At 56.4% G+C, this 90,774-nt stretch carries 94 protein-coding genes, 1 other RNA gene and 3 pseudogenes; 58 read left to right on the plus strand and 40 right to left on the minus strand.

Translation table 11 applies throughout. The features are described from left to right. Both PHI30_RS01900 and PHI30_RS01905 read right to left on the minus strand, forming a co-directional pair. On the minus strand, nucleotides 1–377 hold a 377-nt coding region (locus PHI30_RS01900), incomplete at its 3' end, for a hypothetical protein (protein ID WP_300023148.1). 132 nt (nucleotides 378–509) lie between these two features. Further along, nucleotides 510–746, minus strand: a complete 237-nt coding sequence (locus PHI30_RS01905) for a hypothetical protein (RefSeq protein ID WP_300023150.1) — start codon at nucleotides 744–746, stop codon at nucleotides 510–512. Between the two features lie 253 nt (nucleotides 747–999). Here PHI30_RS01905 and ruvC point away from each other — a divergent pair, with 253 nt between their 5' ends. From ruvC to PHI30_RS01965, 12 genes are all read left to right on the plus strand, one after another. After that, on the plus strand, nucleotides 1,000–1,509 hold the full coding sequence (gene ruvC, locus PHI30_RS01910) for a crossover junction endodeoxyribonuclease RuvC (protein WP_300023152.1): 510 nt from the start codon (nucleotides 1,000–1,002) through the stop codon (nucleotides 1,507–1,509). Between the two features lie 13 nt (nucleotides 1,510–1,522). Next, nucleotides 1,523–2,128 (plus strand): Holliday junction branch migration protein RuvA, encoded by a 606-nt coding sequence (gene ruvA, locus PHI30_RS01915; RefSeq protein ID WP_300023155.1) that lies wholly within the window; start codon nucleotides 1,523–1,525, stop codon nucleotides 2,126–2,128. Beyond that, complete coding sequence (locus tag PHI30_RS01920; protein WP_300023158.1) at nucleotides 2,129–2,485, plus strand: hypothetical protein; 357 nt, start codon at nucleotides 2,129–2,131, stop codon at nucleotides 2,483–2,485. It begins immediately after the preceding gene. Between the two features lie 13 nt (nucleotides 2,486–2,498). Next, on the plus strand, nucleotides 2,499–3,557 hold the full coding sequence (ruvB, locus tag PHI30_RS01925; protein ID WP_300023161.1) for a Holliday junction branch migration DNA helicase RuvB: 1,059 nt from the start codon (nucleotides 2,499–2,501) through the stop codon (nucleotides 3,555–3,557). Nucleotides 3,558–3,621: 64 nt separating this feature from the next. Continuing rightward, nucleotides 3,622–4,977: a phosphoglucosamine mutase gene (glmM, locus tag PHI30_RS01930; protein WP_300023164.1), complete on the plus strand. Its 1,356-nt coding sequence runs from the start codon at nucleotides 3,622–3,624 to the stop codon at nucleotides 4,975–4,977. A 65-nt stretch (nucleotides 4,978–5,042) separates the two neighbouring features. After that, nucleotides 5,043–5,681 carry a sigma-70 family RNA polymerase sigma factor gene (locus tag PHI30_RS01935; protein WP_300023167.1) on the plus strand — a complete coding sequence of 213 codons (639 nt, stop codon included), beginning with the start codon at nucleotides 5,043–5,045 and terminating at the stop codon, nucleotides 5,679–5,681. Nucleotides 5,682–5,720: 39 nt separating this feature from the next. Next, nucleotides 5,721–6,002: a zinc-ribbon domain containing protein gene (locus PHI30_RS01940; RefSeq protein WP_300023170.1), complete on the plus strand. Its 282-nt coding sequence runs from the start codon at nucleotides 5,721–5,723 to the stop codon at nucleotides 6,000–6,002. Between the two features lie 212 nt (nucleotides 6,003–6,214). After that, entirely contained in the window at nucleotides 6,215–6,424 is a 210-nt protein-coding gene (locus tag PHI30_RS01945; protein ID WP_300023173.1) for a DUF1858 domain-containing protein, read from the plus strand. A 68-nt stretch (nucleotides 6,425–6,492) separates the two neighbouring features. Further along, nucleotides 6,493–7,197: a class I SAM-dependent methyltransferase gene (locus tag PHI30_RS01950; protein ID WP_300023176.1), complete on the plus strand. Its 705-nt coding sequence runs from the start codon at nucleotides 6,493–6,495 to the stop codon at nucleotides 7,195–7,197. After that, nucleotides 7,181–7,963, plus strand: a complete 783-nt coding sequence (locus tag PHI30_RS01955) for a Nif3-like dinuclear metal center hexameric protein (RefSeq protein ID WP_300023178.1) — start codon at nucleotides 7,181–7,183, stop codon at nucleotides 7,961–7,963. The genes PHI30_RS01950 and PHI30_RS01955 overlap by 17 nt, the downstream gene beginning before the upstream one ends. A gap of 5 nt (nucleotides 7,964–7,968) precedes the next feature. Continuing rightward, complete coding sequence (locus tag PHI30_RS01960) at nucleotides 7,969–8,703, plus strand: YebC/PmpR family DNA-binding transcriptional regulator (RefSeq protein ID WP_300023180.1); 735 nt, start codon at nucleotides 7,969–7,971, stop codon at nucleotides 8,701–8,703. 234 nt (nucleotides 8,704–8,937) lie between these two features. Next, nucleotides 8,938–9,258 carry a DUF6291 domain-containing protein gene (locus PHI30_RS01965; RefSeq protein ID WP_300023183.1) on the plus strand — a complete coding sequence of 107 codons (321 nt, stop codon included), beginning with the start codon at nucleotides 8,938–8,940 and terminating at the stop codon, nucleotides 9,256–9,258. Nucleotides 9,259–9,507: 249 nt separating this feature from the next. Here PHI30_RS01965 and rnpB read toward each other — a convergent pair. Further along, an RNA gene (gene rnpB / locus PHI30_RS01970) (RNase P RNA component class A) lies at nucleotides 9,508–9,862 on the minus strand. Between the two features lie 149 nt (nucleotides 9,863–10,011). Here rnpB and murD point away from each other — a divergent pair. From murD to ligA, 3 genes are read left to right on the plus strand one after another with little or no spacing between them, the layout of a single operon-like run. Then, entirely contained in the window at nucleotides 10,012–11,388 is a 1,377-nt protein-coding gene (gene murD / locus PHI30_RS01975; RefSeq protein ID WP_300023186.1) for a UDP-N-acetylmuramoyl-L-alanine--D-glutamate ligase, read from the plus strand. A 45-nt stretch (nucleotides 11,389–11,433) separates the two neighbouring features. Beyond that, nucleotides 11,434–12,138 (plus strand): sporulation protein YunB, encoded by a 705-nt coding sequence (yunB, locus tag PHI30_RS01980; protein WP_300023188.1) that lies wholly within the window; start codon nucleotides 11,434–11,436, stop codon nucleotides 12,136–12,138. Between the two features lie 11 nt (nucleotides 12,139–12,149). Then, entirely contained in the window at nucleotides 12,150–14,126 is a 1,977-nt protein-coding gene (ligA, locus tag PHI30_RS01985; RefSeq protein WP_300023191.1) for an NAD-dependent DNA ligase LigA, read from the plus strand. Nucleotides 14,127–14,268: 142 nt separating this feature from the next. Here ligA and PHI30_RS01990 read toward each other — a convergent pair whose 3' ends face one another. From PHI30_RS01990 to PHI30_RS02010, 5 genes and pseudogenes are all read right to left on the minus strand, one after another. Further along, nucleotides 14,269–15,615 carry a DUF4129 domain-containing protein gene (locus PHI30_RS01990; protein WP_300023194.1) on the minus strand — a complete coding sequence of 449 codons (1,347 nt, stop codon included), beginning with the start codon at nucleotides 15,613–15,615 and terminating at the stop codon, nucleotides 14,269–14,271. Beyond that, complete coding sequence (locus PHI30_RS01995; RefSeq protein WP_300023197.1) at nucleotides 15,608–16,891, minus strand: DUF58 domain-containing protein; 1,284 nt, start codon at nucleotides 16,889–16,891, stop codon at nucleotides 15,608–15,610. Before PHI30_RS01995 ends, PHI30_RS01990 begins: the two co-directional genes overlap by 8 nt. Further along, on the minus strand, nucleotides 16,881–17,351 hold the full coding sequence (locus tag PHI30_RS02000; protein WP_300023198.1) for a MoxR family ATPase: 471 nt from the start codon (nucleotides 17,349–17,351) through the stop codon (nucleotides 16,881–16,883). The genes PHI30_RS01995 and PHI30_RS02000 overlap by 11 nt, the downstream gene beginning before the upstream one ends. Before the next feature lie 59 nt (nucleotides 17,352–17,410). Then, nucleotides 17,411–17,833: pseudogene (locus tag PHI30_RS02005) on the minus strand (AAA family ATPase); the annotation flags it as partial. 189 nt (nucleotides 17,834–18,022) lie between these two features. After that, the gene (locus PHI30_RS02010) at nucleotides 18,023–18,463 is read right to left on the minus strand and encodes a manganese catalase family protein (RefSeq protein WP_300023392.1); all 441 of its coding nucleotides are present in this window, start codon (nucleotides 18,461–18,463) and stop codon (nucleotides 18,023–18,025) included. A 170-nt stretch (nucleotides 18,464–18,633) separates the two neighbouring features. Here PHI30_RS02010 and PHI30_RS02015 point away from each other — a divergent pair, with 170 nt between their 5' ends. The 27 genes and pseudogenes from PHI30_RS02015 (at nucleotide 18,634) to PHI30_RS02140 (ending at nucleotide 44,560) form a co-directional block, all read left to right on the plus strand. After that, complete coding sequence (locus PHI30_RS02015) at nucleotides 18,634–19,470, plus strand: ParB/RepB/Spo0J family partition protein (RefSeq protein WP_300023201.1); 837 nt, start codon at nucleotides 18,634–18,636, stop codon at nucleotides 19,468–19,470. A gap of 61 nt (nucleotides 19,471–19,531) precedes the next feature. Then, nucleotides 19,532–19,807: a DUF6809 family protein gene (locus tag PHI30_RS02020; protein ID WP_300023204.1), complete on the plus strand. Its 276-nt coding sequence runs from the start codon at nucleotides 19,532–19,534 to the stop codon at nucleotides 19,805–19,807. A gap of 14 nt (nucleotides 19,808–19,821) precedes the next feature. Then, nucleotides 19,822–20,052 carry a TnpV protein gene (locus tag PHI30_RS02025; RefSeq protein ID WP_300023207.1) on the plus strand — a complete coding sequence of 77 codons (231 nt, stop codon included), beginning with the start codon at nucleotides 19,822–19,824 and terminating at the stop codon, nucleotides 20,050–20,052. Nucleotides 20,053–20,124: 72 nt separating this feature from the next. Further along, nucleotides 20,125–20,460 carry a replication initiator protein A gene (locus tag PHI30_RS02030; RefSeq protein ID WP_300023209.1) on the plus strand — a complete coding sequence of 112 codons (336 nt, stop codon included), beginning with the start codon at nucleotides 20,125–20,127 and terminating at the stop codon, nucleotides 20,458–20,460. Between the two features lie 147 nt (nucleotides 20,461–20,607). Next, on the plus strand, nucleotides 20,608–20,784 hold the full coding sequence (locus PHI30_RS02035; RefSeq protein WP_300023212.1) for a hypothetical protein: 177 nt from the start codon (nucleotides 20,608–20,610) through the stop codon (nucleotides 20,782–20,784). 128 nt (nucleotides 20,785–20,912) lie between these two features. Then, nucleotides 20,913–21,218, plus strand: coding sequence for a plasmid mobilization relaxosome protein MobC (gene mobC / locus PHI30_RS02040; RefSeq protein WP_300023215.1), 306 nt, complete (start codon nucleotides 20,913–20,915; stop codon nucleotides 21,216–21,218). A gap of 88 nt (nucleotides 21,219–21,306) precedes the next feature. Further along, a complete protein-coding gene (rfbA, locus tag PHI30_RS02045) occupies nucleotides 21,307–22,185 on the plus strand; it encodes a glucose-1-phosphate thymidylyltransferase RfbA (RefSeq protein WP_300023218.1) in 879 nt (292 codons plus the stop codon). Nucleotides 22,186–22,225: 40 nt separating this feature from the next. Next, nucleotides 22,226–22,771: a dTDP-4-dehydrorhamnose 3,5-epimerase gene (gene rfbC / locus PHI30_RS02050; RefSeq protein ID WP_300023221.1), complete on the plus strand. Its 546-nt coding sequence runs from the start codon at nucleotides 22,226–22,228 to the stop codon at nucleotides 22,769–22,771. Between the two features lie 12 nt (nucleotides 22,772–22,783). Continuing rightward, complete coding sequence (gene rfbB, locus PHI30_RS02055) at nucleotides 22,784–23,803, plus strand: dTDP-glucose 4,6-dehydratase (RefSeq protein WP_300023224.1); 1,020 nt, start codon at nucleotides 22,784–22,786, stop codon at nucleotides 23,801–23,803. After that, on the plus strand, nucleotides 23,778–24,713 hold the full coding sequence (locus tag PHI30_RS02060) for a glycosyltransferase (RefSeq protein WP_300023226.1): 936 nt from the start codon (nucleotides 23,778–23,780) through the stop codon (nucleotides 24,711–24,713). Before rfbB ends, PHI30_RS02060 begins: the two co-directional genes overlap by 26 nt. Nucleotides 24,714–24,727: 14 nt before the next feature. Continuing rightward, the gene (gene rfbD / locus PHI30_RS02065) at nucleotides 24,728–25,570 is read left to right on the plus strand and encodes a dTDP-4-dehydrorhamnose reductase (RefSeq protein ID WP_300023229.1); all 843 of its coding nucleotides are present in this window, start codon (nucleotides 24,728–24,730) and stop codon (nucleotides 25,568–25,570) included. Between the two features lie 21 nt (nucleotides 25,571–25,591). Continuing rightward, nucleotides 25,592–27,049, plus strand: a complete 1,458-nt coding sequence (locus PHI30_RS02070) for an ABC transporter permease (RefSeq protein ID WP_300023232.1) — start codon at nucleotides 25,592–25,594, stop codon at nucleotides 27,047–27,049. A 12-nt stretch (nucleotides 27,050–27,061) separates the two neighbouring features. Further along, on the plus strand, nucleotides 27,062–27,832 hold the full coding sequence (locus PHI30_RS02075; protein WP_367186318.1) for an ABC transporter ATP-binding protein: 771 nt from the start codon (nucleotides 27,062–27,064) through the stop codon (nucleotides 27,830–27,832). Then, nucleotides 27,810–31,976 (plus strand): glycosyltransferase, encoded by a 4,167-nt coding sequence (locus PHI30_RS02080; protein ID WP_300023235.1) that lies wholly within the window; start codon nucleotides 27,810–27,812, stop codon nucleotides 31,974–31,976. Before PHI30_RS02075 ends, PHI30_RS02080 begins: the two co-directional genes overlap by 23 nt. 11 nt (nucleotides 31,977–31,987) lie before the next feature. Beyond that, on the plus strand, nucleotides 31,988–33,007 hold the full coding sequence (locus tag PHI30_RS02085) for a dehydrogenase (protein WP_300023238.1): 1,020 nt from the start codon (nucleotides 31,988–31,990) through the stop codon (nucleotides 33,005–33,007). A 41-nt stretch (nucleotides 33,008–33,048) separates the two neighbouring features. Then, entirely contained in the window at nucleotides 33,049–33,702 is a 654-nt protein-coding gene (locus PHI30_RS02090; protein WP_300023241.1) for an SIS domain-containing protein, read from the plus strand. Beyond that, nucleotides 33,699–34,841 carry an HAD-IIIA family hydrolase gene (locus tag PHI30_RS02095; RefSeq protein WP_300023243.1) on the plus strand — a complete coding sequence of 381 codons (1,143 nt, stop codon included), beginning with the start codon at nucleotides 33,699–33,701 and terminating at the stop codon, nucleotides 34,839–34,841. Before PHI30_RS02090 ends, PHI30_RS02095 begins: the two co-directional genes overlap by 4 nt. A 43-nt stretch (nucleotides 34,842–34,884) precedes the next feature. Continuing rightward, entirely contained in the window at nucleotides 34,885–36,582 is a 1,698-nt protein-coding gene (locus tag PHI30_RS02100) for an acyltransferase (protein WP_300023246.1), read from the plus strand. 203 nt (nucleotides 36,583–36,785) lie between these two features. Next, entirely contained in the window at nucleotides 36,786–39,278 is a 2,493-nt protein-coding gene (locus PHI30_RS02105; protein WP_300023249.1) for an LTA synthase family protein, read from the plus strand. A 42-nt stretch (nucleotides 39,279–39,320) separates the two neighbouring features. Further along, nucleotides 39,321–41,546, plus strand: a complete 2,226-nt coding sequence (locus tag PHI30_RS02110; protein ID WP_300023252.1) for a hypothetical protein — start codon at nucleotides 39,321–39,323, stop codon at nucleotides 41,544–41,546. Then, entirely contained in the window at nucleotides 41,543–42,259 is a 717-nt protein-coding gene (locus PHI30_RS02115) for a glycosyltransferase family 2 protein (protein ID WP_300023255.1), read from the plus strand. Before PHI30_RS02110 ends, PHI30_RS02115 begins: the two co-directional genes overlap by 4 nt. Then, on the plus strand, nucleotides 42,252–42,605 hold the full coding sequence (locus PHI30_RS02120; RefSeq protein ID WP_300023258.1) for a DUF2304 domain-containing protein: 354 nt from the start codon (nucleotides 42,252–42,254) through the stop codon (nucleotides 42,603–42,605). The genes PHI30_RS02115 and PHI30_RS02120 overlap by 8 nt, the downstream gene beginning before the upstream one ends. Then, complete coding sequence (locus PHI30_RS02125) at nucleotides 42,602–42,949, plus strand: EamA family transporter (protein WP_300023261.1); 348 nt, start codon at nucleotides 42,602–42,604, stop codon at nucleotides 42,947–42,949. Before PHI30_RS02120 ends, PHI30_RS02125 begins: the two co-directional genes overlap by 4 nt. Nucleotides 42,950–42,955: 6 nt before the next feature. Then, nucleotides 42,956–43,114, plus strand: coding sequence for a hypothetical protein (locus tag PHI30_RS02130; protein WP_300023263.1), 159 nt, complete (start codon nucleotides 42,956–42,958; stop codon nucleotides 43,112–43,114). Between the two features lie 215 nt (nucleotides 43,115–43,329). After that, nucleotides 43,330–43,581: pseudogene (locus tag PHI30_RS02135) on the plus strand (polysaccharide deacetylase family protein); the annotation flags it as partial. Between the two features lie 182 nt (nucleotides 43,582–43,763). After that, on the plus strand, nucleotides 43,764–44,063 hold the full coding sequence (locus PHI30_RS10070; protein ID WP_367186319.1) for a DUF3473 domain-containing protein: 300 nt from the start codon (nucleotides 43,764–43,766) through the stop codon (nucleotides 44,061–44,063). An 8-nt stretch (nucleotides 44,064–44,071) separates the two neighbouring features. Next, nucleotides 44,072–44,560 carry a small multi-drug export protein gene (locus PHI30_RS02140; protein WP_300023265.1) on the plus strand — a complete coding sequence of 163 codons (489 nt, stop codon included), beginning with the start codon at nucleotides 44,072–44,074 and terminating at the stop codon, nucleotides 44,558–44,560. Here the strand turns inward: PHI30_RS02140 and PHI30_RS02145 are convergent. Beyond that, entirely contained in the window at nucleotides 44,544–44,843 is a 300-nt protein-coding gene (locus PHI30_RS02145) for a hypothetical protein (protein WP_300023268.1), read from the minus strand. The two genes, PHI30_RS02140 and PHI30_RS02145, sit on opposite strands and share 17 nt — an antisense overlap. 101 nt (nucleotides 44,844–44,944) lie before the next feature. On the opposite strand from PHI30_RS02145, the gene PHI30_RS02150 reads away from it, so the two are divergent. Further along, nucleotides 44,945–46,228, plus strand: coding sequence for a DEAD/DEAH box helicase (locus PHI30_RS02150; RefSeq protein ID WP_300023271.1), 1,284 nt, complete (start codon nucleotides 44,945–44,947; stop codon nucleotides 46,226–46,228). A gap of 80 nt (nucleotides 46,229–46,308) precedes the next feature. Continuing rightward, nucleotides 46,309–47,301 (plus strand): FUSC family protein, encoded by a 993-nt coding sequence (locus PHI30_RS02155; protein ID WP_300023275.1) that lies wholly within the window; start codon nucleotides 46,309–46,311, stop codon nucleotides 47,299–47,301. A 52-nt stretch (nucleotides 47,302–47,353) separates the two neighbouring features. On the opposite strand, the gene PHI30_RS02160 is transcribed toward PHI30_RS02155, so the two are convergent. Beyond that, nucleotides 47,354–48,325, minus strand: a complete 972-nt coding sequence (locus PHI30_RS02160) for a DUF6076 domain-containing protein (RefSeq protein WP_300023277.1) — start codon at nucleotides 48,323–48,325, stop codon at nucleotides 47,354–47,356. A 324-nt stretch (nucleotides 48,326–48,649) separates the two neighbouring features. On the opposite strand from PHI30_RS02160, the gene PHI30_RS02165 reads away from it, so the two are divergent. Both PHI30_RS02165 and PHI30_RS02170 read left to right on the plus strand, forming a co-directional pair. Continuing rightward, complete coding sequence (locus PHI30_RS02165) at nucleotides 48,650–48,817, plus strand: hypothetical protein (RefSeq protein WP_300023280.1); 168 nt, start codon at nucleotides 48,650–48,652, stop codon at nucleotides 48,815–48,817. A gap of 87 nt (nucleotides 48,818–48,904) precedes the next feature. Then, nucleotides 48,905–50,545, plus strand: a complete 1,641-nt coding sequence (locus PHI30_RS02170; RefSeq protein ID WP_300023283.1) for a recombinase family protein — start codon at nucleotides 48,905–48,907, stop codon at nucleotides 50,543–50,545. On the opposite strand, the pseudogene PHI30_RS02175 reads toward PHI30_RS02170, so the two are convergent. Together PHI30_RS02175 and PHI30_RS02180 are read right to left on the minus strand one after the other, a co-directional pair. Beyond that, a pseudogene (locus PHI30_RS02175) lies at nucleotides 50,509–50,694 on the minus strand (manganese catalase family protein); the annotation flags it as partial. The gene PHI30_RS02170 and the pseudogene PHI30_RS02175 overlap by 37 nt on opposite strands. After that, entirely contained in the window at nucleotides 50,694–51,149 is a 456-nt protein-coding gene (locus PHI30_RS02180) for a spore coat protein CotJB (RefSeq protein ID WP_300023285.1), read from the minus strand. The gene PHI30_RS02180 and the pseudogene PHI30_RS02175, both read right to left, overlap by 1 nt. A 164-nt stretch (nucleotides 51,150–51,313) precedes the next feature. Here PHI30_RS02180 and PHI30_RS02185 point away from each other — a divergent pair, with 164 nt between their 5' ends. The 3 genes from PHI30_RS02185 (at nucleotide 51,314) to PHI30_RS02195 (ending at nucleotide 54,802) form a co-directional block, all read left to right on the plus strand. Next, nucleotides 51,314–52,057, plus strand: a complete 744-nt coding sequence (locus PHI30_RS02185; protein ID WP_300023288.1) for an N-acetylmuramoyl-L-alanine amidase — start codon at nucleotides 51,314–51,316, stop codon at nucleotides 52,055–52,057. Further along, on the plus strand, nucleotides 52,054–53,433 hold the full coding sequence (gene radA, locus PHI30_RS02190) for a DNA repair protein RadA (RefSeq protein WP_300023291.1): 1,380 nt from the start codon (nucleotides 52,054–52,056) through the stop codon (nucleotides 53,431–53,433). Before PHI30_RS02185 ends, radA begins: the two co-directional genes overlap by 4 nt. A 361-nt stretch (nucleotides 53,434–53,794) precedes the next feature. Beyond that, nucleotides 53,795–54,802 carry a tyrosine recombinase XerC gene (locus PHI30_RS02195; protein WP_300023294.1) on the plus strand — a complete coding sequence of 336 codons (1,008 nt, stop codon included), beginning with the start codon at nucleotides 53,795–53,797 and terminating at the stop codon, nucleotides 54,800–54,802. Between the two features lie 81 nt (nucleotides 54,803–54,883). Here the strand turns inward: PHI30_RS02195 and PHI30_RS02200 are convergent, their stop codons facing one another. The 11 genes from PHI30_RS02200 to hprK are packed head-to-tail and all read right to left on the minus strand — an operon-like array spanning nucleotide 54,884 to nucleotide 66,055. Beyond that, nucleotides 54,884–55,267 (minus strand): hypothetical protein, encoded by a 384-nt coding sequence (locus tag PHI30_RS02200; protein WP_300023296.1) that lies wholly within the window; start codon nucleotides 55,265–55,267, stop codon nucleotides 54,884–54,886. A 60-nt stretch (nucleotides 55,268–55,327) separates the two neighbouring features. Next, the gene (locus tag PHI30_RS02205) at nucleotides 55,328–58,813 is read right to left on the minus strand and encodes a DNA polymerase III subunit alpha (protein WP_300023299.1); all 3,486 of its coding nucleotides are present in this window, start codon (nucleotides 58,811–58,813) and stop codon (nucleotides 55,328–55,330) included. Nucleotides 58,814–58,823: 10 nt separating this feature from the next. After that, nucleotides 58,824–59,300: a hypothetical protein gene (locus tag PHI30_RS02210; RefSeq protein WP_300023302.1), complete on the minus strand. Its 477-nt coding sequence runs from the start codon at nucleotides 59,298–59,300 to the stop codon at nucleotides 58,824–58,826. 22 nt (nucleotides 59,301–59,322) lie between these two features. Further along, nucleotides 59,323–59,766 carry a C-GCAxxG-C-C family protein gene (locus PHI30_RS02215; RefSeq protein WP_300023304.1) on the minus strand — a complete coding sequence of 148 codons (444 nt, stop codon included), beginning with the start codon at nucleotides 59,764–59,766 and terminating at the stop codon, nucleotides 59,323–59,325. Nucleotides 59,767–59,815: 49 nt separating this feature from the next. Then, a complete protein-coding gene (locus PHI30_RS02220; RefSeq protein WP_300023306.1) occupies nucleotides 59,816–60,268 on the minus strand; it encodes a C-GCAxxG-C-C family protein in 453 nt (150 codons plus the stop codon). After that, a complete protein-coding gene (whiA, locus tag PHI30_RS02225) occupies nucleotides 60,265–61,230 on the minus strand; it encodes a DNA-binding protein WhiA (protein WP_300023309.1) in 966 nt (321 codons plus the stop codon). Before whiA ends, PHI30_RS02220 begins: the two co-directional genes overlap by 4 nt. A gap of 41 nt (nucleotides 61,231–61,271) precedes the next feature. Further along, a complete protein-coding gene (yvcK, locus tag PHI30_RS02230; protein ID WP_300023311.1) occupies nucleotides 61,272–62,327 on the minus strand; it encodes a gluconeogenesis factor YvcK family protein in 1,056 nt (351 codons plus the stop codon). Nucleotides 62,328–62,342: 15 nt separating this feature from the next. Further along, nucleotides 62,343–63,206 carry an RNase adapter RapZ gene (gene rapZ, locus PHI30_RS02235; RefSeq protein WP_300023314.1) on the minus strand — a complete coding sequence of 288 codons (864 nt, stop codon included), beginning with the start codon at nucleotides 63,204–63,206 and terminating at the stop codon, nucleotides 62,343–62,345. Nucleotides 63,207–63,223: 17 nt separating this feature from the next. Continuing rightward, a complete protein-coding gene (gene murB / locus PHI30_RS02240) occupies nucleotides 63,224–64,147 on the minus strand; it encodes a UDP-N-acetylmuramate dehydrogenase (RefSeq protein ID WP_300023317.1) in 924 nt (307 codons plus the stop codon). Between the two features lie 17 nt (nucleotides 64,148–64,164). Then, nucleotides 64,165–65,100, minus strand: a complete 936-nt coding sequence (locus PHI30_RS02245) for an ROK family protein (protein WP_300023320.1) — start codon at nucleotides 65,098–65,100, stop codon at nucleotides 64,165–64,167. 16 nt (nucleotides 65,101–65,116) lie between these two features. Further along, nucleotides 65,117–66,055 carry an HPr(Ser) kinase/phosphatase gene (gene hprK / locus PHI30_RS02250; RefSeq protein ID WP_300023323.1) on the minus strand — a complete coding sequence of 313 codons (939 nt, stop codon included), beginning with the start codon at nucleotides 66,053–66,055 and terminating at the stop codon, nucleotides 65,117–65,119. Between the two features lie 286 nt (nucleotides 66,056–66,341). On the opposite strand from hprK, the gene rpmB reads away from it, so the two are divergent. Then, nucleotides 66,342–66,530 carry a 50S ribosomal protein L28 gene (rpmB, locus tag PHI30_RS02255; RefSeq protein WP_295581908.1) on the plus strand — a complete coding sequence of 63 codons (189 nt, stop codon included), beginning with the start codon at nucleotides 66,342–66,344 and terminating at the stop codon, nucleotides 66,528–66,530. 103 nt (nucleotides 66,531–66,633) lie between these two features. Here the strand turns inward: rpmB and PHI30_RS02260 are convergent, their stop codons facing one another. The 6 genes from PHI30_RS02260 to PHI30_RS02285 form a co-directional block, all read right to left on the minus strand. Then, nucleotides 66,634–67,638, minus strand: coding sequence for an NAD(P)H-dependent glycerol-3-phosphate dehydrogenase (locus PHI30_RS02260; RefSeq protein WP_300023325.1), 1,005 nt, complete (start codon nucleotides 67,636–67,638; stop codon nucleotides 66,634–66,636). Beyond that, nucleotides 67,635–68,318 (minus strand): glycerol-3-phosphate 1-O-acyltransferase PlsY, encoded by a 684-nt coding sequence (gene plsY, locus PHI30_RS02265; protein ID WP_300023327.1) that lies wholly within the window; start codon nucleotides 68,316–68,318, stop codon nucleotides 67,635–67,637. Before plsY ends, PHI30_RS02260 begins: the two co-directional genes overlap by 4 nt. Nucleotides 68,319–68,322: 4 nt before the next feature. After that, entirely contained in the window at nucleotides 68,323–69,651 is a 1,329-nt protein-coding gene (der, locus tag PHI30_RS02270; protein ID WP_300023330.1) for a ribosome biogenesis GTPase Der, read from the minus strand. 133 nt (nucleotides 69,652–69,784) lie between these two features. Further along, nucleotides 69,785–69,979, minus strand: coding sequence for a 50S ribosomal protein L32 (gene rpmF, locus PHI30_RS02275; protein ID WP_300023335.1), 195 nt, complete (start codon nucleotides 69,977–69,979; stop codon nucleotides 69,785–69,787). Between the two features lie 58 nt (nucleotides 69,980–70,037). Then, nucleotides 70,038–70,490 (minus strand): DUF177 domain-containing protein, encoded by a 453-nt coding sequence (locus PHI30_RS02280; RefSeq protein ID WP_300023338.1) that lies wholly within the window; start codon nucleotides 70,488–70,490, stop codon nucleotides 70,038–70,040. A gap of 134 nt (nucleotides 70,491–70,624) precedes the next feature. After that, on the minus strand, nucleotides 70,625–71,053 hold the full coding sequence (locus PHI30_RS02285) for a hypothetical protein (RefSeq protein ID WP_300023340.1): 429 nt from the start codon (nucleotides 71,051–71,053) through the stop codon (nucleotides 70,625–70,627). An 87-nt stretch (nucleotides 71,054–71,140) separates the two neighbouring features. Between PHI30_RS02285 and PHI30_RS02290 the strand changes: the two genes are divergently transcribed. From PHI30_RS02290 to PHI30_RS02315, 6 genes are all read left to right on the plus strand, one after another. After that, on the plus strand, nucleotides 71,141–72,124 hold the full coding sequence (locus PHI30_RS02290) for an RluA family pseudouridine synthase (RefSeq protein ID WP_300023342.1): 984 nt from the start codon (nucleotides 71,141–71,143) through the stop codon (nucleotides 72,122–72,124). A 121-nt stretch (nucleotides 72,125–72,245) separates the two neighbouring features. Next, nucleotides 72,246–73,430 (plus strand): ABC transporter ATP-binding protein, encoded by a 1,185-nt coding sequence (locus PHI30_RS02295; RefSeq protein ID WP_300023344.1) that lies wholly within the window; start codon nucleotides 72,246–72,248, stop codon nucleotides 73,428–73,430. Continuing rightward, on the plus strand, nucleotides 73,420–74,274 hold the full coding sequence (locus PHI30_RS02300) for an ABC transporter permease (RefSeq protein ID WP_300023347.1): 855 nt from the start codon (nucleotides 73,420–73,422) through the stop codon (nucleotides 74,272–74,274). The genes PHI30_RS02295 and PHI30_RS02300 overlap by 11 nt, the downstream gene beginning before the upstream one ends. Then, nucleotides 74,271–75,134 carry an ABC transporter permease gene (locus tag PHI30_RS02305; protein WP_300023350.1) on the plus strand — a complete coding sequence of 288 codons (864 nt, stop codon included), beginning with the start codon at nucleotides 74,271–74,273 and terminating at the stop codon, nucleotides 75,132–75,134. Before PHI30_RS02300 ends, PHI30_RS02305 begins: the two co-directional genes overlap by 4 nt. Nucleotides 75,135–75,185: 51 nt before the next feature. Beyond that, nucleotides 75,186–76,259: an ABC transporter substrate-binding protein gene (locus PHI30_RS02310; RefSeq protein WP_300023352.1), complete on the plus strand. Its 1,074-nt coding sequence runs from the start codon at nucleotides 75,186–75,188 to the stop codon at nucleotides 76,257–76,259. A 66-nt stretch (nucleotides 76,260–76,325) separates the two neighbouring features. Next, nucleotides 76,326–76,721: a hotdog domain-containing protein gene (locus PHI30_RS02315; protein WP_300023355.1), complete on the plus strand. Its 396-nt coding sequence runs from the start codon at nucleotides 76,326–76,328 to the stop codon at nucleotides 76,719–76,721. Between the two features lie 101 nt (nucleotides 76,722–76,822). Here the strand turns inward: PHI30_RS02315 and PHI30_RS02320 are convergent, their stop codons facing one another. From PHI30_RS02320 to pyrH, 8 genes are all read right to left on the minus strand, one after another. Continuing rightward, entirely contained in the window at nucleotides 76,823–80,809 is a 3,987-nt protein-coding gene (locus tag PHI30_RS02320; protein WP_300023358.1) for a PolC-type DNA polymerase III, read from the minus strand. A gap of 65 nt (nucleotides 80,810–80,874) precedes the next feature. After that, nucleotides 80,875–81,912, minus strand: a complete 1,038-nt coding sequence (ispG, locus tag PHI30_RS02325; RefSeq protein ID WP_300023361.1) for a flavodoxin-dependent (E)-4-hydroxy-3-methylbut-2-enyl-diphosphate synthase — start codon at nucleotides 81,910–81,912, stop codon at nucleotides 80,875–80,877. A 10-nt stretch (nucleotides 81,913–81,922) separates the two neighbouring features. Next, nucleotides 81,923–82,990 (minus strand): site-2 protease family protein, encoded by a 1,068-nt coding sequence (locus PHI30_RS02330; RefSeq protein ID WP_300023364.1) that lies wholly within the window; start codon nucleotides 82,988–82,990, stop codon nucleotides 81,923–81,925. A gap of 11 nt (nucleotides 82,991–83,001) precedes the next feature. Continuing rightward, a complete protein-coding gene (locus PHI30_RS02335) occupies nucleotides 83,002–84,147 on the minus strand; it encodes a 1-deoxy-D-xylulose-5-phosphate reductoisomerase (protein WP_300023367.1) in 1,146 nt (381 codons plus the stop codon). Between the two features lie 9 nt (nucleotides 84,148–84,156). Next, the gene (locus PHI30_RS02340) at nucleotides 84,157–84,954 is read right to left on the minus strand and encodes a phosphatidate cytidylyltransferase (protein WP_300023370.1); all 798 of its coding nucleotides are present in this window, start codon (nucleotides 84,952–84,954) and stop codon (nucleotides 84,157–84,159) included. Between the two features lie 25 nt (nucleotides 84,955–84,979). After that, complete coding sequence (gene uppS / locus PHI30_RS02345; protein WP_300023373.1) at nucleotides 84,980–85,732, minus strand: polyprenyl diphosphate synthase; 753 nt, start codon at nucleotides 85,730–85,732, stop codon at nucleotides 84,980–84,982. After that, entirely contained in the window at nucleotides 85,732–86,289 is a 558-nt protein-coding gene (gene frr / locus PHI30_RS02350; RefSeq protein ID WP_300023375.1) for a ribosome recycling factor, read from the minus strand. Before frr ends, uppS begins: the two co-directional genes overlap by 1 nt. 65 nt (nucleotides 86,290–86,354) lie before the next feature. Further along, nucleotides 86,355–87,071 (minus strand): UMP kinase, encoded by a 717-nt coding sequence (gene pyrH / locus PHI30_RS02355; RefSeq protein WP_300023378.1) that lies wholly within the window; start codon nucleotides 87,069–87,071, stop codon nucleotides 86,355–86,357. A gap of 243 nt (nucleotides 87,072–87,314) precedes the next feature. On the opposite strand from pyrH, the gene PHI30_RS02360 reads away from it, so the two are divergent. Continuing rightward, nucleotides 87,315–87,863, plus strand: a complete 549-nt coding sequence (locus PHI30_RS02360) for a GNAT family N-acetyltransferase (RefSeq protein WP_300023381.1) — start codon at nucleotides 87,315–87,317, stop codon at nucleotides 87,861–87,863. Nucleotides 87,864–88,341: 478 nt separating this feature from the next. Here PHI30_RS02360 and PHI30_RS02365 read toward each other — a convergent pair whose 3' ends face one another. Together PHI30_RS02365 and PHI30_RS02370 are read right to left on the minus strand one after the other, a co-directional pair. Then, nucleotides 88,342–88,665 (minus strand): hypothetical protein, encoded by a 324-nt coding sequence (locus tag PHI30_RS02365; protein ID WP_300023383.1) that lies wholly within the window; start codon nucleotides 88,663–88,665, stop codon nucleotides 88,342–88,344. A 32-nt stretch (nucleotides 88,666–88,697) separates the two neighbouring features. Next, the gene (locus PHI30_RS02370) at nucleotides 88,698–89,489 is read right to left on the minus strand and encodes a hypothetical protein (protein ID WP_300023385.1); all 792 of its coding nucleotides are present in this window, start codon (nucleotides 89,487–89,489) and stop codon (nucleotides 88,698–88,700) included. A 4-nt stretch (nucleotides 89,490–89,493) separates the two neighbouring features. Between PHI30_RS02370 and PHI30_RS02375 the strand changes: the two genes are divergently transcribed. Continuing rightward, nucleotides 89,494–90,180: a hypothetical protein gene (locus PHI30_RS02375; RefSeq protein WP_300023387.1), complete on the plus strand. Its 687-nt coding sequence runs from the start codon at nucleotides 89,494–89,496 to the stop codon at nucleotides 90,178–90,180. A gap of 101 nt (nucleotides 90,181–90,281) precedes the next feature. On the opposite strand, the gene PHI30_RS02380 is transcribed toward PHI30_RS02375, so the two are convergent. Further along, nucleotides 90,282–90,515 (minus strand): hypothetical protein, encoded by a 234-nt coding sequence (locus PHI30_RS02380; RefSeq protein WP_300023389.1) that lies wholly within the window; start codon nucleotides 90,513–90,515, stop codon nucleotides 90,282–90,284. Nucleotides 90,516–90,774: the final 259 nt, after the last annotated feature.

The following is a 90,774-nucleotide window of genomic DNA, read 5'->3' on the forward strand; positions in this document are numbered from 1 at the left end:
CCGTGGACGTGCCAAGAGCCGTCCTTGTGCTGCTCCGGGACTAAGAGCACATCCAGCTTGAAGCCGTAAACCTTACGCCAGTCCCGAATTTTCTGGGACAGTGCAGACATGAAAACGTCCAAAGAGTTGCGGTCCCATTTCTCCTGATTCAGCGTGCCAGTAAAAAAATACTGCCATGGGTTGCAAAGCGCATATTGCAACACCATGGACCGGGCGCGGCTGAAATTGGAATCCAGCTTTATTTCGTTGTGATTCTCGTCCTCCTTGTCACGGAGGACGAGCTTTTCACGGTCCCGATCACCCTTGAATGTAACTACCTTGTAGATATCATCCCGGTACCGGTGAATGACGTGAACGGGGGATGCACAATTCGACATATGGCAAGCACTTCCCGGAATTCGATATGGTGTCAAGTGGCCCTTTTCGGAGCCTTAAAGCTCCGATTTTGGACCGCCCTTGACCGTGCATATCGTCACGACATTCACCGGCAGGGGATAAAGATTACTGTGTTACGCCTTCACAAAATCAACGACCTTGTCGAAGGCGTTCCGAAACACATAGACGGTCTCACCGTACTTGGGGACATAAGAAAGCCCTGCGGCTTTCTCATCGGAGAGAAAAGCCCGCTCCGGTTTTCCCTGCGTCGGGTCCGAAGGGACAAGAAAGAAGTAACTACCTACAACTTCCTTCCCATCATTGCCAGTAAAACTGGCAGGCTCAATCTTGATTACCTTCATCGTTCCCATACTCAAATTACCTCACATTCTTTTTTTTGTTTGGACGCTGGGTAACGCCCTAGAGTAAGTAGCTTTACACTCTCGTCAAGCAAGAAGTCTGGGCTACTCAAAAATAAAGAACAAGCGGACATTCCAATTGATGGAAACCGCTTGTCCATTTTTAATATAAAACGCGCCGCGCCTTCGGGCGCTCTTTTTGCTGTTGCGCCGGGGGCGGAAATTTGCTATACTAGATGGGAATGTAAACCGGAAGGGGAGCGCCATGCGCATTTTAGGCATCGACCCCGGCATCGCCACCATCGGCTTTGGTCTGGTGGAGGCGGAGCGGGGACAAGTCCATATGCTGACCTACGGGGCCATCACCACCCCGGCGGGGCTTCCTCTTTCCCGGCGGCTCTACCAAATTGAGCGGGACATGGAGGAGCTGATCGGCAAGCTGCACCCGGACGTGATCTCCGTGGAGGAGCTGTTTTTCAACACCAACATCACCACCGGCATCGCCGTGGCTCACGGGCGGGGCGTCATTCTCTGCGCCGCGGAAAAGTGCGGCATCCCCCTCTTCGAGTACACGCCCTCGCAGGTGAAGCTGGCGGTGACCGGGTACGGCAAGGCGCAAAAGCGGCAAGTGATGGACATGACCCGGCGGCTTTTAAAGCTTGCCGCCGTCCCCCGGCCCGACGACGCGGCGGACGCGCTGGGGCTGGCGCTTTGCCACGCAAGGAGTTTTACTTCACGGCTCCCGCAAACAAAGGACGTGAAGGAAACGGTATAAGGAGTTTTGACGTATGTTTTACTATCTGGACGGCACCGTGGCGGAAATTTTGCCCGGCCTTGCCGTGATCGACTGCGGCGGCGTGGGCTATGCCTGCATGACCACCAACAACACCCTCGCCCACCTCAAAAAGGGCCAGCGGGGCAAGCTCTATACCTTTTTGAACGTTGGGGAGAACGTCTTTGGGCTGTACGGCTTCGCCACCCAAAGCGAGCTTGCCAGCTTCCGGCTGCTGATCGGGGTTTCCGGCGTGGGACCGAAGGCGGCCATTGCCATTCTCTCCGTGGGTACGCCGGAAACGCTGGCCATGGCCATCGTGACGGAGGACGAGAAAACCCTGACGGCGGCGCCGGGCATCGGCAAAAAAATCGCCCAGCGCATCATTCTGGAGCTGAAGGACAAGATGGCGAAGGAGACCGCCGCCGGGCTGGATTTTTCCGGCGGCAAGGGCGCGCCGGCAGCGGCCCTCTTTTCCAGCAAAGCAACCGAGGCGGCTGCCGCCCTCGCGGTTTTGGGCTATTCCTCTCAGGAGGTCTCCGCCGCGCTCAAGGGCGTGGACATGGAGAACTTGCCGCTGGAGGAGATCATCCGAGCGAGCCTGAAGAAAATGGTGAAGTGAATGAGCAGTAAAAAGAACGCAAAAGAAAAGGCGCCGGCCCGGAAAGAAGCCGAAAAGAAGGCAAAAAACAAGCGCACCATGGTCAACGGCATCGCCGTGGGCATGCTGTTTGTGGGATTGTGGGCAGGACTGACGATTCCGCCGGCCTTTGCCTCCAACACCTGTGGCAGCTCGGAAACGGCGATGGAAGCGCTTCTGGAAAAGCAGCAGGGCGAGGACGTGGAGCTTTTGCAGGTGACGCAGCGCGGCAGGGAGAAAGAAGTCGTGTACACCGTCGGGGCAGAGCAGTCCACAGCGGTGTTTCAGCGGCGGCTGCTTGGCCTGCGGTGGGCTTACGGCGGCGAAGTGCTGCCATGAAGGAGATGACAAGTTGAGTATCGACTTTGGAAGCGACATCTATGAAGAGCCTCTCGTGACCAAGACCCTTTTGCAGGAGGACGCGCAGGAGGTATCCCTGCGCCCCCGGACCCTCAAGGAGTACATTGGGCAGGAGAAGGCCAAGGAAAACCTCGCCGTTTTCATCGAGGCCGCCCGCAGGCGGGAGGAGGCGCTGGACCACGTGCTGCTCCACGGCCCTCCGGGCCTCGGCAAGACGACGCTGGCGGGCATCATCGCCCAGGAGATGGGCGTGAACATCCGCATCACCTCTGGCCCCGCCATCGAAAAACCGGGAGATCTGGCGGCGCTGCTCACCAACTTAAGCGAGGGGGACATCCTCTTCGTGGATGAGATCCACCGGCTCAACCGCGCCGTGGAGGAGATTTTGTACCCCGCCATGGAGGATTACGCGCTGGACATCATCGTGGGCAAGGGGCCCTCCGCCAACTCCATCCGGCTGGACCTGCCGAAATTCACCCTCATCGGAGCCACCACCCGGGCAGGTCAGCTCTCCGCGCCGTTGCGGGATCGCTTCGGCGTGACGCTGCGGCTGGAGCTGTACACCCCCGAGGAGCTTTCCGAGATTGTAAAACGCTCCGCCGGGATTTTGAATGTGGACATCGTGCCCTCCGGGGCCTACGAGATCGCCCGCCGCAGCCGGGGCACGCCCCGTATCGCCAACCGGATGCTGCGCCGGGTGCGGGACTTCGCCCAGGTGAAGGCCGACGGCGTCATCACCATGGACGTGGCGGATCAGGCGCTGTGCGCGCTGGAGATCGACCATCTGGGCCTTGACACCGTGGACCGGCGGATGCTGGGGGCCATCATCGACAACTATAACGGCGGCCCCGTGGGCCTTGAGACGCTGGCCGCCACCATCGGAGAGGAGTCCGTGACGCTGGAGGACGTGTACGAGCCGTACCTCATGCAGCTGGGCTTTCTCACCCGGACGCCCCGGGGCCGCTGCGTCACGCAGAAGGCTTACGGGCACCTCCACCGCCCCATCCCCGGCGGGGCGACGGAAGGTCCGCTGGACCAGCTGAGCATCTAAAAAAACGCCACCAAGTGGGTGCTGCGGCGCTTTTGCGCCATCAAACGAGAAGGGAATCATCAACATGGGTAAATTATTTGGAACCGACGGCATTCGGGGCGTGGTGGGCGAAAACCTCACCGCCGAAATGGCCTTTCGCGTGGGGCAGGCCATCGCCGCCGTGCTGATGGAGGAGAAGGGGAGCCGTCCCACCGTGGTCATCGGCAAGGACACCCGCATCTCCTCCGATATGCTGGAATCCGCCCTGATGGCGGGCATCTGTGACATGGGGGGCGACGTGAAGCCTCTGGGCACCGTCCCCACCCCCGCCGTGGCGTACCTTGCCCGGCAGGAGAAGGCGGACGCGGGCATCGTCCTCTCCGCCAGCCACAACCCCTACGAGCACAACGGCATCAAGGTGTTCAGCGGGCAGGGCTATAAGCTCTCCGACGAGGTGGAAGCGCGGATCGAGGAAAAAATCCTCTCCGGCGCTCCCCTGAAGCACCGCACCCGGGGCGAGATCGGCCGCCGCCACCACGGGATGCGCCAGCTCAAGCAGGATTACATCGACTTTGTGGCCTCCACCGTGGAATCCGACCTTGCGGGGCTGCGGATTCTGGTGGACTGCGCCAACGGCGCGGCCAGCGCCACCGCGCCGGAGCTGTTTGGCCGCTTCAAGGCCCACACGGACTTCATCCATCGCCAGAGCGACGGCGTGAACATCAACAGCCGCTGCGGCTCCACCCATCTGGAGGACCTCTCCGCCATGGTGGTGCGCGGCGGGTACGACGTGGGCGTGGCCTTTGACGGGGACGCGGACCGGTGTCTGCTGGTGGACGAAACTGGCGCGGAGATCGACGGGGACAAGGTGATGGCGGTGTGCGCGCTGGACATGAAGCGCCGGGGGCTGCTGGTGGGCAACACCATCGTCGCCACCGTCATGAGCAATCTGGGCCTCCACGAGTTCTGCCGGGAAAACGGCATCGACCTTGTCTGCACCGCCGTGGGCGACCGCAACGTACTGGAGGAGATGCTCCGCCACGATTACCGCATCGGCGGCGAGCAGTCGGGCCACACCATCTTCACCGCGCTGGAAACCACCGGCGACGGCGAGGTGACCGCCCTCCAGTTTTTGCAGGTGCTGGCCCGGTCGGGGAAGAAGGCCAGCGCGCTTTCTTCCGTCTGCGCCACCTATCCCCAGGTGCTTTTGAATCTGGAGGTGCCCCACAGCGGCGGCGTCAAGGAAAAGATCATGGCCTCCGACGCGCTCAAGGGCGCCGTGGAGGCGGAGGAGCGTGCGCTCCACGGAAACGGACGGGTGCTGGTTCGTGCTTCCGGCACGGAAGCGCTGATCCGGGTCATGGTGGAGGCCAAGACCGCCGAAATGGCCGACGAGGTGGCCCAGCGGCTGGTGAATTTTATAAAATCACTAAATTTTTAAGGAATTATCCGCGAAATTTTGAACAATTGCTTGACATTTCGGTGGGTAAACAGGTATAATACGAGATGTGTAAATCTTATGAGTCTCCGCAGTCCCGGGAAAATTTCCCAGATGAAGCGCTCTGCCGTCTCAGCGCGGCAGGAGACCGTCTGGCGGAAGAAATTCTGGTCGCCCGGTATAACCGGCTGGTCCGCACCTGCGCCCGCCCCTTTTTTCTGGTGGGCGGCGACAGCGAGGATTTGACGCAGGAGGGCATGGTGGGACTCATCAAGGCCGTTCGGGAATACGACGCGGGCAAAGAGGCGTCGTTCCGGACCTTCGCAGAAATTTGCATTCGCAGCCGACTGTATTCCGTTTTGCGCGCCGCGTCGCGCGATAAGCATTTACCGCTCAATCAGTCGGTTTCTTTGGATACACCCTACTTTGACAGCAATTCCTACACCTCTGGTACCAGTAACTTGGCGCAGCGCAATCCTGAAGATTTTCTGATCGACAGGGAGCACACGGCGGCCCTCTTATCCGGTGTCCGGAAACAGTTGTCCGAATTCGAAGCGAAGATTTTGGGGTACTATTTAGACGGTCTTTCATGCAGGGAAATTGCCGAGACGGTAGGCAAGCCCCCAAAGTCCGTGGACAACGCTGTGCAGCGGATCCGTCGCAAGGTGGCACAGCAACTTCTTTCCGGCGATTTCAGCCAACGCTGAACGCAATATATTTTTCTTTTCAAAGAGAGGGTAAAAATCATGTTCGAAGACAAGACTTTAGTGTGCAAAGAGTGCGGCGAGGAGTTCGTGTTCACTGCCGGTGAGCAGGAGTTCTACGCAGAGCGCGGCTTCCAGAACGAGCCTCAGCGCTGCAAGAACTGCCGTGACGCCCGCAAGAACGCTTCTCGCGGTCCCCGCGAGTACTTCACCGCTGTTTGCGCTTCCTGCGGCGGCGAGGCGAAGGTTCCTTTCGAGCCCAAGTCCGATCGCCCCGTGTATTGCAGCGAGTGCTTCGCCAAGATGCGCGATCAGCAGAGATAACAACCTGCTTTTCCGCGCGGAACGATGCCATTCAAAAGAGACGCCCGATTTTGGGCGTCTCTTTTCCTGTAAACCCTTCGGAAGTGACCAAAAATTACCCGCAGACGGGAAAAGACGACAAAAAAACAAGGTTCCTCGGATTATCTATTGAATTCACGCAAATAATAGAGTATAATACGACCGTTGAATTTTGAATTTGGAGGAACCCTTTTATGATTACCATTACCAAAGATACCATCATCGGGGAAATTCTCGATGTCGCTCCCCAGACCGCGCCCATCTTCCTCTCCATCGGGATGCACTGCCTGGGCTGCCCCTCTTCCCGCGGCGAAACGGTGGAGGAAGCCTGCATGGTCCACGGCGTGGACTGCGAGAAGCTGCTCGCTCTCGTGAACGAGGAAGCCAACAAGGACGCCGAGTAAGGTTTGATCGAACCGGACGCATACGGGAGAGGATTCCGTATGCGTCTTTCCACGGAGGAGGGCCTTTGTTGAAGGATCTGGAACTAACGCCCCGCCTGCGTCTTTTGGCGGACTGGGTACCTCCCGGCGCAAAGCTCGCTGATGTTGGCACGGATCACGCCTACCTTCCCGTGTGGCTTTTGCTGCACGGCCGGGTGCGCTGTGCCATTGCCGGCGATCTGCGCCCCGGCCCGCTGGAGCGGGCAAGGCAGACCGGCGCGCGCTACGGCGCGGAACTCATCGACTTTCGCCTCTGCGACGGCCTTTCCGCCATCGCGCCGGAGGAGGCGGACACCATCGTCATCGCCGGGATGGGGGGCGAGACCATTGCCGCCATCCTCGCCGCCGCCCCATGGACACGCTCCGGCCGCCATACGCTGCTGCTCCAGCCCATGACCAAGGCAGAGGAGCTGCGCCGCTTTCTCGCGGAAAACGGCTATTCCATCACCCGGGAGGCGCTGGTCCGGGACCGGGGCACGCTGTATCCGGTGCTGGAGGCCACGGCGGGGGAGATGACCCTCACCACGGGACAGCTCTACGGCGGGGCAGCGCTTTTGAACGACCCGCTGGGAGACCGGTACCTGATCGAAAAGATCATCCGGCTGCAAGGCGCCGTGGCGGGGCTGAACCACTCCGGCGACGCAGCCGACCGGGCGCGATCGGACGCCCTGCGGGACATACTCACCGCCCTGCTGGAAATGAGAGAGGAGTGGCGTCATGCCCATTGCCGGTGAAATCGAACAGTTTCTCTTCACGCGCGCTCCCCGGGCGGGGGCCATGGAGTGGGACAACGTGGGTCTGCTGCTGGGCGACCCCACAAAGAGCGTCACGCGCTGCCTTGTGGCGCTGGACATCACGGAGGCCGTGGCGGACGAGGCCGTCTCCCTGGGCTGTCAGCTCATCGTCTCCCACCATCCGCTGATGAACTGCCATTGGCTCCCCGTGCAGAGCGTGCGGGAGGACACCCGGCAGGGCCATCTGCTGCGAAAGCTCCTGCGCCACGACGTGGCCGCCATCTGTATGCACACCAATCTGGACGTGGCAGAAGGCGGCGTGAACGATATTCTGGCCCAGACCCTTGGGCTGGAAGGCCCCGGCGTGCTTTGTGAAAACGGACTTGGCCGGGTGGGAACGCTTCCCGCCCCCATGGCGCTGCGGGACTTTGCCCGCTTCGTCTCCCGTACGCTGGGGTGCAACGGCCTTCGCTTTTCCGACGCCGGACGGCCCGTTTCCCGGGTGGCCGTGGGCGGCGGCGCCTGCGGGGACTGCATCGCTCCGGCCATCGCCGCCGGGTGCGACACCTTTGTCACCGCCGATCTCAGCTATCACCAGTTTTTGGACACAGGGGAGATCAATCTCATCGACGCGGGCCATTTCCCCACGGAAAACCCCGTCTGCGCCGCGCTGGTGGATGCGCTGAAAGAGCAGTTTCCCCAACTAAGCGTCATCAAATCCGCTTCCCACCGGGAAGTGATTCAGTACTACGTTGAAGGAGAGTAAACATCATGTCCGGACATTCCAAATGGCATAATATCCAAAAAACCAAAGGAGCTGCCGACGCCAAGCGCTCCGCCGCATTTACCAAGGTCGCCCGCGAGATCATCGTGGCGGTGAAGGAAGGCGGCTCCGGAGACGTCAACAACAACTCCCGTCTCGCCACCGTCATCGCCAAGGCCAAGGCCGTCAACATGCCTAACGACAACATCAAGCGCACCATTGAAAAGGCCCTCGGCTCCGGCAATACCGACAGCTACGAATCCATTACTTACGAGGGATACGGTCCCGGCGGCGTGGCCGTCATCGTGGAGGCCCTGACCGACAACCGCCAGCGCACCGCGCCGGAGGTCCGTCACGCCTTTGATAAGTGCAACGGCAACATGGGCGCCCCCGGCTGCGTCAGCTGGTCCTTCGACCGCAAGGGCGTCATCGTCATCGACAATGAGGACGGCGAGCTGGACGAGGACACCGTCATGATGGACGCGCTGGAATCCGGCGCCGCCGATTTTGAGGCCGACGGCGACGCGCTGGAGATCACCACCGATCCCGACGCCTTCAACGACGTGGTGAAGGCGCTGGAAGGGAAGGGCTACTCCTTTGTCAACGCCGAGATTGAGATGGTGCCCCAGAACGACATCACACTCTCCGACGAGGGCGACGTGAAGAACATGGAAAAGCTCATCGACATGCTGGAGGACAACGACGACGTCCAAAACGTGTTCCACAACTGGAATAACGACTGAGTTTATGGGGGAGTGGACAAACCGCTCTCCCTTTTTCTTTCCACAACTTTTTCAACAAAACTTAACTTTTGTGCAATGGTAAAAAACCCTTGCTCTAACAGAAACACTTTCTCTTGCTTTTGCTCTTGCTCTGGCGGGAAGATTTTTAAACATTCTTGAAAATTTTGCCGTTCGTTGCACGCAAGGGTGCAACTTTCGCGGCCCGTCGGCGGATTACATAGGGAGGGAGTTTCATTGACGGAAAAGAAGAGCTTTTTATTGTACCTGGACATGTACCCGCACATTGCGCGCCTTCCGGCGGAGCAGCGGGGCGAGCTGCTGTCCGCCCTGTTTGAATTTGCCGCGGCGCAGGCAAAGCAGACCGGCACGGCGGGGCTGCCGCCGCACCCAAGGATGACTTTAGAGACGCAGATGGCGTTTTCCTTCATGGCGGAGACCATTCGGCGGGACACGGAAAAGTGGCTGCAAAAGCACGAGCGCTACGTGAAGGCGGCGCGGGAGCGGCGGGGGAGCATCCCGCAAAGCCGGGACGGCAGCGACTGGGAGATGCCTTGAGCGCTGGCGGCGCAAAAGAAAAGTCCCTCCTGCGGATTGCGCAGGAGGGACCCGGTCTTTCGATAAACCCTGAAATTCGGATTTTCGGGAAGGAAGATAGTTACGAAAGAAACCCAGGAAGGGTGTCTTTCGTTTTCAATCAGAAGTTTTTTGAACTTTCATAAGTTCAAAAAATCTTGCTCAGCTTGTCGAAAAGACTTTTCGACAAGCTGAGTCCCTCCTGCGGATTGCGCAGGAGGGACCATATCAGATGCGAGCAAAACTATAAGCCGGGTTCTGTATTTGACAGTCATCTATCTCGACGTACCGTTGCCGGCACGCTCAAGCCACCTCTGGGAAGCGGCCGGGCAGGCCAATGCTTCCAATCACGGTGTTGCTCCGGATAGAGTTTACAGCGTCACGATGTTCCCATGTGACGGGTGAGCTCTTACCTCACCTTTCCACCCTTACCGCGGCCCCCTGCGGGGATACGGCGGTATATCTCTGTTGCACTTTTCCTCAGATCGCTCTGGGCGGGCGTTACCCGTTATCCTTGCCCTGTGGAGCCCGGACTTTCCTCATAGACGGCCTTTCGGCCTGCCCACGCGACTGTCTGTTTTCCTCGTGGAGTTTATTGTACAGGAAAGCGAGGCAGTTGTCAACGGTTGAAAATTTCCATGCCGCGTTGTAATTTTTGAGTGAGTGCGGTATAATGTGAAACTGTATGGACAAAACAATTCCGCCTGCGGGCGGAGCCAATAAGGAGCGATTCCCGTGAAATTTGAGGAATATCTATCATCCTTGCAGCAAAAGACCGTGGCGGTCATCGGCATCGGCGTTTCCAACCTCCCCCTGATCCGCCTGCTGGCGGAGCGCGGCGTGGACGTCACCGCCTGCGACCGGAAGGAGCGCTCGGCTCTGGGCTGCCTTGCCGGGGAACTGGAGGCGCTGGGCGTGAAGCTGCGTCTGGGGGAGGACTATCTACTTGACCTGCGGCAGGACGTCATCTTCCGTACCCCCGGTCTGCGCCCCGACCTTGCGCCGCTTGCCGCAGCGGTGGCCCGGGGCAGCGTGCTGATTAGCGAGATGGAGGTCTTTTTTGAGGTCTGCCCCTGCCCGCTGCTGGCTGTCACCGGAAGCGACGGGAAAACCACCACCACCACCATCATCGCGGAGCTTTTGAAGGCCGCTGGGCGGACGGTCCACCTGGGCGGCAACATCGGCCACCCGCTGCTATCGGAGACGGGGCAGATGAAGCCCAGTGATCTCGCTGTGCTGGAGCTTTCCTCCTTCCAGCTGATGACCATGAAGCGCAGCCCCTTTCTCGCGGTCATGACCAATCTCGCACCCAACCATCTGGATGTGCACAAGGATTTTGCGGAGTATGTTGCCGCAAAGGAAAACATTTTTACACACCAGTCCTTCCATGACATTGCTATTTTTAATGCCGACAACGACACCACCGCAAGCTTGGCGGAGAGGGCAAAGGGCCGGGTACGGCTGTTCTCCCGCAAGCGGGAACTTTCAGACGGCGTCTTTCTGCGCGGCACCTCCATTATCGCCCGCTACAACTGGGATGAGCGGGTGGTGATGGACACGTCGGACATCATGCTGCCCGGCGTTCATAACATTGAAAACTATCTGGCCGCCATCGCCGCAGTGGACGGTCTGGTGGACGATACGACCATCCGGGCGTTTGCCCGGTCCTTTGGCGGCGTGGAGCACCGCATCGAGCTATTCCGCACCCGCAACGGCGTCCGGTGGTACAACGACTCCATTGCCTCCAGCCCCAGCCGCACCATCGCGGGACTCCGGTCCTTTGACCAAACCGTCATCCTGATCGCGGGCGGCAAGGATAAGGGGATCCCCTACGACGCGCTTGGCCCCGTTGTCAACGAGCACGTGAAGCTGCTGATACTCTGCGGCGCCACGGCAGGCGTCATTCGCCGCGCCGTGGAGGAAGCGCCCAACTATAAGGGTTTGAAGATCGTGGACGCGGCGGACTACCGCGAGGCCGTAGCGCTCTCGGACAGGGCCGCGCAATCCGGCGACGTGGTGATGTTGTCCCCCGCCAGCACCTCCTTTGACCGCTTTGCCAACTTCATGGAGCGAGGCAGGGCATTCAAAGAGATCGTAAACCAGCTGCCATAAGGCCAGGCCCCCTTCGCATAGGATAACGGAAGGGGGTGAGGGCGGATGAGACCGGGCTTTTTCTACTATCGCCGGCGGCCGGACCGCCGGACTGTGACCCGCTTTTTGGCATTTCTGGCGGCGGCACTGGTGCTGTGGGCGGCACTGTACGCCACCGCGCAGCTGCGCCCTTTGCTGGAGAGTCTTGCCACCACGCGGGTTTCCAACACCGTCAACCGCATCGTGACCGAGGCGGTGAGAGAGGCCATAGAAAAGGGAGAAATCAGCTACACGCAGCTGATCTCCTTTGAAAAGGACACGGAGGGGCGCATCACGGCCGTTCACAGCAACATGGCCGCCTTCAACCGCCTGCAATCCGACGTGCTGGACATCATCCTCACCCGGGTGAATCAGGTGTCCGCCCGGGAGCTTTCCATCCCCGTGGGCACCCTCACCGGCACGGCGCTGCTGGCAGGCCGGGGCCCCCGCATCACCGTGCGGATGGAGTCGGTTGGCTCCTCGTCGGCGTGGTTTACCAACGAGTTTGAGTCCGCCGGCATCAACCAGACCAAGCACCGCATCGTGCTGCATATCGACGTCTACGTCAGTATCCTGCTGCCCGGCTTCGCCGCCGCCACTAAGATCTCCAACGTCGTCACCGTGGCGGAGACCATCATCGTCGGCTCCGTGCCGGATACGTATACCTATTTCAGCACCACGCCAAGCACCTACGAAGAAGATTTGAAGGATTATATCCTCAACGGGCAATAGGGAGGAACCCCATGGACTACCGCGAGAGAATGAAAGAGCTGCGCACCGCGCTGAATGAAAACGGCTACCGCTATTACGTGCTGGACGCACCCACCATGAGTGATTACGAATACGACCTGCTCAACCGGGAGCTGGAGGAGCTGGAAGCGGCCCATCCGGAGGAAATTACGCCGGATTCCCCCACCCAGCGCATCGGCGGCAAGACGCTGCAAGGCTTTTCGCCTTACACCCATGAAGTCCCGCTGGAGAGCTTGCAGGATGTGTTCAACGCAGAGGAAGTGTCGGACTTCTGCCGTCGTATGGCGGAAAGTCTTGGCAGCGGGGCGGTCTACTCTCTGGAGCCGAAGGTGGACGGTCTGTCCGTGGCGCTGGAGTACCGGGACGGCGTGTTCGTCCGGGGCGGCACCCGGGGAGACGGCCGGGTGGGGGAGGACGTGACGGAGAATCTGAAAACCGTCCGCTCCATCCCCATGACGCTGCCGGAAAAGCTGCCCCGCCTCATCGTCCGGGGCGAGGTGTATATGGCTCGCTCCGTGTTTGAAGAGATCAACGCCCGGCGGGAATTGCAGGGAAAGCCCCTGATGGCCAACCCCCGCAACGCCGCCGCCGGGTCATTGCGCCAGCTGGATTCGAAGATCGCCGCGGAGCGGAAGCTGGATATTCAGGTATTCAACCTCCAACTGGCGGAGGGCCGGACCTTTTCCAATCACGCCGAAACGCTGGAATACCTGAAATCCCAGCGCTTTAAGGTGATTCCCCACAAAACCCTTTCCACGCCCGGCGCGGTCCAGTCGGAGATTGAGCGCATCAACGACGAGCGGCAGGACTATCCCTTCGATATTGACGGTGCGGTTGTAAAGGTAAACTCCTTGTCTGACCGCGAAAAATTAGGCAGCACCGCCAAATTTCCAAAATGGGCGGTGGCGTTTAAGTACCCGCCGGAGAAAAAGCCCTCCACCGTCACGGACATCGTGGTGCAGGTGGGCCGCACCGGCGTGCTGACGCCCCGTGCGGTGCTGACGCCGGTGCGTCTGGCAGGCACCACCGTCACCAGCGCCACGCTGCACAATCAGGATTATATCGCGGAGAAGGACATCCGCGTGGGCGACACCGTCATCGTGCAAAAGGCGGGGGAGATCATCCCGGAGATCGTGGAGGTGGACCTTGCCCGGCGGCCGGAGGGGACGCGGCCCTATTTTCTGCCGGAGAAGTGCCCGGTGTGCGGCGCGCCGGTGGTCCGGGACGAGGACGGCGCGGCGCTGCGCTGCACCGGCGCGGAGTGTCCCGCCCAGCTTTTGCGCAACCTCACCCATTTTGCCAGCCGGGACGCCATGGACATCGACGGCTGCGGCCCCGCCGTGGTGCAGCAGCTGGTGGAAAGTGGCCTTATCCGTAATGCTGCTGACCTTTACAGTCTTCATGAACAGGATGTTGCGCAGCTTGACCGGATGGGTGCGAAGTCGGCGGAAAACCTAATCGCCGCTATCGGGCGCTCCAAGGCCAACGACCTTTCAAAGCTCCTCTACGGACTTGGCATCCGGCAGGTGGGGGAGAAGGCCGCCAAGGTCCTCTCCAGCCATTTCAAAACGCTGGACGCGCTCTGTGCCGCCGACGAAGCGGAGCTGACGGAGATCAACGACGTGGGCGCGGTGACGGCACGGGAGATCGTGGAGTATCTCGCCCAGCCCCAGTCCCGGGACCTGATCGCTCGGCTGCGGGCCGCGGGCGTAAACATGGAGAGCACCGCAGAGCTTGTGGACGAGCGCTTTGCGGGCATGACCTTCGTGCTCACGGGGACACTCACCCGATTCGACCGCAAGGGCGCAACATCCCTCATTGAAGAGCGGGGCGGCAAGGCCGCCACATCCGTCTCCAAGCGCACCACCTACGTGGTGGCGGGGGAGGCCGCAGGCAGCAAGCTCAAGCGTGCCGAGGAACTGGGCATCCCCGTTTTGACGGAGGACGACTTCGCGGCTCTGCTGGAGTGATGGGCCTTTTTCGGCAGTTTATGAGGAAATAAAAGAACGGACAGCGGAAAATCCGCTGTCCGTTTTTTGTATGAAGAAAGCTTTGCCGTTGGCGCGGTCCAGGTCTGCATTACTTTGGAAACCGCAACCCTTTTCGTGGTTTCTACACGTTGTCGCCGCTTCTCTGTGGGATGGTAGCTTTCGCCCGCACCGCCGCAGCCCAGCGGCTGCGGCAGCTTCGCAGGAATTGCCGCCGCACCGCCTTTTTGATTCGGCGGCGAATGAGACGGGCGCCGGGGACGGCTTGCGCGGCGTGGGCGGGTGGCGCGAAGAGCGCGGCGTCCACGGCGGGAAGCAATGCCTCCAGCGCGTCGGAAAGCTCCCGGTCGTCCCGGGCGCTTACCAGCAGGCGGGAGAGGAAGTCCCGTGGCGTTTCGCCGGGCCGCTTGCGCCATTTCCCCCGGCGGCAGCGGCGGACCAGCTGGTAATAGAGTCCGTCGGGCAGGTCCCGCCTGCGCCAAAGGAAAAGAGCCCGCCCCAGTCGCTCCCGCCAGAGGGCAAACAATCGCCCCAGTCCGCCCCGCAGCGAAAGCCTCCGCCGCATTGGCACAAAAGCTTTCTCTGCGGTCTCTCCGCCAACGCGGAAGCGCCCCAGCCAGTGCAACAAAAAAATCACCGCAACCGCCAGCAAAAGGAGTCCCACCGCCGCCACCGCCATCAAAACCGATGGGTCCAGCTTTTCCACCTCCTGCGCAGCCTGAGCGAGGGCAGGGGGGAGCGGGGAGGAAGCGAGTTCTCCATCCGGGACCGGGAAGAGGGAGAGCAGGAACAGTAGCACCTTCGCTAACATTCCGCCCACGAATTTCAAAAAGCCCAGCGCCCCGTTCCAAAGGGCCACCAGTCCCCCTCCCGCCGGGGCGGCGACAAAGCGGACCAGCAGCCACAATGCCAGCGAGAGCAGCACAAATACACACCCGATAAAGCTCCACCCACGGCCGCCCAGATTTCCGCCCGTCCGGCGACAAACGACGCCCACGATGGCGGCGGCGCAGCCTGCGGCGATGGGTGCGCTCCAGCAAAGACCGATCCCCGTGAGGGCGGTATACCCGGTGAGCAGCACCAGCACAAGGAGACTGAGGTCCAGCGCAATAATCATCTGGTGAAGCTTTGGCGTCTGCTGCGCGCCCTGCACGCCCTGCGCCGTGAGCCAGACGCAGAAAATACCGGCAAAGAGCAAAAAGACCAAGCTGCCGCCCGTTATGAGGGCAATGGCGGCAAGAAGGGCGATGGCCGCTGCGCCATTTAGGACCGTCGCTGCCCGCATGGTGCGGCTGCGGCGCAAGAAAAGTCGGTTGATCCAATAGATCAGTGGAGCGTAAAGCAAAAGCACTTGCGGGTAAAAAAGGCCAATGGTCTCCTTTTCCGGCGTCATCAGATAGGTGAGAGAGCAGAAGATCGCGGCGGTGGAGAACTGCATGGACAGGGCGGGAAGCGTCTTTCTTTCATCCATGGGCGCATTCCTCCTTCAGTCCGCAAAGACATACCGTCTCAAATTCTCCAAACGGCGGCGTCTCTTGGTAGGTGAGCAGCGACAAACAGGTGTGGTCCAGCCGCCGCAGCAGCGGCCGCTCCGCCAGCGCGGATGTATCGTAGGCGACGTAGTAAAACCGGCCCACGCTCCGCGTCGCCTCCCAGAGGGGGATTTCATCAAAGACCGGCTCCTGAGGCAAAATCTTCTGATTTTCCACGCCCTTCTTCGGCGGCAAAGGCTGATAGGCCGCCAGCGCGCAAAGCAAGTCCTCCGTTTGGGAGACGGCGGGAAAGAGGTTTACCGCTTCGCTCCCTTCGCCCCGGCACAGGCTCAGCCCGCAGCGCACCTGGGATTGGGCGAGCCGGACCACCTCGGAGGCCAAAATGCTCAGGGCGTCCTCCAGCTCCTCTGGATGGGGCGTGGGGCCGCTGAAGCTCTCTCCGTCGAAGAGGAAGTGGACGCTCTTGGGCAAAATCTCCTCGTAGACGTTCACCGCCAGCGGAAGGCTCCGGGCGGCCAGCCGCCAGTTGATGTGCCGCAGGGAATCGGTGGTCTGGTAGTCCCGGGTGGAGCGGATGATGGTGGGGTCCTCCATCACGCCGCGATCGCCGCTCTCCGCGTTCCAGAGATTGCGCAAAAACAGGTCCGGCGCCACGCTCACAAGCTTTGGGTACACCACAAACCGCCGCACATCCTCCTTTTCGATGGGGCGCTCCACCTGCGTCAAACCGAAGCCGTCCCCGGTCCGCAGCCGCCAGCCCTCCATGGAGTACACCCCCCGGCATTTGGCGGTCCAACGGCTTTCAAAGCGCAGCGTCTCATACCACAGCAAAAAGGAGGCGCGTTTTTCGCCCACCAGCGCGGTGGACGCGCCCTCGGCGGCAAGGGAGACGATCTCCCACTCGTCCGGCTGCCGGTTTTCCGCAGGCGTGAGACAGAGATTTTTTGCAAGTGGGAAAAAGACCTCCAGCCACACCACAGGCAAAAACTTCTCATTGCGCACCTCGATGGTAAACGTGGTCTCCTCGCCGGGGAACAGGCCCCGCAGGGCACTGGAAACGGTGATGGAGACCTTCCGCGCCGAAAGATGCGCCCACAATCGAGAGGTGCCGGAGAGCAGAAACACAAACATCAGCACGGCGGATAACCGCCACTGTCCGAAAAACGCCGCCAGCACACAGCTCAAAAGCTCCGCTCCCAGCGCGGGGAGGGCAACCAGATTGCTGGAGCGGCTGGATACCGTTTTATCCTTCATGGGCGGCGGCTTCCGGAGACGCCTCCGTGCGCTCTAGAATCTCCTTCAAAATAGCTCCTGCGGTGACGCCGGAAAAGCGGGCCCCGCTTTCCAGCACCAGGCGGTGCTCCAGCACCGGGTGGGCCAGCGTCTGCACGTCGTCGGGCGTGACGAAATCCCGGCCCTCCATGGCGGCCCAGACCTTGGCGGCGCGGTAGAGCGCACGGGTGGCGCGGGGACTGGCGCCCATCACCAGCTGGGGGTGGCGGCGGGTGCCCTCCGCCAGGGCCACGATGTAATCCGAAACGGCGTCGGAGACGTAGACCGCTGCGATCTGCCGCTGGGCGTCCACCAGCTCCGCGGCGGAGGTAACGGCGCGCACGGTGTCGAAGGGGATCTCGTCGCCCAGATTGCGCAGCATCGCCCGCTCCTCCTCGGGCTTTGGATAGCCCATGGTGATGCGGATGAGGAAGCGGTCCATCTCGCGGCGGGGAGGCGGAAGGTGCTCTCGGATTCCACAGGGTTTTGGGTCGCCAGCACCAGAAACGGCGCGGGCAGGGGAAACTGCTGGCCGTCGATGGAGATTTGCCGCTCCTCCATGGCCTCCAGCAGGGCGGACTAGGTGCGGGGGATGGCGCGGTTGATTTCGTCAGCCAGCAGCAGATTCGTCATGACCGGCCCCTGACGCAGCTCAAAATCACCGGTTTTCTGGTTAAAGATCTGCATACCGATGATGTCGCTTGGCAGCAGGTCCGGCACGAATTGAATGCGGCCGGAACGGCAGCCCAGCGCCAGAGAAACCGTCTTGACCAGCGTGGTCTTGCCAACGCCGGGCAGGTCGTCCAGCAGGACGTGTCCGTTGGCCAACACCGCCATGATGACCAGGCGGATGCGGTCGGATTTGCCCACGATGATCTTTTCCGTCTCCGTCTGGATGTCGCGGGAGAGCTTGCAGATATCCATGCTTCATACTCCTTTAGAAAAAATGACCGCCTCTCGGCGGTAGGATTCGACAAATATTGTAAGCTTTTTTACTTGAAAAAGCAAGCGCTCCGCCGTTTCTTTAACAGGGGAAGCCTTCCGGATTCGGTAAAAGTTAGAAAACGCGCCGCCGCATCCAGAATCTGGCTGCGGCGGCGCGCTGGTGGGTAATTATTTGTCGAAAGACGGGTTTACATAGTAGACGTTCTTTTCGTTCATCTTGTCCTTTGCCAGTCGAAGCCCCTCGCCGAAGCGCTGGAAGTGGACCACTTCCCGGGCGCGAAGGAATTTGATGACGTCGCTCACATCCGGATCGTCCGAAAGGCGCAGGATGTTGTCGTAGGTAACGCGGGCCTTTTGCTCCGCCGCCAAATCCTCTGTGAGGTCGGCAATGAGATCGCCCTTTACCGCCATGCTGGCAGCACTCCAGGGGAAGCCGGAGGCGGAAGTGGGATACACGCCTGCGGTGCGGTCAACGAAGTAGGTGTCGTACCCGCCTGCGCGAATCTGTTCCTCGGTGAGATCCCGGGTCAGCTGGTGGACGATGGTCCCCACCATTTCCAGATGCCCCAGTTCCTCGGTGCCTGTCGAGGAAGTCTCATGCGCCACCAGTGGTAAAAGCCTTGCAGGACAAGCGTTACATGGTTCCCCAAAGGGTGATTTCCCGACAGTGAAAATTCCGGGTCAGCTGTGTGCGCTGGAGGTTGATCACAGCGTTCGGGGCTGGGACAGGCATTACCATGTGGACGTGCTGGCGGCCCTTCCGATGGGGGTGAGCAGCTGTGAGTGAATTTGTGCAGCAGCTGCCGCCCTCTGCGCTGATGCCCTTCGAGGGGCACCCGTTTCAAGTCCGGGAGGATACAGCATTCGAGGAGCTGACGGAAAGCGTCCGCTCCTACGGCGTCTTGTCACCCCTGCTGGCCCGACCAAAAGGGGAGGGGTACGAGCTATTAAGCGGACATCGACGGCGTCTGGCGGCGCTGAAGCTGGGGTTGGAGACGGTTCCGGTGTTGGTGCGGGAGATGAGTGACGATGAAGCGGTGGTGCTGATGGTGGACAGCAATTTGCAGCGGGAAAATCTGCTTCCCAGTGAGAAGGCCTTTGCGTATAAGATGAAGCTGGATGCCCTGAAGCATCAGGGGAGAGCAACTTCCCGACAACTTGTCGGGAAGTTTGAAAGCGCTGATTTTATTGGAGACAATACCGGCGAAAGCGGTAGAACCATCCAACGCTACATCCGTCTCACCAACCTTGTCAAACCCCTGCTGACCATGGTGGACGAGGGCCGCATTGCCTTCTCTCCAGCTGTGGAGCTATCTTACTTGACACCCGCTGAACAAGCAGAGCTTTGGAGTTTGATTGGGCAGGAGGATGCCACGCCGTCCCTGTCACAGGCCATCCGCATGAAACAGCTCTCCCGCATGGCGAAGCTGACGCCGGAGGTGCTGTTCGCCATCTTGACGGAGGAGAAGCCCAACCAGCGTGAGCAGGTGCGGTTGCGAACCCAACGCCTGCAAAAATACTTCCCCAAGTCTTATTCAGCCCAGCAGATGGAGCAGGCTATTTTGAAGCTCTTAGAGGAGCGCTACCGCAAGACCCACCGGGAGCAGGAGCGGTAGGTTCGTACACTGGCGCTATACGCCGATACCCCTTAAAATAGTGGCAAAAGGGGGACGGGCTATGGACTACCAATTTATCCGGGAATTTTACTACGGCAATCTCACGCTCAATGACCGAGATATGCCCCGCAACTCTGACTTAGGCAAGGCGTGCAACGCCTTCTGCGAGGCCGAGACAACGTTGACCGAAGCACTCACCGGCGCAGAAAATGATGCACTTACAGCGCTGCTCACCGCCCATTCCGAAATCGTGGGCATCTCAGAGCGGGACGGCTTTTGCAGCGGCTTTCGTCTGGGGGCGCTGGCAATGTTGGATATTCTATCTGGAACGGAATAAAGGAGGACGGAAATATGGAATCTTCATTTGAGCAAAACGGCATTCGCTACATATTGGTCGGCGACTATTATTACCCAGATTTGCTGCCGGACCCGGGCGAGGATGCGAAGCAGCGGGACCTGATCGTGCAGCAGATGGCCAAGGCACTGGGCGTCAACGAGGAGCTGAAAGAGCAAGATCCCATGCAATGGGTGGGTCTGATGAACAACCTTCGCAGTGCCGCCCGAGAGTTTTTAAACGAGTGATTTCAACAGACCACCAGCGGAGAGTAGGTAAAATTGCCTGCTCTCCGCTGTTTTTGTTTGGAGGGAACCTATGTGAACTATTTTTATGGCAGCGAAGCGGAACGGTTTGTCTTTTACCGCATTCCAAAAGGGTTAATCACGGAAAAACGTTTTGAATGCTTAAAGTGTGAAGCAAAACTACTTTACGGACTAATGCTGGACAGAATGGCCCTTTCCATAAAAAACAACTGGCTGGATGGGCAGAATCGAGCCTTCATTTACTACACCATTGAGAGCATCACGGAGGACTTGCACTGCGGTCACGGAAAAGCAGGGAAGCTTCTGGCCGAGCTGGAAGCATACGGCTTGCTGCAACGAAAACGTCAGGGGCAGGGGAGACCCGACCGGCTGTATGTCCTCAAATTTTAGTGGTTTTAGACCGCCGATTTTGAATGCCCCAGAAATCCGCTTTTCGGCTTTCTGGACATCCCAAAAGCGGCTGCTAATAAGAACAAGAAGAATGAGACTGAGGGAGTAAGATGATTCACTCAGCCGAAAAAGAATAGGAGACGCATCATGTTTGAACCAAGAAATAGGCAACTCAACATTCGTTTGAATGAAGAAGAGCATCGCAAGCTTACAGAAGCGGCAGCAATGAAGGGTCTGGGCCGTGCCGCCTATCTGCGGATGCTCCTGCTGGAATCCTGGCATCGTCAAGTACTGGAGGAAGCTAAAAGGCTGAAAGGGGACTGATTCCTCTTTCGGCCGGGTAACGGAATATTCGGCACCGCCGAATATTCTGGCAAGCATAGCATTTTGTCACCAAACTGCGGCTTTTAGGGGGTACCCCTAAGACCCCAACTTGAAAAAGGAGTTATATTATGACCCGAACAAAACGCGTTTACGTCTGGCTGACAGATCAGGAATTCGAGTACCTCATGAAAAACGTGAAGAAAAGCGGCCTCTGCCGGGAGACCTACCTGCGGCATCTCATCGAGGGCTACGAGGTAAAAGAAGCACCCACAGCCGAGTGGGTGCAGCTCATCCATCTGCTCTCCGGCATGGCAAATAATTTGAATCAGATTGCAAGGATGTCCCACGCCACCGGCACCGTGGCCGATTGGGGTGCAATTCAACAAATACGAGATGATGTGCGAGACATCTTTGGAAAGGTTAAAAACGTGTAATTTACATACGCCATTTTGGGAGTTTCGTTGACATATACAGTCGATTGCCGTATAATTACTAAAGTTATGCAAAGGTGGAGGTAGACATATGAAGGGAATCGTTCTGGCAGGGGGTAGCGGCACTCGGCTTTACCCGCTGACCATGGTCACCAGCAAGCAGCTCTTACCAATTTATGACAAGCCAATGATCTATTACCCGCTGTCCACACTGATGCTGGCAAGAATTCGTGATATTCTTATTATTTCCACGCCGCAGGATATGCCCAATTTCGAGAAATTACTGGGAGACGGCAGTCGGTACGGCCTACATCTTTCCTACAAGGTACAGCCCTCGCCGGACGGCCTTGCTCAGGCGTTTATTCTGGGAGAAGAATTCGTTGGAAACGACCGCTGCGCCATGGTGCTGGGCGACAACATTTTTTACGGTGCAGGCTTTACCGGTCAGCTGCGCCGTGCCGTGGCACAGGAAACCGGAGCCACGGTGTTCGGCTACTATGTAGAGGATCCGGAGCGCTTTGGCGTGGTTGAATTTGACGTTGAGGGTCGTGCCATCTCCATTGAAGAAAAACCCGCCCAGCCGAAGTCCAACTATGCCGTTACCGGACTGTATTTTTACGACAGTAAGGTGGTGGAACGGGCCAAAGCGCTGAAGCCCTCCGCCCGCGGTGAACTGGAAATTACGGACTTGAACCGCATTTATCTGGAAGAGGGAAGTCTCAATGTGGTGACGCTGGGCCGGGGTTACGCTTGGTTGGACACCGGCACCATGGATTCCATGATGGATGCCTCGGAATTTGTCAAGGTGGCTGAAACGCGTACAGGCATTATGGTAGCAGCGCTGGAGGAAATCGCCTACAACAATGGCTGGATTGATCGGGAGACGCTGCTTGAATCGGCCAAGGCCTACGGCAAATCTCCCTATGGTCAGCACCTCAAGGCGGTTGCAGAGGGAAAGATTCGTTACTGATGATACATACCGCAAATTTAAATAAAGAGGCATTAGACTGATGGATTTTATCAAGACAGCCATTGATGGCGTTTATATCGTAGAGCCAAAGGTGTTCGGCGACCACCGGGGCTTTTTCATGGAGAGCTGGTCGCAGCGTGCCTTTGAAGAAGCGGGGCTTCACTACAATTTTGTTCAGGATAACCATTCTTCCTCCACGGTGAAGGGTACTTTGCGGGGCATTCACTTCCAAAAGGGCGACAAGGCGCAGGCCAAGCTGGTGCGCTGTGCCAGAGGTGCAGTACTGGACGTGGCGGTGGATTTGCGGCCCAATAGCGCAACCTACAAAAAATGGGTGGCTGTGGAGCTTTCCGAAGAAAACAAGCGCCAGCTGCTTATTCCCCGTGGCTTTGGACACGGTTTTGTGACACTAGCAGACGACGTGGAGTTTCTCTACAAGGCTGATAACTACTATGCCCCGGAAGCTGATGGCGGCATCCGCTGGAACGACCCGGAAATTGTCGTGGACTGGGGCATTGAGCGCCCCATTCTCTCGCAGAAAGACGAGACGAACCCGTTTTTGAAGGACGCAGTAACGGGATTTTGAGGAGGAACCGACATGAGGATGCTGATTACCGGCGGCGCCGGATTTATTGGAAGCAACTTTATCTTCCATATGCGCAAGGCACACCCAGACTACGATCTCCTCTGCGTGGACAAACTGACTTATGCGGGCAATCTCGCTACGCTGGAAAGTGTCATGCACGAACCAAAATTCCAGTTTTCCAAGGTAGATATTGCTGACCGCAAAGGGGTATACGACCTGTTTGAAGCGGAGAAGCCGGACGTGGTGGTAAACTTTGCCGCTGAGAGCCACGTAGACCGCTCCATTGAAAACCCCTCCATTTTTCTGGAAACCAATGTCATGGGCACACAGGTGCTGCTGGACGCCTGCCGGAAATATAACGTGGCACGCTACCATCAGGTGTCCACCGACGAGGTCTACGGCGACTTGCCGCTGGACCAGCCCGACCTGTTCTTTACGGAGCAGACTCCGCTACACACGTCCTCGCCCTACTCGGCATCTAAGGCCAGCGCAGATTTGCTGTGCAACGCCTATCAGCGGACATATGGCATGCCCATCACCATCTCCCGCTGCTCCAACAACTATGGGCCCTATCAGTTCCCAGAGAAGCTGATTCCGCTGATGATTGCCAACGCCTTGGCGGACAAGCCGCTACCGGTCTACGGCGAGGGACTGAACGTGCGGGACTGGCTATACGTCGAGGACCACTGCCGGGCCATCGATCTTATTTTGGAGCACGGGGAAGTCGGACAGGTCTACAACATCGGTGGACACAATGAAATGAAAAATATTGACATCGTAAAGCGGATTCTTGCCATTCTGGGCAAGCCGGAGAGCCTAATTACCCACGTGGGTGACCGTAAGGGCCATGATATGCGCTACGCCATTGACCCGGCGTTTATCCATGAGAAGCTGGGCTGGCTGCCGGAGACCAAGTTTGCCGACGGCATCGAAAAGACCGTACAGTGGTACTTGGACAATAAACCCTGGTGGGAGAATATCGTGAACGGAGAGTATCAGAGCTATTATGAGCGGATGTACGCAAATCGGTAAACCGCTGATCTCCATTTTAATGGCGGTTTATGAACCAAATCTGGACTGGCTGCGCATTCAGCTCAAATCGCTCAATGCCCAGACCTATCCGAATCTGCGGCTGTATATCCGGGACGATTGCTCTCCAACGGTGCCGTTTGAGGCAATACAGTCCTGCGTGCAGGACTGTATTGCTGCGTTTCCATGGTCTTTCCAGCGCAACGAGAAGAATCTTGGCTCCAATGGGACATTTGAACAGCTGACGCAAGAAGCAGAAGGAAAACTGTTTGCCTATTGCGATCAGGACGATGAGTGGCTGGCAGATAAGCTCTCCGCGCTGGTATCCGCCATGACGCCCAAAACCACCTTGGCCTACTGTGACCTCTCGGCCATAGACGGAGAAGGGAACACCACCGCAAAAAGCCTGCGGGAGCTTCGGCCCAGGCTGCGGTATGTGCAGGGGAAAGGCCTTTCGGAGACCTATTTCTTCCGCAACTGCTCCGCCGGCTGCACAACCCTCGTGCGGTCGGAAACGGCGAAACGGGCCTTGCCGTTCCCAAAGAACACGGTCTGCGACCAGTGGGTGGCCATGATTGCCGCGCTGGAAGGTAAAATTGAGTTCGTCGATCGTCCTCTGCTCCGCTATCGGATTCACGGCGGAAATCAGACCGGAGTGCTCACCGGCGTCACGGATAAACAGAGTTATTTCAACCGCCGCATTGCCCCTTTGCGGGAGCGTCTGGCGTTTTACAAAAAATACATCCAGCCGTCGTCGGCGCTGGAGGCCTTTGTTTCCGCCCGACTGAATGGGAAGGTGCTTGATCTGATTCGCTATCGGGCGCTATCGCCCATGGAGGCGAAGTTTGAACTGGCCATGCACGTTCTGCCCCGGTCGCTGTTTCGGTGGGTTGTAAGGAAAATTTTAAAATAAAGCAGGAGAAACAGATGAAGATTCTTATCACCGGAGCGACCGGACAGCTTGGATACGATGTGTGCCGGGTGCTCAGCGCCCGGGAAATTGAGTACCGGGGCATTGGTTCCGCCCAACTGGATATTGTCAATGAAAATAAAGTGCACGCCTATCTGGAAAGCTATCGTCCCGATGCCGTGATTCACTGTGCCGCGTATACGGCGGTGGACAAAGCCGAGGACGAGCCGGAACGGTGCTTTGCCGTCAACGAGGGCGGCACGGTAAATCTGGCCCGAGCCTGCCGGGACATCGGCGCAAAGATGCTGTTTCTCTCCACAGATTACGTCTTTCCTGGCGACGGGGAGCGGTTTTACGAAACCGACGATCCCACCGGCCCGCTGAATGTCTATGGTCGTAGCAAGCTGGCTGCCGAACAATCTCTGCGGGAGGTACTGCCGGAGCATTTCATCCTGCGGATTTCGTGGGTGTTCGGCATCAACGGCGGCAACTTTGTGAAAACCATGCTTCGTCTGGCGGAAACCCACGACACGCTGACGGTGGTGGCCGACCAGGTCGGCTCGCCCGCCTATACGGCGGATCTTGCCCCGTTGCTGTGCGACATGATTGCAACAGATAAATACGGCACCTATCATGCCACCAACGAGGGCATTTGCTCCTGGGCCGCGTTCGCAGAGGAAATCTTTCGGCTGGCAGGAAAAGCCGTTACCGTGGTTCCCACCACGACGGATGCTTACGGCGCAAAAGCACTGCGGCCAAAGAACTCACGGCTGAACAAACAGAGTCTGACAGCTGCGGGCTTTGCCCGTCTGCCAGATTGGCAGGATGCGCTGGGACGGTATCTAAGCGAATTAAACTGAGGAAATGGAACAGAACGTATCATGAAACATCTCAATTCCGGTACGAAAAAATTAACCGCCATTCTGGCTGTATATGTGTTGCTGGCCGTTTCGTTTTACGCGCTGGGCGGGCAGCAGCTCCATATCCGGGGCGCAGAGACCGACGATATGGTTACGCCCACCGGTGATGTGGATGAAATCTATGCCAACAGCAAGATTACGCAGCCTTTTTCCATTGATGCCGACCATATTACCGGCGTGACACTGTATACCTCCACCTATGGTCGGCTAAATGACTGCTCTCTGAACGTTTCCATCGAAAGGGCTGGGCAAACGATTGCCAGCGCTACCAAGCCGGCCGGGGAACTGGGAGACAGCGCCGAGACAGTGGTTTCCTTCGCGCAGCCCATAGAGATTACACCCAGTGAACCCCTAACGCTGATCATTTCCTCCCCGGACGGCAGCGGCGGCAACGCCGTCACCGTATACTACGGTAGCAGCATCTCTGTATCCAAGGGCTCCGTGGACAAGGAACTGAATGAAAGTGAACTTGCCAGAGTTGATGGGCAGACGCTCGACGGCATTTTGTGCTTTCAGGTCACTGGGCAGCAGAATTTGCTTTTTGGCAGTATCTACTGGTATGTGGTGGCGGCGCTAGGCGTGGCGCTGGCTGCTTACGGACTGACTTTGGTGCGCAAGATGCGCTCCGGCGCATCTTCACCCACGTTGCGTTTTTTTGCCGCCATCGGGAAATACCGCTTTTTGATGGAGCAGCTGGTAAACCGGGACTTTAAGACCAAATACAAACGCAGCGTGCTGGGTGTCTTGTGGAGCTTTTTAAATCCACTCTTAATGATGTTGGTGCAGTATGTGGTCTTTTCCACTCTGTTTAAGTCCAATATTCCTAACTTTCCGGTATATCTGCTTACGGGCATCGTCTGCTTCAACTTTTTCAATGAGTCCACCAATATGTGCCTCCAGTCCATCTCCGGCAATGCCGGGCTGATTACCAAGGTCTATGTGCCCAAGTATATCTACCCGGTGACACGGGTGCTGTCCAGCTCCATCAACCTGCTGTTGAGCCTGCTTCCGCTGTTTTTGGTGCTGCTCATCACCCGGACTCCGCTGAGCATCCGCGGGGTACTGCTGATTTTCGGCATTCTCTGCCTGGAGGTTTTGGCGCTAGGCGTTGGGTTGATTCTCTGCTCGCTGATGGTCTTTTTCCGGGACACCCAATTTATCTGGGGTGTGCTGATTACTATTTTGAACTTTGCCACCCCTATCTTCTACCCGGAGAGCATCATTCCCGCCCGGTTTATGACGATTTACAAACTCAATCCCCTCTACCATATCGTCCGCTTTTTCCGTATCGTTCTACTGGACGGCGTTTCTCCTGAGCCTAAGGCCTACGGACTGTGCCTGATTGCCGCGCTGGTGCCACTGGCCATCGGCATTGTTGTCTTCAAAAAATCGCAGGACAAGTTTGTCCTGAATATTTAAGGAGGAATACAAATGGAAATGATTCGAGCAGACCATGTATCCATGCGATTCCGCCTGTCCGCAGACCGCATTACCAGCATGAAGGAATATTTGGTTCGGCTGGTTACCGGGCGACTGAAATTTAAGGAATTCGGTGCGCTGAGCGATGTCAGCTTTGCCGTGCAGAAGGGCGAGGTGCTGGGCATCATCGGACACAACGGCGCGGGAAAATCTACGCTGTTAAAGGTGATCTCCGGAATCCTGAAGCCGTCGAACGGCAGCGTCACAGTTCACGGCAACATCGTGCCCATGCTGGAGCTTGGCTCGGGCTTCGACTACGACATGACTGGCCGGGAGAATATTTTTCTCAACGGTGCGATTCTGGGTTACAGCAAGGAGTTTTTGACCGCCAAATGTCAGGAGATTATTGATTTTTCCGAGCTAGGCGAGTTCATTGAGGAACCGATCCGCAACTATTCCTCCGGCATGATGATGCGTCTGGCGTTTTCCATCGCCACGGTGGTAGAACCGGAAATTTTGATCGTGGATGAGATTCTAGCGGTAGGCGATGCAGATTTTCAGGCCAAGAGCAAAGCCAGAATGCTGGAGCTGATGGGCGGGGGTACCACGGTTTTGATGGTGTCCCACACCATGTCCCAGATTCGGGAGCTTTGCGACAAGGTGCTCTGGCTGGAGCACGGCACGGTGCAGGGCTACGGGGAAACGGCGGCGCTGTGTGACAAATACGAGGGGAAACTAAATTCCAGCAAAGGAGACGGCAATGGATCAACAGAAAACGAATGAAAACCGGATCTATTCGGATGGTCCAATTGAGGACCGGATTCTTAGTTACCTAAAAAATCAGTCCCATGATACCAATGAAATTATTCGCGATTTACCGGAAGGAGCTGTTTTTCACAACTTTACCAGTGCACGCGCAGGTTTGCTGCAGTGGTATCCCTTTGAAAAAGATGCTACCGTTTTGGAAATTGGCGCAGGTATGGGTGCGTTGACCCCTCAGCTGGCTTCTCAATGCGGGCAGGTCGTTGCCATCGAACCCTCGCTGACTCGTGCGGCGATTGTTCAGGAACGCTGTAAAGATTTTAAAAATGTTTGTGTTTTATCCTGTGATATAAAGACGTATCAGCCACAGACGCTGTTTGACTATGTCCTGCTGATTGGTGTGTTGGAGTATGCCGCAATCTCCGACCATGAGGGGAATCCGTGGTTTTCCATGCTGACGTCTGCTAAAAAGCTGCTAAAACCAACCGGAAAGCTGTTGCTTGCCATTGAAAATCAGTACGGCATGAAGTATTGGTGCGGTGCAGCGGAGGATCACACGGGAATTCCCTTTGATTCCCTAAATGATTATGCGTTTAGCCGTGGAAAAACCCAGCGGTACGAGTCTATGAGCGGCGTGCGTACCTTTCACCAGCAGGAGTTACGGGAGCTGTTACATCAGGCTGGCTTTCCGCAGATTGAAGCCTATTACCCGTTTCCGGACTACAAGTTCCCCACATTAATTCTGCGGGATCACAGTCCTGCCGCCGAAAGCCTTCTCAAAGGGGTGAAGTTTCATTATCCCGAGGAGTCCACGCTGATTGCAAATGAACAGCAGCTGTTTCCCGCAGCTGTTCGTAACGGCTGTCTTGGATTTTTTGCGAACTCTTTTCTGCTGGAAGCTGCTGTTCAGCCGCAGACGACGCAGGATATCACGGCAGTTTCGCTCAAGCGGGATTATCGGGAGGAATACCGGCTGGTCACCATTTTACATCCCGATCGTGTAACACGCCGCGCTGCGTCTCCAAAGAGCGAAGCGCATTTGCGTTCGTTAATAGAGAATACGCGGCTGCTGGAGCAGCGCGGCGTGCCCTGTCTTTCTCAAAGCGAGTGTGCCAATGGGGATACCACTGCGGTGTTTGCGTCAGCACCCTGCGGAGATGAGGTGTTTCGCGCCGCAGTGTTAGATGGTAATCAGTCTTTGTGGGAGGAACTTCTTCGGCAGATAAAGGACGCTCTGGTGAAAAGCGGGGGCGAGATGTGCGACCACGGACGCACTCTGCGGGATGGTTTTCTGGATTTGACACTGCGCAACAGCTTCTGGGTGGAAAACCGGCTGGTGTTTTTTGATCAGGAATGGAAACAGTCAGAGGTTCCTCTAAAATACCTGCTGTATCGTTCGATTCGATATGCACTGCCAGAAAACATTTCCCCGGAGATGGTGCGATCGATCTACCAGACTTGCGACATTTCCGAGGTGGAAGCAGCGGAATACGATGTGCGAGAGGACGAATTCCTGCGCAGCTTGATGGACGAGTGTAACTGCAGTTGGTTTGATCGCACGCAATACCAATCCCGGCTGACCTTGTCAGCAAAGCATACTGCGGAGCTGAAAAATCGGGATGCACATATTGCGCAACTGCTCCAAAGCGAGCGGGATTTAAAAGCCACTATTGCGGAAAAAGACTGTAGACTTGCCGAGCAAACGGCTACAATCGCCGAGCAAACGGCTACAATCGCCGAGCAATCAGCTACAATCGCCGAGCAATCAGCTACAATCGCCGAGCAATCAGCTACAATCGCCGAGCAATCAGCTACAATCGCTGAGCAATCAGCTACATTGGCTAGAGACAAGCAGACCATTCGCAATAGGGATGGTCAGATTCTGCAGCTTTTAGAGCCCGAACGGGAACTCAACCGCATCAAGGCGTCTCGTTCCTGGAGGTTTATGGGATATTTCTGGAAACTGAGGGATGCTTTGATTCCAAAGGGCAGCAAGCGACGGCTTCTGGGAAAGATGCTGGTGAAATTTGTCAAGCATCCGCTGCGCTTTCTGTCCAAATGCACGCCTCACAAGATCTCCAAGTTTTTCAAAACACTACACCGTGAGGGCGTGGAGGATACCTCCCGTCGTCTGGACGACTGTCTGATTGGCAACGCAATTCCTACGCAGGAATTGACTATTCAGGCTGTTCCTGCCGCAGTGCCGGACGCACCGCCCAAGACAACGGCGGACTACGCACCGCTGCACGTTCCCCAGTGGGACAAACCCACGGTCTCCATCGTCATTCCGGTTTACAACCAGTTTGACTTTACCTATGCCTGCGTGAAATCCATTTTGCAAAACAGCGGGGAGATGACCTATGAAATTCTCATCGCGGATGACTGTTCCACAGACGTAACGCGGGAGATTGACCGGGTTATTACCGGATTGCGCACCATTCACAACGAAGAAAATTTGCGTTTCCTGTTAAACTGCAACCATGCGGCTGCGTTCGCCAAGGGCGAGTACATCCTCTTTTTGAACAACGACACCCAAGTGCAGAAAAACTGGCTTGCGCCGCTGGTGTCCCTGATGGAAAAAGACAGCACCATCGGCATGACCGGCAGCAAGCTGGTGTATCCAGACGGACGGCTGCAGGAGGCCGGCGGCATTTTTTGGAAGGACGCCAGCGCCTGGAACTACGGCAACCGCTCCGACCCGGCGGAACCGGAGTACAACTATGTCAAGGACGTGGACTATATTTCCGGTGCCTCCATCTGCATCCGCAAAACGCTGTGGGAGGAAATCGGCGGCTTTGACCAGCGCTTTGTACCCGCCTACTGCGAGGACAGCGACCTTGCCTTCGAGGTGCGTTCCCACGGATACCGCGTGGTCTATCAGCCGCTCTCGGTGGTGGTGCATTTCGAGGGGGTCTCCAACGGAACCGATACCTCCACCGGACAAAAGCAGTATCAGGTCATCAACCAGAAAAAGTTCCATGAGAAGTGGAAGGACGTGCTGGAGCGGGAGCATTTCCCCAACGGCAAAAATGTTTTTCAGGCTCGGGACCGCAGCCGGAATAAAAAGGTTTTGCTGATGGTGGATCACTATGTCCCCCAGTATGACAAGGATGCCGGCAGCCGCACGGTGTTTGCCTATCTGAAGCTGTTCGCTGAGAACGGCTATCAGGTCAAATTTATCGGCGACAACTTCTATCCCCATCAGCCCTACACCCAGACTCTGCAGCAACTGGGTATTGAGGTGCTCTACGGCCCTTATTACGCAAAGAACTGGCAGGACTGGCTGAAGGAAAATGGCGCGTGCATCGGCTATGCGTTTTTAAACCGGCCCCATATTTCCGAGAAGTACATCGACGCCGTACGCAAGTTAACCCCCGCCCGCATTGTTTACTACGGTCATGATCTGCATTTCCTGCGTGAGCAGCGGGAGTATGAGCTGACCGGAGATTCCAAAACTCTGAAATCCTCGGAGGAGTGGAAGGAAAAGGAACTGGATTTGATGCACAGGGCGGACATGTCCTACTATCCCTCCTGCGTGGAGGAGGAAGCCATTCACGGGATTGACCGCTCGATTCAGGTGAAGGCGATTCCGGCCTATCTCTTTGACAATATTCAGGAAATTCCCTACACCGCACAGGGGCGGAAGGATCTGATGTTCATCGGCGGCTTTGGCCATCATCCCAACGTGGACGGGGTGAAATGGCTGGCAGCGGAAATTCTTCCAACGCTCAGCGAGTTGCTGCCTGGCGTACAGGTGCACATTCTTGGCTCTAATCCGCCGTTGGAGATCAAGGCATTGGAGAGCGACGTGCTGCACATTGCCGGTTTCGTTACTGACGAGGAGTTGGCGGAGTATTACAGAACCTGCCGTCTGGTGATTGTCCCGCTGCGCTATGGCGCGGGGATCAAGGGAAAGGTTGTGGAGGCCATGCGCTACGGAATGCCAGTGGTCACAACCTCCATCGGCGCGGAGGGAATCGCCGGTGCGGAAAATATTCTGGACATTGCAGACGCACCGGAGGATTTTGCCAGGGTGACCGCTGCACTTTATAACAACCCTGCATCGCTGATGACGCGCAGCGCACAATCCTATCAGTACATCCGGGAGAATTTCTCTCCGGAGAATGCGAAACAGGTTATCGGACCCGAATTCGATATGAAATAAGGAGCCTTTCCATGATTATTCGTTCCAAAGCGCCGCTGCGGCTGGGACTGGCCGGCGGCGGCACAGACGTGTCGCCCTACTGCGATACCTTCGGCGGTGTCGTGCTGAACGCCACCATCGATTTGTACGCTTACTGTACGATTGAGCCCACCGATGATGGCAAGGTGGAGTTTTATGCTGCCGACCGCAACGAGCGGCTCACCGCCCCCGCCGGCGCTCTGCCGCTGGAAGGCGCTCTGCCGCTGCACCGGGGGATGTACAACCGCATTGTTCAGGATTTCTGCAATGGAAAGCCGCTGTCGCTGCGGATGACCACCTATTCCGACGCTCCCGCAGGCAGCGGTCTCGGCTCCTCCTCCACCATGGTGGTGGCCATGCTGAAGGCTTATATGGAGTGGCTGAATCTGCCTCTGGGTGAGTATGACATGGCGGCGCTGGCCTATCAGGTGGAGCGGGAGGATCTGAAGCTCTCCGGCGGCAAGCAGGATCAGTACGCGGCCACCTTTGGCGGCTTCAATTATATGGAGTTTTATGGGGACGATCGGGTCATCGTCAATCCGTTGCGGCTGAAAAACTGGATCAAAAACGAACTGGAAAGCTCTCTGGTGCTGTACTATACCGGCACCTCCCGGGACAGTGCCAAGATTATCGACGAGCAGGTGCGCTGTCAAAGCAGCGAGAAATCGATGGAGGGAATGCACGAGCTGAAGCGCCAGGCATCGTTGATGAAGGAGGCCATTCTTAAAGGCGATTTCGACGGGTTCGCGGACTGTCTGCGCGCTGGGTGGGAGGCTAAGAAAAAGACCTCCTCCGTGATCTCTAATCCCCAGATTGATGAAATGTATCGCTACATTATGGAAAACGGCGGCAAGGCCGCCAAGATCAGCGGTGCCGGTGGCGGCGGCTTTATGATGGTGGTCTGCGACCCCAAGCGGCGCTTCCAGCTGGTGGAAAAGCTGAAACAAACAGACGGGCGTGTCATGGTGACCAGCTTTACAGAGCGTGGCACACAGGCCTGGACGCTGTATTGACATTTAAAAGGCTATTCTTTTTGAAACAGGAGGGCATACCCATGCGGAACACCACTCGTGCCATCATTTCGGATCTGGCAGTGCGCTACCCGGCGCTGGCGGTTTGCGAACCGTCTGTCATGGCGGCAGCGGAGGCACTGCTGCGCTGCTTCTCCGGCGGCGGACAGCTGCTGGTCTGCGGCAACGGCGGCAGTGCTTCGGACAGCGAGCACATCGTGGGCGAGCTGATGAAAACCTTTATGCTGGATCGCCCTCTGGACGAGACCATGTGCGAAAAGCTCCGCATGGCATACCCGGATCATGCGGAGAATATGATCGCCAATCTGCAGCGAGCGGTACCCGCCATCTCGCTGGTCAGCGAGACGGCACTCATGACAGCCTACACCAACGATAATTCTGCGGAGATGGCCTTTGCCCAGCAGGTTTTAAGCTATGGCCGCCCCGGCGATATATTGCTGGCCATCACGACCTCTGGTAATTCCGCCAACGTGCTCAATGCCGCCCGGATTGCCCGGGTGATCGGCGTGGAGGTGCTGGGGTTAACGGGGGAGAGCGGCGGCAGGCTGAAAGCCCTCAGCGATCAGTGCATCTGCGCACCCTCTGCCGTGACCTATCAGATTCAGGAATATCATCTGCCGATTTACCACTGCCTGTGCGCCTGTGTAGAAAACGAGCTGTTTGGAGGGATCGCATGAGAGAGGCGATCGTACTTGCAGGCGGGTTCGGCACCCGGCTTGCCCATATTGTCTCGGACGTGCCAAAGCCCATGGCCCCGGTCTGCGGCCGGCCGTTTCTGCGCTTTCTTCTGGATGACCTCCAGCAAAAGGGCACGGAGCGGGTGATTTTGGCCACCGGCTATAAGCACTCGTGCATCGAGGATTTTTTCGGCACCCACTACCGGGGCATGGAAATCCTCTACTCTCCGGAGAATACCCCATTGGGCACCGGCGGTGCCATCAAGCAGGCGCTGTCGCTGTGCCGGGAGGATTGGGTGGCCGTTTTAAACGGCGATACTTATTTTGATGTGGATTTTGCTGCGCTGGAGCAGGCGAAACGCCCTGACGCCATCGTGCTGGCGGCCAAGCGGATGCACGATTTTGATCGCTACGGTGCGTTGGAATTGACTGGCGGCGCAGTGACGGCTTTTCGGGAAAAAGCGCCCTGCCGGGAGGGACTCATCAACGGCGGCGTGTATCTCATGGAGCGCACGTCGATGGAATCTGTTCCGGAGGAGCAGTTTTCCTTTGAAACGGCGGTTCTGGAGCCGTTGGCGCAGAGGAGAAACGTGCTGGCGGTGGAAAGCGGCGGCTATTTCATCGACATCGGTGTTCCGGAGGATTATGCAACCGCACAGGAGACCATGAAAGCGCTTGCGCCTGTCAACAAGGCGGCTTTTTTTGATCGGGACGGCACCATCAATGTGGATGTGCACTATCTCCACCGTCCGGAGGATCTGCGCTTTATCGATGGAATGCCCCAGTTTCTGAAGAAGTGGAACGACTGGGGCTACCAGGTGATCGTGGTCACCAATCAGGCAGGGATCGCGCGGGGGTACTACACTGCAGATGAGATGCGGGCGCTTCACCGGTACATGAATGAGCGGCTGTCGGAATACGGTGCCCATATCGACGCGTTTTACTTCTGTCCCCATCACCCGGATTTTACCGGCCCTTGCCATTGCCGTAAGCCGGAACCGGGCATGCTTGAGGACGCCATCTGGGAGTTCGATTTAAATCCGGCGCAGTGCGTCCTGTTCGGCGATCAGCCGTGGGACGTGGAGGCGGGGGAATCCTGCGGTGTAAAGAGTTTCTTTCTGGGAAAGGACTCGAACTAAACGACAACCCGTATAGATTTTTTTCGAAACGAGAGGAAAACACATGAAAGTGGCGGCGGCTAATTTACAAAAAGAGCGTTTCCTGTGGATGGATGTTTTACGCGGATTGCTGATTCTTTCAGTGGTCATCGGGCATTCCACCGGCCGGTTCAATTCGCATATTTATCAATTTCATATGGGTGCCTTTTTCTTTGTATCCGGTTATATGGCCAGACAGGAGAGACGATCCGTTCTGGAAACTTTGTACCATCGTATGTTGACCACCCTGCTGCCGGTAGTGAGTTCAGCGATCTTGTTGCTCGGCGTAACAGCTCTTATGAATGCTACAGGAGTCTATACCATTTTCTTCAGTAGCAATCTTGCCTATGCAGGTGCTTCTTTCACAATCAAGGAGTTGTTTTTTCATGGACGCTTTTATGTTTGGTGGCTAGGCGCCTGCTGGTTTATTCTGGCATTATTTAACGCCGCAATTTTCAATCGATTGTTGTTTCAAATCTGTGGCAAACGTTATAGCCTCCTTTATATGGTCGGACTTGTGATCATGTTTCTGTTTGGATATTCCGCTACTACAACCGGCTCCCATAATTTTGATTGGGATTTGGCGCTGATTGCATCTTTTTATTATGGGATTGGTTCAATTTCAGCTAAATACACGCTCATGGAAAGGCTTTCGAAAAATCGGCTGCTGTGCGGAATAGGGCTGCTGATTTCCGGAGGATTGGCTTATCTGGTTGCGCATCACTTTTTCCTGCGAATGGATTGGCCTTCCAGATCCTTTAATCATCCAGCAGTGGATATCCTGTTGGTGTTAAACGGATTGACGCTTATGTTTTTTTTAGCAGTGTTTCTCATAAAAGCTCCCGTGGTTTGCCCAATTCTGTCCTACCTTGGAAAGAACACCCTGCCCATAGTTCTCTTTCATTTTATGTGGTTTAACCTCGGATTTTATATATTGTATTTAATGGGACAGGTTTCCTTTTCCTATCTTCAAAATTTTACTCCGCAGGATGATATTTCCTATATCTGGTGGTGGCTGTTTGTGTTGATTGGCATTATTGGAAGTATTTTACTATGGCAGCCTGTTCAGCATTGCAAACCGCTTCGAATTATTTTTGGGCAGGAAAAATCTCTGTATCTGCAGGGTTGGAAAAAAATAAATTCGTTTGAAAATGTTCAAAAAGTGGATCACGCCGTGGATTCAGCATTGACTTTCATAGATGGGCAACAGCTGCACGCGGTAAAAGCCAAACTTTTACGTCATAAAAGAGTTGTCATTTTTGTAATGGCACTGATTTCTTTGGTTGCAGTAACCACTGTTGTTGCCCTGACCAACGCAAGCAGGATGCCTTCTATCATCGAATTTCCAACAAATAGCAGCGAATCCATCGGTGAAGGCTGGTTACCTCAGTCAGAGAATGAAGATTATCGTTGGACTTCCAAGCAGAGCACGGTCACTCTTGAAGCTAATGATCATGTAACAACTTTTGTTTTGGAAGGTTATATTCCGGAAACCTATACTGAAGTTAACAAGATTTCCATTTATATGGAAGACAATTTAATTTATGACCAGGAACTTTCTGCTGGTGAGGGGATTTCCATTGCGCAGGAAATTTCTCCGAATTTTACGACGAATCAAACGGTAAAAATTCAGTTGGAATTTAATGCTGAGCATAACCCTGATGCAAATGATCCAGATCAAAGAATAATGAGTATGCTTGTAACGAAAATTGGTTTTCAATAAGCCTCATTTCAACATCAAGTGCAGGCTATATTTTTTGATTGAGAGAATGACTGAACTTATCAACTACTGTGCAGCATCCTTGATTGGAAAGACGGCAGCATCAATGTCGGTATGTAATACCGCGGCGCATGGTTTGGGAGAACCGTGCTGTTTGGATACTCAAATATATAAAATGTGTGGAATTAGCTTCGGAGGAGAATAACATGGAAAAAATGCAGGAAATTTGGCAGAAGAAACGAAAACGACTGGGGTTATGGATTCCTCTGGGGCTCTTTCTGGTGCTGAGTATTCTTGTACTGGGGTTGTTCTGCGCGGATTACGGGACGGTCAATGCCACCTCCGGTGAGAAGTACCGCAGCATGGATGAATATTTGTTTCCGGATTATCTGAAAACGCCGGATGATGGGATCACACAGTATTTTGTGCCGCAGCATTCGAATCTGAAGGATATTCAAATTCGTCTGGCCTTTGCAAGCCCGGAGTTGCTGGAAGAATTTGGCGCCACCATCGCGCTGACGATCCGTGATGCACAGGGCAATGAACTGCAGCGCGTAGAGGTTCCGGATGAAGATGCTCCCAACTGGGGGTACTATGTTCTGTCGATGGATATGTCGCTGAAAAAGGGACAAACCTACAGTTTGACCCTTCAGCAGCTACAGGCCTACTGCGAAGAAAGCACCGGTGAATTCCGGCTCTCCTACGAACCGTTTATCTATTCGGACGGGAATGCAGGGGAGATACCGGCGGAAAATCTCCGCTGCGAATGGAACGGGGTCGAACAGGACTACCAGATGGATCTCTACTATGAATACACCTGCAGAAATGACAACTTGTTTCATTTGACTCTCTTAATTCTGGTACTGCTGGCGGTTCTGGTTTTGGCCGGTCTGTTTTCCGAGACGCGCGGCGCCAAAATTACGGCCGCACTGCTGGTTGTTCTCTCTCCGCTTCTCTGGTTCATCCTTACCGAGCTAATTACCGGAAATCTGGATACAATCGAACATTCCTATTGGAAAATCAATCTGGCAATCTACTATTCCGTTCTTCTGTTGGGTTATTTTCTGATCCGGAATTCGAAAATTGTACTGGCGCTGGGCTATGCGTTTTTCCCGCTGCTGGCGCTGGTGCAGTACTATGTAAATTCGTTCCGGGGGCGTCCATTCCTGATAATTGATATTGCCAGTCTGAAAACTGCCGCCAGCGTCATGGGCAGCTATGATTTCAGTATCGGGACAGCCTCCTGTCTGATTGCCTTGGTGTGCAGCGCAGGTTTGCTCTGCGGTTCGATTCTGCTGCCAAATATCTGCGGAAAACGCTTTTGCGCTTTTGGTAGAGTGCTGTCCGCTGTCTGTATAGTTGCCGTCTGCGCCGGTCTGTGCAGTCGTAGCGTCATGGCTCATTTCAGCTGTTTCTCTATTAATAATTGGGATCCTTCTGTCCCGTATACACACCGTGGATACCTTTGCGCATTGCTGCCACAGCTACAATATATCCACACAGAGATCCCGGATGGTTATTCCTCGGAAGCCGTGGAGGATATAGCACAGTCTGAGGAAACGCCGTCCCCTGTAACAAACACAAAGGCTCAAAATCTTATTCTGATCATGAATGAGAGCTGGTCAGATTTCCGGGTAATCGGGGAATTTGATCAGCAGGACACCATCATGCCAAACATTGATGCCTTAACAGAAAATGTAATCCAAGGCCATCTTTATATGTCCGGCTTTGGTGCCTGCACAGCAAATTCCGAATATCAGGCACTGACCGGAAACTGTATGCAGCTGTTTGACACGCCTTCGCTGGTTCCCTACCATTTTTATATACACGATCATGAAACGGGACTGGTTTCAACACTGAAATCACAGGGCTTTTCGTCGCAGGCACTGCATCCGAATAATGCCACCAACTATAATCGAAACATTGTGTATTCCCAGATGGGATTTGATGAGTTTCTGTCTATTACAGAGTGGCCCGGCAAGTGGAACAAGCCCCTCCGGGGCGTAGTGACGGATTCTGCAGCCTACGGCCTGTTAATTGAAGAATATGAGCAACAGGAAGCAGGGAAGCCGTTCTTTTCGTTTATGGTCACCATGCAAAATCACGGCGGATACACCAACGCAGAGTTTGAATCCACCGTGGATTTGAACTTAGACCAGGAGTATCCGCAGGCGGAACAGTATTTGTCAATTCAAAAATACAGCGATACAGCATTTATGGAGCTGATTGAGTATTTTGAAAATGTGGACGAGCCCACCATGGTGGTCATGTTCGGTGACCACATGCCCTCTATCGAACAGGGTTTTTATGAGGAACTGTACGGAGCGCCGCTGAGCGAACTCTCCTTTGAAGAACTGCAGCAGCGCTACTGCACGCCCATGGTAATCTGGGCGAACTACGACATTGATGAGGCCGCAGGCGTCGAGATGAGTGCAAATTATCTGGGCAGCTATCTGCTGGAGCAGGCCGGTCTGGAGATGACTGACTATAATCGTTTCCTGCTGGCAGCGATGGAGGAAATCCCGGTGATCAACAACCAAGCCGTGCGGGATGCAGCAGGGGAGTGGTATTCCTTTGCAGAACTCCCGGATCATCTGGCAGAGTTGCTGCAAAAATATCGCATCTTGCAATACAACAATGTCTTTGGCGCAAACGAAAAGGTTGCGGACGCGTTCTCCCTGTCAGACGGAGGAAACTAAACAGCACTTACCCGATTGATTGGAAAAATTAAGGAGTTATTTATGGAAGAACTGTCCGCAGAGAAATTAGCAGCCACGAACCGGATTCACATTGCTCCGATTTTGCTGGGCTACATCATTTACGTCATTTTTTTGTCCATGACAGATCTGCTGGCACTGCCGCTGTACTATCTGGATGCCAACCGGTTTTTGCCGGTGGCAATCGGACTTGCGGCAGCGCTGACTGTGTTGCTGGTGGTGCGGACAAGGAAATATATCAGCATTGAGACGCTTCGCCTGCAAAAATCTTGGCTTGTGTACGGTGGAATTCTTTTGGCAATTGCCTTTTTGCGCGGTCTTGCGCCGGATCTGTCCCACGATGTCAGCATGGCACGTGTATTTTGGCAGTACCCCGGTTTTGCTGATAATATCAGCTATAATGTTTTCCCCGCCGGATTCACCTTTTTCTTTCCGTTGAGCGACCGCATTTTCTATTACCCACGGCTGCTGCTGGGCTGCCGGCTCGGTATGCTGATGAATGCTTTTTTGCTGATTTTAATCTACCGGCAGGTTTGGGATCTGCTGCATCGGCTCGTAGGGAGCCGTCTTGAAGAGATCCGCACTGCATATGCCGAAAGAGCGGTTCAACAACCGCTCATAGGGATTCTAAACTATTTAATCAGCGAAGAATTTCTGGCTTTTATGGCGGTAACGCTGTATTATTCGCTGGCAGATCTTGGCACCTATATGATTGATCTGGTTGCCATTCCGCTGTTGCTCTGGCTGGTGAAGCGGGTTCTGGACGGACGTCGTCATGATGCCGCCGTTGCAGAGTTGATCTTTGTTGCGGTGCTCTGCGGTCTCTGCTTCGCTCTGAAGTTCACAAATGTTATTTTTGTTGCGCCCCTGCTGCTGATTTATCTGTGGCAGAACCGCAAAGCCATTCACCCCGGCATTTTTTGTTTGTGCCTGCTGCTGGGACTGCTTCCCTCTGTGCCCTATTTGCTGTACGCCTACACCAGTACGGGAAATCCGGTTTTCTGGACATTTAATTCCATTTTTAAATCCCCTTACTACCCAGATACGGACTTCAAGGATACTCGCTGGGGCCCGCAAAACTGGAAGGACTTTCTGCTCTGGCCGTTTCATCTGATTTTTAATTACAGTGAAAATGTAGCCGAAATCTCATTTCTCCCCCAAGTCTATCTGCTGTTTGGCTATGTGGGGGCAGGGTGTGCCGCGCTGCGCTACCGTAAGCACAAAGAGGAGAAACCCTTGCTGCTGGTGGCAGCGGTATTTATGATTTTCACACTCTTTTGGCTGAAAAGTACCGGGTATCCCCGCTATGCGATTCTCTGCGAAATTCTGGCTCTGCTTCTGGCAGCCGCATGGCTGATTTCCTTTCTGGAGTCCAAAAAACGTTGGAAGCGAGCCGTGGCCGTCCTGTCCCTGCTTGTCCTTTTCGCACAATGCATGGTAAACACGGGAGCGGCTGCGTTGAATCTTTATGACTGGAGTTTTCGGGAAAGGATTGTATCCACAAGTGCAATTACCAGCTATTATAGATTAAATGCTGCGGAGCTGTTCACCGATCGCGGCTTAATCGGCACGGAGGAGCAGCGGGAGCGGGTGGATGTGTTTCTCTCCACCCATATTCGTCATAGTATGATGAAGGTGCTGGACCCCGACGCGGCAATTGTGAACGGTAGCTATATCGTGAATTACTTATTGGCGCTTAAAGATGAAAAGGGCATTGATTATGTTTCTTATTATTTTGGAAAATTAAAAGAAGAAGAGGCAAATGGCGCAAGAATTTATGATATGGCAATAGCCGGCGAATATGATTCTTTTTGCGACAGTGCCAATTCCGTCGGTGCGGAAATCATTTCCCTGGAGGAAGTAGACGGATACTTTGTAGGCAAAGATACGCCTATTTTAATAGGTTATTCCATGACAGGAAAAGAAAATACTTGTACGGATTTATCAACTCAACCAAGTTTTGAAATTCCGGCAGGAAGCGCAGCTGTTCATATTTCCGGTATCGCCTGTCTGCCCTCCTATGTACAATGGGATGCGGTTAACCCAATTGTGCAGATTTGTATATCTGCAGCTGGAGAAAGCGTTGCGTTGCTGACCCTTGAAATTCCTCAGCATGAGTATATTCAAATTGATCAACTACTTGACGTGTCCCAGTATACACAATCGGGTTCGGCAACGCTCTCTATCAGCGACGTGTCCGAACAATCAATAGCCGGTAATATATTTAATCTGGAGGTATTACCGCAATGAGAAGCCTTGTCATGATTCCGGCGTACAACGAGGAATGCAATATCCTCAATACCATTGCCGACATTCGACGGCACGCCCCGGAAATGGATTATATTGTCATTAACGACTGCTCCACGGACCACACTGAGGAAATTCTGAAAGAGAATGGGATTCCCTATCTGAATCATCCAGTTAATTTGGGTATCGGCGGCGGCGTCCAAAGCGGCTATCGTTACGCGAAAGACAACGGGTATGACATTGCCATTCAGTTTGACGGTGACGGTCAGCACGAAGCGCAGTATTTACATACGCTGATTGCTCCCATCGAAACGGATGCCGCGGACTTTGCGATTGGATCTCGTTTCCTTGAAAATGAAGGCTTCCAGTCCTCTTTTTTGCGGCGGTTCGGAATTAATTTTTTAAGCGGAATGATTCATCTGCTGTGCGGTATTCGAGTCAATGATGTCACCAGCGGAATGCGAGCCGTCAACCGATCGCTGATTGAAGCGTTTGCACAGGATTATGCACAGGATTATCCCGAGCCTGAGGCGATTTTGGCCGCGGGTTTGAAGGGGGCACGGATTCTGGAAATTCCGGTACAGATGCGGGAACGACAGGGCGGGACAAGCTCTATCAATGCGCTGCGCTCGGTCTATTACATGATTAAAGTAACCTTGGCGCTGTTTTTCTCTGCGATGTCAGCGCCGAGAGACAGGAGGAAGCTGCATGAGTAAAACATTGCAGATCGCGATGCTGCTGGCAGTACTGCTGTATTTCATCCTGCTCATCAGAATGTTGAAGAAGAAAACGCTCAACCTGAAATACACGCTGCTGTGGCTGTTTTCCGGGGTTTTGATGCTGCTGCTGGCGACATTCCCCGGTTTTCTGGATTGGTTTTCAAAGCTGGTGGGGATCTATGAACCGACCAATGCTTTGTTTGCAATCATCTTCTTCTGCGTGATCATCATTCTGATGTCGCTGACGGCGATTGTCTCAAAGTTGAACGAAAAAAATAAGCGGCTGATCCAATCTGTTGCCCTCTTGGAAAAGCGGGTTCGTGAACTGGAGGAAAGAACATGAAAATGACGTTGCTCTGCCTGTTAAATACGTGCCTGATGGCCACCGGACAGATGCTGTTCAAGGTCGGTTCCGGCGGCAAAGAGCTGCACGGCGTTGTGGATATTATCCGCCTGTTCTTTACCCCGGTGGTTCTGGTTGCTCTGTGCCTGTATGCCGCCACCACAGGGCTGTGGCTCTATATTCTCAGCAGAATGCCAATCAGTCATGCCTATCCCATTCAGGCGCTTGCGTTTCCGCTGGTGCTGCTGGCGTCAATGGTTTTCTTCCACGAACAGATCTCTGTTACCAAATGGATTGGCATTGCAGTGATTGTCTGCGGTGTATTCATTGCAACGAGAGGATGATACGTCATGGAAAAACCAAAGGACTGGGAGGCCATCATCGGTCTCCGGGAACATCTGGATCAAATGCTGGAGATGGCGTGTGAATACTATTGTCAGGACACTGACATTTCTAAAAAGGACTTCATCCAGCATGAAAATTTTGAAAATCCGGCAGGGCTGCTCTGATTGACCTTGCGTGGGATAAAGCGACCTGCCATCTGGCAGGTCAGTATGTGATCTGGCCAATGCGTTTTTTACCATGGGCGATTATGATGTAATCTGAGGAAATTATGAAAAATATATTTACAATTGATACAGAAGATTGGTTTCATGCAAATTATGAGGACGGATTATTTTAAAATGATGCATTCGTAAAGTCAACGGTAGAGCGTAATACCGCGTTTTATCTGGAAGTACTTGCTAAAAATTACTTCACAGCAGCATCCTTTGTTCTTGGTTTTGTGGCAGAGCAGCATCCCCAGCTGGTCAGGCGCATTGCCGAAGCCGGGCATGAAATTACGAGCCATGGATATGGACACCAATTGGTATATCGGCAGACCCACGCAGAATTCCGTGAGGATCTTCGACGCAGCAAGAGGATGCTGGAGGATCTGATTGTGAAACCGGTGTGCGGCTACCGTGCGCCCTGCTGATCGATTACGGAAAACGGCTTCTGGGCGCTCTCCGTTCTGGAAGAAGAGGGCGTTTCCGTTGACAGCAGTATTTTCCCGTTTAAAAACTTCCTTTATGGGGCAGCTAGGGCGCCACGTTTTCCGTATCAGGCGGTCAAGTGTGCTCCCACGGCGCAAATGCTCATTGAGATTCCCCCTCCACCATTCATGTGCCGGGATTAAATGTTCCGTTTTCAGGCAGGTTTTATTTCCGCACAATGCTGTATGGGTTTATCAACGTGTTTACGCACCGGATCAATTCTCAGTGCAAGCCGGTTGTCTTTTATCTGCATCCTCGGAAAATTGACCCGGAACAGCCCCGGCTGAACTTGAGCCGGTGGGATGCCTTAATTCACTATTACAGAATCAGTCACTGCAGAGCGAAAAGGGAGCATCTTCTCGAAAAGTTTTCCTGTGAATCAATTGGAAGTGTATTGCAGAGTGATTTTTATTTATATATATAATGAATGGAATGATATCTTATTTGAAACTTTTGCTTACTACCATTCCTGGCAAGTTACTCTCTACATTCCTACTATCGATGGTACCCGTCATCGAGCTACGGGGCGGGCTGCCTTATGGTATTGCGCTGGGGTTAGATTATCCGCTGGCATTGGCAGCAGCGGTACTGGGAAATATGGTGCCTGTTCCGTTTATTGTCCTGTACATTCGCCATATTTTTGCCTGGCTGCGGAAGCGGAGTGTCTGGTGGAATGAAAAGATTACCAAGTTGGAGAAGAGGGCCCACCTGAAGGGCCGTCTCGTACATAAGTACAGTGCCATTGGACTTTGCGTCTTGGTGGCAATCCCGTTACCCGGCACTGGTGCGTGGACCGGAGCGCTGGTAGCCGCACTCTTGGATATGCGACTAAAAAGTGCCATTCCATCTATCTTTTTAGGCGTCTGCATTGCAGCAGGGATTATGACCGTTGTGACGACGGGCATCATTCATATCTTATGATTTCAAGCCACTTGATGCCGCGAAGCGTTTGATATTGTGCCAATTCCCACAGGCTTAGTTCTCCGTCCACATGCCACTCCATGACAACTTCTGCAGCTGGCCTCCACGCCCGATACTCCGCCTCCTGACCAATTGCCAGGGCACGGCTAAAACGCATGACATAAGCTTTATTTCGCCGCTGATAGAGGGATGAGCCCTCGTCAGCGGCGATTTTTTTGTATTTTTCCTTGGTCAACAGCTTGCCATTTGATACTCTCCGCCTTTTGTGGTATACTAAATCCATAAGATTGCCGCCCAGGAATATCTGGAGCTGTTTCGAGAGGGTGCGGGGGACCGCACGACGATTGCGACAAGCTGACGGCACAAGAACGGAGAATCATTTTCATGACCTTTGAGCAATTGCAACTATCTCAGCCGCTGCTGAATGCCATTCGGCATCAGGGCTACATAGAGCCCACTCCCATTCAGCAGCAGGCCATCCCACACCTTTTGGAAAAACAAGATCTGATTGGCTGTGCGCAGACCGGCACCGGAAAAACCGCCGCATTTGCCCTGCCAATCCTTCAACTTTTGTCTCAATCGCGCGCCAAGCAGGTGCGTGCACTGATTTTAACGCCGACCAGAGAGCTGGCGATTCAGATTTTGGAGTGTTTTCAAAGCTATGGAGAAAACCTGCCCCTGCGAGCTGCGGCCATCTTCGGCGGCGTTGGGCAGGAGCCGCAGGTAACGGCGCTGCAGCGCGGTGTGGATGTCCTCATCGCCACGCCGGGCCGTCTGTGCGATTTAATGCAGCAGGGCTACGTAAAGCTGGACCGACTGGAAATTTTCGTGCTGGACGAAGCGGACCGGATGCTGGACATGGGCTTTTTGCGGGATGTGAAAAAGGTGCTGGCCGCCTTACCGAAGCAGCGCCAGACCTTGCTCTTTAGCGCCACCATGCCTCGAGAGATCGAGTCGCTGGCCCGCACCATGCTCCATGAGCCGGTGACGGTAAAGGTAAACCCCGTCACCGACACCGCCACCGCCGTACAGCAGAGCGTGTACCTGATCGATAAGAAAAACAAAAAATATCTGCTTCAGGAAATCCTTAAGCGTGGCATTACCAGCGCTCTGGTTTTCACCAGAACCAAGTATGGTGCCAACGACGTGGTCAAGGACCTCGCCAAGGCGGGCATCGAGGCAATGGCCATCCACGGAAACAAGAGCCAGACCGCCAGACAGACAGCACTTAGCAGCTTCAAAAGCGGGAAAATCAAGGTGCTGGTCGCCACAGACATTGCCGCTCGCGGCATCGATGTGCCGGAATTGTCCCACGTCATCAACTACGAGCTGCCCAACGAGCCGGAGACCTACATCCATCGGGTGGGCCGAACGGGCCGAGCAGGACTGGGCGGCATCGCCATCAGCTTTTGCGACTATGACGAGCTGGATTATCTAAAGGATATTGAAAAGCTCATCGGAAAGACCATTCCGCGGGAAACCTCCAAGTGGCCCATGGAAATTTTGCAAAAGACGGTGAAGCAGCCCCGCACAGCGCCATCTTCCGTCAGACGGCGGACCGCTGCTGCGTCCGGGGAAGTGCACGCAGCAAAACGGAGCGCACCCAGACGGCAGCCGTCGGTGGTGAAGAGCCGTCCGGTAGAAAAGCGGCAGAGACGGCGTCCGTAAAGGTAAAGCACTTTATTTATTTACAAATTTAGGCTTTACTGGGACAAACTCCCATGGTATTCTATTTCCCGGTGATAAAATTGACAAAGGAAAAAATTTGCGCCGTAGGGAAGGGCATCGCAGGGAAGCTGCCGGTATTTTTGTTCTGCGTTCTCTTCATCAACGGCTACAACACATGGTTTGGAAAAGAAAATAGCATCGTTGGCGTCATTTTACTGATGGGACTGCTGATGTTCCTGAAGGCTGATTTCGGCATAGACGCAAAATACAGCGCCGTGCTGGTGCCGTTGCTGTTTGTTTCGATGGGACTATGCGCCAAGCTCTCCGCATGGAATCCGTTGGTGGGGCTGGTGGTGGATGCGGTTTTTTTGAGCGCCGCCCTGCTGTTTACCCGGTTGGACGCCACCCACAGCGCATATCTGCCGTTTTTCATGGGGTTTCTCATGCTCCGGGGCTACGATGTGACCGGCGAGTTATTTGTCAAGCGAATGGTGAGTCTGGCGGTCATCGGCTACGTGGTCGGTCTGCTGCACTTTCTGGGCAGTCGCAAAACCTGCGGACACGCCCAGCCAAGCGCTTTACTAAGAGGCCTTTCCTTGTATGGTCCGTGGGAGCGCTGGGCCTTGAGTTTGACGGTCACGCTGCTGGTAACGCTGCTTTTTGGCGATTTGCTGAGCATTCCAAAAAGCATGTGGGTAAACCTGACCGTGCTATCTTTGATGATGCCCATTGAGGACGATTTGGTCCGTCGGCGGCGACTGCGCATTCCTGCCACTATTTTAGGCTGTGTGCTGTTTATCGCGCTGTTTGGCTGGCTGATTCCCCCGGATTACCAGACGGCGGCGCTGTTGTTGGCAGGATTTCTGTCCATGTTCATCACGTCCTATTTCATCAAAACGGTCTATAATTCCTTTAGCGCACTGGTCACAGCCACGTTGCTGCTGCCCGCCAAGGCAGCAGTCTTGACCCGCATTGGCAATAATTTAATTGGTGCGGCCGTGGCGCTTTTGAGTTTGTTCCTGTTTAACCGAATCTTCCTTCGGTTGGACCAGCGACGCCAGAACGCTGCCTGATGACATGTAAAACCGCCGGAACGATTTTCTTCGTTCCGGCGGTCAATCGATTTCAGTGGGAACGGACAGCCTTGGCGTTTGGGATTTCCAAAATCTGCGTCAAGCGTTCTAAATCCAGCGTGCCATCCACATACTGTTTCACTGCCGCTTCGGCGGCTTGTTTCCATGCCTGATACTCCGCATCCTGATAAATGGCCGGGGCACGGCTGACACGCATGGCATAGGCTTTATTTCGCCGCTGATAGAGGGACAAACCCTCGTCGGCGGCGATTTTCTTTTCGTATTTTTCCTTGGCTGCCAGCTCCTTGCAGGTCTTGCCGGCTTTGCCTGCCAAACGGTCGCAGTAGACTGTCCGAGAGGAGAAGGGCTGGAAATAGCCGCCGCAGTAGGCGCATTTTTTAAGCCTTACGTTCTGCTGTGCCATCTCCTGAATCTCCGTCAGTAGCACCGCTTGCAAATCATCAGCCCCCAAAAATAGGCGGCTGGTGATGTCCTCCGGCGGCTTCATTTCCTGAGCAGGGGAGAGGATGGGCACAAACTCATGTCCGCCGATGTAGATGCGCCGCTCGACACGCAGATAATCGCTTAACCCCGCCAGTTTGGCCGCCAGCAGCTTATCCCGGCTCTGGCGCATACAAAGCCGCTGCAAAGGGCTTTCTTTGCGCTCGTCCATCAGGAAAACATCATCGACTAACGCGCACAAGTCCGAACGGAGCTTTTCTAGCTCCAGTAGGCGGTATCGCAGCCAAATGACCTTTTTCTTTTCAAAGGACATTGGAAGCAGAGCGCTGGTCAAAAAGGGATACTGGGATTTTATTTTGGCTGCAACCGCCTCCGCCAGCTTTTCCCGATCGGTTGGGTGGTTCAAATCATCTGCAGTTACGACCAACTCGTTCAAGAAAGTGTCAAAATCTGTGGAAAGAAAGGTCAGCAGGGCAGTGCCAAGTTGATCCTCCACAAGCTTCAGTCCATCGTCGATCCATTCTGTTTTCTTGTCAAAACTCAAGCAGTACAAGGCTTTCATGGCATTTCCTCCGTGGTAAACGCAGTCACAGTCAATGTGTCATATCATTTGTAACACAATCACTCTACCACATCTTGAAAAGTGCGTCAACGGTTGCTATGCTCATTGTAGCGGATGAATCTCAAATGAGATCATCCGTTACAATTGAATGACCGTTCGGATGAGACGCCGCTTTGGGGAAGTAGGCCGTGACCCGCCGTTTTTGAAATGGCGGCAGCCTGCCAAGAAGAGCACCGGCGTCAGGGATAGGCAACCCACATCCGGGGAGACGGCAACAAGTTTTCTGTGCAGCACGCATACGTTAGCAGAAGGGAGGGGAGCAGAATGATCAAAAAAGCGGAGTTTTTAGAGCGTCAAGGGGACCCATCGGCAAATCCAGAATTTCTACTGGAGTATCAGAGGGCCGTTCTGCGTTCCCTCCAAGAAAACGGAATTTTGACCAGTGAGCAGATGGCAGATTGCATTTCCTTACTGGTAAAACAATGCCATTAAAGCTGTTTTACTTTACAGATATTTCTATTCCGCACAATTGCAAAAAACCACGTTCAGCCGTAAACTTTCGAGAAAGGAGGCGGTTTTATGATTCGTGTTGCGGCCTATTGCCGTGTATCCACCGACAAGGACGATCAGGCGAACTCATTTGAAAGTCAGCAGAAATATTTCCGGGAGTGTATTGACCGCAACCCGGACTGGGAGTTGCAGGACATCTACGCAGACGAGGGCCTGTCCGGCACCAGCACCAAAAAGCGCAAGCGCTTCAACCAGATGATTGCGGCGGCCCGAAGCGAGAAAATTGACCTGATTATCACCAAGGAAGTCAGCCGCTTTGCCCGTAATACCGTAGACACGTTGGAATACACCCGGGAGCTACGCAAGCGGGGCGTGGGCGTTTTGTTCCTGCTGGACAACATCAACACCATGGACACCGACGGGGAGCTGCGGCTGACCATCATGTCCTCCATGGCGCAGGATGAGAGCCGCAAGACCTCGGAGCGAGTCAAGTGGGGCCAGACCCGGCGCATGGAGCAAGGCGTGGTCTTTGGCCGGGAGCCGCTGGGCTACGATGTGAAGAACGGCTGCATGACGGTGAATCCCGAGGGGGCCGCCGTGGTGCGCTACATCTTTCACAAGTACCTCGTGGAGCGAAAGGGCACGCCTACGATTGCAAAGGAACTCTGTGCTGAGGGGATTCTATCCAGCCGGGGCAATCTGAAATGGTCCAGCGCAACCGTGCTGAAGCTCCTACGAAATGAGAAATACTGCGGCGACCTGATTCAAAAAAAAACCTATACGCCGGATTTTCTTACCCACGAAAAAAAGTACAACAAGGGGCAGGAGGAACTGGTGATTCTTCGAGATCACCACGAGGCCATCATCGACCGGGAGACGTGGGAGACCGTGCAGCGGGAGCTGAATCGGAGGAGCCATCACAATTCCGCCACCGACAACGGCCACGGCAATCGATACCCGCTTTCCGGAAAAATGAAATGCGGCAATTGCGGCAGCAGCTTCTTGTCCCGCAAAAAGAAAACCCGCTCCGGCAAACCCAAAAAAATCTGGCGCTGCGGCAAAGCCACCATCGAGGGCAAGCTCCGCGCCGATGCCCAAGGCAATCCCATCGGCTGTGACTTCGGCCATCAAATCCGAGAAGAGGTGGCCATGGACATTCTGCGCCGCTCCATCGAGGCGGTGCAGCTGGACGCAGAGGGCGTCATTGCAAACCTGACCCACATTGTGGAGACGGTGCTAAAAGACGCTCAGGATGACGGCAGCGGTCAGCAGCGACGCTTGGAGCTGGATTTGGAAGCAGAGCGCCAGAAAAAGCAAAAAACCTTGGAGGGATTCTTGAATCAATCCATCTCCAAGGCAGACTACAAATTTATGAACGACCGCTACGATGCCGCCATTGCCGGCCTTCTTCAAAAGCTGGACGCCATTGAGGAGCGCCGCAAGCTGGACACCCAAGCAACCGGCGCACGGCGGGACATCAAAGCCGCTATCCGCAAAATCGTGACCGAGAAAAAGTCCGATAACTTCTGCGGGCAGCTGCTGGATCGCATGACGATTTACGCCGACGGCAGGGTGGAGGTAGCCTTGAAACTACTGCCTTCCCGGTGGTTTTTCCTGCTGGAAGGCGTATGGAACTTTCGCACCCAAATGCAGGAGCAGCAGCCTTCCGAGTTGCCGATATCGGTCAGCAGCGCTTTCAACTCCGGATAGGGCATGGTGTAGCGCTGGCTCAGGTACCGCAATGACGCGCCAAGCTCGCCGTCAGGTCCACCGTACTGAGAGATGATGATCGACGCCAGCTTGGGGTTGGTCGTCTTAATTTTTACCGGGTACTGCAATTTCTTTTCGTATACAAACATTACTCGTTCCCTCCTTCGTCCCAGGGCCACGGGTCTTTCAGCCAGGCGTAGCCGTCCTCGGGCGTAAGGTCTGTTTGCAGCAGGGGACCGTACATTTTCTGATACTTCTCCCGGCCTTCCTTGGAAAGCTTGATATAGGACCAAAACAGCTGTAAAACCTCCTGATCCTGCGCGTGGGTGACCAGATACAATCCCAGCTCGTCAATGGCAAAATCCAGTGCCATCAATTCTACCAGAGCCGTATTGGACATCTTGGTCTTTGCCTGCATGGCCGCTTTGAAGGGCAGGTCCAGTCCGGGAAACAGCGTGCCGGTCTGCAATGCCTCCATCCGGCTGAAGCGGACGGGATTGGGCTCCTGCATGGGAATATAGGGAAACGCCAGCGAAGCGCAGCTACCGGGCAGCGAGCCCTTGTCAGCGCCGCAGGACGGAGTGGATGGGTTCTGATTTTCCATGTTCCATGGATTCCTCCTTTTGAAAGGATGGCGCGCGGAGGCTCCACGCGCTCAGTTCAGTATATGCTCCAAACCGGGAGAAGGCGCCTGCCCTTGATTTCCCATGGCGGAGGCGCTATAATCAGGCATATGGGATAAGCAGGCGGGCATACCCTCTTCCGGGGGTGTTGAATTTGATCATCTGCATTCGAAGGCGTCACCTGCGGGCGGCGGCCCTGCTGGTTTGCTTGCTGCTGGGTCTTGGGGTGTTTCTCCAGTGGGACAGTGGACCGTCCCAGCCGGTTTTTGCCGTGCGGGAGGGCGTCCCCATCACGGTGGTGGTGGACCCCGGCCACGGCGGGGAGGACGGCGGCGCCGTTTCGCCCGGCGGGGTGGAGGAGAGCCACATCAATTTGGTGATTGCGTCACAGGTGAATGATCTGCTGCGCTTTTCCGGCTGGCAGACCCGCATGACACGGACGGAGGACGTCTCCATCCACAATGCGGAGGCTTCGTCCGCCCGGGAGAAAAAGGTTTCCGACATCCATAATCGGGTGGAAATCGTCAACGGCACGGAAAACGCTGTTCTTTTGAGCATCCACCAAAACAGTTTGCCATCCTCCAGGGTGACCCATGGCGCGCAGGTGTTCTATAACGGGCAGGCGGGGGCGGATACGCTTGCAAAGGCGGTGCAGGAGACGCTGAACACCGCCATCAATACGGAACGCGCCAAGCAGACCAAGGCCATCCCACCCACCATCTATTTAATGAACAAGGCGCTGGCCCCGGCGATTTTGGTGGAGTGCGGCTTCCTCTCCAACGAAGAGGAGACCGTCCTGCTTCAAAACGACGTCTATCAACGAAAGCTATCCGCCGCCATCACCGCGGGATTTTTGCGGGGCATGACTGCGGGAGAGGAAGTAGCATGAAGCAAAAAACGCTCTTTTACTGCACAGAATGCGGAAATGAGACGCCGAAGTGGGCGGGGAAGTGCCCCGCCTGCGGCGCTTGGAATACCATTGTAGAGCAGCCGGAATCCAAACCCATCGCGGTCAAGGGCGGCAGGGGAGCCGTCCGGTCCGCGGGAGCGGTCCGGCGCGCCTGCGCGGTGACGGATTTGCAGACGGATGAAGAAATTCGCTTTCCCACCGGCATGGGGGAGTTGGACCGGGTCCTTGGCGGCGGCGCGGTGAAAGGCTCGCTGGTGCTGGTGGGCGGCGCGCCCGGCATCGGAAAATCCACGCTGATGCTGCAAATTTGCAGTAAGCTGTGCGAATTTTCCAAGGTTTTGTATGTATCCGGCGAGGAGTCGGAGCACCAGCTCAAACTCCGCGCCGGGCGGCTGCATGTGGATAGCCCCAGCTTGTTCGTGATTTCGGAAACCGGTCTGGGAGACCTGCTGGAATCCGTTGCGGCGGAGCGTCCGGACGTTTTGATCGTGGACTCCATCCAGACGCTCTACAATTCCGCGCTGGACTCGCCGGCGGGCAGCGTCAGTCAGGTGAAGGAGTGTACCATGGCCCTGATGCAGCTGGCAAAGGGGCAAAACATCACCGTGTTCGTCATTGGGCACGTGAATAAGGAAGGCTCCATCGCCGGTCCCAAGGTGCTGGAGCACATGGTGGACTGCGTGCTGTACTTCGAGGGCGACCAGCACACGTCCTATCGCATCCTCCGGGCAGCCAAAAACCGTTTTGGCGCCACCAACGAGATCGGCGTGTTTGAAATGCGGGACGCGGGGCTTGTGGAGGTGGAAAATCCGTCGGAGATGCTGCTCTCCGGCCGACCGGAGGACGCGCCGGGCACCTGCGTCACCTGCGTGATGGAAGGCGTGCGGCCGGTGCTGGCGGAGATTCAGGCGCTGGTGGTCAGCTCTGCCGGTGGAAATCCGCGCCGCACCAGCAACGGCTTTGACTTCAACCGGGCCGCCATGCTGCTGGCAGTGCTGGAAAAGCGGGGCGGATTGAAAGTGTCCGCCTGCGATGCATACCTGAACATCATCGGAGGACTTTCGCTGGACGAGCCTGCCGCCGACCTTGCGGCGGTGGTGGCGCTGGCCTCCAGCTATTTGGACCGTCCCGTGCCAAGCGATCTGGTGGCCATCGGGGAAGTGGGGCTGACAGGGGAGCTGCGGACCGTCAATCAGCTGGACCAGCGCATTTCCGAGGTGCAGCGGCTGGGCTTTCGCAAGTGCGTCATTCCGTTTCACCGCGCGGCGGATGCGCAGGCGTTTCCCGGATTGCAGCTGCTTCCGGTGCGCAATATCGGTGAGGCGATCCGAGCCGCGCTGCGTCCGTCGGAATAAAATGGACGCAGGCGCCGCCAAGAGACGGCACACCGGCAGCCGCCGCGCTGTCCAGCGTGCACACGCCGTCACACTGGTAGATACAACCGCTGGTACAGGGAATCAAACTCATTCGTCATCATCCGTTCTTTTTGTGATGGCATTAGCTTGACCGGAAGTACCGCGTTTTATGAATCCATACAGAGAGAGGAGGGTTTGGAACCAGACACCAAATTGAACAAAATAAAAATTTTGTTCAATTTAGGGGAGAGCAATTTGCCCTTTTCCCCGGGAAAGTCCTTTTTCAAGCCCTCATTGGCTACGCGGCTATCCCGGTGATTTTGGACAATCTGTGCTTTCCGAATGGTTCCCACCAAATCATATGATCGATTACCGCACCGAAGCGCCGCCGATTTTGCGGGATTTTTTATCCTATCACGAAACCATCAAGGCGCACTCCCGGCGCACTGTGGACGAATATTTCTTGGACCTGCGCAATTTTTTTCGCTATCTCACGCAGCTGCGCGACCCGTCGCTTGCCGGCAAAGCGCTGGACGAAATCGACATCTCGGGCGTGGATCTGGAGTTTGTCGGCTCCGTGACGCTGACGGACATTTACGGCTATATGACCTATTTAAGCCGCGACCGCGTCCAGCACCTCAACAGCCCCCAATCCGATTACGGACTCTCCGCCGCGTCCCGCGCTCGGAAAATCGCCACCATCCGCTCGTTTTACGGGTACCTGACCAATAAGGCCCACCTACTTCGTGAAAATCCTGTCAAAGATATGGATTCGCCCAAGCTGCGTAAAACGCTGCCAAAATACCTGACGCTGGACGAGAGCTTGCAGCTGCTGGACGCTGTGGACGGGAAAAATCAGGAGCGGGACTACTGTATTTTGACGCTGTTTCTCAACTGCGGCCTGCGGATTTCGGAGCTGGTGGGCCTCAATCGCCGGGATATCCAGGAGGATGCGCTTCGGATCCTCGGCAAAGGCAACAAGGTCCGCATCATCTACCTCAACGACGCCTGTCAGGCGTCCATCAACCGCTATCTCGCCGTGCGGCGGCCCATCACCGGCCGGGACGCCGACGCGCTGTTTCTCTCCTCGCAAAATGAGCGTGTCAGCCGGTCCACCGTTCACGCCATGGTGAAAAAGCGGCTTTCGGAGGCCGGCATCGACTCCCGGGAGTACTCCTCCCACAAGCTGCGCCATACCGCCGCCACGCTGATGCTGCAAAACGGCGTGGACGTGCGGGCCGTGCAGGAGGTTCTGGGCCACGATCATCTCAACACCACGGAAATCTACACCCATATTGACAACGAGGCCCTCCGGGTTGCTGCAAAGGCAAATCCCTTGTCACATGTTAAGAAATCAAAGAAAACTTGATATAGAAGCTGAAAGGCGTCATCGTTTGGAACGATGACGCCTTCTCTTAAACATATATATTCTTCGCAGCAACGTGGAAATTTACTGCATCTGCTTCTGGAGACGCTTGCCAAATGCCCAGCACAGGATGGTGGTGTAGGCTGGAACAAACAGTAAAAATAGCAAAATTTGATTTACGGTAAACGCAGCCTCGAAAAAATTTTCTCCGTACTCAGCGGCATAGCGGAGCAGTAAGCCGAAACACGATGACAACAGCACGATTCCATAAACAAAAAGCATGGTCTTTTTGCGTGTGGAAGCGCCATGGACCCTGCAAAGCAAATAGGCAACAAGTCCATAGCGCACACAGGCAGAAAGGACTCCGCTGATGCCTCTATGCAACGGGAGTGGATATCCCATATAACCGATTCCTATTAAAAATACCGTTTCCACAAAAATACACAACAAAAATGTTCTGGATTTCATCTGACCGCCTCCCAGTCCCAGCAAATTTCAATATGGCGGCGCCATTGCGGCAGGCTCGCTTCATCGCACCACAACATTTTCCTCGCCCAGCGTTTGCTTAGCCTCCTCCAAAAGAGCCGGATGGAGCAGCGCCCGGGTGAGAAACACCTTCCGAGTATCCGCCATGACCAGCTTGACCTGGGCGGTACCGGGGAACATCTGAAAGACCAACTTCATGTGCCGCACCGACGGATGGTCCAGCCCCGGAAATTTCAAAAACAGCGTAGCGCTCTCCTCCGGCGGTTTGTCGGATGGCGCCGCGGCGGGCAGACCGGCATCCACGCCGGAAAGCGGATACGCGGAGTCGCACAGAATCTGGGGTGCCTTCTCGTCCCGGACGGAAAGCTTCCCCTGCACAACCACCGCCTGATTTTCCCGCAGATAAGCTCCACAGGTATCCAGCACCCGGGAAAAACACAAAAGCTCCATGGAAGCGGAATCGTCCTCCACCGTCACATAGGCCATCAGCGTGTTGTTCTTGGTGGTTTTCGTCTTGCTGGAGGTCACCACGCCGCAGATGGTCACCCGCTGGTTGTCTGCAAAACGCACCGGTCCCCCCTCTTGGGAAAAATCCTCCAAAATGGAACCGATGGTCGGCGCTTTGAGCTTGCGCACCTGCTCCCGATAAGCGTCCATCGGATGGCCGGAGAGATACAGCCCCGTGGTCTCTTTCTCCATGGTCATCAGTTCCTGAGGGGCGAACTCAGGAATATCTGGCAGCGGTATTTCCTTTACAGCTCTTGACCCACCGCCGCTGTCCGCCGCCATGGAGAAGAAGTCCATCTGCCCCTCCAGATTCTTTCGCTGCTGGTCGGCAACGGAGTCCATCACCTTCTCATAGACCTGCATGAGCTGGGACCTGCGGGCGCCCAGCGCGTCAAACGCCCCGGCGCGGATCAGATTTTCCACGGCCCGCTTGTTCATATCGCTGCCGTTCATCCGCTGGCAGAAATCCGTCAGGGACGTGAAGGGCGCGTTTTCCCGCTCACGCATGGCGGCGAGGATAAAGACCCGGCCGATATTTTTGATGGCCACCAGTCCGAAACGAATGCCCCCCTCCTCCACAGTAAAGCAGTCGGAGGAGCGGTTGATGTCCGGCGGCAGCAGCGCGATGCCGCAGTCCCGGCACTCCGTGATGTACCCCGCGATCTTGTCGGAGTTGTCCAGCACGCTTGTCAGCAGCGCCGCCATATATTCCCGGGGAAAGTGGCACTTGAAATAAGCCGTCTGATAGGCCACCACCGCATAGGAAACGGCGTGAGCCTTGTTGAAGGCATAGTTGGCAAAATCATAGATTTCCTGATAAATGGCCTCTGCGGTTTCCTCTGGAATTCCTTTTGCCATGCAGCCTGTAATGTTTCTTTCCTTGTCACCACGAATAAAGGCTTCCTTCTCCTTTTGAATCTGAGATGCCTTCTTTTTGGAGATGGCGCGGCGCACCATATCCGCCTGTCCCAGCGAGTAGCCCGCCAGCTGCTGGAAAATCTGGATAACCTGCTCCTGGTAGACGATGCACCCGTAAGTGACGGAGAGGATAGCTTCCAGCGCCGGGTGCTTATAGCGGATGAGGGCGGGCTTCTGCTTGCAGGCAATGAAACGCGGAATGGAATCCATGGGGCCGGGCCGGTAGAGCGCGATGATGGCGGTGATATCCTCAATGTTCTGGGGCTTCAAGCCCACGCACACGCCGGTCATGCCGGTGGATTCCATCTGGAACACGCCGGCGGTCTGCCCCCGGGAGATCATCTCGAAGGTCTCTTTGTCGTCTTCGGGAATCTGCGCGAGACGGAACTCCGGCAGGTGGACTTGCAGCATCTTCACAGCGTCATCCAGCACCGTCAGGTTCCGCAGGCCCAGAAAGTCCATTTTTAAAAGGCCCAGTTCCTCCAGCGTGGTCATCACATACTGGCAGACCACGGACTCATCGTTTTTGGCAAGGGGCACGTACTCGTAGACGGGCCGTTTGGTGATGACCACGCCGGCGGCGTGGGTGGAGGCATGGCGTGGCATCCCCTCCAGCGCCCGGGCGGTGTCGATCAGCGCGCGGATCCGCTCGTCGCCCTCGTAGAGCTCACTGAGGGGTTTACTCAGCCGCAGGGCGTCGCTCAGCGTGATATGGAGGGTGGTTGGCACCTGCTTTGCGATCTGATCCACCTCGGCGTAGGGGATGTTCATGACCCGGCCCACGTCCCGGATGACACCCCGGGCCGCCATGGTGCCGAAGGTGACGATCTGGGCCACGTGGTCGTCGCCGTACTTCCGGCGCACATAGTCCACCACTTCTCCCCGGCGGGTGTCGCCAAAGTCCATGTCGATATCCGGCATGCTGACCCGTTCCGGGTTCAAAAAGCGCTCAAAATACAACTGGTACTGCATGGGGTCGATGTCCGTGATGCCAAGGCAGTAGCTCACCATGGACCCCGCCGCGCTGCCGCGGCCCGGCCCCACCGGGATGTCCGCGCTTCTGGCATAGCGGACGAAGTCTGAAACAATGAGAAAATAGTCCGTAAAGCCCATTTTCTCGATCATATCCTGCTCGTAGGTCAGCTGGGCGCAATATTGCTCATCGTCTCCGTAACGCGAGCGATAGCCCTCGTCACAGAGCTTTTTCAGGTAGGAAAAGCTGTCATACCCCGGCGGGAGCTGAAATTCCGGCAGGTGGTACTTGCCAAAAGTGAATTCCAGATTGCACATTTGCGCAATTTTCCCCGTGTTCTCCACCGCGCCCTCATACCCGGAAAACAGCGCCGCCATTTCCGCCTCGCTGCGCAGGTAAAAATTCCGAGGCTCGTAGCGCATCCGGTTTTCATCGTCCAGCGTCTTTCCGGTTTGGATGCACAGCAGCACATCGTGGGCCTGCGCATCCTCCTTGCGGAGATAGTGGGCGTCGTTGCTGCACACCATGGGCAGTCCCGTCTCCTGATGGAGCCGTAAAATTCCCTGATTCACCACGGCCTGCTCCCGGATGCCGTGGTCCTGCAGCTCCAGATAAAAGCGGTCGGAGCCGAAAATCCCGCTCATTTCCAGGGCGTAGGCCTTCGCGTTTTCATACTCTCCGTTGCGCAGCAGCCTTGGAATTTCCCCGGCAAGGCACGCCGAGAGGGCGATCAGTCCCGCGCTGTGCTCTTTCAAAAGGGCAAGATCGATGCGGGGCTTCACGTAAAACCCCTCCGTCCACGCCATGGAGACCATGTAGGAGAGGTTCCGATACCCCTCCTCATTCTCGCAAAGCAGCACCAGATGGCGGCTCTCCGCGTCAAATTCGTGGACCTTGTCAAATCGGGAGCGGCCCCTTGGCGTTACGTAAACCTCGCAGCCGATGATGGGCTTGACGCCCTCCGCCTTGCAGGCGCGGTAGAAGTCAATGACGCCGTACATGACGCCGTGGTCCGTGACGGCGCAGGCGGTCTGCCCCATGGCCTTCACAATGCCGGGCAGGTCCTTGATGCGGCAAGCGCCGTCCAGCAGGCTGAATTCGGTATGGACATGAAGGTGGACAAAGGACATATGGCCGCTCCTATTCTCTCAGTAAATTTTCTTCCACAAACTTAAGCGTCTCTTCCTGCTCCCGGTGAGCAAACAACGGGGCAAAGCGGGTCCAGAGAAGCCAGCCCCCGCCGCCCCAAAGCGGGACCATCACGCAGGCCGCCGCCACCGCAAAGGGATCGCCGCCACTCACAGCCAGTATCATGCAAAAAACTGCCAGCATCACACCCAGCAGCGCGTTTTTCATGCCCTTTGGCGGCAGGAAACCGCCGGAGACATAGCAGCCGCCCTCCGCAGGGACGATCTGCCCCACAAAGGGCAGCAAAGGCCGCACCTGCCACATGCCGCCGGTTTTTATCACATAAAACCGCCCGTCCGGCAGCAGCTTTGCAAAGACCTGATGCTCTTCATAGGCCCAGCCGCTTTTCATGGGTCTTGCCCGCACCAGTAGCCTCGCGCGGAGCTGCTCCGGCGTCAGGGCGCTGTAAAATTCATAGCGCCGCGCCATCCGCCGCACCTCCCTGCGTCTCTCAGCGCAGCTCTTTTAAAATCTCTTCCACGATCTCCACCGCGGTGACGATCATGATGTCGCAGTGCCCGGTAAGCCCCATGTGGGCCGCAGCGGGCGTCATGGCTTCGTTCGGTTCCAGTCGGCTTTTGAGCAGGTCCTGACAGCGCAGCGCGCCGAATTTCCCGGAAAAGCGGTTTTGCAGGTCCTTTCCCAGCGCCACCGTCCGCTTTTTGCTGCCCACGGGATCGGCGGTATCCACCGGGGTCAGCAGCCCCAGCGTCATGACGGCGCCCACCACGGCGCCGCAAAGCTCCCCGGTCCCGGCGCCGGCTCCAAAGCCGCCCGCTATGTTAAAGCTCTCCTGCTCACCCAGTCCCGTCAGGTCCGAAAACGCCGCCACCACGCTCTGGCAGCAGTTAAATCCTCTTTTATGGTAGGCACTGGCCCGTTCAAAATGATTCACAAATCGTTGCTCCTGTCTTATTAGAATTGTACTTTTTTCCGCCGTGCAGTCAGGGACAAAGTCCCTCCTCCGACAAAAACTCTTCCAGAATGCGCACCGCCTCCACAATGAATACGGCGCAGATGCGGCGGCTGCCCAGCGCCTGTGCCATTTCGCGATCCGCCACGGACGGCTCCGTGGCCAAAAGCGCCCCGCAGCGGGTGCAGCCAAACCGCGAGACAAAGCGGCGGCGCAGTTCCGCCGCCTTGTCGTATACCCTCCGCTTAGCGGCAAGGTCATTTTCTCCGGTGTGAGGAACCAGCATCCCCAGCACCAAAAGCGCGCCGCTGAGCGCGCCGCACAGCTCTTCCTGCGTACCGCCGACGCCGCCGCCAAGACCCCCGGCAATGGAGAGCGCGGTCTCCTCCGGAACGCCGGTGAGATCGCCGAAGGCGGCCAGGACGCATTGGGCGCAGTTGAAATCCCGCTTTCGATACGCATCCGCCCGTTCCCGGCGCGTCATACGCACTCCGTCCTTTCCGGTTTTCCCGCCAGCTCCAGCAGCTTGCGCAGCCGGTGGTTCAGACAGGATTTCGTGACCGGCGGATCAAATTCCTCCGCCAGCTCGGAGAGGGTCAGCTCCGGATTTTCCAGCCGCAGCGCCGCCGTTTGGCGCAGCTTGTCCGGCAGAGTTTCCAGCATGCCCGCCCCACGGAGCCGCCGAATGGCCTCCAGCTGCTCCTGCGACGCCAGCACCGCCTTATCAAGATTCGCGCTGTCGCAGTTGAGACGGCGGTTCACGCTGTTGCGCAGGTCCTTTTCCATCTTGGCGGACATCATGTTCATGGCGGCCACCGGCGCGCCGATCAGGGTGAGGAAATCCTCGATCTGGTCGCTTTGCTTGAAATAAGTAACGAAGCTGCCGTTTCGGCTGATACTTTTGGGCGGATAGCCGCTCTCCCGCAGCAAAACCTCCAGTTCCCGGCTGGCCTGCAAATGGGAGGTGGTCAGCTCCAGATGGTACCGCTTGGCGGGGTCTGTGATGCTGCCGCCCGCGAAAAAGATGCCCCGCAGGAAGGACGCCCGGCAGCACTCCTCCTCCAGCATGGCAAAGTTGATGTGCAGCACGGCGTTTTGCCGGGGATCGTAGCCCAGCAAATTGACAATGTGGTCCATCTTTTGGCTGTCCGTGATTTGAAAAACCAGCTTGCCGGATTCTCTTTGCGGCGTTTCCGTCTTTTCGTCGTCCGTTCCGGCCAGCCGAAGAGCCTTCTCCGGCTGGCGGTCGAAGTGCAGGGCGAAGGCGCGGTGAAAGAGCTTGGGAAGCCGGGCTGCAAAGTTCTGGTTTTCCGTCACGATGCGCACCTCGGCGGGGTTAAAGGTATTGCAGTAAAGCAAAATACCGTATGCCTCCGCCCGGACGCAGCAAAGCCGCTGCACCGGCAGCTTACAAAGCTCGTTTTTGGTGTCGAAGGAAAAAGACATGAGCGTCTCCTTTCGTCGGATTCTTAAGGGCGGCAGGCAGTTTATACCTGCTTTTCCACCCGGTAGCTCTCGCCCTGAAAGTTTTTCCCGGCGATGCGGACGCTGCGCTCCGCGTGGAGCAAAACCAGCTCTCTTGCGAGATGACCGGGATCGTGGCGGACAAAGCCGTTATCCACTGTGGCGATGGGGCGCTTCACCACCTCCACACCCAGCGCCGCGCAGTTTTCCACGTCGCAGAAAAGCGGGGCCGCGCCCTCTTGGGCGTATCGGGCGGCAACGCCCTTGGGAATGGGGGAGGAATTTGCAAGGCACAGATTGAAAAGGCCCTGGGCAGAGTGGTGGAACAGCGCCGCGATATGGTCGGAGACCGTGTACCCCTCGGTCTCCCCTTCTTGTGTCATGATATTGCAGATGTAAATTTTCAGCGCGTCGGAGTCCGCAATGGCCTCTGAGATGCCGTCCACCAAGAGATTGGGGATGATGCTGGTATAGAGGCTGCCCGGTCCCAGAACGATCATGTCCGCTTCCTGGATGGCCGTCAGCGCCGCGGGCAGCGCTGCGGGACGCTCCGGCAGCAGACGCACGCAGCGGATGCGGCAGTCCTCCCGCTTCTTGCAGTAAGAAATCTTGGACTCCCCCACCACCGACGCGCCGTTTTCAAACTCCGCCTCCAGTGCCACATTGGCCGTGGTCACCGGCAGCACCCGGCCGGTAATGGCCAAAACCTCGCTCATGCGGCTCACCGCCACGTCGAAGGAGGGGGAAATGCCGTTGAGCGCAGCCAGAAACAGGTTGCCAAAGCTCTGCCCGGTCAGGGACCCGTCGGTGAAGCGATAATGCATCAGCTCGCTCATCAGCGGCTCGGTGTTTGCCAGCGCCTCCATACAGTTGCGGATATCGCCCGGCGGAGGCATGCCCAAGTCCTGACGCAGCATCCCGGAGCCCCCGCCGTCGTCCGCTACCGTCACGATGGCGGAGAGATTCTCCGTGTACTGCTTCAGCCCCCGCAGCATGGTGGAAAGACCGTGACCGCCGCCGATCACGGCGATTCTCGGTCCGTGGGCGCGGGGGAGGCGGTATGATACGCGATTGTCCATCGTCTCTCCTTTTTCTCAGCCGCCCCGGCTCATATCCCGGTGGTTTTCCGTCACCTGATACCCCAGCTCCCGGATATACGCCGTCAGGGCGTGGGTCACCGCCACAGAGCGGTGGTGTCCGCCGGTGCAGCCCACGGCAATGACCAGTCCGGTCTTGCCCTCCTCGGCATACAGCGGCAGCGTGAAGGCCAGCAGGTCCTCCAGCCGGGTAAGGAACTCCCTGCTTTGCTGAAAGTCAAACACATAGTCGGAGACGGCTGCATCCAGCCCCGTTTGCCCACGGAGCGTGTCGATATAGTAAGGATTTGGCAGGAAGCGGACGTCAAAAACCAGATCCGCCTCCATGGGAAGGCCGTACTTAAAGCCAAAGGAGGTCACCCTCACGGACATGCCGCCCTTTTCCCCGGTCTTGTCAAACCGCTGTAAAAGCTCGCTGCGGAGCTGGGCGGTGGAGGTGTGGGAGGTGTCGATCACAAAGTCGGCACGTTTCCGCACCGGCTCCATCAGCTCCCGTTCCTGCCGGACGGCCTCCTCCAGCGAGTCCGTCCGCCCCAGCAGCGGATGGCGCCGCCGGGTCTCCTTATAGCGGTTGATGATCGTCTCGGGGGACGCCTCCAAAAACAGCATCCGGCACACGCAGTCCATGGTTTTCAGATGGTCCAGCACGTCGAACAGCTCCGCAAAGGAGCTGCCGGTGCGCACGTCGTATACCAGCGCAACCCGGTCGTACCGCCCGTTTCCGCCGGCGCAGAACTCCGCAAATTTCAAGATCATGGCGGCGGGCATATTGTCCACGATGTAAAAGCCCATGTCCTCCAAAAAGGACGCCGTCTTGCTCTTTCCGCCGCCGGAAAGGCCGGAGATAATCAGAATTTCCATATGGTTTTTGCCCTCTTTCACCCCTGGATGATGCGGACCTCCGGCTCCAGACGGACGCCGGTTTGCGCAAAGACGCGCGCCTGCACCGCTTCGATCAGCGCCGTCACATCCGCGCAGGTGGCGCCGCCCCGATTGATGAGGAAGCCCGCGTGCTTTTCGGACACCTGCGCGCCGCCCACCTGTAGGCCCTTGAGTCCACACTGGTCGATCAGCGTCCCGGCGAAGTGCCCCGTGGGGCGTTTAAAGGTGCTGCCGGCACTGGGCCATTCCAGCGGCTGGCTGGCCTTTCGGCGGGCCATCAAATCCCGCATATTTTCTCGAATCTTTGTTGCGTCCCCCACTGTCAGCTGGAAGGTCGCCCGCAGGACCACCGCATCCGGCCGGTCGGTAAGGAGACTGTGGCGGTAACTTAAATCCAATGCATCGCAGGAAAGCGTCCGAACGCCCTCCTCCGGAAAAAGGACCACGGCACTTTGCAGCACCTGCTTCATCTCTCCCCCGTAGGCCCCGGCATTCATGCACACGCCGCCGCCCACCGTGCCGGGGATGCCGTGGGCGAATTCCAGACCGCCAAGGCCCCGGCGGCAGGCAAAGTCCGCAAGACGGGCAAGGGACGCGCCCGCCGCCGCCGTGACAGCGGCGGGCGTCTCCCCCTCCGTGATCTCTTGGAACGCCGCCGAGGTCTCGATCACCAGACGGTCCACGCCCTCGTCCGGCGAGAGCAGATTGGTGCCGTTGCCGATGACCAGCGGTCTCCCTCCGCAGCGCTGCCCGATGGCGCGCAGCAGCACCAGCTGCTCCCCGTTTTTCGGGAAAGCCATGCGCCGGGCCGGACCGCCGATGCGAAAGGAGGTGTGGCGGCTCATCGGCTCGTCGCACGCCACCGTCACATCCGGCAGCTCACCGGCAAGTTGTTTGTCAAATTCCGCTGTCCAATCCATAGGGACCCTCCCAAAATTCAGAGTGCGCGGCCCAGCAGAGCCGCGCCGATGATGCCTGCGTCGTTTCCAAGCTCCGCCCGCAAAATGCGGGGCAGCTTTCCGGTGTGGCGGGGATAGCATTCCCGTTCCACGATCTGGCGCAGCGGCTCCATCAAAAGGGCCTCCGGCGCACCGGCCACGCCGCCGCCGATGGCCACCGCCTCGGGCTGCAAAATGTTCACCAGATTGGTGACGCCACAGGCAAGATAGTCCACATACGTCCGGCAAAGCGCCTTCGCGGCGCAATCGCCCTGCTGCGCCGCCAGAAAGGCCGTCCGGCCCTCCACGCCGTCTTTTTCCGCGAGTCGGTGGAGCAGGCTCTCCGGGTGACGCGCCATCGTCTCCCGAGTCATCCGGATCAATCCGGTGGCGGAGGCGTAGGCCTCCCAGCACCCGCGCCTGCCGCAGTTGCAGGGCGCGCCGTCCTTTTCCACCACCATGTGTCCCACCTCGCCCACCATGCCGCTCCCGGCGTAAAGCTTTCCGTTCAGGATGAAGCCGCCGCCCACGCCGGTTCCCAGCGTGACGATGGCAAATTGCTCCGTTCCCCGGCCCGCGCCGCACAGCCACTCACCCACCGCCGCGCAGTTGGCGTCGTTTTCCAGCAGCACGGGAAGGTCCAGATATTTCCGAAAGAGATCGCTCAGAGGCACATTTTGCAGCGGAATGTTGCAGGTGTAGCAAATTTTCCCCTCTGCCACAGCCCCCGGGATGCCGATGCCCACATACGCGATCTCCCCCGGCGCCGCGCCGCCTTTTTCCAGCACGGCCCCCGCCAGCGCGGCGAGGGTCTTTGCAAAGTCCTCCGCGCCGTGAAAGACCAGCGGCGTGCGCTCCGCGGCAAGGATCGCTCCGCTCTCCGACACCAGACCGGCTTTCAGATTCGTGCCGCCCACATCGATTCCGATGTACATGCGCTCCCTCCTCTTCTCACACCCGTCCGCTGCCGGAATCCGCCCGCATGTCGACCTTGCGCGCCAGCTCCTGGGCGGCGTTGAACCCAAATTTCCGGTGGCGGTTGTTCATGGCCGCCACCTCCACGATACTGGCAAGGTTTCTGCCCGGCCGCACCGGGATGGTGATGATGGGCACCTGAATATCCAGTATCTCCGTAAAATGGTCCTCAATGCCCAGCCGGTCGTAAAACTTCGTCTGGTCCCACTGCTCAAAATGGACCACAAGGTCCAGCTGGGATTCCACCTTGATGGCCCGCATCCCAAAGAGCTGGCGCACGTCGATGACGCCGATGCCCCGCAGCTCGATATAGTGGCGAATGACCTCCGGCGCGGTGCCGATGAGCTGGTTGGAAATGCGCCGCAGCTCCACCGCGTCGTCCGCCACCAGACGGTGGCCCCGCATGATCAGCTCGATGGCGCTCTCGCTCTTGCCCACGCCGGAATCGCCGGTGATCATCACGCCCTCGCCGTAAATGTCCAGCAGGACGCCGTGACGGGTGATGCAGGGCGCCAGCTCCCGGTTGAGATACTCGATGGTGTGGCTGGTGAATTCCACCGTGGTCTCCTGAGTCCGCAGCAGCGTCTTTTCATGCTCCACCGCGCTGTCCAGACACTCCGGAAAGCACTCCAGCCCCCGGGAGATCACCAGCGCGGGAATGTCATACAGGAAGAGATCGTCAAAGCACTTGCGGCGCTGTTCGCTGGAGAGGCCCTTGAGATAAGTGTCCTCCGCCTTGCCGATCACCTGCAGACGGCGGGGATCGAAATAGTCGTAAAAATCGTGAAACTGGAGGCCGGGCCGGTTCACATCCGTGATGGTCAGCAGAGCCGCGCCGAAATCGCTGCCCTGATTCAAAACCTCCAAATCAAAAAGAGCCACAAACGCTGTGATTTTCATACCATTTTCACTCATGGCCTATCCTTCCCTTTCCGATGGGAAACGAGAGCTCCGCACCCATCCTGCCAGCCGGAAAACGCCCGGCAAAGCGGTTAAAAATTTCTAAGCTTCCATGTTTTTTATTATATATGAATCCGCCGGATTTCGCAACACTTTCGCTTGATTGGCGCCCAGAATGTCCCCTAAAAAAAGAAAGTAAATTTTTTGAAATTTCCACTTGCTTTTTTGGAATATTTCTGTTATTATATCAGCTGTGCCTGTTTAACAGCACGGAATACGCAACAGCAAGGAGGTGCAACGGATGGCAAAGTGCGAGTTTTGCGACAAGGGCGTAACCTTCGGTATTCAGGTTTCTCACTCTCATCGGCGTTCCAATCGTCCCTGGAAGCCCAATGTGAAGCGTGTGAAGGCAATCGTCGACGGTTCTCCCCGCCATGTGTATGTTTGTACCCGGTGTATGCGTTCCGGTAAAGTCACCAGAGCGGTTTAACTTGGACAAACAGGATCCCGGACTTCGGTCCGGGATTTTCTTTTTATCTTTTCCGGTGACTTTTTTAAGGGGAGGACCTTCGTCCTCCCCTTTTTTATTCCATTTACAGCCAGGCAGTCTCCAGAAGTTCGTCCTTCTTCGCCCGGGTCATCAGCTCCGAGACGACGTCCTTCACCTGCTTGCCATGGTAGAGCACCTCGTAGGCACAGCGGCAAATGGGCATCTCCACGCCCTCCCGCCGGCTGAGCTGGTACACGCTTTCTGCGGCGTAATACCCCTCCACCACGGCGCCGACCTCCTCCATGGCCTCCTGCACGTCCTTGCCCTGTCCGATCAGGATGCCCGCCCGGTTGTTCCTGGAGTGCAGGGACGTGCACGTGACGATGAGGTCGCCCATGCCCGCAAGGCCGCCGAAGGTGCGCCGGGTGCCGCCCAGCCGCTCTCCCAGCCGCGTGATCTCCGCCATGGCCCGGGTCATAAGAAGGGCCTTGGTGTTGTCCTGAAAGCCCAGCCCCGTGCAGATGCCGCAGCTGAGGGCAATCACGTTTTTCAGCGCCGCCGCCAGCTCCACGCCCACGATATCGTCGCTGGTATACACCCGGAAATAGTCGTTCATGAAAGCGTCCTGCACGAAGCGGGCCGCAGCCCGGTCCGGACACGCGCTCACGCAGCCGGTGGGCATCCGAATAATAACTTCCTCTGCGTGAGAAGGGCCGGAAAGTGCAACCACTTTACAGATGTTTCCCGTGACTTCCTGCAAAATCTGGCTCATACGGAGGTTGGTATCCCGCTCAATGCCCTTGGAAACGGAGACCAGCACGGTTTCCGACCGCAGATAGGGCGCGGCCTTCTTCCCCGTCTCCCGGACGGCAAAGGACGGCGACGCGCACACCACCAAATCCGCTCCTTCGAGACAGGCGAGATCCCCGGTGATGTGCAGGCTGTCCGGCAGGCGGACGCCCTGAAGCAGGGGATTTTCCCGGCTTTGTTCCATCTCCGCCGCCTTGGCGGCATTGCGGGACCAAAGGCAGGTGGTATGTCCGTTGTCGCAAAGGACCCGGCTCAATGCCGTACCCCAGCCGCCGCTGCCTAAGACCACTGCTTTCATGATTTGCCCTCCGATCGATGATGGAGCGAAAACTTCCGCTCGGTCCCGTTCAAAAGCCGTTGGAGATTGCCCCGGTGCTGCCACACGATCAAGCCCCCGATGACAAAGCTCAGCGCCACAACCGGTAGCTCTGGATAGCACGCCCACGTGGCAAAGGGGAAACTGGCCCCGGCCCACAAAGAACCCAGCGAGACGTACCGGGTCAGAATCGTCAGCAGCAAAAATCCGCCCCAGACCACCAGCGCGATGCGCCAGTCGATCATGATGGCGATGGTGCCGCCGGAGAGGATGCCCTTGCCGCCCTTAAAGTGGAACATGCAGGGGAACATATGGCCCAGCAGGCAGAAAAGGCCTGCCCAGTATTTCCCCAGCAGGGCCCAGCCGCCAAAAAGCCACACGCCCAGCAGCAGTGCCGCCACGGCCTTCAAAACGTCGCAGAGGATAACAACGAAGGTCAGCGGACCGCCAAAGGTGCGAAAAAAATTGGTGAGGCCCGCGTTGCCGCTGCCGTGGGTGCGCACGTCGTCCCGCAGGATATACTTGGAGACGATGACGGCCCCGTTGAAGCAGCCCAAAAGATAGCCTGCGGCGGCGGTGACGAGCAGCACCGCGAGCAAGGCGGGTCCGGAGGGGACCGCCAGAATATCCACGGTGACCTGACCGCTCAAAAACGTGGGCATGACCTCACTCCTCCTCCTTGTCGCCCTTTTGCCGGATGGAGAGAATGATCGGCGTACCCTCCAGACCGAAGGTATTGCGGATGCAGTTTTCCAGATACCGCCGGTAGGAGAAGTGGAAGAGTTTGCCGTCGTTGCAGAAAACGACGAAATGGGGCGGGCGGATGCCCACCTGCGTCATATAGTAAATTTTCAGGCGGCGGCCCTTGTCGGAGGGGGGCTGCACCCGGGTCTGGGCGTCCGCCAGAACATTGTTGAGCATGCCGGTGGTGATGCGGGTAGAGGCCTGATTGGAAACATAGTCGATCAGCTCAAACAGCCGGTCCACCCGCTGGCCGGTCTTGGCGGAGATGAAGAGGATGGGGGCGTAGGTCATGAAGGCCAGATCCTGCCGGACCTTTTCCCGCATCTTATCCATGGTCTTTTCGTCTTTTTCCACAAGGTCCCACTTGTTCACCACGATGATGCTGGCCTTGCCCGCCTCGTGGGCAAGACCTGCCACCTTGGTGTCCTGCTCCGTGACGCCCTCAACGGCGTCGATCATGATGAGGCACACATCCGCCCGCTCAATGGCCATGGTGGCCCGCAGAACGCTGTACCGCTCGATATCCTCGTCCACCTTGGATTTTCTGCGCATACCGGCGGTGTCGATGAACACGAAGGTACCCTTGTCGTTTTCAAAGCGGGAGTCGATGGCGTCCCGGGTGGTGCCCGCCACGTCGGAGACGATCATCCGCTCCTCCCCCAGAATATTGTTGACGAGAGAGGATTTGCCCGCGTTGGGCTTGCCGATGACGGCCACCTTGATGGCGTCGTCCTCCTCCGCCTCTTCCTCCTCCGGCGGGAAATAACCCACGCAGGCGTCCAGCAGGTCGCCGGTACCGTGTCCGTGGACGGCGGAGACGGCGATGGGATCGCCGAGACCCAGATTGTAAAATTCGTAAAAATCCGGGTTGGGATTGCCGGTGGAGTCCATCTTGTTCACCGCCAGCACGATGGGCTTTCCGCTGCGCAGCAGCATATTTGCCACCTCGTGGTCGGAGGCGGTGAGTCCCGTCTTGATGTCCGTCAGGAACACAATGACAGTGGCGTTGTCAATGGCGATTTGGGCCTGCTGGCGCATAAATTCCAGAATCTGATTGTCAGTCCGCGGCTCAATTCCGCCGGTATCAATCAGTGTAAAGGGCCGCCCATTCCAGTCCGCCTCTCCGTAAATGCGGTCCCGGGTAACGCCCGGCGTATCCTCCACGATGGAAAGCCGCTTGCCGATCAATTTATTGAACAGCATGGACTTGCCCACATTCGGCCGTCCTACGATGGCGATGATGGGTTTCATCGGCTCTCACTTCCTTTCGTTTCTTTCTAATGATAACTCTTCTTTATTATACCCACCCGTGCGCGGGATAGCAAGATAAAAAGCAAGGAGGGAAGAGATCGTCTCTTCCCTCCAAAAGCAAGCATGCAAATCCTTATTTCGCGACGACGGACTTGACAACCTTGACCTCGCGGCCATTGTAAGTTCCGCACTCCTGGCACATTCTGTGAGGCAGGTGCAGCGCACCGCATTTCGGGCATGCGACGAGACCGGGAGCCGTCAGCTTCCACGTGGAGCTGCGGCGCTTATCGCGTCTTGATTTGGATACTTTCCCCTTAGGTACTGCCATTGTGACACCTCCTTGATCTGTAAAGGCTCGGGAGTGTAGCCCGTCCTTATGGATTCCTTTATTTGTTCTCTAAAAGCTTGGCCAGGACCGCCAGCCGCGGGTCCGCCTCCTTTTTACAGGAGCAGGGGCCGAGGTTCAGATCGGCACCGCATCGCGGGCACAGTCCCTTACAATCTTCCGAACACAATGTTTTGGTGTCCATTCCGAGAATGAACGCGGTACGGGCCAAGTCGCCCAGATCGATTTCTCCGTTCTCCAGAAGCACGATCTCGTCGTTGTCCTCGTTCTGAAGCTCCTCTGCCAGCATACAGCCGTATGGGATTTCCTTCTCCTGCGAAAATTCCTTTCCGCAGCGGTCGCACATGGCGTCCACCGTTGTCCGGGCGGACATCGTGAGATCCAGAACATCAGCGCTGTTGCGCACAAAGCCACTGACAGCGACCTTGTTGCAAAGTGGATATCGACCGGAAAACTCCACATCGGAAAGGTCCAGCTCGAACTGAAAGTCCAACTGTTTTCCGGGAGTATGCAAAATTGGTTTTACATTTAAAAGCATAGGTTACCTCGTAATGACACGATTAGTATTATAAGGGATTGCTTCCCCGTTGTCAAACTATTTTTTCGTTTTTTTCTTGGTTTTTTGCGTCAAGACCGAATATCGATGCCGAGAATGGCGTTGCGGAATCCGCTTTGGATCTCCGCATAGGTCGCCAGCTGGTATTCGTCCTTCGGCCGCCGGGCGATCCAGCCATCGTGCAGGGACTGGGCAAGGTCCGCGCAGCCCGGCGCTGAAAGCCCCAGCAGCATAGGCGTGAGATACATCACCAGCATCTGCTTTTCCTCCGCCTGCGCCGCGCCCCGGTTCCAAAAGCGCCGCTGGGCCCAGCCCTTTTCCATCTCGTCCAGCAGCGCCGCCGCCAGTGCCGCCGCCCCCCGCTGCGTCACAGCGCTGGCATAGAGCGGGCCAAAACGCTCCGTATACGCCAAAAAAGCATCCCGGTACTGCCGCCGCTGAAAGCGCCTGAGCCAAGTCCGCCCCTCCCGAATTGCCGGGAGCAGTTCCTCATTATTCATATCCGCCCTCCATAAAACCGCGCAACCGGCTTTACAATCCGGCGGTAAACGGTTAAAATACAATCAATTCATACGAGGAGGCCCATCATGCGGGAATTCACCATCGGAAAAAATGACGCTGGGCAGCGTCTGGACCGCTTCGTGTCCAAGAACCTGCCCCTGCTGCCCCCTGCTCTGCTGCAAAAATATATCCGCCTCAAGCGCATCAAGGTCAACGGCAAGGGTTCTCAGCGGGACGCCCGCCTTCTCGCCGGCGATCTTTTACAATTATATATCAACGATGAGTTCTTTGACAAGCCCAATGAGGAAAATCTCTTTCTCACCGTGTTCAAACCCCAGCTAAGCATTGTCTACGAGGACGAAAATCTCCTGCTGGTGGACAAACGGCCGGGACTGGTGGTCCACGCAGACGAGCAGGAGAAGGTCAACACGCTCATCAATCATATTCAGGCGTACCTGTATCAGAAAAAAGAGTGGAACCCCAAGTGGGAGAATGCCTTCGCCCCCGCACTGTGCAACCGCATCGACCGGAACACCGGCGGCATTGTCATCGCGGCGAAAAACGCGGAGACGCTGCGGGTCATCAACGAGAAGATTAAAAACCACGAGCTGGAGAAATCCTACCTCTGTGTCACCGTGGGCCATCCCCGCCCGGCGGAGGGAAAAATTGAGGGATTTTTGCTCAAGGACGAGGTGAAAAAGCAGGTCTCCTTTTATCATAAGCCCGTTCCCGGCGGAAAAACCGCCGTCACGCTCTACCGCACGCTGGCAAATCGGGGCGAGCTTTCCCTGGTGGAATGCCGCCTGCTGACAGGCCGGACCCACCAGATCCGCGCCTCCATGGCGGAGATCGGCTGCCCGCTGCTGGGAGACGGGAAATACGGCCGGGGCGATGTGAACCGGCGATATCACGAGACCCGTCAGGCGCTGTATTCCTATAAGCTGCAGTTCGATTTCACCACCGGCGCGGGGGCGCTGGAGTACTTGCGGGGCAAGGAATTCACCGTGGATGACGTTCCTTTTCTGGAGAAGTATTTCCCGTCCGCGCAAAATTCCGGAGAAATCGGGTAATTCCCTTGACTTTTCCGGACAGTTCCGATATAGTTCAAATTGCTGAATTTCGACGAGAAAGGTTCCCCCTCAACAGAGAGAAGAGGCGTTATTATCACGATTATGAAATGGGGGAGGATACATGTCCAAAGAGTTGATTCGCCTGCGCAACCTCTGCATGGCGTTTGACGATGATCCTGTATTGAACAACATCAACCTTTATATCAATGACAAAGAATTCCTCACACTGCTCGGACCCAGCGGGTGTGGCAAAACCACGACGCTGCGGATCATCGGCGGCTTCACGACACCAACGTCGGGAGACGTCCTGTTCGACGGTGTGAGGATTAATGACGTTCCGCCCTATCGGCGGAAGATCAACACCGTCTTTCAAAAGTATGCCCTGTTCCCGCATCTGAATGTATTTGAAAACATTGCCTTCGGTCTGCGGATGCAGCGACGGAGTGACAGTGCCGATCCCGCCGGGAAAAAGCAGGTGCGGATTCCGGAATCGGAGATTCAGGAGCGGGTCATGGAGATGCTGGAGATCATCAGTCTCAAGGGCTTCGAGCATCGAAAGCCCGACGCGCTCTCCGGCGGTCAGCAGCAGCGGGTGGCCATCGCCCGGGCGCTGGTGAACCGGCCCAAGGTGCTGCTTTTGGACGAACCCCTGGGCGCGCTGGACCTGAAGCTGCGCAAGGATATGCAGATCGAGCTCAAGCGCATCCAGCAGCAGGTGGGCATCACCTTTATCTATGTCACCCACGATCAGGAGGAGGCCCTCACCATGTCCGACACCATCGTGGTGATGGACAAGGGCTCCATCCAGCAGATCGGCACGCCGGAGGATATTTACAACGAGCCGAAAAACGCCTTTGTGGCGGATTTTATCGGCGAGTCCAACATCATCGACGGGCTGATGGTCCGGGACAATCTGGTCCAGATGTACGGCAAGCAGTTCCCCTGTCTGGACGGCGGCTTTGCTGATAATGAGCCGGTGGACGTGGTCATCCGGCCGGAGGACATCGATATCGTCTCCGTGGAGCAGGGCCAGCTGGCCGGCACCGTCACCAACGTGACCTTCAAGGGGATGCAATACGACATCATTGTGGATTTCCGGGGCTTCAAGTGGCTGATTCAAACCACGGACCACTGCCCTGTTGGCGCGCGGATCGGCATTAAAATCGATCCGGACGGCATCCATGTCATGAAGAAAAGTTCCTACTCCGGCATGTTCGGAGATTACTCCTCCTTCTCCGAGGAGTACGACGAGCTGGACGACGCCAGCATCGGATCGGACGAGGAGGAACGCGGGGATGAAACATAAGCTCTCCCGGTTCGCCATCCCCTATGTAATTTGGATGGCGCTGTTTGTGGTAATCCCCATCATTCTGGTGGTGGTGTACGCTTTTTCCTCCGCCTCCGGCGGCTTTACACTGGAAAACTTTTCCCGGCTGGGCACCTACACCGTGGTATTCACCCGCTCGTTCCGTCTGGCGCTGATCGCCACCTTGATCTGTCTACTCATCGGCTATCCCGTCTCCTATATGATGAGCAAGGAGGGTCCCCGCTTTCAGCGCATCGCCATGGTGCTCATCATGCTGCCCATGTGGATGAATTTTCTGCTGCGGACCTATTCGTGGATGTCCATTTTGGAAAACAACGGACTTTTGAACCAGCTCTTTCAAAAAATCGGGCTGATCGCGCTGTACAATCAGGTTTTCGGCACCGATCTGACCTTTTTCCGGATGCTGAACACCCAGGGCGCCGTGGTGCTGGGCATGGTGTATAACTACCTGCCCTTTATGATCCTGCCCATTTACTCCGTCATCGTGAAGCTGGACTCCTCTCTCATCGAGGCGGCCCGGGACCTTGGCGCCAACACCTTCCACGTGTTTCGCCGGGTGATTTTGCCCCTTTCCCTGCCGGGGGTGCTCTCCGGCATCACCATGGTGTTCGTCCCCTCCGTCTCCACCTTCGCCATCAGCAAAATGCTGGGCGGCGGCACGGAGATGATGCTGGGCGATCTCATTGAACAGCAATTTCTGGGCGGGGCCTACAATCCCCAGCTGGGCGCAGCCATCTCGCTGGTGATGATGCTGATCGTGGTGGCGTGCATGGTGGTCATGAATCGCTTTGGCGAGGGCGAGGAACAGGCGGTGATGCTGTGAAACGGAACAATTCCGCGGGTAACCGCATCTTTATGGCGCTGGTGTTCGTCTTTCTGTACGCGCCCATCCTGCTGCTGATCGTCTTTTCCTTCAACGCAGGCACCAGCAGCAGCGTGTGGAAAGGGTTTTCCCTTGACTGGTATGGGAAGCTGTTCCACAACCGGATCATCATGCAAAGCGTGTATACCACGCTGCTGGTCTCCTTTTTGGCAACGATCATCGCCACCTTTGCCGGCACCTTCGCCGCCATCGGCTTTTATGCCATGCGCCGCCGGGTGCGGGAGCCGCTGATGACCGTGAACAACATCCCCATGATGAACGCGGACATCGTCACCGGCGTTTCGCTGTGCCTGTTTTTTGTGGCCTTCTTTACCTTCTGGGGCGATTTTGCCCGCTGGTTCAACGGCGTCCAGAGCTTCATCGATCTGCCGGTGCGGCTGACCATGGGCTTTGGAACGCTGCTGCTGGCTCACATCACCTTCAATATCCCCTATATCATTTTGTCCGTGGGACCGAAGCTGCGGCAGATGGACAAAAACCTCATCGACGCCGCGCAGGACCTTGGCTGCACCTGGATGCAGGCGTTCTGGAAGGTCATCATTCCAGAGATCAAACCCGGCATCGTCTCCGGCGCGCTGACGGCCTTCACCATGAGCATCGACGATTTCGTCATCAGCTATTTTACCGCCGGCTCGTCGGCCTCCACACTGGCCATGACCATCTACGGTATGACCAAAAAACGGGTCAGCCCCCAGATCAACGCCATCTCCACCCTGCTTTTCATCACGGTGCTGGTGCTGCTGGCCATTGTGAATATCCGGGAAGCCCGGCAGGAGCGTCTGCGGGCAAGCCGCCTTTGAGTTCTTAAACGCGGCCTCATCCATTTTTAATCAAACGGGAGGAATGATCCATTGAAAAAGATTCTTGCCTTGGCCATGGCGCTCTCTGTCGTATTGTCGCTCACTGCCTGCGGAGGCGGGGAGGAACAGCGGGTCGTCAATGTGTGCAGCTGGGGTGAATACATTGATGAAGATTTGATTTATCAATTCGAGGATGAAACCGGTATCAAGGTCAACTATCAGGTGGCCGAGAGCAACGAGGTCCTCTATTCCCAGCTGAAAACCGGCGGCGCGGACTATGACGTCATCGTCCCCTCCGACTATATGATCGCCCGCCTCATCAGCGAGGGAATGCTGGCAGAACTGGATTACGCCAACATTCCCAATTACGATCTGATTGATGACCAGTACAAGCATCTGAGCTTTGATCCGGACAACAAGTACACCGTGCCCTACACCTTCGGCACGTTGGGAATCATCTACAATACCACCATGGTGGATGGGCCCATCACCAGCTGGGACGCCATGTTCGACGAAAAATACGCCGGTAACGTCCTGATGATCCGCAACTCCCGGGACGCGCTGGCCGCCGCCTTGCTGGACCTTGGCTACGACATCAACACCACCGACAAAGCGGAGATTCAGGCGGCCTATCAGCTGCTCTCAGACGCCAAGGACAAGGGCGTGTATCAAGCCTTCGTCATGGACGAGGTGTTCAACAAAATGGAAGGCGGAAACGCCGCCATCGCCATGTACTACGCCGGCGACTATCTCACCATGCTGGAAAACAATCCGGACCTCGCCTTTGTGGTGCCCAAGGAGGGCAGCAACTGGTTTGTGGACGCGATGTGCGTTTTGAAGGACGCGCAGCACCAGGAAGAAGCCGAGGAATGGATCAACTTCATCGCCTCCACCTCCTCCAGCCTCGCCAATATGGACTATATCTGGTACGCTTCCCCCAACAAAGAGGCGCTGGAGGAATATCCCGCCTACTATCAGGAAACATACAGCGAGGATTTGGACATGGGTCTTTATGAGATTATGGCCGCGCCCAAGGATGTGCTGGACCGGTGCACGCTGTATGAAAACCTGCCTTCCGACACACTGACGCTGTATAACGATCTTTGGACCGAGCTTGGCATCTGATTGCAGGGCAGCGCCGTTTTCCGGCGCTGCCTTTCCCACCTACATTTTATAAAGGAGGACTTTCCCATGATTCTCATTGGAGCAAAGTGTCAACTGGAGCAGACGGTAACGGAGGAGCTTACCGCCGCGGCTGTCGGCTCCGGCGCATTGCCGGTGCTGGGCACCCCCTTCATGGCCGCGATGATGGAAAATGCCGCCATGACGGTTCTGCAAAGCTTTCTGGACGAGGGCCTTGGCAGCGTCGGCATCCATCTGGACATCACCCACGACGCCCCTACCCCCATCGGCATGAAGGTCTGGGCGGAGGCGGAGATCCTCGCCGTCTCCGAAAACAGCCGGATCGTGGATTTCAAAGTCAAGGCGTGGGACGAAAAAGGCCCCGTCGGACAGGGCGTCCACACCCGGGCGGTCATTCAGAACGAGAAATTTCTTGCCAAGTGCAATGAAAAGCTGACAAAGTGACAGCAAGGAGGATGCCGCAGCGGCGTCTCGAATCCAGAAACCCTGCATAAAAGCCGGGGCGCGGACCATGTGGTCCCCGCCCCGGCTTTTGTTTGTCCGTTTTAAAACAGTGTGATCTGACTGGTCTCCGCCATCCCCGCGAAGGAGCCCAGCGCCTTGAGCTGCTCGATATGCGTCTTGGAGAGCTTGCTGCAGCAAAGGGCAAACTCCTCGATGGAGATGAAGGTCTTGCCCTTTCGCTTTTCCACGGTGTCAATGGCAGCCGCCTCGCCAAGGCCGTGGACCGTGGTGAAGGGCGGCAGCAGCCCACCCTCCGTCACCTTGAATTTCGTGGCTTCGGATTCGTAGATGCTGATGGTGTCAAAGTGGAAGCCTCGGAGGTAAAATTCGTAGCAAACCTCCAGCGTAGTCATCATGGACTGTTCCACGGCGGTGGCGTCCTTGTTGTTTTCGATCTCCCGAATTTTTCGTTTCACCTTGTCCTTCCCCGCGCAGCAAAACTCCGCGTCAAAGGCTTTGGCCCGGACGGAGAAGAAGGTTGCGTAGAAGGCCAGCGGCTCGTGGACCTTGTACCACGCGATACGGAAGGCCATCATCACGTACGCCACAGCGTGGGCCTTCGGGAAGAGGTAGCCAATCTTGGCCAGCGATTCGATGTACCACGCGGGCACATCGTGGGACTGCATGGCCTCCACCCAGCCCTCGTCAAAGCCGCCCTTTTTCACCTTGCCCTTTCGCACCTTCTCCATAATCTTGAAGGACATCTTCGGGTCCAGGCCCTTGGCGATCAGGTAAAGCATGATATCGTCACGGCAGCCCACCGTTTCCAAAACGGAGGCGGTGCCGCTGACGATCAGCTCCCGGGCGTTGCCCATCCATACGTCGGTACCGTGGGAGAAGCCGGACAGCCGCACCAGCGTGTTGAAATCCTTGGGCTGGGTGTCGATGAGCATTTGACGGGTAAAGCGGGTGTTGAACTCCGGGATGGCAACCGCCCCGGTGGGGCCCAGCACCTCGTCGTTGGTATAGCCCAGCACCTTGCTGGAAATAAAAATGGACATGGTGTCCGGGTCATCCAGCGGGATGGAGTGGGGGTCCACACCGGTGAGGTCCTGCATCATGCGGACCATGGTGGGGTCATCATGGCCCAGCATGTCCAGCTTGAGGATGTTGGCCTCCATGGAGTGGTATTCAAAATGGGTGGTGATGGTGTCGGAATCGTCGGCGTCCGCCGGATGCTGGACGGGGCAAAAATCCTCCATATCCTTGTCATCCGGGACAACCACAAGGCCGCCGGGGTGCTGGCCGGTGGTGCGCCGAACACCCACACAGCCGACGGTCAGCCGGTTTTCCTCCGCCCTGCCCGCCACGATCCCATTCTCCTCCAGATACTTTTTGACAAAGCCGTAGGCCGTCTTTTCCGCAAGCGTCCCGATGGTACCGGCGCGAAACACCTGGGTCACGCCGAACATCTCAATGGCGTGGCGGTGGGCGCGGGCCTGATACTCGCCGGAAAAGTTCAAATCGATATCAGGCACCTTGCCGCCGCCAAAGCCCAAAAACGTCTCGAAGGGAATGTCAAACCCGTCCTTGACATAGGGCGTGCCGCACACGGGACACACCTTGTCCTCCATATCCGCGCCGCAGCCAAAGGAGCCGTCCAGGATAAATTCGCTGTTTTTACAGTTGGGGCAGCGGTAGTGGGGCGGCAGAGAGTTGACCTCCGTGATGCCGGACATATAGGCCACCAGCGACGAGCCGACGGACCCTCGGGAGCCGACCAGATACCCGTTTTCCAGCGACCGCTGCACCAGCTTCTGGGCGGACATATACACCACGTCGTACTTGCCCAGAATGCCGCCCAGCTCCACATTCAAGCGGTCCACGATGAGCTTGGGCGGGTCCTCTCCGTAGAGCGCATGGACCTTTTCCCAGACGAGGCGGTTGAGGTCCTCCTCCGAATTTTCAAGGCGGGGCGGAAACAGCTCGGATGGCAGCAGCTCGAAGCTCTCCACCTGATCGGCAACCAGACGCGTGTTTTCCACCACCACCTCGTAGGCCTTCTTCTCCCCCAGATACCGGAATTCCTCCAGCATTTCGTCGGTGGTCTTGAAGTAGATGGGCAGTGACTCGTTGGCGTCCGGAAATTTTTTGGACGCCAGCAGGATGTGGCGGTACACCTCGTCCTCCGGCTCCCGGAAGTGAACGTCGCCGGTGGCGCAGACGGGTTTTCCCAGCTCCTCCCCCAGCTTGACGATGGTGCGGTTCAGCTCCTTCAAATCCTCCTCGGACTGCACGTCGCCGTTGCGCAGCATGAAGCGGTTGTTGCAAAGGGGCTGAATTTCCAGATAGTCGTAAAAGGACGCGATGCGGCGCAGCTCGTCCCAGTCCTTGTGGTCCGCCACGGCGCGAAACAGCTCTCCCGCTTCGCAGGCGGAGCCGACGATGATGCCCTCCCGATGCTCGCGCAGCAAGCTCTTGGGGATGATGGGCACCCGCTTGAAATACTTCAGGTTGGACGCGGAGATCATCTGATAGAGATTTTTCAGCCCCACCTTGTTCCGGGCGATGAGGATGATATGCTTGGGAAAGCGGTTGGACTTGCTGCCTTGGGGACGCAGCTTCTCCATCTCCGGATTCACCGATTGCAGCGTGGAAATCCCCCGGTCCCGGAGCATTTTCCAAAAGGGGAGCAGCATATACCCCACCGTGGCCGCGTCGTCGCTGGCCCGGTGGTGGTTGAAGGCGGGCAGGTCCAGATGCTCCGCCACAATGTCCAGCTTGTATTTTCCAAGGCCCGGCAGCAGATTTTGGGCCAGAATCAAAGAGTCCACATAGGTGGGCTGAAAGGCAAGCCCCGTCTTTTTACAGCCCGCCCGGATAAAGCCGATATCAAACTCCGCGTTGTGGGCCGCCAGTGGCCGCCCGTTTACAAAGTTTAAAAACGCCGTCAGCGCCTCCTTGAGGGGCGGCGCGTCCTTGAGCATGTCGTCCGTGATGCCGGTGAGACCGATGATCTCCGGCGTCAAGCGGCGGTTGGGGTTGACGAAGGTTTGGAACCGCTCCGTGATCTCCCCGTCCTTCACCACCACCGCGCCGATCTCCGTAATGGCCTCCCGGTCCACCTTGAGGCCCGTTGTCTCGATATCAAAGCAGACGATCTCGCCCTCCAACGGGCAATCCAGCGTGCCGTGGACGGCCACGCGGTCGTCAATGTTGTTGAGAAAATACCCCTCCACGCCGTAGAGCAGCTTGATTTTATCCCCGGCTGCGTGCCACGCGTCCGGGAAGGACTGGGCCACGCCGTGGTCCGTGATGGCGATGGCGGGGTGGCCCCAGCGGATGGCCTCCTGCACCACCTCCTTGGTGTCGGTGAGGGCGTCCATATTGCTCATCTTGGTATGCAGATGCAGCTCCACCCGCTTCACCGGGGCGGTATCCTTGCGCTCCTCGCGGGTAAACGTATTGATGTGATAGGGGTTGAGCTGCATGTCCTTGCCGTCCCAGGTAGGCTCCATCTTCCCCTGCACGCAAAGCCACATCCCCGGCTGCACCGCGCTCTCCAGCGCCTGCGCCTCCTTGGCGGTAAGATTTTTCTGCACGGTAACGGAGTTGGTGTAATCCGTCATATCAAAGCTTAGGCGCCACATGCCGGGCCGCCGGGTCTCCCGGCACTCGAAGGAAAAGACCTTTCCCGCCACGGTGACGTTGCCCATTTTCAAATCCAGCGCCTTCATGGGAACGCTCTTTCCCTTGATGGGGTTTCCCATGAGCACCTTCCCTGTCGGCTTTTGCGCCTTTGCGCCGGGGGCTGACGCAAAGGAGGCCGATGGAAGCGGCGCTTCCGGGGCCTTGCACGTCACGTCCATCTCCACGGCGGAAAAACCGTACACCAGCCGGATCGCCTCCCGAATTCCCTGGGCGTCCTCCTCCGACAGCGGCGTTTTCACCGTCAGATGCAGCGCCATGGAAAGCGCCGTCTGGTCGATGCAGGCGCCCGTCAGTACGGCCCCCGCCAGCTTCAGCCGCAGCTCTCCCGAGAGCTGCAGCTCCGCAAACATCTCAAAAAAAGGAATGTTTCTTGACATCGCGTTCCTCTCCTGGTTACAAAAGGGCGCCGGCAGGAATTCCTGCCGGACGATCCCCTCACTTTTTAAAGTTGCTCAATTTCTTTCATCAAAGCGTCTACAAGCTGCTCTTGCGGAACTTTGTAAAGGATTTCTCCTTTGCGGAAAAGCAGTCCTTCCCCGTTCCCACCGGCAATGCCGATGTCGGCGGCGGAGGCCTCGCCGGGACCGTTCACCGCGCAGCCCATCACCGCCACGGTGATGTTTTTTTTGCACCCGGCAAGGCGGCGCTCCACTTCCTCCGCAATGGGGATGAGGTCGATGCGGGTACGGCCGCAGGTGGGGCAGGCGATGAGATTCACGCCCTCTCTCCGCAATCCGGCGGCCTTCAAAATCTTGTGGGCGGCGTAAATCTCCTCCACCGGGTCCGCGGTCAGCGTCACCCGCATGGTGTCTCCGATGCCGAGGCACAAAAGGCCCCCGATGCCCATGGCGGATTTCACCATGCCCATGGAGGGGGTGCCCGCCTCCGTCACGCCCAGATGCAGGGGATACTCTGTCTCCTCGTGGAGCAGCCGGTAGGCCGCCATGGTCAGCGGCACGTCGGAGCACTTCACGGAAATGCAGATATCGTCGAAGTCAAATTTGTTCAGCAGATGTACGTGGCCCATGGCGCTTTCCACCAGAGCCTCGGCGGTGACGCCGCCGTATTTCGCCCGCAGTTCCTTTTCCAAAGAGCCGCCGTTGACGCCGATTCGGATGGGGATGCCCTTCTGGCGGCACAAATCGGCCACGGCCTTCACCTTGTCCTCGCCGCCGATGTTGCCGGGGTTGATGCGGATGGCGTCAATGCCCCGCTGGGCGCAGATGAGGGCGTAGCGATAGTTGAAGTGAATATCCGCGATCAGTGGGATATGGATTTGCGCCTTGATTTGGTCCACCGCCTCCGCCGCCGCTTCATCGGGGATGGCCACGCGGATGATCTCGCATCCGGCAGATTCCAGCGCGTGGATCTGGGCAACGGTGGCATCAACGTCGTCTGTTTTCGTATTGCACATGGACTGCACGGAAACGGGGGCGCCGCCGCCCACGGGAACGTTTCCCACCAGTAATTGTTTGGTCATGGTCCGCCTCCTATTGTATTAGCCGAAACACATCATGGAATGTGACGAGCAGCATAAAGCCCATCAGCAGCACGAAGCCCGCCGTATTCACCGCCGATTGATAGCGCTCCGGCACGGTTTTGTGGAACAGCGCCATGGAAATGGCGTCCACCAGGAGGAAGAAAATGCGGCCGCCATCCAGCGCGGGAATGGGCAGCAGATTCATCACCGACAGGTTCACCGCCAGCAGCGCCGCAAAGTAAAAGATTTGGCTCCAGGCGTCCACGGCGCTTTCCGCCTCGTTGCCCACCTCGGTCATGGTGGAGACGATGCCCACCGGTCCGCTGAGGTCCTGCATTCCGGCGTTGCCGGTAATGAGCTGCCCCAGACTAAACCACACCAGCTGCACGAAATCCATGGCGGAATTCCAGGTGTACTGCAATTTTCCGGAAAGGGTGGCCTCTTTTGCCGCCACGCCCACGTAGAGGCCAAACCCGGAATACGTGGTTTTTCCGTCGGTGCTGGTGCAGATTTGACGGGGCACATCCGTAAGGCGGATATGCCGCCCGTCGCGGACCACCTCGATGTCCACGCTTTCTCCTGCGTACTGGAGAAAGAGCTTGGTATCTCCCCGCAAAAAGGTGCGGTAACCGTTTACCTTGTAGAGGAGGTCCCCCTCCATCAATCCGTTCTCCCCGGTCTGGGCAAACTCTGGCGCAAGGCCGGTCACCTGATCGGCATAAAGGAAGGTGGCGCCGGCATAGAGCGCCAGTAAAATCAAAACGCCCGTGAGGAAATTCATGAGGGAGCCGGCAGCGAGAATGAAGAATTTTTTCCAGAAGCCCTGCCGGACAAAGGACCGCCGGTCGCCGGTGTCCTCGTCCTCCCCCTCCATGGCGCAAAAGCCGCCGATGGGCAGGGCGCGCAGGGAGTACTGGGTCTCCCCCTTCTCCCGTTCCCAGATCAAGGGACCCATCCCGATGGAAAACTCGTTGACGCGCACGCCGCAAAGCTTCGCCGCCAGGAAGTGCCCCAGCTCATGGACGGCGATCAGCACGCCGAAGATGAGAATTGCCGCGATAATATAAACGATGGTCATGCAAAAACTCCTTATTTGCCCTCCAGCACAACAGCGCGCGCCTGCGCGTCCGCCGTCAGGATTTCCTCCAGCGACGGATTTTGCACCACGCCGACTGCCGAGCGTGCCCGGTCGACCAAACGCGGAATGTCATGAAAGCGGATGCGCTCCGCCAAAAACAGCCGGACCGCTTCTTCGTTGGCGCCGTTCAAAACGGCGCAGGCCGTGCCGCCCGCGGCGGCGGCTTCCTCCGCAAGGCGCAGGCAGGGAAAGGCCTCCCGGTCCGGCGCGGCAAAGGTCAGTGGCGGACAGGACATCAGGTCCAGCGGCTCCGCCGGGTTTTCCCCCCGATGGGGATAGGTCATGGCATACCGGATGGGCAGACGCATATCCGGCGTGCCCAGCTGAGCCAGCACGGCCCCGTCCCGATACTCCACCAGCGAGTGGACGATGCTCTGGCGGTGGATCGCCACAGAAACCTGCTTTAGCGGCAGGCGGTAAAGGCGCATGGCCTCGATGACCTCCAGCCCCTTGTTCATCAGTGTGGCGCAGTCCACGGTGATCTTGGGTCCCATGGTCCAGTTGGGATGCTTCAAGGCATCCGCCTTTGTCATTTTGCCCACTTCGTCGAAACTCATGCCGTAAAAAGGACCGCCGGAGCAGGTAAGGATCAGACGCCGGATCTCCCCCCGGTCGGCGCAGCCCTGCACGCACTGGAAAATGGCGGAATGTTCGGAATCCACCGGCACGATCTCCGCGCCGCTGCGCACAGCCGCGTCCATCACCAGTTCTCCCGCGCACACCAGCGTCTCCTTATTGGCAAGGGCGATGCGCTTTTTCTCCCCAATGGCGGCAAGCGTGGGCGTTAATCCCACCATGCCCACCACGGCGGTCACCACCGTGTCCGCCTCCGGAATGGTCGCCGCATCCTCCAGCGCCGCAGTGCCGCCCAGCACCTTCGTCTCCGTGTCCCCCACCCGGACCGCCAAATCCCGGGCGGCGGTCTCGTTCGTCAAAACGGCCAGCCGGGGGTGGAATTCGCGAATCTGCGCTTCCATGCGCTCCACGCTTTTGTTGGCTGTCAGGGCCGCCACCGGAAGGCGCATCTGCCGCGCCACCTCCAAACTCTGGCGGCCGATGGAGCCGGTGGAGCCCAATATGGAAATCATATTCGTCATAGGCACATCCTATCTCACAAAGCTTAAAACAATCTCGATGAGCGGCGTTACAAAGAGCACGCTGTCAAACCGGTCCAGCACGCCGCCGTGCTCTAAAAACAGGTGTCCGTAGTCCTTGATGCCAAACTCCCGCTTGATGAGGGAAAAGCTCAGATCGCCCACCTGCGCCGCCGCACTGCACAAGACGCCCAGCAGCACCATCGGCCCGTAACCGATGCCGCCGCCCAAAAAGCGGTCCATCACGAAGGTAAATGCCACCGCGCCCAGAACGTTGCCGACGACTCCGCCCACGGAGCCCTCCACCGTCTTTTTGGGGCTGACCTTGGGCGCCAGCTTGTGCTTGCCGAAGGCGCGGCCCGCAAAATAGCCGCCGGTATCGCTCATAAAGCTCAAAATGAACGGCAGCAGCAGGTAAGATCGATGGATGCCTGCGTCCTCCATGCGAACGAAGGCGGAAAAGGCGTAGGGAATCACCACCACGGCGAAAATGCCCGCCGTGATGTGGAAGAAGCGGACTTCTCCGGCCTTAAAAATCGCGTAGAGGAACGCCACCGCCACATAGAGGAACCACAAAATCTCCATGTGGTCCGGCCGGTCATAATACCATGTGACGGAAAACACCGCGCAGATCATGGTCCAGCCGAAAAGGTAGTTGTTCTTTTGGACGCCCACGCATTGCATCAGCTCCATGGCCGCAATGCCCGCAAGGATGCACAGCGCCCCCATCATCACAAGGGGCGGCGCCCACAGCACCACATATAAAAGCACTGGGATTCCCACTGCGGAAACCAGCAGTCTCGACTTCATAGTACGCCTTCTTTCCCGTGAAGGATTATTTCTTTACACCGCCAAAGCGGCGGTCTCTTTGCTGATATTCAGCGATGGCGCGGTCCAGCTGCGCCTCATCAAAATCGGGCCACAGCGTATCGGTGACGTAAAACTCCGAATAAGCGCACTGCCACAAAAGGAAATTGCTCAGCCGCAGCTCTCCGCTGGGGCGGATGATCAGCTCCGGGTCCGGAATGCCCCGGGAATCCAGATAGGAGGAAAACAGCGCCTCGCTTAGCTCCTCCGGTTTCCTTGCCCCGGACACGCAATCCGCGCCAAAGCGGCGCACCGCCCGCAAAATCTCATCCCGCCCGCCGTAATTCAAGCAGACGTTGGCCTGAAAATCCCCCGGGGGCAGATGGGTGGAGATCTCGTCGGTCTCGTGGGCCAGCGCCCGCAGCTCCGGCGAGATGGGCGTCATGTCTCCGAAAAAGCGAAGGCGGATATGGTCCTTTTCCATCGTGTCCACGGCTTCCTGCAAATAGCGCTTCAAAAGCCCCATGAGGGCGCCCACCTCGTCGGCGGAGCGCTTCCAGTTTTCCGTGGAAAAGGCGTAAACCGTCAAATACTCCACGCCCAGATTCTTGCAATGGGTGGCAATGCGGCGGAACGTCTCCGCCCCGGCCTTATGGCCGACGGTCCGGGGCAGCCCCCGCTGCGTCGCCCAGCGGCCGTTCCCGTCCATAATAATCGCAATATGGCGAGGCAGACGTGCCGTCTGCCCCGCCGTATCGTTGCTTTTCCAACTATTTGCCATCAGACCGCCATCAATTCCTTTTCTTTTTTGGCCAGCAGCTCATCGATTTTCTTGCAGCTGTCGTCCGTCATCTTCTGCAAGTCCTTTTCGGCCTGCTTCATCTCGTCCTCCGTGATCTCGGTGGCCTTCTCCAGCTTTTTGAAATGCTCAATGGCATCCCGGCGGATGTTGCGAATGGCCACCTTGCCCGCCTCGGCATATTTATGGATCTGCTTGACCAGCTCCTTGCGGCGCTCCTCCGTCAACTGGGGGAAATTGAGGCGGATGCCCTTGCCGTCGTTCTGGGGGTTGATGCCCAGCTCGGAGTTTTGGATCGCCTTCTCAATGGCCTTGAGGGCGGAGGCATCCCAAGGGGTGATCACCAGCGCCCGGGGATCGGGGGAGGCAATGGCCGCGATCTGCTGGATGGGGGTGGGGCTGCCGTAATAATCCACCACAATGCGGTCCAGCACGGCCGCATTGGCCCGCCCGGCGCGCACAGAGGCAAAATCCGCCCCGACAGAGTCGATGCTCTTCCCCATTTTCTCTTCGTAAACCTTGTATTCGTCCTTCAACATGATAAAGTCCTTCCTTTCACTTTGTGTTCTGGGAGGCGCTTACGCGCATGGATTTGTGCTGTCCGTCATTCCTTGACGACAGTGCCGACCTTCTCGCCGCACAGGGCACGGATGATGTTTTGCGGGTCCTTCAGTGCAAAGAGCAGTACCGGGATTCGATTGTCCATGGAAAGAGAGGTCGCCGTGGAGTCCATCACCATCAGGTGCTGGGAGAGGACCTCGTCATAGCTGATGGTATCGTATTTGACGGCGGAAGGGTCCTTCACCGGGTCGGCGTTGTAAACGCCGTCCACATTTTTCGCCAGCAAAATCACGTCCGCGTTGATCTCCGCGGCCCGCAGCACAGCGGCGGTATCCGTGGAGAAATAGGGATTGCCCGTACCGGCGCCGAAAATGACCACTCTGCCCTTTTCCAGATGCCGGATGGCCCGGGAGCGAATATAAGGCTCCGCCACGGCGCGCATCTCAAGAGCCGTCTGGACCCGGACGGGGATACCCTTTTGCTCACACACGTCCGCCACCGCCAGACAGTTCATGACCGTGGCCAGCATGCCCATGTGATCGGCACGGGTGCGCTCCATTTTGCCGCCGCTGTTCTTCGCGCCGCGCCAGAAGTTTCCGCCGCCGACCACCAGTCCAACCTGAACGCCCATTTCCAAGCAGCCCTTCAAAACGTCGCAGACCTGACCGATGACCTCGAAATCCAGGCCGGTATGCTTGTCTCCGGCCAGGGCCTCACCGCTGATTTTCAGCAGCACGCGCTGATAAACAGGTTTTGCCATGATGAAACAACCTCCATCGTATCCTTTTTGATTTCAACGTTCTTATTTTAACGTATTTTTCCGCTTTTGCATAGGGGGTTCCGAAAGATTTTCCCAAAAAAAGCAGCGCCTTTGCCATCTCCTGTCGGTCGGCTTGACAAGTTTGGAGGGATATGCTATGGTTAAAACAATTAAATAAAAAAGAACCGTCCATGCAGCATCGCATAGAAGGGCTTTTTAGTATTGTTACTGTGAGGTAAGCGTATGAAGAAAGCCGCTTCTATTTTTTTATGCTCTGATATTACCCCTCCGGACGTGCAGAAACTGGCGCTTTGGCTTCAAAATCGGCACGTGACCCGTTATCTGAATGAGGATACGGACGTGGTTGCAAACCTGCATGGCCTGCTGTCCACGGTGTCGCCCCCCATGCTCCGCTATCATTTTAACCAGTACGGACGCTTTTTCCTGGTCCGCACGCAAACCGATGACCCCATCGGCTTTGTAAAACTGCGGCAGCTGTCTCTTCCGCAGGAATATGAAATCGTATTCGTGATCGGAGACGAGACGCTCTGGGGCAACGGCTACGGCGTGGAAGCCGTTGCCGCGGCGCAGCGGCAGGTATTTTTGGAATGGCGTGCCCGGAAGCTGGTTGCCAAAATCTATCACGGCAATGCCCGTTCCGAGGCGGTGGTGCAGCGCTGCGGCTTCCAGGCGGAACAGGAAACGGAGACGCTCAGCTATTTCAGTATTTCCGCAGAGCGCTATTTAGAGCTGCAAATGCAGCAGTCCAAAGCCAAAATTTCCGGAATCTGAGCCGCTCTTCCCTTTTTCGCGGCACGATTGTTTTCATTAACCCCTGCGCCCGAAGCGTTTATCCGCTTCGGGCGCAATTTTTTGTGCAGAAAAAGCCGGCCGGATGTTTCCGGCGGGCTTTTGAGAACGCGCTCACTTTGGACAGAACACTTTCTGCGCGGGAGCGCGATCTGCCAAAGTTCCAAATGAAAGAGCCACTCCGCAGACCGGTTCTCCTTGTTGTTTGGTATTCTATAAAAAGATGCCGCCTGCGTCCCGCCTCTTGTTTCCCCGTCCCTTCCAACCGCAAAGCAGCGAAGCATTTGCGGTTGGAAGGCGAAGAAACACCCCGTCCGGCGCAGTTTTCCGCGAAGCGGGAAACGGAGCGGGAAGGGGTGTTTCTGAGCTGGAGCTGATGGTGGGAATCGAACCCACAACCGTGTGTTGTTGATAAGGGTAGGTAATTGCTGCAAAGGCCATCCCGTCAGACATTTTTGTTTTAAACTCTTTTTCGTCTGAGTACCACCAGCGCAATGGTACCGCCCAAAATTGCCAAAGCCCCTATACAAGAAACAACCAGTATCCAATTTGCACACACCCATTTAGCAGTCCAGATCACGCCATAGGTGATTGCCCAAATGATTATGAATGTCGGGATTCTGACTGCCCAATGTATTTCTGAGCCCCACCGGCCTCCGGGGGATGCATTCCAAGCTATTTGAAAGGCAATTTCATTTAGGACAAGCAAAATCAGATACTCGTACAAGGGCGATATTGGAAGTCCAAGTGGGCTGGTAATAAGCTGAAATACAAAACTGTACATTCAATTCCTCCTGCAAGCCTTACGCCCGATGTTTAGCTTCTTTCCTCGCCCCTTTGCTCCGCTTCATAGCCAAGCTGCCAAAAGCACATATCTAAAACCTTCATGGGCATGTACTCTATTTTATTCTTACTGATTTTGTTTCTAAATGCTTCAAATTCAGTGAGATGCTGTATGTAATAGTCGGCCAGTCCGAGCATTGAGTTTGGTGTATAGCCTTGCTGCGCAACACCGCTGATTCGCAGCCCGGACTTAAAGTAACGATCATAGGCCGGTGTGCAGCCAATCGTACCAAGAAGGATTTTCGTAATCAGAGTGTCGCTGGCAATGCTGCCTTGGTCATCTTCGCTTGTTTTCGTTTCAGCCGCATATAGGCTTGAAATTTCATTACTTAAAGCAAATATGTCAGTTACAACATTTTCATCGGTCAGTTCCTCAATAGAGAGGCTATACAAGTTTGCACATCGGTCGGAGGTGAGCAAACGAACCACGGGCATGTGGATCAGATAATCCTTCTGCAGAAGGAATGCACCGCCGCGCAGCATCCCCCAGCTTGCCAGATACCACGCTAAGTGCAAGCACAGCAGATCCAGCGTTTCCTCAGATGGATGCGTTCGATTCTTTTGAAAGAATGTATAGCAGTGCTCCCATGATAAATATCGTGCATGGGCGTCCTTCTTCAAATCGTCAAAATACCTTGCTGCAAGAGCAAAAGTTACACCGTGTTTTGAAAACGGAAATATTGCTATAGCATCTAAATTGCGAAACGGATATGGATTGGGAAGCTCTGAATTGTATGTTATTAGACCGACAAAAATCGATCCCAAGTTTTTGTTCTATCTGCTGCAAGAACATGATTTCAAACAGCAAGCAACCGCAAGCATGTATGGGGCAGGTGGGCTAAAAAGAGTTCCCGTTGAGATGATAAAAAATTTTTCACTGAACACTTCTACTTTAGAAAATCAGCGAACTGTTGCTACGTATATTGACCGAAAAACCGCACGAATTGACAGTATCATTGCCGACAAGGAAAAGCTGATTGAGCTACTAAAAGAAAAACGGCAGGCAATTATCAGTGAAGCAGTTACCAGAGGACTTGACCCCTCTGTGCCGATGAAAGACAGCGGCGTTGATTGGATTGGGGAGGTTCCAGCGCATTGGGAAATGTCACAAAGTAGATGGCTGTTTTCTTCGCGAAAAGATAGGGTTTTTCCTGATGATGAACAACTTACCGCATCACAACAGCTCGGAATAGTGTATCAAAAAGATTATATGGAACAAGGTTCTCGAGTTGTGCAGGTAATCACTGGTGCAGATATATTAAAACATGTTGAACCGAACGATTTTGTAATAAGCATGAGAAGCTTCCAAGGCGGTATTGAATGGAGCGGATTGCAAGGCAAAATCAGTTCAGCGTATGTGATGCTGATTCCTGACCAAAGCCTTGTATATAGTCCGTTTTTTAAATGGTTATTGAAATCAGATAATCGCCCTTTGTATCCATATGGAAAGCCATGAGCCCAACACACCAATTATAGAGCCTGCTAAAGCAGCAATGGCCGGGATAAGAGCAATCTGCATTTCTGTCAATTGCACTACATTTACCACTTCGGTCCCATTCATGAAGCATCACCTCCACAGACCTTAACCTTGCCGGTTACCGCTTCGCTGATAATGGATTGACGGTATTCTTTCAGAAGAACAAGTTGAGATGCAATATCTTGAATCAGACCATCTATTTGAGATGTTTTCATGTCTAAATAGTTAGAGATTTGCTCTTGCTCATCCAAAGAGATGATAGGTAAATCAACCTGTTTAAAATTGCTATATCTTAATGCTTGTCCATCTCTCACAAGATTAGATGTACTTTGCAACAGTCAACAAGAACGGCCAAATTTAAAATGTCGGGATGATGCTATCTCTCGATTGCCATACAGTATATTGGGGACGGTACCTTGCTTTCTTTTATCATTACCATTCCTGTACCACAAAACGGGATTGCGCATTTTTTAAATCAGTCAAAAGTTGCAAAAACCGCCTAAAACTTTCGTTTTAGGCGGTTTTTGTGGAGCTGATGGTGGGAATCGAACCCACAACCTTCTCATTACGAGT

The organism is Oscillibacter sp., from assembly GCF_028693505.1.
In the GTDB taxonomy this organism is placed as follows: domain Bacteria; phylum Bacillota; class Clostridia; order Oscillospirales; family Oscillospiraceae; genus Oscillibacter.

Bases quoted from the DNA above. Each gene is read 5' to 3' on its own strand.
- PHI30_RS01905 (WP_300023150.1), bottom strand. From the start codon at position 746: ATGGGAACGATGAAGGTAATCAAGATTGAGCCTGCCAGTTTTACTGGC.
- ruvC (WP_300023152.1), top strand. From the start codon at position 1,000: ATGCGCATTTTAGGCATCGACCCCGGCATCGCCACCATCGGCTTTGGT.
- ruvA (WP_300023155.1), top strand. From the start codon at position 1,523: ATGTTTTACTATCTGGACGGCACCGTGGCGGAAATTTTGCCCGGCCTT.
- PHI30_RS01920 (WP_300023158.1), top strand. From the start codon at position 2,129: ATGAGCAGTAAAAAGAACGCAAAAGAAAAGGCGCCGGCCCGGAAAGAA.
- glmM (WP_300023164.1), top strand. From the start codon at position 3,622: ATGGGTAAATTATTTGGAACCGACGGCATTCGGGGCGTGGTGGGCGAA.
- PHI30_RS01935 (WP_300023167.1), top strand. From the start codon at position 5,043: ATGTGTAAATCTTATGAGTCTCCGCAGTCCCGGGAAAATTTCCCAGAT.
- PHI30_RS01940 (WP_300023170.1), top strand. From the start codon at position 5,721: ATGTTCGAAGACAAGACTTTAGTGTGCAAAGAGTGCGGCGAGGAGTTC.
- PHI30_RS01945 (WP_300023173.1), top strand. From the start codon at position 6,215: ATGATTACCATTACCAAAGATACCATCATCGGGGAAATTCTCGATGTC.
- PHI30_RS01955 (WP_300023178.1), top strand. From the start codon at position 7,181: ATGCCCATTGCCGGTGAAATCGAACAGTTTCTCTTCACGCGCGCTCCC.
- PHI30_RS01960 (WP_300023180.1), top strand. From the start codon at position 7,969: ATGTCCGGACATTCCAAATGGCATAATATCCAAAAAACCAAAGGAGCT.
- yunB (WP_300023188.1), top strand. From the start codon at position 11,434: ATGAGACCGGGCTTTTTCTACTATCGCCGGCGGCCGGACCGCCGGACT.
- ligA (WP_300023191.1), top strand. From the start codon at position 12,150: ATGGACTACCGCGAGAGAATGAAAGAGCTGCGCACCGCGCTGAATGAA.
- PHI30_RS01990 (WP_300023194.1), bottom strand. From the start codon at position 15,615: ATGGATGAAAGAAAGACGCTTCCCGCCCTGTCCATGCAGTTCTCCACC.
- PHI30_RS01995 (WP_300023197.1), bottom strand. From the start codon at position 16,891: ATGAAGGATAAAACGGTATCCAGCCGCTCCAGCAATCTGGTTGCCCTC.
- PHI30_RS02000 (WP_300023198.1), bottom strand. From the start codon at position 17,351: ATGGACCGCTTCCTCATCCGCATCACCATGGGCTATCCAAAGCCCGAG.
- PHI30_RS02020 (WP_300023204.1), top strand. From the start codon at position 19,532: ATGGACTACCAATTTATCCGGGAATTTTACTACGGCAATCTCACGCTC.
- PHI30_RS02025 (WP_300023207.1), top strand. From the start codon at position 19,822: ATGGAATCTTCATTTGAGCAAAACGGCATTCGCTACATATTGGTCGGC.
- PHI30_RS02035 (WP_300023212.1), top strand. From the start codon at position 20,608: ATGTTTGAACCAAGAAATAGGCAACTCAACATTCGTTTGAATGAAGAA.
- mobC (WP_300023215.1), top strand. From the start codon at position 20,913: ATGACCCGAACAAAACGCGTTTACGTCTGGCTGACAGATCAGGAATTC.
- rfbA (WP_300023218.1), top strand. From the start codon at position 21,307: ATGAAGGGAATCGTTCTGGCAGGGGGTAGCGGCACTCGGCTTTACCCG.
- rfbC (WP_300023221.1), top strand. From the start codon at position 22,226: ATGGATTTTATCAAGACAGCCATTGATGGCGTTTATATCGTAGAGCCA.
- rfbB (WP_300023224.1), top strand. From the start codon at position 22,784: ATGAGGATGCTGATTACCGGCGGCGCCGGATTTATTGGAAGCAACTTT.
- PHI30_RS02060 (WP_300023226.1), top strand. From the start codon at position 23,778: ATGAGCGGATGTACGCAAATCGGTAAACCGCTGATCTCCATTTTAATG.
- rfbD (WP_300023229.1), top strand. From the start codon at position 24,728: ATGAAGATTCTTATCACCGGAGCGACCGGACAGCTTGGATACGATGTG.
- PHI30_RS02070 (WP_300023232.1), top strand. From the start codon at position 25,592: ATGAAACATCTCAATTCCGGTACGAAAAAATTAACCGCCATTCTGGCT.
- PHI30_RS02075 (WP_367186318.1), top strand. From the start codon at position 27,062: ATGGAAATGATTCGAGCAGACCATGTATCCATGCGATTCCGCCTGTCC.
- PHI30_RS02080 (WP_300023235.1), top strand. From the start codon at position 27,810: ATGGATCAACAGAAAACGAATGAAAACCGGATCTATTCGGATGGTCCA.
- PHI30_RS02085 (WP_300023238.1), top strand. From the start codon at position 31,988: ATGATTATTCGTTCCAAAGCGCCGCTGCGGCTGGGACTGGCCGGCGGC.
- PHI30_RS02090 (WP_300023241.1), top strand. From the start codon at position 33,049: ATGCGGAACACCACTCGTGCCATCATTTCGGATCTGGCAGTGCGCTAC.
- PHI30_RS02095 (WP_300023243.1), top strand. From the start codon at position 33,699: ATGAGAGAGGCGATCGTACTTGCAGGCGGGTTCGGCACCCGGCTTGCC.
- PHI30_RS02100 (WP_300023246.1), top strand. From the start codon at position 34,885: ATGAAAGTGGCGGCGGCTAATTTACAAAAAGAGCGTTTCCTGTGGATG.
- PHI30_RS02105 (WP_300023249.1), top strand. From the start codon at position 36,786: ATGGAAAAAATGCAGGAAATTTGGCAGAAGAAACGAAAACGACTGGGG.
- PHI30_RS02110 (WP_300023252.1), top strand. From the start codon at position 39,321: ATGGAAGAACTGTCCGCAGAGAAATTAGCAGCCACGAACCGGATTCAC.
- PHI30_RS02115 (WP_300023255.1), top strand. From the start codon at position 41,543: ATGAGAAGCCTTGTCATGATTCCGGCGTACAACGAGGAATGCAATATC.
- PHI30_RS02120 (WP_300023258.1), top strand. From the start codon at position 42,252: ATGAGTAAAACATTGCAGATCGCGATGCTGCTGGCAGTACTGCTGTAT.
- PHI30_RS02125 (WP_300023261.1), top strand. From the start codon at position 42,602: ATGAAAATGACGTTGCTCTGCCTGTTAAATACGTGCCTGATGGCCACC.
- PHI30_RS02130 (WP_300023263.1), top strand. From the start codon at position 42,956: ATGGAAAAACCAAAGGACTGGGAGGCCATCATCGGTCTCCGGGAACAT.
- PHI30_RS02140 (WP_300023265.1), top strand. From the start codon at position 44,072: ATGATATCTTATTTGAAACTTTTGCTTACTACCATTCCTGGCAAGTTA.
- PHI30_RS02145 (WP_300023268.1), bottom strand. From the start codon at position 44,843: ATGGATTTAGTATACCACAAAAGGCGGAGAGTATCAAATGGCAAGCTG.
- PHI30_RS02150 (WP_300023271.1), top strand. From the start codon at position 44,945: ATGACCTTTGAGCAATTGCAACTATCTCAGCCGCTGCTGAATGCCATT.
- PHI30_RS02160 (WP_300023277.1), bottom strand. From the start codon at position 48,325: ATGAAAGCCTTGTACTGCTTGAGTTTTGACAAGAAAACAGAATGGATC.
- PHI30_RS02165 (WP_300023280.1), top strand. From the start codon at position 48,650: ATGATCAAAAAAGCGGAGTTTTTAGAGCGTCAAGGGGACCCATCGGCA.
- PHI30_RS02170 (WP_300023283.1), top strand. From the start codon at position 48,905: ATGATTCGTGTTGCGGCCTATTGCCGTGTATCCACCGACAAGGACGAT.
- PHI30_RS02180 (WP_300023285.1), bottom strand. From the start codon at position 51,149: ATGGAAAATCAGAACCCATCCACTCCGTCCTGCGGCGCTGACAAGGGC.
- radA (WP_300023291.1), top strand. From the start codon at position 52,054: ATGAAGCAAAAAACGCTCTTTTACTGCACAGAATGCGGAAATGAGACG.
- PHI30_RS02195 (WP_300023294.1), top strand. From the start codon at position 53,795: ATGATCGATTACCGCACCGAAGCGCCGCCGATTTTGCGGGATTTTTTA.
- PHI30_RS02200 (WP_300023296.1), bottom strand. From the start codon at position 55,267: ATGAAATCCAGAACATTTTTGTTGTGTATTTTTGTGGAAACGGTATTT.
- PHI30_RS02205 (WP_300023299.1), bottom strand. From the start codon at position 58,813: ATGTCCTTTGTCCACCTTCATGTCCATACCGAATTCAGCCTGCTGGAC.
- PHI30_RS02210 (WP_300023302.1), bottom strand. From the start codon at position 59,300: ATGGCGCGGCGCTATGAATTTTACAGCGCCCTGACGCCGGAGCAGCTC.
- PHI30_RS02220 (WP_300023306.1), bottom strand. From the start codon at position 60,268: ATGACGCGCCGGGAACGGGCGGATGCGTATCGAAAGCGGGATTTCAAC.
- whiA (WP_300023309.1), bottom strand. From the start codon at position 61,230: ATGTCTTTTTCCTTCGACACCAAAAACGAGCTTTGTAAGCTGCCGGTG.
- yvcK (WP_300023311.1), bottom strand. From the start codon at position 62,327: ATGGACAATCGCGTATCATACCGCCTCCCCCGCGCCCACGGACCGAGA.
- rapZ (WP_300023314.1), bottom strand. From the start codon at position 63,206: ATGGAAATTCTGATTATCTCCGGCCTTTCCGGCGGCGGAAAGAGCAAG.
- murB (WP_300023317.1), bottom strand. From the start codon at position 64,147: ATGGATTGGACAGCGGAATTTGACAAACAACTTGCCGGTGAGCTGCCG.
- PHI30_RS02245 (WP_300023320.1), bottom strand. From the start codon at position 65,100: ATGTACATCGGAATCGATGTGGGCGGCACGAATCTGAAAGCCGGTCTG.
- hprK (WP_300023323.1), bottom strand. From the start codon at position 66,055: ATGAGTGAAAATGGTATGAAAATCACAGCGTTTGTGGCTCTTTTTGAT.
- rpmB (WP_295581908.1), top strand. From the start codon at position 66,342: ATGGCAAAGTGCGAGTTTTGCGACAAGGGCGTAACCTTCGGTATTCAG.
- PHI30_RS02260 (WP_300023325.1), bottom strand. From the start codon at position 67,638: ATGAAAGCAGTGGTCTTAGGCAGCGGCGGCTGGGGTACGGCATTGAGC.
- plsY (WP_300023327.1), bottom strand. From the start codon at position 68,318: ATGCCCACGTTTTTGAGCGGTCAGGTCACCGTGGATATTCTGGCGGTC.
- der (WP_300023330.1), bottom strand. From the start codon at position 69,651: ATGAAACCCATCATCGCCATCGTAGGACGGCCGAATGTGGGCAAGTCC.
- rpmF (WP_300023335.1), bottom strand. From the start codon at position 69,979: ATGGCAGTACCTAAGGGGAAAGTATCCAAATCAAGACGCGATAAGCGC.
- PHI30_RS02285 (WP_300023340.1), bottom strand. From the start codon at position 71,053: ATGAATAATGAGGAACTGCTCCCGGCAATTCGGGAGGGGCGGACTTGG.
- PHI30_RS02290 (WP_300023342.1), top strand. From the start codon at position 71,141: ATGCGGGAATTCACCATCGGAAAAAATGACGCTGGGCAGCGTCTGGAC.
- PHI30_RS02295 (WP_300023344.1), top strand. From the start codon at position 72,246: ATGTCCAAAGAGTTGATTCGCCTGCGCAACCTCTGCATGGCGTTTGAC.
- PHI30_RS02300 (WP_300023347.1), top strand. From the start codon at position 73,420: ATGAAACATAAGCTCTCCCGGTTCGCCATCCCCTATGTAATTTGGATG.
- PHI30_RS02315 (WP_300023355.1), top strand. From the start codon at position 76,326: ATGATTCTCATTGGAGCAAAGTGTCAACTGGAGCAGACGGTAACGGAG.
- PHI30_RS02320 (WP_300023358.1), bottom strand. From the start codon at position 80,809: ATGTCAAGAAACATTCCTTTTTTTGAGATGTTTGCGGAGCTGCAGCTC.
- ispG (WP_300023361.1), bottom strand. From the start codon at position 81,912: ATGACCAAACAATTACTGGTGGGAAACGTTCCCGTGGGCGGCGGCGCC.
- PHI30_RS02330 (WP_300023364.1), bottom strand. From the start codon at position 82,990: ATGACCATCGTTTATATTATCGCGGCAATTCTCATCTTCGGCGTGCTG.
- PHI30_RS02335 (WP_300023367.1), bottom strand. From the start codon at position 84,147: ATGACGAATATGATTTCCATATTGGGCTCCACCGGCTCCATCGGCCGC.
- PHI30_RS02340 (WP_300023370.1), bottom strand. From the start codon at position 84,954: ATGAAGTCGAGACTGCTGGTTTCCGCAGTGGGAATCCCAGTGCTTTTA.
- uppS (WP_300023373.1), bottom strand. From the start codon at position 85,732: ATGGCAAATAGTTGGAAAAGCAACGATACGGCGGGGCAGACGGCACGT.
- frr (WP_300023375.1), bottom strand. From the start codon at position 86,289: ATGTTGAAGGACGAATACAAGGTTTACGAAGAGAAAATGGGGAAGAGC.
- pyrH (WP_300023378.1), bottom strand. From the start codon at position 87,071: ATGGCAAAACCTGTTTATCAGCGCGTGCTGCTGAAAATCAGCGGTGAG.
- PHI30_RS02360 (WP_300023381.1), top strand. From the start codon at position 87,315: ATGAAGAAAGCCGCTTCTATTTTTTTATGCTCTGATATTACCCCTCCG.
- PHI30_RS02365 (WP_300023383.1), bottom strand. From the start codon at position 88,665: ATGTACAGTTTTGTATTTCAGCTTATTACCAGCCCACTTGGACTTCCA.